General features: G+C 44.0%; 93 protein-coding genes and 1 tRNA gene (2 of these 94 cut by a window edge). 60 read left to right on the forward strand and 34 right to left on the reverse strand.

Features of this window, described 5'->3' with window-relative positions; genetic code table 11:
* The 7 genes from C9991_RS05680 to C9991_RS05710 all read right to left on the reverse strand — a co-directional run.
* Positions 1-76: the 5' portion of an ATP-binding protein gene (locus C9991_RS05680; protein WP_106811593.1), read on the reverse strand. It extends 1,316 nt beyond the left edge of the window; 76 of the gene's 1,392 nt are visible here — the first part of the coding sequence; it begins with the start codon at positions 74-76; the stop codon falls past the left edge of the window.
* Positions 77-88: 12 nt separating this feature from the next.
* Positions 89-2,725, reverse strand: a complete 2,637-nt coding sequence (locus C9991_RS05685; RefSeq protein WP_232823243.1) for a type I restriction-modification system subunit M — start codon at positions 2,723-2,725, stop codon at positions 89-91.
* A gap of 16 nt (positions 2,726-2,741) precedes the next feature.
* The gene (locus tag C9991_RS05690; RefSeq protein WP_106811594.1) at positions 2,742-5,984 is read right to left on the reverse strand and encodes a type I restriction endonuclease subunit R; all 3,243 of its coding nucleotides are present in this window, start codon (positions 5,982-5,984) and stop codon (positions 2,742-2,744) included.
* A 5-nt stretch (positions 5,985-5,989) separates the two neighbouring features.
* Positions 5,990-6,676, reverse strand: a complete 687-nt coding sequence (locus C9991_RS05695; RefSeq protein WP_106811595.1) for a M48 family metallopeptidase — start codon at positions 6,674-6,676, stop codon at positions 5,990-5,992.
* 3 nt (positions 6,677-6,679) lie between these two features.
* Positions 6,680-6,913, reverse strand: a complete 234-nt coding sequence (locus C9991_RS05700; protein ID WP_106811596.1) for a helix-turn-helix transcriptional regulator — start codon at positions 6,911-6,913, stop codon at positions 6,680-6,682.
* A 267-nt stretch (positions 6,914-7,180) separates the two neighbouring features.
* Positions 7,181-7,262 (reverse strand) — tRNA-Leu (locus C9991_RS05705).
* A 57-nt stretch (positions 7,263-7,319) separates the two neighbouring features.
* Positions 7,320-8,381, reverse strand: a complete 1,062-nt coding sequence (locus C9991_RS05710; RefSeq protein WP_232823244.1) for an MraY family glycosyltransferase — start codon at positions 8,379-8,381, stop codon at positions 7,320-7,322.
* 215 nt (positions 8,382-8,596) lie between these two features.
* Between C9991_RS05710 and C9991_RS05715 the strand changes: the two genes are divergently transcribed.
* Both C9991_RS05715 and C9991_RS05720 read left to right on the forward strand, forming a co-directional pair.
* On the forward strand, positions 8,597-10,171 hold the full coding sequence (locus C9991_RS05715) for a capsule assembly Wzi family protein (RefSeq protein WP_106811598.1): 1,575 nt from the start codon (positions 8,597-8,599) through the stop codon (positions 10,169-10,171).
* 62 nt (positions 10,172-10,233) lie between these two features.
* On the forward strand, positions 10,234-10,749 hold the full coding sequence (locus C9991_RS05720) for a lipocalin-like domain-containing protein (RefSeq protein ID WP_198643753.1): 516 nt from the start codon (positions 10,234-10,236) through the stop codon (positions 10,747-10,749).
* Positions 10,750-10,777: 28 nt separating this feature from the next.
* Here the strand turns inward: C9991_RS05720 and C9991_RS05725 are convergent, their stop codons facing one another.
* Complete coding sequence (locus C9991_RS05725; RefSeq protein ID WP_106811599.1) at positions 10,778-11,539, reverse strand: glycosyltransferase family 2 protein; 762 nt, start codon at positions 11,537-11,539, stop codon at positions 10,778-10,780.
* Positions 11,540-11,682: 143 nt separating this feature from the next.
* On the opposite strand from C9991_RS05725, the gene C9991_RS05730 reads away from it, so the two are divergent.
* Both C9991_RS05730 and C9991_RS05735 read left to right on the forward strand, forming a co-directional pair.
* Positions 11,683-13,494: an aminotransferase class I/II-fold pyridoxal phosphate-dependent enzyme gene (locus C9991_RS05730; RefSeq protein ID WP_106811600.1), complete on the forward strand. Its 1,812-nt coding sequence runs from the start codon at positions 11,683-11,685 to the stop codon at positions 13,492-13,494.
* A gap of 268 nt (positions 13,495-13,762) precedes the next feature.
* On the forward strand, positions 13,763-15,304 hold the full coding sequence (locus C9991_RS05735) for a DNA recombination protein RmuC (RefSeq protein WP_232823245.1): 1,542 nt from the start codon (positions 13,763-13,765) through the stop codon (positions 15,302-15,304).
* 74 nt (positions 15,305-15,378) lie between these two features.
* Here C9991_RS05735 and udk read toward each other — a convergent pair whose 3' ends face one another.
* The 3 genes from udk to C9991_RS05750 are packed head-to-tail and all read right to left on the reverse strand — an operon-like array spanning position 15,379 to position 17,638.
* Entirely contained in the window at positions 15,379-16,002 is a 624-nt protein-coding gene (gene udk / locus C9991_RS05740) for a uridine kinase (RefSeq protein ID WP_106811601.1), read from the reverse strand.
* Between the two features lie 17 nt (positions 16,003-16,019).
* Positions 16,020-16,592 (reverse strand): uracil-DNA glycosylase family protein, encoded by a 573-nt coding sequence (locus tag C9991_RS05745; RefSeq protein ID WP_106811602.1) that lies wholly within the window; start codon positions 16,590-16,592, stop codon positions 16,020-16,022.
* A complete protein-coding gene (locus C9991_RS05750; RefSeq protein ID WP_106811603.1) occupies positions 16,589-17,638 on the reverse strand; it encodes an endonuclease/exonuclease/phosphatase family protein in 1,050 nt (349 codons plus the stop codon). The genes C9991_RS05745 and C9991_RS05750 overlap by 4 nt, the downstream gene beginning before the upstream one ends.
* A gap of 513 nt (positions 17,639-18,151) precedes the next feature.
* Between C9991_RS05750 and C9991_RS05755 the strand changes: the two genes are divergently transcribed.
* The 5 genes from C9991_RS05755 (at position 18,152) to C9991_RS05775 (ending at position 26,564) form a co-directional block, all read left to right on the forward strand.
* Complete coding sequence (locus C9991_RS05755; protein WP_106811604.1) at positions 18,152-20,749, forward strand: porin family protein; 2,598 nt, start codon at positions 18,152-18,154, stop codon at positions 20,747-20,749.
* A gap of 17 nt (positions 20,750-20,766) precedes the next feature.
* Positions 20,767-21,708: a DUF5689 domain-containing protein gene (locus C9991_RS05760; protein WP_106811605.1), complete on the forward strand. Its 942-nt coding sequence runs from the start codon at positions 20,767-20,769 to the stop codon at positions 21,706-21,708.
* Between the two features lie 42 nt (positions 21,709-21,750).
* Complete coding sequence (locus C9991_RS05765; protein ID WP_106811606.1) at positions 21,751-22,872, forward strand: choice-of-anchor J domain-containing protein; 1,122 nt, start codon at positions 21,751-21,753, stop codon at positions 22,870-22,872.
* A gap of 486 nt (positions 22,873-23,358) precedes the next feature.
* On the forward strand, positions 23,359-24,765 hold the full coding sequence (gene ltrA / locus C9991_RS05770; RefSeq protein ID WP_106810824.1) for a group II intron reverse transcriptase/maturase: 1,407 nt from the start codon (positions 23,359-23,361) through the stop codon (positions 24,763-24,765).
* Positions 24,766-25,097: 332 nt separating this feature from the next.
* The gene (locus C9991_RS05775) at positions 25,098-26,564 is read left to right on the forward strand and encodes an ATP-binding protein (RefSeq protein ID WP_232823246.1); all 1,467 of its coding nucleotides are present in this window, start codon (positions 25,098-25,100) and stop codon (positions 26,562-26,564) included.
* Between the two features lie 436 nt (positions 26,565-27,000).
* Here C9991_RS05775 and C9991_RS05785 read toward each other — a convergent pair whose 3' ends face one another.
* The 11 genes from C9991_RS05785 to C9991_RS05830 form a co-directional block, all read right to left on the reverse strand.
* The gene (locus C9991_RS05785; protein WP_106811607.1) at positions 27,001-27,180 is read right to left on the reverse strand and encodes a hypothetical protein; all 180 of its coding nucleotides are present in this window, start codon (positions 27,178-27,180) and stop codon (positions 27,001-27,003) included.
* Positions 27,181-27,439: 259 nt separating this feature from the next.
* Positions 27,440-27,601, reverse strand: coding sequence for a hypothetical protein (locus C9991_RS16640; RefSeq protein WP_157949372.1), 162 nt, complete (start codon positions 27,599-27,601; stop codon positions 27,440-27,442).
* A gap of 229 nt (positions 27,602-27,830) precedes the next feature.
* Positions 27,831-31,643: a BspA family leucine-rich repeat surface protein gene (locus C9991_RS05790; protein WP_198643754.1), complete on the reverse strand. Its 3,813-nt coding sequence runs from the start codon at positions 31,641-31,643 to the stop codon at positions 27,831-27,833.
* A 652-nt stretch (positions 31,644-32,295) separates the two neighbouring features.
* On the reverse strand, positions 32,296-33,459 hold the full coding sequence (locus tag C9991_RS05795) for a mechanosensitive ion channel family protein (protein WP_106811609.1): 1,164 nt from the start codon (positions 33,457-33,459) through the stop codon (positions 32,296-32,298).
* 44 nt (positions 33,460-33,503) lie between these two features.
* Positions 33,504-34,772 carry a D-alanyl-D-alanine carboxypeptidase/D-alanyl-D-alanine endopeptidase gene (dacB, locus tag C9991_RS05800; protein ID WP_106811610.1) on the reverse strand — a complete coding sequence of 423 codons (1,269 nt, stop codon included), beginning with the start codon at positions 34,770-34,772 and terminating at the stop codon, positions 33,504-33,506.
* A 61-nt stretch (positions 34,773-34,833) separates the two neighbouring features.
* Positions 34,834-35,250, reverse strand: coding sequence for a PH domain-containing protein (locus C9991_RS05805; RefSeq protein WP_106811611.1), 417 nt, complete (start codon positions 35,248-35,250; stop codon positions 34,834-34,836).
* A gap of 39 nt (positions 35,251-35,289) precedes the next feature.
* Positions 35,290-35,967 (reverse strand): RluA family pseudouridine synthase, encoded by a 678-nt coding sequence (locus tag C9991_RS05810; RefSeq protein ID WP_106811612.1) that lies wholly within the window; start codon positions 35,965-35,967, stop codon positions 35,290-35,292.
* An 81-nt stretch (positions 35,968-36,048) separates the two neighbouring features.
* A complete protein-coding gene (gene fabG / locus C9991_RS05815) occupies positions 36,049-36,807 on the reverse strand; it encodes a 3-oxoacyl-[acyl-carrier-protein] reductase (RefSeq protein ID WP_106811613.1) in 759 nt (252 codons plus the stop codon).
* A gap of 31 nt (positions 36,808-36,838) precedes the next feature.
* The gene (locus C9991_RS05820) at positions 36,839-37,432 is read right to left on the reverse strand and encodes a TetR/AcrR family transcriptional regulator (protein ID WP_106811614.1); all 594 of its coding nucleotides are present in this window, start codon (positions 37,430-37,432) and stop codon (positions 36,839-36,841) included.
* 197 nt (positions 37,433-37,629) lie between these two features.
* Positions 37,630-38,706, reverse strand: a complete 1,077-nt coding sequence (locus tag C9991_RS05825) for an AI-2E family transporter (protein ID WP_106811615.1) — start codon at positions 38,704-38,706, stop codon at positions 37,630-37,632.
* 86 nt (positions 38,707-38,792) lie between these two features.
* Positions 38,793-39,392 carry a thymidine kinase gene (locus C9991_RS05830; RefSeq protein WP_106811616.1) on the reverse strand — a complete coding sequence of 200 codons (600 nt, stop codon included), beginning with the start codon at positions 39,390-39,392 and terminating at the stop codon, positions 38,793-38,795.
* A 96-nt stretch (positions 39,393-39,488) separates the two neighbouring features.
* On the opposite strand from C9991_RS05830, the gene rsmI reads away from it, so the two are divergent.
* Together rsmI and C9991_RS05840 are read left to right on the forward strand one after the other, a co-directional pair.
* Positions 39,489-40,310 (forward strand): 16S rRNA (cytidine(1402)-2'-O)-methyltransferase, encoded by an 822-nt coding sequence (gene rsmI / locus C9991_RS05835; protein WP_106811617.1) that lies wholly within the window; start codon positions 39,489-39,491, stop codon positions 40,308-40,310.
* Positions 40,311-40,370: 60 nt separating this feature from the next.
* Positions 40,371-41,225: a Cbp1 family collagen-binding glycoprotein adhesin gene (locus C9991_RS05840; RefSeq protein ID WP_106811618.1), complete on the forward strand. Its 855-nt coding sequence runs from the start codon at positions 40,371-40,373 to the stop codon at positions 41,223-41,225.
* A gap of 261 nt (positions 41,226-41,486) precedes the next feature.
* On the opposite strand, the gene C9991_RS05845 is transcribed toward C9991_RS05840, so the two are convergent.
* Positions 41,487-42,392: a TraB/GumN family protein gene (locus tag C9991_RS05845; protein ID WP_106811619.1), complete on the reverse strand. Its 906-nt coding sequence runs from the start codon at positions 42,390-42,392 to the stop codon at positions 41,487-41,489.
* Between the two features lie 150 nt (positions 42,393-42,542).
* Between C9991_RS05845 and C9991_RS05850 the strand changes: the two genes are divergently transcribed.
* Positions 42,543-43,631: a phosphotransferase enzyme family protein gene (locus tag C9991_RS05850; RefSeq protein WP_106811620.1), complete on the forward strand. Its 1,089-nt coding sequence runs from the start codon at positions 42,543-42,545 to the stop codon at positions 43,629-43,631.
* A 326-nt stretch (positions 43,632-43,957) separates the two neighbouring features.
* Here C9991_RS05850 and C9991_RS05855 read toward each other — a convergent pair whose 3' ends face one another.
* Together C9991_RS05855 and C9991_RS05860 are read right to left on the reverse strand one after the other, a co-directional pair.
* Entirely contained in the window at positions 43,958-46,102 is a 2,145-nt protein-coding gene (locus C9991_RS05855) for a polysaccharide lyase 8 family protein (protein ID WP_232823247.1), read from the reverse strand.
* A gap of 31 nt (positions 46,103-46,133) precedes the next feature.
* Positions 46,134-46,781: an HdeD family acid-resistance protein gene (locus C9991_RS05860; protein WP_106811765.1), complete on the reverse strand. Its 648-nt coding sequence runs from the start codon at positions 46,779-46,781 to the stop codon at positions 46,134-46,136.
* Between the two features lie 198 nt (positions 46,782-46,979).
* Here C9991_RS05860 and C9991_RS05865 point away from each other — a divergent pair, with 198 nt between their 5' ends.
* Complete coding sequence (locus C9991_RS05865; RefSeq protein ID WP_106811621.1) at positions 46,980-47,999, forward strand: hypothetical protein; 1,020 nt, start codon at positions 46,980-46,982, stop codon at positions 47,997-47,999.
* A gap of 281 nt (positions 48,000-48,280) precedes the next feature.
* Here the strand turns inward: C9991_RS05865 and C9991_RS05870 are convergent, their stop codons facing one another.
* The 3 genes from C9991_RS05870 to C9991_RS05880 are packed head-to-tail and all read right to left on the reverse strand — an operon-like array spanning position 48,281 to position 51,797.
* Positions 48,281-48,814 (reverse strand): histidine phosphatase family protein, encoded by a 534-nt coding sequence (locus C9991_RS05870; protein WP_106811622.1) that lies wholly within the window; start codon positions 48,812-48,814, stop codon positions 48,281-48,283.
* Positions 48,815-48,826: 12 nt separating this feature from the next.
* Entirely contained in the window at positions 48,827-49,420 is a 594-nt protein-coding gene (gene pnuC, locus C9991_RS05875) for a nicotinamide riboside transporter PnuC (protein ID WP_106811623.1), read from the reverse strand.
* Positions 49,421-49,430: 10 nt separating this feature from the next.
* Positions 49,431-51,797 carry a TonB-dependent receptor gene (locus C9991_RS05880; protein WP_106811624.1) on the reverse strand — a complete coding sequence of 789 codons (2,367 nt, stop codon included), beginning with the start codon at positions 51,795-51,797 and terminating at the stop codon, positions 49,431-49,433.
* A gap of 172 nt (positions 51,798-51,969) precedes the next feature.
* Here C9991_RS05880 and C9991_RS05885 point away from each other — a divergent pair, with 172 nt between their 5' ends.
* The 4 genes from C9991_RS05885 to C9991_RS05900 all read left to right on the forward strand — a co-directional run bounded on the left by C9991_RS05885 (position 51,970) and on the right by C9991_RS05900 (position 58,309).
* Positions 51,970-53,715, forward strand: a complete 1,746-nt coding sequence (locus C9991_RS05885; RefSeq protein WP_232823248.1) for a bifunctional metallophosphatase/5'-nucleotidase — start codon at positions 51,970-51,972, stop codon at positions 53,713-53,715.
* A gap of 190 nt (positions 53,716-53,905) precedes the next feature.
* Positions 53,906-54,187 (forward strand): hypothetical protein, encoded by a 282-nt coding sequence (locus tag C9991_RS05890; protein WP_157949373.1) that lies wholly within the window; start codon positions 53,906-53,908, stop codon positions 54,185-54,187.
* Positions 54,188-54,370: 183 nt separating this feature from the next.
* Entirely contained in the window at positions 54,371-56,869 is a 2,499-nt protein-coding gene (locus C9991_RS05895) for an ATP-binding response regulator (protein ID WP_106811626.1), read from the forward strand.
* 72 nt (positions 56,870-56,941) lie between these two features.
* Positions 56,942-58,309 carry a sigma-54-dependent transcriptional regulator gene (locus C9991_RS05900; RefSeq protein WP_106811627.1) on the forward strand — a complete coding sequence of 456 codons (1,368 nt, stop codon included), beginning with the start codon at positions 56,942-56,944 and terminating at the stop codon, positions 58,307-58,309.
* Positions 58,310-58,467: 158 nt separating this feature from the next.
* On the opposite strand, the gene mnmA is transcribed toward C9991_RS05900, so the two are convergent.
* The gene (gene mnmA / locus C9991_RS05905; RefSeq protein WP_438269187.1) at positions 58,468-59,559 is read right to left on the reverse strand and encodes a tRNA 2-thiouridine(34) synthase MnmA; all 1,092 of its coding nucleotides are present in this window, start codon (positions 59,557-59,559) and stop codon (positions 58,468-58,470) included.
* A 174-nt stretch (positions 59,560-59,733) separates the two neighbouring features.
* Between mnmA and C9991_RS05910 the strand changes: the two genes are divergently transcribed.
* The 6 genes from C9991_RS05910 (at position 59,734) to C9991_RS05940 (ending at position 69,441) form a co-directional block, all read left to right on the forward strand.
* A complete protein-coding gene (locus tag C9991_RS05910) occupies positions 59,734-61,389 on the forward strand; it encodes a Gfo/Idh/MocA family protein (protein ID WP_106811628.1) in 1,656 nt (551 codons plus the stop codon).
* Between the two features lie 613 nt (positions 61,390-62,002).
* Positions 62,003-64,090, forward strand: a complete 2,088-nt coding sequence (locus tag C9991_RS05920; protein ID WP_106811629.1) for an outer membrane beta-barrel protein — start codon at positions 62,003-62,005, stop codon at positions 64,088-64,090.
* A gap of 1 nt (position 64,091) precedes the next feature.
* Positions 64,092-64,295, forward strand: coding sequence for a cysteine peptidase family C39 domain-containing protein (locus C9991_RS05925; protein ID WP_106811630.1), 204 nt, complete (start codon positions 64,092-64,094; stop codon positions 64,293-64,295).
* A gap of 149 nt (positions 64,296-64,444) precedes the next feature.
* Complete coding sequence (locus C9991_RS16645; protein WP_157949374.1) at positions 64,445-64,681, forward strand: DUF6939 family protein; 237 nt, start codon at positions 64,445-64,447, stop codon at positions 64,679-64,681.
* A gap of 210 nt (positions 64,682-64,891) precedes the next feature.
* A complete protein-coding gene (locus C9991_RS05935) occupies positions 64,892-66,865 on the forward strand; it encodes a DUF262 domain-containing protein (RefSeq protein ID WP_106811632.1) in 1,974 nt (657 codons plus the stop codon).
* A 5-nt stretch (positions 66,866-66,870) separates the two neighbouring features.
* Positions 66,871-69,441 carry a GmrSD restriction endonuclease domain-containing protein gene (locus C9991_RS05940; protein WP_106811633.1) on the forward strand — a complete coding sequence of 857 codons (2,571 nt, stop codon included), beginning with the start codon at positions 66,871-66,873 and terminating at the stop codon, positions 69,439-69,441.
* A 282-nt stretch (positions 69,442-69,723) separates the two neighbouring features.
* Here C9991_RS05940 and C9991_RS05945 read toward each other — a convergent pair whose 3' ends face one another.
* Positions 69,724-70,983, reverse strand: coding sequence for an ATP-binding protein (locus C9991_RS05945; protein ID WP_106811634.1), 1,260 nt, complete (start codon positions 70,981-70,983; stop codon positions 69,724-69,726).
* A 430-nt stretch (positions 70,984-71,413) separates the two neighbouring features.
* Between C9991_RS05945 and C9991_RS05955 the strand changes: the two genes are divergently transcribed.
* The 11 genes from C9991_RS05955 to C9991_RS06005 all read left to right on the forward strand — a co-directional run bounded on the left by C9991_RS05955 (position 71,414) and on the right by C9991_RS06005 (position 82,443).
* A complete protein-coding gene (locus C9991_RS05955; protein WP_106811635.1) occupies positions 71,414-71,638 on the forward strand; it encodes a hypothetical protein in 225 nt (74 codons plus the stop codon).
* A gap of 348 nt (positions 71,639-71,986) precedes the next feature.
* The gene (locus C9991_RS05960) at positions 71,987-73,174 is read left to right on the forward strand and encodes a leucine-rich repeat domain-containing protein (RefSeq protein ID WP_106811636.1); all 1,188 of its coding nucleotides are present in this window, start codon (positions 71,987-71,989) and stop codon (positions 73,172-73,174) included.
* Between the two features lie 179 nt (positions 73,175-73,353).
* Positions 73,354-73,824: an ATP-binding protein gene (locus tag C9991_RS05965; protein WP_232823249.1), complete on the forward strand. Its 471-nt coding sequence runs from the start codon at positions 73,354-73,356 to the stop codon at positions 73,822-73,824.
* Between the two features lie 111 nt (positions 73,825-73,935).
* Positions 73,936-74,355: a hypothetical protein gene (locus C9991_RS05970; RefSeq protein WP_157949375.1), complete on the forward strand. Its 420-nt coding sequence runs from the start codon at positions 73,936-73,938 to the stop codon at positions 74,353-74,355.
* Positions 74,356-74,660: 305 nt separating this feature from the next.
* Positions 74,661-75,596 carry a transposon Tn4555 protein TnpA gene (gene tnpA, locus C9991_RS05975; RefSeq protein WP_004292844.1) on the forward strand — a complete coding sequence of 312 codons (936 nt, stop codon included), beginning with the start codon at positions 74,661-74,663 and terminating at the stop codon, positions 75,594-75,596.
* A 141-nt stretch (positions 75,597-75,737) separates the two neighbouring features.
* Complete coding sequence (locus tag C9991_RS05980; RefSeq protein ID WP_004338318.1) at positions 75,738-76,856, forward strand: tyrosine-type recombinase/integrase; 1,119 nt, start codon at positions 75,738-75,740, stop codon at positions 76,854-76,856.
* A 247-nt stretch (positions 76,857-77,103) separates the two neighbouring features.
* Positions 77,104-77,961 (forward strand): transposon Tn4555 protein TnpC, encoded by an 858-nt coding sequence (tnpC, locus tag C9991_RS05985; RefSeq protein WP_004339687.1) that lies wholly within the window; start codon positions 77,104-77,106, stop codon positions 77,959-77,961.
* 199 nt (positions 77,962-78,160) lie between these two features.
* A complete protein-coding gene (locus C9991_RS05990) occupies positions 78,161-78,535 on the forward strand; it encodes an excisionase family DNA-binding protein (protein WP_004338328.1) in 375 nt (124 codons plus the stop codon).
* Between the two features lie 5 nt (positions 78,536-78,540).
* Positions 78,541-79,638 (forward strand): AAA family ATPase, encoded by a 1,098-nt coding sequence (locus C9991_RS05995; protein WP_004348225.1) that lies wholly within the window; start codon positions 78,541-78,543, stop codon positions 79,636-79,638.
* Positions 79,639-79,641: 3 nt separating this feature from the next.
* Entirely contained in the window at positions 79,642-80,757 is a 1,116-nt protein-coding gene (locus C9991_RS06000; RefSeq protein WP_004292742.1) for a DUF6371 domain-containing protein, read from the forward strand.
* Positions 80,758-81,039: 282 nt separating this feature from the next.
* Positions 81,040-82,443, forward strand: a complete 1,404-nt coding sequence (locus C9991_RS06005; protein ID WP_106811638.1) for a mobilization protein — start codon at positions 81,040-81,042, stop codon at positions 82,441-82,443.
* Between the two features lie 92 nt (positions 82,444-82,535).
* Here C9991_RS06005 and C9991_RS06010 read toward each other — a convergent pair whose 3' ends face one another.
* Positions 82,536-83,501 carry an extended-spectrum class A beta-lactamase CfxA3 gene (locus C9991_RS06010; protein WP_004348227.1) on the reverse strand — a complete coding sequence of 322 codons (966 nt, stop codon included), beginning with the start codon at positions 83,499-83,501 and terminating at the stop codon, positions 82,536-82,538.
* Between C9991_RS06010 and C9991_RS06015 the strand changes: the two genes are divergently transcribed.
* Positions 83,478-84,152, forward strand: coding sequence for a leucine-rich repeat domain-containing protein (locus C9991_RS06015; RefSeq protein WP_106811639.1), 675 nt, complete (start codon positions 83,478-83,480; stop codon positions 84,150-84,152). The genes C9991_RS06010 and C9991_RS06015 overlap by 24 nt on opposite strands.
* 212 nt (positions 84,153-84,364) lie before the next feature.
* Here C9991_RS06015 and C9991_RS06020 read toward each other — a convergent pair whose 3' ends face one another.
* Genes C9991_RS06020 through C9991_RS06030 form a run of 3 tightly spaced genes read right to left on the reverse strand, consistent with a single transcriptional unit; the run spans position 84,365 to position 86,820 of the window.
* A complete protein-coding gene (locus tag C9991_RS06020) occupies positions 84,365-85,681 on the reverse strand; it encodes a porin family protein (protein WP_106811640.1) in 1,317 nt (438 codons plus the stop codon).
* Positions 85,678-86,220: an RNA polymerase sigma factor gene (locus C9991_RS06025; protein ID WP_106811641.1), complete on the reverse strand. Its 543-nt coding sequence runs from the start codon at positions 86,218-86,220 to the stop codon at positions 85,678-85,680. The genes C9991_RS06020 and C9991_RS06025 overlap by 4 nt, the downstream gene beginning before the upstream one ends.
* A 15-nt stretch (positions 86,221-86,235) precedes the next feature.
* Complete coding sequence (locus tag C9991_RS06030; protein ID WP_157949376.1) at positions 86,236-86,820, reverse strand: hypothetical protein; 585 nt, start codon at positions 86,818-86,820, stop codon at positions 86,236-86,238.
* A 188-nt stretch (positions 86,821-87,008) separates the two neighbouring features.
* Here C9991_RS06030 and C9991_RS06035 point away from each other — a divergent pair, with 188 nt between their 5' ends.
* From C9991_RS06035 to C9991_RS06155, 25 genes are all read left to right on the forward strand, one after another.
* A complete protein-coding gene (locus tag C9991_RS06035) occupies positions 87,009-87,746 on the forward strand; it encodes a (Fe-S)-binding protein (protein WP_106811643.1) in 738 nt (245 codons plus the stop codon).
* Complete coding sequence (locus tag C9991_RS06040; RefSeq protein WP_106811644.1) at positions 87,743-89,116, forward strand: lactate utilization protein B; 1,374 nt, start codon at positions 87,743-87,745, stop codon at positions 89,114-89,116. The genes C9991_RS06035 and C9991_RS06040 overlap by 4 nt, the downstream gene beginning before the upstream one ends.
* 47 nt (positions 89,117-89,163) lie before the next feature.
* On the forward strand, positions 89,164-89,745 hold the full coding sequence (locus C9991_RS06045) for a LutC/YkgG family protein (protein WP_106811645.1): 582 nt from the start codon (positions 89,164-89,166) through the stop codon (positions 89,743-89,745).
* A gap of 252 nt (positions 89,746-89,997) precedes the next feature.
* Positions 89,998-90,699, forward strand: a complete 702-nt coding sequence (locus tag C9991_RS06050) for a UpxY family transcription antiterminator (RefSeq protein ID WP_106811646.1) — start codon at positions 89,998-90,000, stop codon at positions 90,697-90,699.
* A gap of 67 nt (positions 90,700-90,766) precedes the next feature.
* Positions 90,767-91,468, forward strand: a complete 702-nt coding sequence (locus C9991_RS06055) for an FHA domain-containing protein (protein ID WP_106811647.1) — start codon at positions 90,767-90,769, stop codon at positions 91,466-91,468.
* Between the two features lie 27 nt (positions 91,469-91,495).
* Positions 91,496-92,269, forward strand: coding sequence for a caspase family protein (locus C9991_RS06060; protein WP_106811648.1), 774 nt, complete (start codon positions 91,496-91,498; stop codon positions 92,267-92,269).
* 19 nt (positions 92,270-92,288) lie between these two features.
* A complete protein-coding gene (locus C9991_RS06065) occupies positions 92,289-92,933 on the forward strand; it encodes an FHA domain-containing protein (protein ID WP_106811649.1) in 645 nt (214 codons plus the stop codon).
* A gap of 27 nt (positions 92,934-92,960) precedes the next feature.
* Positions 92,961-93,701: an FHA domain-containing protein gene (locus tag C9991_RS06070; protein ID WP_106811650.1), complete on the forward strand. Its 741-nt coding sequence runs from the start codon at positions 92,961-92,963 to the stop codon at positions 93,699-93,701.
* 32 nt (positions 93,702-93,733) lie between these two features.
* Positions 93,734-95,290, forward strand: a complete 1,557-nt coding sequence (locus C9991_RS06075) for a serine/threonine-protein kinase (protein WP_106811651.1) — start codon at positions 93,734-93,736, stop codon at positions 95,288-95,290.
* Between the two features lie 19 nt (positions 95,291-95,309).
* The gene (locus C9991_RS06080) at positions 95,310-96,206 is read left to right on the forward strand and encodes a PP2C family protein-serine/threonine phosphatase (RefSeq protein ID WP_106811652.1); all 897 of its coding nucleotides are present in this window, start codon (positions 95,310-95,312) and stop codon (positions 96,204-96,206) included.
* A 20-nt stretch (positions 96,207-96,226) separates the two neighbouring features.
* Positions 96,227-96,877, forward strand: coding sequence for an FHA domain-containing protein (locus C9991_RS06085; RefSeq protein ID WP_106811653.1), 651 nt, complete (start codon positions 96,227-96,229; stop codon positions 96,875-96,877).
* A 67-nt stretch (positions 96,878-96,944) separates the two neighbouring features.
* The gene (locus tag C9991_RS06090; RefSeq protein ID WP_106811654.1) at positions 96,945-98,447 is read left to right on the forward strand and encodes a WG repeat-containing protein; all 1,503 of its coding nucleotides are present in this window, start codon (positions 96,945-96,947) and stop codon (positions 98,445-98,447) included.
* A gap of 50 nt (positions 98,448-98,497) precedes the next feature.
* Complete coding sequence (locus C9991_RS06095; RefSeq protein WP_106811655.1) at positions 98,498-99,265, forward strand: porin family protein; 768 nt, start codon at positions 98,498-98,500, stop codon at positions 99,263-99,265.
* A gap of 42 nt (positions 99,266-99,307) precedes the next feature.
* Positions 99,308-100,738 carry a hypothetical protein gene (locus C9991_RS06100; RefSeq protein WP_106811656.1) on the forward strand — a complete coding sequence of 477 codons (1,431 nt, stop codon included), beginning with the start codon at positions 99,308-99,310 and terminating at the stop codon, positions 100,736-100,738.
* Positions 100,739-100,796: 58 nt separating this feature from the next.
* Positions 100,797-102,833 carry a M6 family metalloprotease domain-containing protein gene (locus tag C9991_RS06105; RefSeq protein ID WP_106811657.1) on the forward strand — a complete coding sequence of 679 codons (2,037 nt, stop codon included), beginning with the start codon at positions 100,797-100,799 and terminating at the stop codon, positions 102,831-102,833.
* On the forward strand, positions 102,830-104,086 hold the full coding sequence (locus tag C9991_RS06110; protein WP_157949377.1) for a hypothetical protein: 1,257 nt from the start codon (positions 102,830-102,832) through the stop codon (positions 104,084-104,086). The genes C9991_RS06105 and C9991_RS06110 overlap by 4 nt, the downstream gene beginning before the upstream one ends.
* Before the next feature lie 145 nt (positions 104,087-104,231).
* Positions 104,232-105,278, forward strand: a complete 1,047-nt coding sequence (locus C9991_RS06115; RefSeq protein WP_106811659.1) for a hypothetical protein — start codon at positions 104,232-104,234, stop codon at positions 105,276-105,278.
* Between the two features lie 60 nt (positions 105,279-105,338).
* Complete coding sequence (locus C9991_RS06120) at positions 105,339-106,055, forward strand: FHA domain-containing protein (RefSeq protein ID WP_106811660.1); 717 nt, start codon at positions 105,339-105,341, stop codon at positions 106,053-106,055.
* Positions 106,056-106,064: 9 nt separating this feature from the next.
* Positions 106,065-107,297: a Stp1/IreP family PP2C-type Ser/Thr phosphatase gene (locus C9991_RS06125; protein ID WP_106811661.1), complete on the forward strand. Its 1,233-nt coding sequence runs from the start codon at positions 106,065-106,067 to the stop codon at positions 107,295-107,297.
* A gap of 21 nt (positions 107,298-107,318) precedes the next feature.
* Positions 107,319-108,791, forward strand: coding sequence for a protein kinase domain-containing protein (locus C9991_RS06130; protein ID WP_106811662.1), 1,473 nt, complete (start codon positions 107,319-107,321; stop codon positions 108,789-108,791).
* 41 nt (positions 108,792-108,832) lie between these two features.
* Complete coding sequence (locus C9991_RS06135; RefSeq protein ID WP_106811663.1) at positions 108,833-112,594, forward strand: serine/threonine-protein kinase; 3,762 nt, start codon at positions 108,833-108,835, stop codon at positions 112,592-112,594.
* Between the two features lie 42 nt (positions 112,595-112,636).
* Complete coding sequence (locus tag C9991_RS06140; RefSeq protein WP_157949378.1) at positions 112,637-113,560, forward strand: hypothetical protein; 924 nt, start codon at positions 112,637-112,639, stop codon at positions 113,558-113,560.
* 18 nt (positions 113,561-113,578) lie between these two features.
* Positions 113,579-113,992 carry a hypothetical protein gene (locus C9991_RS06145; RefSeq protein WP_106811665.1) on the forward strand — a complete coding sequence of 138 codons (414 nt, stop codon included), beginning with the start codon at positions 113,579-113,581 and terminating at the stop codon, positions 113,990-113,992.
* Positions 113,993-114,072: 80 nt separating this feature from the next.
* The gene (locus C9991_RS06150) at positions 114,073-114,543 is read left to right on the forward strand and encodes a DUF805 domain-containing protein (protein WP_106811666.1); all 471 of its coding nucleotides are present in this window, start codon (positions 114,073-114,075) and stop codon (positions 114,541-114,543) included.
* Between the two features lie 45 nt (positions 114,544-114,588).
* A protein-coding gene (locus tag C9991_RS06155; RefSeq protein ID WP_106811667.1) for a serine/threonine-protein kinase crosses the window boundary here: on the forward strand, positions 114,589-115,343 show its 5' portion. Its footprint extends 655 nt past the window's final position; 755 of the gene's 1,410 nt are visible here — the first part of the coding sequence; the start codon lies at positions 114,589-114,591; its stop codon lies beyond the right edge, outside the window.

Genomic DNA, 115,343 nt, shown 5'->3' on the forward strand with positions numbered 1-115,343 from the left:
CGAAACCGCATATCCATTTCAGATATTCATCTCGCCAAGATTCTTTGTATTCTATATTTTGACTTTCACTAAGCATGTTGTTTCTTCGTTAAAGCGTAAAACCCATTTCGGCAAGGTAGCCGTTTACCTCACTCTCATATTCACTCACCTCTTTTGTCAACTCAGGTAGGGTGTTTTCGTACCGTTCCACAAGTGAAGCAACTTCTGTACCAATGCGATGAGTGACTGACTGCATCAATGCCATGCAACCGCCAATGACCGTGGCGAGCCACTTGCGTTCAACAACAAGTGTTCTAATTTCATCCTCAGTGAGAGAGGCGTATTTCTCTACCACCTTATTCGTCAGTGTTGTCGTCAGTTCCTTGGTTTGAGCTTTCAGAGAAGTCAATTCGTCATTTTTGTCAAGATACTCCTTAAACACAACAAGTGTGTCAGAAAGAAGAGGACGATAATTTTCAATTTCACCAATTCTTCTATTGATATCCGCTTTGTTGAATTTTTCCCATCCAGCAAAAACGTCTTGATGCTCTGCAATAAAGGAGTTTCTTGCAAGTTTTGCATTTTTGTTGTTGTTTGGCATTTCTGCCAAAGCTAACAAAATTTCTTTTTCCCCTTTTATCGGTTTCTTGCAAGTTGCAGATTTGTATGCTGCTCTTAGTTCATTAACTTTGTCATAGCCATTGAAATCGTCCTCATGCTCCTCTGTCAATTCTTGTATCAAAGACTCTGTTTCTTCTTGTTTTGCTTTTAGGATATCAATATGATGTTTCTCGTCTGAAAAATATTCATCGAGTATAATATTTACAGGAAGAAGGTCGCATACTATCTCATCATACATGCAAGGTATCTCTTTTGTCTTAGACTTATTGCTTTCAGTATCGCTGCCATCATCCTTCTTGTTCTTCTTTTCCTTGACTTCCTTTACCTTGATGGCTTTCACTTCTGGATAAGTCCACCCGTCGTTGGAAATCATATAACAGTCATCTTGCATGGTATCTGCCCAGTAGTTTAGCAGGACATCATAGGTATCATAAGCATCTACGAGTCCACTATGCTCCATAGTTTTCGCTAATAGACTTTCAGACCAGTCGGCAATCAATTCTTTTGGATGGACACCTTGATTGATAGCCATCATCTTTGGTTCGACATCTTCTTTCCATCCATTTAATACTTTGGCAAAAGCTTCTCCTTGTGCTTTATAGGATGAATCGTTGTCTATGACATCGTTAACTTCTTCTTTTTTAGGCTTTAAGGAATAGTATCCATTGTTGGCATCACAGAAAAGTTTATCCTTCAAAGTTGGGCAAGCCTTCCAAAAGATTTCCATGTTTTCAACATCGGTAGCTGGAAGCCCACCATGCAGATGAGCTTCTATGTCGTGCTGAATCTCAGTGTCTATAGGTTGGATGTAACGAGAAATATTCAAATTGTAGTCATTCTTCTCGATCTCACTCCATTCTACCAATCGGCAATAATGTGGTATGGTTTGCTGAGCATCCCAAGCATCTACGATGTGTTTGATGTCCTGTTCACGAAGGCGGTTCTTCGCACCATCTTTCGTAAAGCCGTCTTTGGCATCAATGACAAAGATGCCCTTACGGCTATCCTTGTTTTTCTTGTCTATGATGATGATGGAAGCAGGAATACCTGTACCAAAGAAAATATTTGGAGGTAAACCGATTATACCCTTGATGTAATGTTTTTCGATTATATCCTTACGGATATCATATTCGGCATTTCCACGAAATAGTACACCATGAGGCAAGATGCAAGCGCCACGTCCAACATCAGCTTTCATGGAACTGATGAGGTGCAGTAAAAAAGCATAGTCTCCACATTTTGCTGGTGGTAACAGGTTGGCTGTCCAACGATTATATTGGTCGGGAAGCATGTCTGAGGCAAGCCAGTTCTTCTGTGAAAAAGGAGGGTTTGCCACACAAACATCAAAGGTGCTCAACATACCATATTGAGTGAACTGAGGATTGCCCAAAGTATCTCCCACCTTTATCTCTGCATTGCTGACTCCATGGAGAAGCATATTGAGTTTTGCCAATGCAGCCGTGCTACTATCCTTTTCCTGTCCACAGATAGACACACGAGGGTTGCTTGCTTCTGCCAAAGCACGAAGCAAGAGAGAGCCAGAACCGCATGTAGGGTCGTAAATGGTTTGCTCGGCACGGTCAAGTTCGTTGATTCGTAGCACCTTCGCCATGACACGACTCACCTCGGCAGGAGTATAGAACTGTCCTTTACTCTTACCACTTTCAGCAGCAAAGTTCTTCATTAAGTACTCGTAAGCATCGCCCAACAAATCATCGTCAGCTGCACGGTTACGTGAGAAATCAAGTGCGTCGTTTTCAAAAACAGCAATCAATCGAGATAGGGTATCAACCATAGTCTTGCCGCTGCCCAACTTGTCTGGGTCGTTGAAGTTTGGAAGGGCAAGGTCGCCTATCTGCCGAGCGTTCATTTCCTTGATAGCCTCCAGCTTTTGGTTGATAAGCTCTCCAATTTGGGCGTTTTGTTTGAGAGCTACAAAATCTTTGAAATAGCACCCTTCTGGAACTTTCAGACGGAAGCCAGGTTGTCCAGCTTTGTCTGATAGATATTTGATGAAGAGAACGATGAGAACGTAGTCTTTATATTGACTGGCATCCATAGAGCCACGCAAAGCATTGCATGACTCCCAAAGTGCACTGTATAATTGTGATTTTTTTATAGCCATATTATTTGTATATTAATTATGAGTTCTGTGAAGCAAGGCGGTAAATTTCATAAATGTCTTGCTCGGTCATTGCAGGGAACAAAGCCTGTAAGTCATCACGCAAGTCCCAACTTGCGTTGCTGTCAGGGTCTTGCCAATTACGCCCAGCATTCTTGTATATGAATTCATCTATTGTCTTGATGATGCGGATAGTCTCATCCTTGTCTTCTGGAGCATGCCATGTGGCACGATTGTTCCATAGAGCTTTGCTACGCTTGTTTGCCAAGTCGGATGGTGCGTCATTGCCATGTTTGATAGCCTTAATATGTTCTATCAAAGCTTCAATCTTTTCTTTTGCCGTGGCATTGCGAGCCTTTAGTTCTTCAAGGAGTGCCTGCAATTTGTCACTGAAAAGTTTATATTCCTCCGCATCACCGCTGTTCCAGTCTGTGTTTACTCGGCGAGCCTTACCTTCGATAGCCTCTGCTGCTCCATTGGCATTACCTCCTGCTTCGAGGATGGCTTTTTCGGTTGCTTCTTCGGTGTCTGTAGAGTCATTTATGAGGTCAAGAAATGAGAAATCTGCCGATGATGGAATGAATGTTTCTGCATCCTCCGCCCTAATGTGTTGGTCAAGAAGTTGACGCATATCGGGGTCAAGCGTCTTTGGGTCAAAGTCATCACCTGATTTTTGCTTGACTTTTCGCTGAACCGTTCCCGCTTCTCGTGAAAGTGAGGCGAAATGGTTTATTTGTTCTGCCGTGAAATCTGTTTTTGAGAAATAGTCCGACATGTTGTTATATGCAGTGACCATATTTCCTGTAATACTATACATGATGTTACGGCGAGCTTGCGCAGGTTCTTCGCCATCATATTCCTTGATATAATATTCAGACAAAACCTCCAAATCGTTCAAACTTTTACTCTCCCAAATAGTTTTTAATCCCTCGTATGCTTCTGTGGCAGCAAGAAGTTTTTCCTTGCATTTATTCACTGCACTATCCAGAAATCCATCTATGTCCACATCATCGAGTCCTTCAAAACCTGAACCATCATTGAACTTGGTGACAACATTTTCTATGCTGTTGAAAAGATTCTTGAAATCAACAATGCGTCCAAATTCTTTGTGAGTCTTGACTATAATGTCGCCATTGTCATCTTTGATGTCCTCGCCAAGTCGGTTGACACGACACACTGCTTGGAACAGCGTATGGTCTTTTATTTCATTATCTATATAGAGAATAGTGGCGCAAGGGGCATCAAAGCCTGTAAGCAACTTGTTGACTACTATTAAAAGTTTCATCTGGGCAGGACGCTTCACGAAAAGCTCTTTTGCCCATTTTTCATACTCATCAGCATTCTTTACTCCAGCTTCTTCAAACGATTTCTTCGCCCAGTCGTACTTGAACTTTGCTTCTGTAGTCTTGTTATTATCGGCAGAGTTGTTGGCTATATCACGGTCCGTAGGGTCGTAACTTGTTACAACTGCACATCTACCTTTCAAATCGCTACTTGAGAAAAACTTATAATAACGATAGGCCTGGAAAATTGAGCCTGCTATGAGCATGGCGTTACACCAATCGTGTTTCAGTAAACCATAATTCAAGTCATCGAGAATGCTGTAACCAATACGTTCTATGCGTTCTTTGGTGGAATAGATACGCTCCATTGTTGCCCAACGTTCTTCCACCATTTGCTTTTGCTCTGGGGTAAGTTCACGCCCTGCTGTAAGTGCAGCAAGCTTTTGGTCAACCTTCTCTTTGCTCGTAAGTTGCTGTTCCACATTACGGTATTCATATTGTAGGTCAAGGATAACCTTGTCCTCAACTGCTTGTTTGTGAAGGTATTTGTGAATATATGGTCCGAATGTGCGTTCTGACATGCTCTTAATGGCATTGTATGGGTCTCCTTTGTCTTTCTTCAGTAAAGGTGTGCCGGTAAAACCTATAAGCATGACTTCCTTTCCCATGATAGCACGCATTGCTTCATGGAGGCGACCGCTCTGGGTTCGATGACATTCATCAACAAATACGAAGATGTTGTCACCTTTTACACTGAAATGATTACCATATTTTTTTGCAATGATAGTTTGCAGTTCATTCAGATACTCATCAAGGCTGACTTTTGTTCCAGACTCATCCTTTTCAGCTTCATCATTATGATTGTGTGCGCCAAACTTGTGAATTAACGAACAGATTAGCCATTCGTCTCCCTTGTTTAATGTATCAAGAAGGTCGCTGCACGATTCTGCATGATGAAGTTTGTTGCCTCCCTTTACAAAAGTGCCAGCAAGCTGTAAGTCAAGTTCCTTTCGATCGGTGATCACAACGACACGAGGATTGGAAAAGTTCTTCTGGATATAGGAAGCCAAAGCTACCATCGTAAGACTCTTTCCTGAGCCTTGCGAGTGCCAAATGACTCCACTTTCTTTTTGAGGCATTCTTTTAGCAGCTGCTTTAATGGCATATATCTGATGAGGGCGTAATACCTTCTTAATGCCACCATCATTCAGTACACCATAATGAAAGAAGAACATAAAGTTCTCCTTGTCGAAAAACAGACGGTATGCTTCTTTCTCTGTAATAGTGTCACCAACTTTATTTGTATCTCTTTTCCATTTACACCAAAAGGGAAGAGGAGTACCTATTGTTCCATAACGAAACTCCACATCATCATTTGAGGCAATGGTGAACTGTGTTGTGGTAAAAAATGATGGTATAAAATCACGTTCGTTGCTAAGATGTTGTTTAATGCCTTCCTCGTAGTTGACCAAACTTCGTTTCAGTTCAATGACTGCAAGTGCTATTCCGTTCACATAAACCACAATGTCGGGACGCTTGTTTTTTCCAAGGAGAGGGTCTATATAACTAACCTCTTCTGCAATCGCAAAGTGATTGTTTTGTGGATGGTCGAAATCGAAAAACATTACATCTTCATGATTCTCCTCTGGTGATGGTTGTGACTTAATACCCATTATCAGTGTATCGTACAAATCTGTATTGCACTGTATGAGACTACTCATATTGGAATCACCAAGGCGAGCCTTATCCTTCAATTTTACCAAAACGTCCTCTATCTGCATTTCTGTACGACCTTGTTCTTTCAGAAAAGAGCGTACTTCGTCATCCAATATCGGTGAGTTGGCTACACCCATATTGTTTACATTAGCACCTTTAGCATACTGCCATTTGCCAAGATAAGTATATCCAAGTTCTTCTTGGAAACGCTTTACGAGAGCATTTTGATACTCTCGTTCTTTTTGTTCTTGATAGTTTGCCATATCTCTTATAGAGGAAATTCGTTTAATTGTTCTTTTATTTTTTGCCATCCTGGAAGGTAAGTTCCGAGAATGTGTCGAAACCTGTCTGTATGGTTTTGCTCAATGAGGTGAGTGAGTTCATGAGCTATCACATATTCAATACAGTTTAATGGTTTCTTTGCCAACTGGAGGTTGAACATGATTTTGCCACTTTCTTTGTGACACTTGCCCCAACTGGATTGCATTTGTTGAATAGTCCAAGTTGTTGCTTTCACCCCAAGAATTTGCTCCCATTTTGCAACAAGCCGTTCTGTTATTGGTGTTAATTGTTCTTTGTACCAAGTCCATAAAACATTGGCTATATTTTCTTTGGAAGTGTGTTCTGACACATATATAATAATGTAGTCCCCTCGTATCTCTACATGATGAGTACAAGTTTTGTCCCTAATAACTTTCAGTCGATAAAGTTCACCTTTGAAGAAATGTGCTTCTCCTGAAATATATTCTCTTTCGTCTTGTATGGTATAGGACATCGTTTCCTTTCGTTTTAAGGTTATCCATACCCATTTTTTGAGGATGAACAGCTTTATTTGTTCATCAGTATATTCGTTAGGGGCAGATACATGAACCCTCCCATTTGGCGGATAAACTGCCAAATGTAAGTTTTTGATGGGTTTGTGCTCAATTTCTATTTCGATACCATTGACTAACATTACTTATTTGTTGTTCTCTTGCGATAATAGATAAGATTTATATTCACGTACTATTAACTCTCTCAAATCCACTTCAAGCAAGTCTGCAATTTTTAGCAGGCTGCCTAAATCTGGCTGTGATGAGTTGGTGCACCACTTTGACACCGTAGAAGGGGTTACTCCCATTTGTTCAGAAAGCCATTTATTTGTACGCTTCTTTTCTACCAGTACAAGTTTTATTCTATTTATATCTTCCATGTTGCCCAAAAATTATAGTGCAAAGATAGTGAATTAAATTCAATTTTTCAAACTATAACGTATTTTGTATGCGTAAATAAGGGGTATATTCAATAAAATCATATTAATATATCCAGCCATAGATTTTAAAGGCAGGATTTTGAATATAAAAAATGAATTTGCCGAGAATATAACAGATACAAGTAAATTAACTCGGCAAAAACTCGGCAAAAACATAAAAGCAAAAATCCTAACTGCTCAATATCAAGCAGTTAGGATTTTCTCAGGTGCGCCTGATAGGACTCGAACCTACACGTCGTAAGACACTAGATCCTAAGTCTAGCGCGTCTACCAATTCCGCCACAGGCGCATTTGCGGGTGCAAAGGTAATAATTTTGTTGCAAATAACAAAATAATATGGCGGATTTTATTCTATAGATTCTATCTTTTTTAGTTTATAGTCCAATATGAGATGGACTGTCATGTATATGACGATGTCGATACCTACTATGTAAGTTATACCAATTACGCCGTTCAGCATGGAGTTCAACAATACATATAATAATTGTAGTATAAGGATTGCTACAAGTGCTCTGTGCTGGCTCATACCTATGCGAAGCAACTTGTGATGGAAATGACGTTTGTCGGCTTGGAACAATGGTTGATGAATGCGCAAGCGTACCAGCACAACACGAACCACATCAAAGCACGGAACAATAAGCAATGTATAGGCAAGTAGCATACTGTCGCTTCTGAATGGTTTGACCCAATCTGAACTCATGGAGAACTTTACCATAAGAAATCCAAGGATGAATCCGAGCGTTAACGAGCCGCAATCGCCCATGAATAGCTTGCGTCGTTTCTCCGCACTTCCCCATATATTAAAGTATAGGTAGGCTGTGAGTACACCCATCAATCCGGCTATCAGCACGCAATATGTCCATATTTGCTCTCTGCTGAAACAAACGAGGAAGCCTGTAAGTGCTATTAGCGATAAGCCGCCAGCCAGGCCGTCGATGCCGTCGATAAGGTTTATGGCATTGTCGATAAACACGATGATAAACACCGTAAGTGGGGCGCCTATCCAGAAAGGCACTTCGTGTATGCCCATAAATCCATATAGATTGTTGATGTAGAGATTGCATATAGGCAGTAACGAAGCAGCTATTATCTGAGCGGCAAACTTTATCGGGGCGCCAAGTCCAATAATGTCATCTACCACACCTACTGTATATATAATAAATAGACTTACAAGGAAAGCTCCAGTCCATAAGCCAATATTGAAGGGTAAATCGTCTGTTACGCACTTAAACACATACAACGACATAAGAAAGGCTATAAACATGCAAGGCAAGAAAGCCAAACCGCCAAGACGTGGTATGGCATTTTTATGAACCTTACGCTCGTTTGGCAAATCGTATAGTTTGCGTTTAAGACAGAAATCAACGATATGTGGGGTGATTATGAAGCCGCTAAGCAAGCTTAACATAAATGAAAGGACGACATACAACCAGTAACAATCCATCTAATTCAGTAGCTTTATATTTATAGTATATATTTTATTAACACTCTTTTTATAATAACTTTCGAAATGTGAAAATATTGTATATCCTCTATATTTTTCTCAATAAAATAAGTATCTTTGCGTTTATAGTAATAAAAATGTCTTGATTTTATAATTTGTTTAAGAACAAAAACTGTAATATGCGATACTACAAAGCAATAATATTATTGCTTGCTCTTACATTTGGTACATCTCAAAGCTATGCGCAATATGCGTGGCAAGAAACGGAACGCGAAAAATCTAAGCTTAATCTCAAGAAAGATGTGGAATACAATGTAGAGATGCAAGCGTCAATGTCAAACAACAAGACCCCATTATGGCTTAACGCTAACAAATATGGACTTAGTTCGCTTGAAAAGAACAATGGTTATATGCGTGCTGCCGTAATACGTCCACTGCAAGCCGACTCGGTGCGCCGTTGGGCTATAGGCTATTGTCTTGACATGGCGGCAGCAATGAACTATACTTCTGATGTCGTAGTTCAACAGGCATATGTTGAGGCTCGTTGGTTGCATGGTGTATTGACGGTTGGAGCTAAGGAGTATCCTATGGAACTAAAGAACCAGAGACTTAGTTCTGGTTCGCAAACACTTGGCATCAATGCCCGTCCTGTGCCTCAAGTGCGACTTGCATTGCCACAATATTGGCAACTGCCAATTGGTGGAGGATGGTTGCATCTTAAGGGACATGTTGCTTATGGCATGATGACCGACGACTCATGGCAACATGAGTTTACTGGCAAGCAATCGAAGTATGCCGACAATCTGCTCTATCATTCAAAGGCTGGCTATCTGAAGATAGGCAACGAGTATTCTAACTTCCCAATCTCAGTAGAACTTGGACTTGAAATGGCATCACAGTTTGGTGGCAAGCCATATCTACCTACTAAGGATGGTATGGTGCAAGTGTCTACAGATAGTGGACTTAAGAGTTTTTGGAATGCATTTGTGCCAGGTGGTCAAGACGCGTCCGATGGAGTATATGGCAATAAGGAAGGCAACGTATTGGGCAGTTGGCTCATGCGTATAAACTACGATCATGAGCTGTGGCGATTCTCTGTATATGCCGACCACTTCTTTGAGGATCATAGTCAGATGTTCTTGCTCGACTATAATGGTTACGGCGAGGGCGAGGAGTGGAACGTATGGAAGAAGCACCGCTACTTTAAGTATGCTTTGCGTGATATGATGCTTGGTGGCGAGTTTCATATGAAGTATGGAACATGGCTTCGCAATATCGTCTTAGAGTATATCTATACTAAATATCAAAGTGGGCCTTACAACCACGACCGCACGCAGAACATAAGCGACCATGTGGCTGGATTGGACGACTACTACAATCATAGTGTATATCCAGGATGGCAGCATTGGGGACAGGTTATGGGCAATCCGCTCTTCCGTTCGCCTATATACAATACCGACGGCATTATCAATGTACGCGACAACCGCTTTTTGGCATTGCATCTTGGTATAAGTGGACAACCTACCGAGCGACTCGATTACCGCTTGCTTGGTACTTATCAGGAAGGGTGGGGAACATACGACATTCCTTTTACACGCAAGCACCATAACATAAGTTTTCTTGTAGAGACTGGTTATCGTTTCAACCACGGATGGAAAGCAAGACTTGGTTATGCCATGGACTTTGGCTCACAGCAAATGTTAGGACATAATGCGGGTGTGCAACTCACGATAAGCAAGTCGGGAGTGTTTTAGGAGTTACGAATTAGGAGTGACGAGTTACGAATTAGGAGTGACGAATTAAGAATTAGGAAGTTATGATTACAAATTATAATAGCAACCGTACAAATAATAAAAGCAGCCTAACAAAGCTGTTTGTTACAACTGTTGTTGCTGCATTGCTGATGTCGCTTGCATCGTGCGAGATAGAAACGAGTGACAATGGCGAGCTCGATGGCTTTTGGCACTTGGAACGAATAGACTCGCTTGAAAATGGCAAGACTGTAGACTGCTCAAATCAACTGATATTTTGGGGAGTGCAATTGCGATTGATAGAAGCAAAGGACATGGGTAATAACTCAATCAATCATCTGTATCTGCGCTTTGAGCAGACATCAGACAGCTTATATATAAATAAGGTGTACGAGAACCACTGGCATGAGGATAATCCTAATGATGAAGTGGGTGGTGATGTGCCAGTAGAAGTGGCAAATGACGAAACACGTCATTATGGTATAAACAACATTCCAGAAGGATTTCTTAAAGAACGTCTTGACGGTAGCAAGATGGTGCTAAAGTCGAAAATGCTAAGATTGACATTCCGCCGGTTTTGACCAGTGGAATGTCAATATATTGTTCATTTTACCAAAGTTTCCACTCAAATATCTTATATAGGTATTTCAAGCTAATCAAAAAACGGTTAGTGTAAAAACCGTATGTTCGGCATGCTTTAACATCCTCGTTTACAAGTACCATACGACTGCGCACATTGTTGGTACTTGCACCACCAGTACGCATTGTCACAAAGTCGAGTGGTATATATTTAGCTTTAATATGATGTTTAAGGAACAGACGCACCATCATATCATAGTCGGATGCAATCTTGTAGTCAAGCGAATAAAGTCCGTATTTGTTAAACACCTCTCTACGAGCATAGAACGACGGATGTGCAGGCATAAAGCCAAAGCGAAGCCACATAGGGTGGAATGGCTTAGATGAATAATAACGCACTACACGATTGGGGAATCCATCTTTTATGAAGTGTATGTCTCCATAGATAGCGTCGAGCGAGGTATGTGCTTTCATTTCTGTAGCCACACGCTCCAGAACATTGTCTGATGTGAAATAGTCGTCGCTGTTAAGTATGCCTACTACATCACCGGTACTATTGCTTATACCTTTGTTCATGGCATCGTATATGCCACGATCCTTTTCGGATATCCAATGCAGACGGCCGCCAAACTGTGGTTCGTATCTACGCACAATTTCCATTGTATTGTCCTTTGAACCACCATCTATAATCCAATAGTCAATGTCTTTGTATGTCTGTGCAAGCACCGACTTTAGAGTGTCCTCTATAGTAGAGCCGCTATTATATGTTGCTGTTATGAGTGATATTGTCATTGATATTCCATCTTTGTATTCATATATATAACGAGAATTTATGAAAATATTGCAAAATACAAAACAAATTTGTATTTTTGCAGAAACATAAAAGGAAGAATTGTGCATGACACAATGCAACCTATAATAACAAACTTATATATATGCAAGCGATAATATTAGCAGCAGGTATGGGGCGCCGACTTGGCGAACTGACCAAAAACAACACTAAATGCATGCTCGAAGTGAACGGTGTGCGACTCATCGATCGCTACTTGAGACAACTTTCGAAGTATTCTCTCGATAGAATAGTAATTGTAGTTGGTTATGAAGGACAAAAACTTATCGACTATATACATGCCAACTATCCAGACATAAACATTGAATTTGTCAACAATCCTATATACGACAAGACCAACAACATATATTCGCTGGCACTTGCCAAGGACTATTTATGCGCAGACGACACCATATTAATGGAGTCGGACTTGATAGTAGAGGATGGCATAATAGACAAATTGCTCAACCATACAGACAAAGACCTTGCACTTGTGGCTAAATATGAGCAGTGGATGGATGGCACTATGGTGAGGATAGACGACAACCGACGCATTCTGCAATTCATACCTAAGGCGGGATTCAGATATGAAGAGGCTGACGACTACTATAAGACGGTGAACATATACAAGTTCAGCCGTGAGTTCTCAAGCAAGCAATACATTCCTTTCCTTGAGGCTTATTGCAAGGTGATGGGCAACAACGAGTATTATGAGCAGGTGCTCAGTGTGCTGACATTGCTGCAAAACACAACACTACGTGCATTGCCTATTGGCAACGAAAAGTGGTATGAAATTGATGATGTGCAGGACCTCGACATAGCCTCAACACTCTTCTCGGAGGACAAAAACAGATTCCAACTCTATCACAAGCGATATGGAGGATTCTGGAGATTCCCCAAGTTGCTCGACTTCTGCTATCTTGTTAACCCATTCTTCCCAACCAAGCGTATGCGCGACGAGATACGCAATAACTTTGATACTTTGCTCGAAAGCTATCCATCGGGCATGGGTGTGAACTCGCTGCTTGCCGGCAAGTATTTCGGAATAAAGCAAGACTATGTTGTAGTGGGCAATGGAGCCGCCGAACTGATAAAGGTGGTTATGGAGGAACATACCAATGGACGTGTAGGAGTGATATTTCCTACGTTTGATGAGTATCCAAACCGTCTGAAACAAGAACAGATTGTGCAGTTTATCCCTACCGACTCTAACTTTGGATATACTGCCGATGATTTGATGGAATATTACAACGACAAGCAATTGTCGCTGTTGATGCTCGTCAATCCAGACAATCCTTCGGGTCATTTCATGCCAAAGGCTGATGTGTTGCGCCTTGCTGCATGGTGTGATAAGAAAGACATAAAACTACTTGTTGACGAGAGTTTTGTTGACTTCACCGAGGAATATGAGAAAAACTCATTGCTACACAACGACATTTTGGCAAGCAACAGGAATTTGATGGTTATGAAGTCGATTTCTAAATCGTATGGTGTACCAGGTCTACGACTCGGTGTATTCGCATCGTCGGATACAGAATTGATACAGAAGATAAAGAAGGAGGTAAGCATATGGAATATCAATTCCTTTGGAGAGTTCTATATGCAGATATACGGCAAATATGAGAACGACTATCGTAAGGCTTGTCGCAAGTTCTGTGAAGTGCGCGAGAAATTCTATGAGGACTTAAAGCAAATCGATTTCTTGATAGTGATACCTTCACAAGCCAATTATTTCCTGTGTGAGGTGACAAACAAATACACATCGGCTGAACTCTGCGAACTGCTTATAGAAAAAGACATTGTCATAAGCAACTGTGGAAAAAAGAAGTATATGGACGGAAGAAACCTCGTAAGAATTGCTGTAAGGGACGAGGCTGACAATGCACGACTCGTAGAAGTGTTGAAGTCGTTGGCTTAAACATCTTTTCTTTGTTTTATACTTTGAAAACTTATACTAAAGTTATATTTACATAAGAATAAGTATGAAGCAAGAACAATGAATGTCAGAACAGTTATAAATAATAATAGGCAAGAATAAAGAAATAGATTTCTCTTTTTCTTGCCTATTATTCTATATCAGTTGTTGAGATATTTATATCCTAAAAAGGTACGCATAATTATTGACATTAGCTTGTATATATCAAGTATTTTGACGAATTTTGTAGGCTAAATAATACAATAATAATATGGTGGTATATATCATTATAGCAGTAGTAGCCGTTGCAATGACGGTAGTAGGCTTTGTGCTTGGCAATAGGGGCAAGGGTAATCAGCAGGACAAAACCGAGCTGATAGACAATTTGCATAAGCAGCTGGATGAGCTTAACAATAAGCTTGCGGAGCGTGAGCAAATCATTTCCGGTCAAAATGCGCAGATAACAACTCTTACCTCTGAAAGAGATGTGCAGAAGGCTCAAGCTGAAAACAATCTTAAGCAGCTTGACACCCAACTGGCTGATTACAAGGCTTCTTACGAAAAGCATATTGCCGAACTTAAATCATCGCAAGAAACCCAAATAGCCGAGCTTAAATCATCGCAAGAAACCCAAATAGCCGAGCTTAAGGCTTCGCACGACAAGCAACTAGCACAGGTTAAGGATGCTGCCGACAAGCAGATAGAGGCTCTTAGGCAGATGAACCGCGAGCAGGTTGACAATCAGCTTAAACTCATTCGTGAGCAGATGCAAACTACATCAGAAGAGGTGTTGAAGCGTCGTCAGGATGAATTGGGCGAGCGCAACCGTGAGCAGGTGTCTAAGATTATTGACCCATTGCAGCAAAGCCTGAAGAATATGCAAGAGGCTTTCGACAAGTCGAAGGAACAACAGAATGAGGCTCTTACTCGTCTTGACGAGACTATAAAGATTAATATGCAGAAGAGTGCTGCCTTGGGCGAGACTGCCGACCGCCTTACACGTGCGCTTACTGGCGAGGTTAAGGTACAAGGCAACTTTGGCGAGCTTAAGCTTAAGCAACTGCTTGAAGACCTTGAGCTAAAGGAGGGCGAACAGTTTGATACGCAAGAGACACTTAAGGACAAGGCAGGAAAGCTGGCAAAGGGTGATGATGGCAAGGGATTGATTCCCGACTTTATCCTTCATTTCCCAAACAACCGCCATGTTGTTGTCGATTCAAAGATGTCGCTTACCGACTACGAACGATATATGAATGCCGAAGACGGTACTCCTGAGAAAACCGAATATCTTAAGTCGCATATAGCCAGCGTGCGTGCTCAGGTTAAGCGTCTTGCCAAGAAAGAGTATACCAAGTATCTGCCAAGCGGATACAACAAACTCAACTTTGCCATTATGTACGTGCCCATAGAGGGTGCGCTCAACCTTGCATTGCTAAACGACAGCACGCTGTGGCGTGAGGCATACGATGAGGGTGTTATGATTCTCGGTCCGCAAACTATGTATATGAATCTTCGTGTATTGGAGATGATGTGGACTCAGGTGCGCCAACTTAGCAATCAGCAGGCTATGATGGATGCTGCCAACACTGTTATCGATCGTGTGCAAGACTTTGGTGTGCGCTTTATGGATGTAGAATCGAGCATGAACGACACTATAAAGAAGATGTCAAAGCTTAAGATTACTACTGCCGACAGTGGTGCAAGCATCATTACCGCAGCACGCAATCTGCTTAAGGCTGGTGCAAAGGAGAATAAGAAGAAAAAATCGCTTGCCGAAATGGACGACCAAGTGTTTATTGAGAATAAGGAATAATAAACGAATAACGACAATTACACGTACTCAAACCATTATAGTCTCCGTGTAATTGTCGTTAATTTTTTTGGGGGTTACTTTACGATGCTTTCGATATACTTGCACACCATATCGATGCCCTTGACGTTGTCGCCTCCCTCTGGTATAATAATGTGTGCAAATCGCTTTGTTGGCTCAATGAATTGCTCGTGCATAGGTTTTAGCACCTTGAGGTAACGGTCTAACACAGTCTGCACATCACGTCCGCGTTCCACAGTGTCGCGTTGTATGTTGCGTATAAGACGTTCGTCAGAGTCGCAGTCAACAAAGATACGTATGTCCATAATGTCGCGCAGCTTCTTGTTGATAAGAGTCATGATGCCTTCAACAATAATTACCGGCTTCGGTTCTACATGTATAGTTTCCGGCAGTCGGTTGCATTTGAGGTACGAGTAGGTAGGCTGCTCTATGGCTCTGCCTTCCCGCAGCTCGTTGATTTGCTTGGTTAATAGTTTCCAGTCGAAAGCGTCAGGATGGTCGAAGTTTATAGCGTGTCTTTCCTCTTCGGTCATTGATGTGGTGTCGTTATAGTAAGAGTCGAGTGGTACAACAGCCACATGATGCGGAGGCAATGCCTCCACAATCTTCTTCACTACAGTAGTTTTGCCAGAGCCAGTGCCTCCGGCAATACCTATAATTGTAACTTTATCGTTTGTCATATATATTGATTGTTTTTTTACTCGCTTATGCCTTTAAGTACCTTGACATAAAACTCCGCCTTCTTCTCCACCTTCATAGGATATGCGCGCGAGCTGCTTGGCATGCGCCACAGTCTCAATTGTCGTCCTTTATAGTCGAACTCTACATTGTCGCCAACCTTTGGTTGCATGCCAATGTTGAAGCATTGGCACAGCACATCGGTGGCTTTCTGTCCGGTAGTTACTATATCGGTAAGGCAAGGCAGACTGTCTGCCATAGCTTTCAAATTGGTAGGCTCCACCACTTCAAGGTCCTTGTCCGATGCCGTGTTCTTAAGTCGTATCACAGCTGTGGCTGTATCATACATTCCTATACCGTGTTCACGAAGAAAGGGTATGATAAGGTCAAGGCGAAACGTTTTGTGCTCAACGTCTACAAAGTGCATCTTGTCGTTATAGAAGCACAATCCGAAGATGCGCCACATGTCATTGGTGAAGTTGGGATAATAAAACTTCATAGACCACCGTTTCTCGCCTGGTGGAAAACTGCCAAGCATAAGCAATCGGCAACCGTCAGGCAAGAAAGGTTCAAATGGATGGCGTTCTATCATTTCTGTTCCTTGACAAGATACACCACTACAGGCAAGTGGTCTGAATAGCCATCAAGCCAAACGCCGCCTGCTGTTGTACGCTTAGGTGCGCCCTTGTATTTGCCTTCCGATTGCAAAAGGTATGGGCGGATGTGTATCTGGTTCTGGAAGAACTTAAGTGTGGCATAATCCTTAGAGCCCTTTGGGCATAGCATGTTAGGTGTCATAACAATCTGGTCGAACAGATTCCATGAGCCATTGTAGAACAATGTGCCGCGACCTTCCTTTGCCAGAATGTTGTACCAAGGATTGTACATGTCGTCCTTGCCCACCTCGCTTATGTTTGCCTTGCATGATAGGCCTTCGGTCATCGACTTGTTGGTTGGGTCGTCGTTCATATCGCCCATAACCATAACCTTGCAGTTTTTGTCGGCAGCGATGAGCGAGTCTTTTATCACGCGCACCTGACGTGCAGCCACCTCACGATAGTGTGATGTAGAGAATCGGCTTGGCCAATGGCATACAATGATAGTTACATGTTCGCCCGCCATTGTTCCGCTAACGGTTAGGAATCCACGTGTTACAAATCCAGAGTCTTTCTTCTGCTCAGGCACATAAGGCACAAGCTTTACATCACGTACTGTAAAGAAACGTGGATTGTACAGCAAGGCACAGTCGATACCACGGCGGTCTGGACCCTCGATATGTACATATTTGTATCCGCGGGCCTTAAGTGCTGGTTGTGCTGTAAGGTCGTCAAGAACCTTAGAGTTTTCTACCTCAGCAAGACCAATAGCCGCACATCCAATGCCAGGCAACTTGTCTGTGCCAAGGTCGGCAAGTGCCTGTGCCATATTGCGCAGCTTGTGACTGTATTTCAAACCATTCCACTTGTACGAACCGCCAGGAAGGAAGTCGTAGTCGCGCTTGCCTTCATCGTGGCAAGTATCAAATAGGTTTTCTTGGTTGTAGAAGCCTACAGCGTAGAGATTAAACTTTTTCTGTGCCTGTGTGCCTGTCACGATGGCAAGCAACATAAGGGCAAGGATTAAGAGTTTCTGTTTCATTGTCTTGTTTGTTGTAATTTGTTTAACTGAACTTTCGCAAGGTCAGAGAATTCAGTATTTAAAGGAGTTAAGAAGTTAAGCCAAATGCTTTTAATGCTATAAATCAAGCAAAAAAACTAATGGCTTCGCTCGGCTTTTGCCGCTTGCTTGCAAGAACTCCTTAGCGACCGTAGGGCGTGATATCTCCTTAACTTCTTAACTACTTTCGCTTGCGAAAACTTAATTTGTTTAATTTTTTTGCAAATATCGGCATTAAATCTGAAATATCCCAATTTGTAACAAAGAATTATTGAAATTGCCTTCTCAAAAAGGTGACATCCTATATATGGAGTGATGCAAACCGGTGGGTTGTAGGTTTGGATTATAGTCCCTCAAACCGACCAATTTGTCGGTGCTTAGCCATTGAAACATAATATTAATGTGAATAAAACTCGAAAAAACTTTTTTTATTGAAAATTAATGCTTTACTTTGCATTCTCTCTATATGAATCAACAAATCTAATTATCAAATACATGCAAAAGAAGCTTAATTTAGCAGTGTTGGCTATGTGCTGCGTTCCTGCTGCCTATGCTCAGACCGATTCTATCGGCTATCATAGTGAGGCATCTAACGAGGCAGCCTTCACATTTACTGAGGCTCAACTTGGTGAGGATGATGATATGACGCAAAACGTCACTATTGTCAATTCTAATACCAACATCTATGCCAGTCAGGTGGGCTATTTGTTCTCACCTGCTCGTTTCCGCTATCGTGCTTTCGACCAAAAGTACAACGAAGTTTTTGTCAACGGACTATCGCTAAACGATATGGAGAGTGGACAGTTCCGCTACTCGCAAGTGGGCGGTCTTAACAACATGACACGCAATGTAGACTACTCGCTTCCTTTTGAGAACAACTCGTTTGCTTTCTCTGGTATGGCGGGTTCAAACAATTATAACTTCCGTGCTGCCGCTATGCCCGTAGGACAGCGCCTTACATTGAGTGGCGCCAACCGCAACTACACATTACGTGGTATGTATACCTACAGCACTGGTCTTTCTGAAAAAGGATGGGCCTTTACCGGTGCTCTTAGCTATCGTTGGGCAAGCAATGGCTATGTAGAGGGAACATTCTATAATTCGCTGTCTTACTTCCTTGGTGTGCAAAAGGTATTTGGCAACCATAGCTTGTCGTTCTCTACATGGGGCAATCCAACCGAACGTTCTACACAGGGTGCTGGTACTGACGAGGTATACTGGCTTGCAAACAACCGCTACTACAATCCTTATTGGGGTTATCAGAATGGCAAGAAGCGCAACTCGCGTGTTGTAACCGATTATGCTCCAAGTGCAATCCTTACTTGGGACTGGACCATAGACAACGATACCAAGCTCACTACATCGTTGTTTGGCAAGTACTCTATGTACAAGAGCACTAAGCTTAATTATAACAATTCGGACAACCCACAACCCAATTACTGGAAAAATCTGCCTTCAAGCTATTATGATGTGTGGTACGACACAAATGAGAACTATCGCACAGAGCAGGCTTTCGACGATTGGACCACATCTTACAATTATTGGCGTGCCTCTAAGGCAAACCGTCAAATCAATTGGGACCGCCTTTATTATGCCAACCGCAACATAAATGCCGAGGGTGGCGACGCTATGTATTATGTACAGGCCAAACACAACGACAACCTTACATTGACACTTTCGTCTACATTCAACCATCAGATTGACAAGGACAAGAAGGTGAACCTTGGTATTATGGCTGGCACAAACAAGGGCATGCACTACCAGACAATGGAGGATATGCTTGGTGCCAACTCGTTCCACAACATCAATACTTACATTATCTCGGACAAGTATACTGCCGATTCGCCAGAGGCCGACTACGACCTTAACAATCCTAAGGCTGTGGTTAAGGAAGGCGACCGCTTTGGCTACGACTACAATATATTCGTAAACAAGGCCCGTCTTTGGACTTCTTACTCGCAGAACATAGGTCGTCTTAACTATACCGTAGCTGGCAAGATAGGCTATACTTCTATGCAGCGTGAGGGTAGAATGCGTAATGGTCTTGCTGCCAACAATTCTTATGGCAAGAGTCATCATGCACAGTTCCTTGACGGCGGCGTAAAGTTAGGCTCTAACATTACACTTGGTGGCGGACATGTAGTGTCGTTAGGTGCCGCTTACGAGTATCGTGCTCCTGAGGCCCGCTCTGCTTTCATGGCTCCTGAGGTTAACAACGACTTTGTTGCTGGCCTAAAGAACGAGCGTGTGTTTAATGGCGAGATTGGCTATATGTACGAGAACTCATGGTTGCACCTCAATCTTAATGGTTACTACTCGCGTATGGAGAATGTGTCTGACTGGCAGAACTTCTTCAACGACGATGTCAACTCGTTCATCTATGTATCTCTTACAGACATGAAGAAGGAGTATTATGGTGCCGAGCTTGGTGCAAAGTTCAAGTTGGCAAGCTTCTTCGACGTTAATCTTATCGGTACTATAAGCGAGGCTAAGATTGTAAACAATGCCAAGCTTACATATATGGAGTCTACCAGCGCTACATTGCATGGCGACGACCAGGTGGGCGACAACCACGACCGTATATTTAATAAAGGTATGCGCGACAGCGGCACACCGCTTACTGCATTGAGCCTCGGATTGAACTACCATCAGAATGGTTGGTTCATCAACCTTAATGGCAACTACTACGACCGTATATACTTGAGCTACTCGCCTAACTATCGTTTCGAGCAGAACATCAAGAACCGTAACATTGCCATGACCAAGTTGGGTTATCCTATCATTAACGATGCTACCAACGAGATTATTCCTGGCGCTCTCGACCAGGCTAAGGGCAAGGGCGGATTTATGCTCGACGGATCTATAGGTCGCAACATCTACCTTAAGAAGGGATCACTCTCTATCAACCTTATGGTGACCAACATACTCAATAACCGCAGCGTTGTTACTGGCGGTTACGAGCAGAGCCGAAGCGGATATTCGGGTGTGGCTACTGGCAAGTACAACTTGCGTGGCTACTCGTTCGAGAAGAATCCGTTTAAGTTCTATGCCTGGGGCACCAATGGTATGCTGAACATTACATATAAATTCTAACAAACACAAGCATTAAGATGAAAACAATGAAATATCTTAAGTTGGCGCTTCTTGCTCTTGTTGCTGTCTTTGCTACCACATCATGCATGGACGACGACTGGAAGGACCCTAATAGCGAGACATCTCCTTATGGCAATAACTCTATTCAGGAGACTAATGTGGTGTCTATTGCTGAATTAAAGAATACTTATGGTCCAAAGCAGAAGGACGAAATAAATTATACTGTTCGTATTGCTGACGGCACACAGATTAAGGGTATCGTTACAGGCAACGACATCGAGGGCAATATCTATAGCCAAATATCTATACAAGACGATAGCGACAAGCCTGGCATCATCATCTCTGTAGCTCAGGGCGGATTGTCGGGTCAGTTGCAGATAGGACAGGAGGTGCTCATCAACGTGGGCGGACTCTACTATGGTACTTATCGCTCACAGCCACAGCTTGGTGTTGCTTACCACGACTCGTCTAAAGATCAGAACTATCCAAGTCGTATAAGTCGTGCCGACTGGCAAAACCGCTTTAAGGTTATTGGCAAGCCAGATGCTTCTAAGATTAAGGTGCAGGTGTTTAGCACAAATCCTGACGCCTCAAAGGGCGAGCTTAATGTTGCCGACCTTCTTGATGCCGATGTGGCATACAAGTATGCTGGATGTCTTGTTACACTTAAGGGAGTAGAGTTTGCTATGGGCGACGGTAAAACCACTCTTGCTCCTGAAGATGAAGGCAAGACTCTTGGTTATGGTGTGACACGCTATTTTAAGGGTTACGACAAGACCAACAAGCAGATAGGTATACGTACAAGCTGCTATGCCGACTTTGCTGCCAATCTTGTTCCACAAGGTGTGGTTGATGTAACGGGTGTTCTTTCTTGCTACAAGTCAAGTGCAAAGTACAACCATACAGTACAGCTCGCATTGCGCCGCTTCTCTGACATCAAAGCTTCGGAGAGCAAATAATATTCACATTATTATATATAATAGAACAAAAACATAACAATTATGAAGAAGATACTTTATACAATGCTTGTCGCCCTTGCGACAACATTATCATTTACAAGTTGCGAGGACGTTCCGGCTCCTTACGACATTCCTACTGGCGGTAATACTGGTGGCGGTGACACTGAGACAGGACTGAAGGAAATATACTCAGAGAATTTCGACAATGAAACAACTGCATTCACATTCAAGGATGTCACTCTTACTGGTGGTTTGACAAGAGTGTGGAAGGTTGCTTCTTACAACAACAATGGTTATCTCAATGCTTCTGCTTTCTTTAGCAATGCAAGTCATGCTTCTGAGTCTTGGGCTGTGTCGCCAGCTATCTTGCTTGGCGACAGTAAGAAGGCAACTCTTTCGTTCAAGCATGCTATCAACAAGCTTGCCGATGTAAGCACTATGAAGGATATGATGACAGCTTGGGTTTCTACCAACTATGCTGGTGATGTTAAGACTGCAGAGTGGCAGCAGCTCGTAATACCTAAATATCCAGAGGGTGTAAGCTGGACTTTTGTAGAATCGGGAGATATCGATCTCACAGCTTATTGCGGTAAGACTGTATACATTGCATTTAAGTATACAAGTACAGATGACAACTCTGGTGGTTGGGAGATTGATAATTTCACTATTAAGGGTGATGGAACTGCTATGAGCATTCCTTCAACACCTGATACTCCTTCTACCCCAGAATTGGCTGCTGGCTTGAACCTTGATACTACAAACGGATTGGTTACATTCGTTAATCCTGATGTTACATCAGATGAAAAACCAGTTACATTCGTTGTAGAGGAGCTTGGTCTTGAGGACGCTAAGGATGTTGCCGAATTGGATTTGGACGGCACTAAGTTGATATTCGGTGCCGATAAGGATGCTAAAATGACTAAGTACTATGCAAGCAAGAAGTCGATACGTGTCTACAAGAACAACACTATGCACATTGCCGGCAAGAGCAAGATTGCTAAGGTTGTATTCACTTGCGATTCGAAGTCTACTGTAGGCAATACTACAGCGACTCTGAGCTTCGACGGCAACAACATCGACTACAAGAATGTATTTGATGAGGCTTCAGGTAAGGCTAACGTACAGTTCCAGTTTACCAAGATTGCCATTACTTACGCTAAGTAATTAATAGGACAAAATATAATAAAAGGGCGCGCTGTCGATATGACAACGCGCCCTTTTATTATAGTACGCTCGGCATGAGCATTGTCTAACGGGTGAAAGTCCCGAGCAAGCCCTAATAGCGGGAATTGCATAGTCAAAGGCAAGGGTGTTCATCGCGAGATGAAATCTGAAGGAAGCCCAAGACAAACATCTGACCTAACGGACAGAAACTTCATATAAGGCATGTGACCGTGGGTGAGGTTGCTATTCAAACCAAAGCCCAATAGCTATTCGGAACGGTCGGTGTAAATGAAGTAGGTATAAGATGGAAAGACAACGCCCTTATCCGAGGAGGTCTCACGGACGCTTCAAATAGTTGTTTTTACGAAAGAAGTGGAGTAAAGCTTGCCGTGAGAAGTCAGCAGACGTCATAGTAGTGCAACAATCGATAACGTTGCACGAAGGGCTGAACCTAACAATTAAACGATAGTAATTGAAACATACCTTATGAAGGAAAGAATGCAGAAAACATTATCCCAAGTTAATGGCTGCCCACAAAGAAATAGGTCGGAAACCGAATGGTATGGGGGAGTGCAGACCTTCATGTGGATGTGTGAAGACAACATCGTGGAAGTACCATTCGACAAGGAACACCTTTTCGAGCAAATTCTTAGTCCCACAAATCTCAATCGAGCATACAAAGCAGTTATGAGAAACAAGGGCTGTGGTGGTATCGACAAGATGTCGTGCGAGCAATTGTTCCCATGGCTCCTGACCAATAAGGATGAACTCACCCGTTCCTTGATGGACGGTTCTTACCGTCCGAACCCAGTAAAAAGGGTAGAAATACCCAAGGACAATGGCAAGATGCGCCTGTTGGGAATACCTACAGTAGTAGACCGTCTGGTGCAACAAGCCATCAACCAAGTATTGACTCCCATCTATGAGAACCAATTCTCCAAGACGAGCTACGGCTTCCGTCCGAGAAGAGGATGCCATGACGCACTACGAGGAGCGCGAAGGATAGTCAACGAAGGCTACATATATGTAGTCGACCTTGACCTTGAACGCTTCTTCGACACGGTGAGCCATAGCAAACTCATAGAAATCCTCAGCCGTACGATAAAAGACGGCAGAGTGGTCAGTCTTATACACAAATATCTCCGAAGTGGTGTAATGAACAAAGGTTTGTTTGAAGCGAGCGAGGAAGGAACTCCCCAAGGCGGTCCGCTAAGTCCATTGTTGAGTAACATAATGCTCAACGAATTGGACAAGGAACTTGAACGCAGAGAACTCCCCTTTGTGCGCTATGCCGATGACTCGATGATATTCTGCAAGTCCAAAAGGGCTGCAATGCGAGTGAAGGAGTCTATAACCCGATTTATAGAGAATACTCTATATCTCAAAGTCAACAAGGAAAAGACCGTAGTGTCGTATGTGCGCGGAGTGAAATACCTCGGCTACTCCTTTTATGTGATGAAAGGCGAATGCCAACTCACGGTGCACCCAAAGTCCAAAGCCAAGATGAAGTCAAGGTTGAAAGAACTGACAAACCGCAGCAATGGATGGGGATATGCCAAGAGAAAGCAGAAGCTGAAAGAATACATACGAGGTTGGGTCGGCTATTATCACTTTGCCAATATGAAGCGTCTCTTGCTTGTAACAGACGAATGGTTAAGACGTAGAATACGCATGTGTATATGGAAAGCTTGGAAGAAAGTCAAGACAAAAGTGGCAAACCTCATTAGATGCGGTATCAATAAATACCAAGCATACGAATGGGGTAACACTCGCAAGGGCTATTGGCGAATAGCTGACAGCCCTGTTCTAAAAAGGGCGATAGATAACAATAAACTACGCTCCGCAGGGTATGCTACTTTAATGGAGGCGTATCTCGAATGGTATCCAAAATAGGAACCGCCGTATGCGGAACCGCACGTACGGTGGTGTGAGAGGTCGGAAAACGAAAGTAGGAAGAAAACTGCTTCGTTTTCCTCCTACTCGATTTTTACATCCCTGTCCTATCCACTAAATCTGCTTGACAATCTATAGGAGGGTATGGCATCCTTGCCATGCCCACTCTGCCATGATTGTCCAACCAGTTTAGTGGGTATGGCAGGGATGCCATACCCTCCTACTATATGTAAAGATAATTCTGAACTGTTACTTATAGAAAAGCAAATAAAAATATGGCGGTTTGAGGAAATAATCGTAAATTAGCACTTGAAAACCAAAGCCAAAGTATTATGGTAGAGACAAACGATAGAAAATTGCCGGTAGGCATCCAGTCTTTTGAGAAAATCAGAAAGGGTGGATACCTTTATGTTGACAAGACAGATATCATCTGGCAACTTGCCAACAGAAATAAAACGTATAATTACTTGAGCCGCCCACGCCGCTTTGGCAAATCGGTGCTGGTAGATACGCTCGAAGCCTACTTCTTGGGAAAGAAGGAACTGTTCGAAGGATTGAAGATAATGCAGCTGGAGACAGAATGGGTGAAGCGTCCTGTTATAAGGCTGGATATGAGTCAGGCGGGAGCAGAACCAGAAAGTGTAAGAAGCTATTTGGATGATGCCTTTCATACACTTGAGACGGAGTATGAAGTTGTAGTGCGCCAGGATAGTTCTTTTGCTGTAAGATTCAAGAATATCATTGAGGCAGCTTACAACAAAACTGGTTTGCAGGTTGCTATTCTCATCGACGAATACGACTCGCCATTGCAGCATTCCTGGAAGACTCCTCACCATGAAGCGTGTACCTCCATATACAGAGAAGTGTTTGCCGTCTTGAAATCTCAGGATAAATACGAGAAGTTTGTCTTTATCACTGGCATCACCAAGTTTACGCAAATCTCTCTCTTCTCAGTGCTAAATAATCTGAGCAACATCAGTTTCGAACCTGAGTATGCAGCCATTTGCGGTATAACGAAGGAAGAAGTGCTTAGGGATTTCAAACCCGAAATCAATAGATTGGCTGAATATGAAGGATGGACTTTTGATGAGGCTGTAGCACAATTAACAGCCTATTATGACGGTTATCATTTCAGTCGCCGCAACATGGTGGATGTGTTCAATCCGTTCAGTCTTATCAATGCCTTGGCAGATTCTGATTTAAAGAACTATTGGGCTTCGTCTGGTGCCACCTCCATGTTGCCTAAGTTTGTGGATGATATGGAACTCAAATTGGGTAATTTTGATCCTTGTACCATCCTTCGCCAAACTATCGAGACTTCGGATGTTACAGGTGGTGGAGCCGAATTGTTCCTCTATCAGTCTGGTTATCTTACGATAAAGGGTTACCAGATGGGAGTTTACATCTTGGGATTTCCTAATAATGAAGTAAAACAAGCACTTTACGAGACGGTGTTGCCTGCACTTACTCTGCGAAGCAATGGTGACATTCAATCCACACAATCAAGTCTGTTTCTTTCTCTTCAGCTTGGCAATCTGCCCGAAGCTATGAAATGCCTTAAAGCCCTCATTGCGGATGTGCCTTACAGCAACAAGAAGCTTGCCAGCATGGATATGGAGGAGCGCTACCGCTTAATTATGAGCACCATATTCAATGCCATTGGTTGCCGTGTTGAAGTAGAAAAGATGATAGCTACGGGTAGGATAGATATGGTGGTAGAAACCACCAACTTCGTTTATGTTCTCGAACTGAAGCTTAGCAATAACGGTGGCATAGATGCTGCTACAGAACAGATGTGAGCAAAGCAATATGCCGAGCCTTTCAAGGCAGACAAGCGAAAGGTGATAGCCCTTGCCATAGAATTGGATGATAAGGGAAAGGGATTGGTTGATTGGAAGGAAGTGTAAAAAAATACTGCCAACTTAGAAAACAGTAGGAGGAGGGTGTGTCAAAAGTTGTCTCAAGTGGTACGCCCCGAAGGGGCAGAAGCTCCTAGCCCAGGGCAGCGCCCTGGGTGTAATACATCCAAAGCAAAGCGCCCTGTAAGGGCAGAAGCGTTCATTATCAACGCTTTTGCCCTTACAGGGCGTATTATTTATAACGTCCGTTTACCCAGGGCGCTGCCCTGGGCTAGGCGCAATTTGGGCTTTCAGCCCGCGTAGTATGCATTATTATAAGGCTCTCCGTAATTCTTACTAAGAGCATTTATATCTAAATCAAAAGCTATTGCAAACATTATGCTAACTTAAAATATTTAGACTGCCCAAAGAATATTCTGCCTACATTGTCCTTGATGGAAATAACCAATCCCATAAAAGGGTTGTGTTCAACATCAATAACCTGGCCCTCAATCCAATCAGTCAAACCTGTCAAAGAAGGATTAACCTTCATAATATCTCCTAATTTTGGTTCCATAGCTATTTTGTATTTTTTATATGCTTGCAAAGATAAACTATTATTTTGAAAGTGCGAAGAAAACAAGAAAAATGTTTCGAAAATATATCAACGACAATACTATGCTTAACATTACCGCATATAATAAAATCAATTAGGGCTGCAAACGGCATTGGTGCCGTTTGCAACCCTAACTTATGTATAGTCTCAAGCTAAGACATCCCCAATAAGTCTAATTACTCCCCTCCCTTTTGGGGAGGGGTTGGGGGTGAGGCTTCTTTTAATCAGCCCAAATGCTGCCACTTCCATCGCGATAGTCACTAACCGATTCTTCGCTATAATCCTCGTTATCTGCTTTTCTTATTACAGAGCCAGCGAGGATGGCTTGTGTCTCCATTTGGTAGACATTCATTTCAGGCTTTATATATTCTTTCTTTTTCATAATTCTCAGTTTTTTTTATGGTTCATCCGAAATTTGGAGTGATTCAATAATGAGCTTATAAGTAGCGGAGGTCTCTGGCCTCCGCAGTACCAAGTAGAATACAAATCATTATTACTAATAATAGAGTTAGTATCATTGATTGCTGCGGAGGCCGGAGACCTCCGCTACTATATAAACTTGTTACATTATAATAATAGAGTATTATTATCACTCCATTTTCTTGATTCCTTTATTTGATGATAACTTTCATAGTCTTGTTGCCACGCTTTACGATGTTGATGCCCTTTTGAGGCTCATTGAGGCGCTTGCCCTGCAGGTCGTAGTATTCAGCCTTGTCGTTGGCAATGGTGTTGAGGGTGTCGATGGCTGTAGTGCTGTCGTCGTCGAAACCAATGCTAAACATCTTGGCACCAGCTGCAGGAGATGGAGAGTTGTCTACCATGTAAGCACGGAACGGCTTGCTTACCACCTTTGTTACCTTAGTATTTGCCAACAACTTTGCAGGGTTCATCAGCTTGTTGCCCTTCACGATGTAGCAGTTGTTGTCAGCATCCTTGTTGAACCCCTTTTGGGTGTAGAGTCCCTGGAGCTGATAGTTGCTATTATCTGTCTTTGAGGTCTGAACATCTTTTGCTATCGCTGTGTTTTCTACAGAGAAGCTGAGCGACTTTGCGCCCTCATTCATCTTGATAATAACAGGAGTACCAGCAGTAATGCTTGTCTCTATCTCTTCGAGTTCTATAGTTTCTGTATCATCATCAGCCGAAAGAAGCTTGAATGCACGGAAGTTCTGATTTGCGAGAGATACCTCGAAAGGCAAGCAGAGCGTAGCCCATGTGGTGTTAGTATTCATAAAGCGGCTATAAGATGTTGCCTTGGCTGCGAATGGCTCGTAAGCCACGAAGTCCTTGTCGTCGTTAAGAGTGAGATTCTCCGCAGTAAGAATTTCTCCTACAGCTCCTATCTTCTCATCACCATTCTTGCCTACCAACTTTGTGAAGTAGCCAGTCTTGTAGTTGGCGAATTCACTGTTGTTCTTGTCCGTGTCCGTGTTCTTGTTATACTCTATAAAACCTTTGAGCTTATCACAACCAAGGAACATATCTGCACCATTTTTCAATCCACTTCCAAAAGCAAAATTCTCACTTGCATAAATCGTGGTCAAGTTGGAGCAATTCTTGAATATATTGTCCACATACTCAACTCCTTTCGTATTGAAACTGCTCAAGTCGAGCGAGGTCAGGTTAGGGCAATAGGCAAACATGTGTCCCATATTGTTGACTTTCTCAGTATTGAAATTAGACACGTTTAGGGTCTTGAGATTAGTGGCACCATTAAACATGCTCGGCATTGATGTCACATTTTCCGTATTGAACATTGAGAGATCCAAAGACTCCAATGCAGAACAGTTAGCGAACAAAAGTTTCATATCTGTCACTTTCGCTGTGTTAAAGTTAGTGAGGTCGAGCGAGGTGAGAGCGGAACATCCATTGAATACCCCGGTCATATTCGTCACATTCTCGGTGTTAAGATACTCAAAGCCTTCTATTGTGGTCAGGTTAGTGAAGTCCTTGAACCACCCATAGCAGTTTGTTGGTCTTGCACTAGCAAACGAAGCATCGAAGACCACCTTCTTTACATTAGTTCCTAAATTATTCCAGTCAGGAAGATTTCTCCCCTCATTTAAGCCATAAGCTCCTTCGGGCTTGACTCCTTTGTAGCGGAATGTAAGAGTTCCAGTAGCATTGTCAAACTCGGCATAAGCACATCCAGGAGTAAAATAACCATCCGTGCCGCAGTTGGCAAAGGTGTGGTCGGTCTTGCTACTATCATAGCCTTTGAGGTTTGTGCAGCCTGAGAACATATCAGAACCAATTCTCACCTTGGTCGTTACAAACTCATCGCTAACGTAGATGGTTGTGAGAGCGGAGCATGCCTGGAACATGCTGTTCATATACCGCACCTTCTTTGTATTGAAATTAGAGAGGTCGAGCGAAGTGAGAGCGGAGCAGCCCTCGAACATGTTTCCCATACTCTCCACCTTCTCTGTATTGAAATTAGAAAGATCGAGCGAAGTGAGAGCTGAGCAGCCCCGGAACATGCTGTTCATATGCTTCACCTCCTTTGTATTGAAATTAGAGAGGTCGAGCGAAGAGAGTTCTATACAGTCCTCAAACATGCTTGACATATTCGTCACCTTCTCTGTATTGAACTTAGAGAGATCGAGCGAAGAGAGTTTTTGACAACCATAGAACATACCTCTCATATCCGTCACCTTCTCTGTATTGAACTTAGAGAGATCGAGCGAAGAGAGTTTTTGACAGTCCGCAAACATATCTGACATATCCATCACATTCGCTGTATTCAAATATTCAAGGCCTGAAATTGTTTCCAATGTACTGGAGCCAGAAAAGAATTGTTCCAACGATGTAGGTGCGTATGTTTTGAAACTCTTATCGAAAATGATATTCTTGATATTTGTAGTTCCTTTACATAACAGATTGCAGATATTTTTCACCCTCGGTTTGTCATTCACTATAACTAAACGGCTTAAATCAATACTTTCTAAATTATCAGAAGTGATTTTTTTGAAAGTCAATGTAGTGTTCGTAGCATCCAACTCTGCTACATAATCAGAAATAGTGGTTGCCGTGTTCAGATCGTATATGAATGCGCGGTCAGCACCTTTATTACCTTCATCACCAGGGAATGTATTGTATGATAATGTCAAAGTATATTCACCCTTGTTTAAAATGCTTTTATACACTTTTTGCTCTGTTCCATTAATATCATCAAGCGGTTTTCCATTTAAAGTAATAATGACATAGTTAGGATCCTTTGCCGAAATTAGATATTTAAATGAAAATAATATAGGCTTTTCTACATTGAATTTGACTTCAATTTCAGAATTACTGTCATCCACCCCATAATTACTTGACATCAGTCCTGTGTTTCCTTCTGTAAAATAGGAAGAGACATTAGACATTCCATCTGCTTTCAAGTCCAACATCTGCCATGGATAATCACCATTGTCAGTAATGGTAACATTGGTTATACCATCCAAATTGAACAAAGCATAGCGAAAATCCTTATAGTGACAGACAGTACAATTGCCTTCACTGTCGAATGTATGGCCTTTTGCTGGAATCACGAGGATGGCAGCATCAGTAAACTCTTTAGTTGTAGCTTCATCGCTGAAGAGTTTGTTGCATACACTGCACTGCCAGTATTCTATGTTACCAGCCTCTGTACATGTAGCTGCTTTTGCTTCATGATGAGTGAGTTTGTGTGGTTTAAGCACATCATCCTTATATACCTTCACAATAGAATTGCAGAGAGAGCATTTGTGTGTGGTATAGCCGTGCTCTGTGCAAGTTGGTTCTACGGTTTCGATTACTTCACCAAGGGCATCCGAGTTATCGGCATTCTTGTGCGAACAGGTATTGAGTTTGAGTTCAAACTCGCCTACCTGCAATGTGCCTCCACTATGAATAGCAGTGATTTCCCATTTAAAATATTTATAAGAGGTAGAACCTTCGCAGGGGAAGTCGTACGAAGTATAGTTCTTATCCTGGAGCTTCGTGTCATTTTCTACCGCCTGGATAAGCACCCATTCGCCTTCTTCGCCTTCATTGTTGCCATAGAGCTTCCATGACAACGGATTGCGACCTCCACATCCAAAATTTGCATTGTCATTACCCGTTGTGATGGTGTAACCCACAGGCACTCCTGCCTTGCTGGCTTTGAAGAAGACGTAGGCACTGCCATTAAACTTGCAGCACCACTTAGAGAAATTATTGGGTTCTTTTTTGCCATCAAAGAGATTAGCGTATGTCTCACCTTTGTACCCCACAGGGTTACCCTCTAAGGCACTAAACGTTACAGATGTGTCGTAATCTGTCTGCGCCACCATGCTGGCAGGCAGAAGCAACAACATGAGCAACATCAACCAGAGCGTAGAGCGCCTGTGGCTCTTGGCAGCAAGAGTTGAGTAAAGGTCTGTTAGGTAAGACCATTGTTTAGAAATCGTAGATTTATTCATACTCAAATATTTATTATTTATTGGTAAATCAGAAGTTAAGTATGTGTTCATATTTATCTTTATATATGAGCGGCAATCAGTAGGAGGGTATGGCATCCCTGCCATACCCACTCTGCCATGATTGTACAGCCAATTTAGTGGGTATGGCAAGGATGCCATACCCTCCTACTATATGTAAAGATTATTCTGAACTGTTACTTGTAGGAGTTAAAGAAGTTAGAGAAGTTCTTGCTATGCAAGCGGCAGAGCCGAGCGAAAGCCATATGCTTTTACTGCTAAATAGCCAACAAACAGACTTTTGTCTATTAATTCTTTGAAACTGCGCACATATCGCTGCAAATTTACAAATAATAATGATGTCTGCCCAATTTTAGGCAGACGCAAAATGACGCAAAAACGTAAAAAAGAGACGCAAAAGACGCAAAATTAAATGAAAATACCCCATGACATGAGTGCCATGAGGTATTGTTTGGTAGTGAATAATAAATTATTCTTTTAAGCATTTAAAATCTCCGTTCCGTGACGTGGAACGTGCATTCCGTGTCACGGAACGGCCATTCGGTGACACGGAACGTACATTCCGTGACACGGAACGGAGATTTATATTAAATTACTGAACTTGCGAAAGTTCGGTGAGTGCTCTATTTATGTTTTATTCGCGTTGATAAATCTTCAGTCCAAATTCTGGTGCAAACGCATATATTCTCTCCATTATCTCTGCCAGGTTGTGCTCGTACGTCTTCCATTCCTTGTTCTTAAGGAAGAAGTACACCTCAATAGGTAGACCGGTGTTGGTGGGTTGCAACTGGCGTACCATAAATGTAAGGTCGGTATTCACCTCCTTATTGTTGTATATCCACCATTCGATGTAATTGCGGAAGAGTGTAAGATTGACAACGTTGCTGTGCATATCAGCCTTGTTTATCAGTTTGCGTTCAACAAGGCGTTGCTTAAGATTGTCGTCGGCAATGCCGATAGAGTGGAAGTCGATGTATATCATACGTGTCACTCGGCGTCCGCCGCTTTGCTGCATACCTTGCCAGTTCTGGAACGAGTCTTCTATAAGCTTTTGCGGAGGCAGCGTAACAATAGTGTTGTCGAAGTTGCGCACCTTGACAGTAGACAGCGTTATGTCCTCAACCACACCGTTGGCTCCCAACTTATCCACCGTAATCCAGTCGCCCTTGCTCACCATATTGTTGCTTGTAAGACGTATTCCGGCAACCAATCCTGTTATAGAGTCCTTGAACACCAACATCAGTACAGCCGATGTGGCACCCAATCCGGCAAGAAGCGTCAGCGGACTGCGGTTTATAACTATAGCTACAATAACAATTACGCCAAGGAACAGAACCACAATCTTAAGCACGCCACAGAATGAGTGGAAGTATTGTTGTGCGGCCGTGCGATGATCCTTTTCGGAGTCGAAGAGCTTGAATGATCCTATAAAGGTAATGGCAAGTCGCATTACAGTAATGGTTATATATATTGCCGTGGCCTTGGATGCAAGTGTCTGTATTACGGGATTGGCGATGAATAGAGGCGGCAACATCTGCCATACAACAATGGCTGGCACTACATGGCAAGCCGAGTGTAGCACCTGAGGATTGAGCAGATAGTCGTCCCATATCATATCTGTATGTTTGGTGATGCGCACCAATAATGGTGTCACAATCTTGATGCACAGCATATATACCAGCCAAGTCACCAATGCAGTTACGGCACACAGCGCAAACATTGTGACAAACGACAGCCAACCACCCGACAAGGTGGTATAAGCCAACAACTCTTCAATGTACTTAGTAATTTGGTCCATAATCTTAAGGGTTTAATCAAACATGGTGGTTGCCCACGATTGGTCTACGGTTGGCACAACACGGTGCACACTCTATCTTGGAATGCTCTGCCATTAGCACGATGCATCACACCTTGGTTTATTATAGCAAAAGCCAGTCGGTGTCCGTTGGCGGCAGTACAATATCCAGCCAGCGAGGATATACCGGTAAGTGTGCCAGTCTTGGCATACACGTTGCCTTTGGTAAAGGTGCCATGCTGACGCGAGCGCAATGTTCCGTCTTCGCCAGCTATAGGCAAGGCCGGGTGTAGGTGCAGATAGATGTTGTTGTTCTGGAATGCGTATCTAAGGAAGCGCACCTCCAGTTCGGCCGATAAATAATTGTATAGCGACAGTCCCGAACCATCGGCTATGCTGTATCGCTTAGGGTCAAGACCAACTTTACGTATAAGTCGGTCGATTACAGCAGCCGAGTTCTTGGCAGTAGAAGGCTGATGTCCGGCAGCAGCGCCAAGTTGGTAAAACATCGATTCGGCATACAGATTGTCGCTTTCCTTAAGCATCTTCATCAGAATTTGGTCGATAGAGTGGAATCGGCTGGTTATGCAATAGGCATCTTCAGGACGTCGTGCCTCGCCTATAATGCCTTCTACAACAATGCCGGCTTTTTGTAGTTCGTGTACAAATCTCTCGGCAAATACATTCCTTCTACTGATAAGCAGCGGCGAGAGTATAGGGTTGTCGTCGTCCCAACACCATCCGTTTCCAAGAGTGTCGGCATCCTTCATAGTCTTGTCGGCGTATATATTGCCACGTATAGTGTCAACTCCCATCTTGCGTATGCCCTCTACAAAGGCGCGCATATCGTCTATGTTGAATCGTGGATCAAATCCTCCAACGCAATATATATTGCCATTAAGCGTGTTGTTGGCCACTTCGCCCTTATAGCATAGTTCGGTTTTGAAGCGATAGCTGCCACCCAACTTGTCGATGGCAGTAATGGCTGTAATAACCTTCATTGTTGAGGCCGGTCGAAGCAACTGGCGTTCGCCATGTGCATAGATTGTAGAGTCGGCATCAAGGTCGTACACCATAATGCCCACTTGAGATGTATTGAACATCTCATGATTGAGCAAGTGGTCGAGATGTTTGCGCACAGTCTGGTCCCAAGGCAATGCCTGTCTTGCCACCTCAAATGTATCTACGCCAAGCGAGTCGATGGTGTCTATGCCTTGTTCATCGTCATATTCGGTAACGTCTTGAGCATTTGCCATAGCCAACGACATCAGCAATAATGCAAGCGTGTATATATATCGTGAATAAAAAAGTTTCATTTGTTTTATTGTTTCTGTGGGCTCTTCAACTATTGTTTATCGTGAAACAGCCATTGTTCTATCAGGCTTTTTCAATTGTGGAGTCGCTTTGTTGCAACCTGCGTTTCAGCTCCTTAACAAATCCTTCGCTATCGGCAGGTTGCACCGATGTAAAGTGTCCCGCACCATATTCTATTACAATATGACTTGCCACAAATAGTAGTCCGCGTACGGGTCGCACAGCCACGATATCCTCTATGTTTACAACAATAGGCTTGGCTATTCGTCCATGCGATATAACGAGTTTGTTGTCTGAAGTCATAATGTATTCGGTATGCACCGTGCGGTCTACGGCAGCAGCTCCAATAATCAAGAGCACCATACCTAAAAGAGGCGTTATGCCCGTGCGGTTTAGAAACAGCATCAAGGCACATGCCGCAAGCAGAACCACCGCGGCAATAGCCTGTATGGATATCTTATGTTGAAAAGTGCGGTTCATTATATAGATGCGATGTTGTTGGGATAAAATGTTTTGTTGTTAGTCTGCATTCTGCGCCAAAGCCAACCAAAGGCGGTCGTCGGGTACAGGTGCTTCAACAGCTATTGTTTCCTTGGATACGGGATGTACAAACTCCACTCGGCGCGACATAAGCGATATGCTACCGTCGGGATTGCTTCGAGGCGAACCATATTTCAGGTCGCCCTTTATAGGACAGCCCATGTGTGCAAGCTGACAGCGAATTTGGTGATGGCGTCCAGTCATAAGCCGTACCTCAAGCAACATATAGTTGTCAGACATGCTGCGTACCTTATAGCTCAACACAGCTTTCTTGGCACCTGGCACCTCGCGGTTGTGTGCATAGCTTTTGTTTTGTCGCTCGTTGCGTGTAAGCCAGTCGGTAAGTGTGGCCTCTGGTGCAATGTCGTTCTTCTTGACAATAGCCCAGTAGGTTTTGTGCACGTCGCCCGTACGGAACATCTCGTTGAGACGAGATAAGGCCTTGGATGTCTTGGCAAACACAACCAATCCGCTAACCGGTCGGTCCAATCTGTGTACCACTCCGAGGAACACGTTGCCCGGCTTATTATACTTCTCCTTGATGTATTGCTTAACGATGTCGGAGAGCGGAGTGTCGCCAGTCTTGTCGCCCTGTACTATCTCGCCGCTCTGTTTGTTGACGATGATAATGTGGTTGTCTTCGTAGACTACGTTCATAAGAGTTAGGGTATGAAATTAAGTAGGAGGATATGGCTCGCCATACCCTCCTACCTTCTTTATTTTGAAACTAATTGTTAATTACATGTTCATGCCACCATCGATCTGGATAACCTGACCGCTAACATAGCTTGACATATCCGAAGCGAGGAATGCGCAAACATTAGCGATGTCCTCTGGCTTACCGCCACGACGGAGAGGAATCTTCTTCATCCAATCCTTGCGGATATCCTCAGAGAGCTGTGCTGTCATGGCAGTCTCGATAAATCCAGGAGCAACAGCGTTGGCACGTACACCCTTAGGACCGAGCTCCTGAGCAATAGACTTGGCGAGGGCAATCATACCAGCCTTAGAAGCAGCATAGTTGCACTGGCCAGCGTTGCCGTGAACACCTACAACAGAAGCCATGTTGATGATAGAGCCATTGCGCTGACGAAGCATGATAGGAGCGCAAGCGTGGATAAAGTTGAATGCCGATTTAAGGTTTACGTTAAGTACAGCATCCCACTGAGCTTCCGACATGCGGAGCATCAGACCGTCCTTTGTGATACCAGCGTTATTTACGAGAATGTCTACAGAGCCAAAGTCAGCATGTATCTGCTTAACAGTCTTCTCAGTCTCTTCAAAGTCGGCAGCATTGCCGGCATATGCGCGGCAGGTAACGCCGAGAGCCTCGATTTCCTTACGTGTAGCCTCAAGTCCGGCAGCCATGTCGTCGTTAAGCACGAGGTCGGTGAATGCGATGTTTGCGCCTTCTTTGGCGAATTTCATAGCGACAGCTTTTCCGATGCCGCGGGCTGCACCAGTGATGATGGCAGTCTTACCTGTTAATAATCCCATTTTCTTTTAATTATTAATTGTAGTTTATTAATTAATTATTAATTCTTTTTCCTAATGCACCGTATACCACTTTAGCAACAAGCGGCTTCGACGCTTCTTCGGTCATGCCGTGTCCGATACGTCCGTATATGAATGGCACCTCAAGACCTTTGATACAATAGTGTGTTATGTCGGCCACAAGGTCAACGTTGTCGATATCGAACTCTCCGTCAAGTTTGCCCTCGCTATATACTTTGCGGAACAATTCAATTTCGTCCTCATCAAACTTCTTTCGCACCTTTTCCACCATCCATATATTACGAAAGAACTCGGCACGAAGATTTCCGTTGCGCACCACAGTTTCGCGTATCATGCTTAGGTGGGTGTATATAAGCTCGATAATCTTGTCTTGTGGGCGCATCTTCATAGCAGCCACCTCGTCGAGTTTATCTGAAAGTCGTTCCAATTCAGCCTCGATAACAGCCGAGTACACGTCTTCCTTTCGGTTGAAATATGTATACAGCGTGCGGCGTCCTTTTCCTGATGCCACAGCTATGTCGTTCATAGTGGTGTTGGCTATGCCGTTTTTGGCGAACAGTTGCCTTGCCACATCAACGAGTTTTTGCCGAGTCTTGGATATTGACATAACAATTACCTACCTTCCTTTTTGTTCTTTATACCTTATTATATATGTGCCTACTAAATTATATATGTGCCTACTAATAGTGTTGCACATCATTCTATCTGTGTGCAAAATTACAGCAATAATTCGATACGGGCAAATTATTTGAGAGGAAATTACGAGCAAAGTAGGTGAAGTATCGAATAATATAGGTGTGATTTTTACTCTATTTGATGCTCCTTTGTAACATATCGCTGCCAATAAGCAATGAGCAGAGTGGTTAGAGGAAGTGCTATAATCAGTCCGATGAAGCCTAACAGCGCACCCCAAACCGATAATGACAGCAGCAGTATAGCAGGGTTCAGACCCATAGCCTTGCCCATTATCTTAGGTGTTACAATCATATCGGTTATAATCTGAACAACAATGAACAGACCGACTGCAAGTCCAAACACCATCCAGAAATTCTGTCCTGTGTCGGCAGCCTTTAGCATTGCCAGGAAGGCAGTTGGGATGATGGCGAATGTGTGCAGATATGGCACGAGGTCCATTACGCCAATCAGTATGCCCAAGCCAATGGCCATAGGGAAGTCCATTATGCTGAAGCCTATGCAGAACATTATGCCCATACACAGCGCCACAAGACTCTGGCCACGTATATAGTTGTTAAGCTCGCGTTCTACATCGCCTGCAAGCGCGTGCCAGAAAGGTCGGTTCTTCTTGGGGAATATCTTAATCCAGTTGGTTGTAAGAAATTCGTAGTCGAGCAGAATGAAGAACATATATAATAAGGTGATACACGAAGCCGCGACACTCATCACTACGGTTGCTGTTTGGCTTATGAATGCAAACACCTTAGGCATAGTGTTACGGAGAGTCTCCTTAAAGTCGCTACTCTTGAAGAACTGTTCTATATCTGTTTGGTTTCGCTCAAGCCATTGCTTTACAAGAGTGGTAAGGTCGTTGGTGTGTGTAGTTTGGTGCAGCCAATGCATAAGATAGCTATACAGTTTCTGAAACTGGTCTATCATAGGAGGTATTATGAAGTAAATCATAAGTCCGATGACGCTCAGTACAATCAGCATAGCAATGATGATGGCAAGAGCTCTAACCTTCACCTTCATACGGTATTGGATGAACTTTACCATAGGGTAGAGCAGATAGGCAAAGAGCCATGCAATGAAAAATGGCAGCAACACACCGCTAAGATAGTTTGTAATGTAGAGCACTGCCAGTACAAGCGAGCCAGAGCCGACCCACCTTACAAGTTTGTCGAATGTTATCTTTTGTTCTGCCATATTGTTGATTTTTTGTTGTGTAAATTGTATGCCCTTTTCACTCTTCACTTTTCACTTTTCACTTTTCACTCTTCGTTCTTCACTCTTCACTCTTCGTTCTTCACTCTATTATAGCATTCCCTGCACAACGGCTCATATTCGGTTTGTTCTCCAATGAGTACCTGATTGTCGTTGTGTACAAGACGGTGGCTAAGATAGGCAAGTGCACCACACTTTACGCATATAGCATGAACCTTTGTCACCTCATCAGCTATAGCACATAGCGAAGGAATAGGGCCAAATGGAGTGCCTTTGAAGTCCATGTCCAGACCAGCAATGATAACACGCACGCCATTATTGGCAAGAGTGTTGCAGATATCCACCAGCTCCATATCAAAGAACTGAGCCTCGTCGATGCCCACAACTTCTATATCGAATGTTCCATTGTCGTTGCGGCTCAAACTTGTCAGTATCTCGGCAGCCTTTGCTATCGGTGTCGACGGAATGGCATTGCGGTCGTGGCTCACTACATTCTTCTCAGAATAGCGCTTGTCTATCTGTGGCTTGAATATAACAACTCTCTGGCGCGCAAAGTTTGCACGCTTCATACGGCGTATCAATTCCTCGGTCTTGCCAGAGAACATCGATCCGCATATCACTTCTATTCTACCTTGGCGATGCTGCTCGCCCACTAAATTTACTGTCATGATAGGTGCAAAATTACAAAGACGTTTTAAAAATTGCAAAGAAACAGTCTGTTTTTTTGTTGTTCTTGATTAATATAGCTATATTTGTCGCCTAATATGGGTATATTGTACATTGTGCCCACTCCGGTGGGAAATATGGAGGACATGACAATGCGTGCCATCCGTATATTGAAAGAAGCCGACCTGGTGCTTGCAGAAGATACACGCACATCAGGCATATTGCTACAGCACTTCGGCATAAAGAACCGTCTTGCATCGCATCACAAGTTTAATGAGCACGGCACAAGTGCCTCTATTGTGGAGCGTCTTAAGGCGGGAGAAACCATTGCGCTTATAAGTGATGCAGGCACTCCAGGTATTAGCGACCCAGGATTCTTTCTATCTCGTGAGGCTGCTAAGGCAGGAATAACCGTGCAATGCTTGCCGGGAGCAACAGCTTTTGTTCCAGCTATAGTATCGTCGGGATTGCCTTGCAACCGTTTCTGCTTTGAGGGTTTTTTGCCACAGAAGAAGGGACGTCAGACTTTGCTTGATGCTTTGCGCATGGAGACTCGTACTATGATATTCTATGAGTCACCATATCGATTGGTAAAGACATTAGAGCAGTTTGCCTCTGTCTTTGGCGAAGATCGCCAAGCCAGCGTATGTCGCGAGATATCCAAAATACATGAGGAGAGTGTGCGAGGCTCTCTTAAAGAAATAATCAATCACTTTCAATCTACCGAACCACGTGGCGAGATAGTGATAGTGGTAGCAGGATGCGGCGAGGGCGAGATGTCGGCTCTTAAGGCATTGAAGGCACAAGCCAAGGAAAAGAAGCCCAAACTGAGCAACAAGGAACGCTATGCTATGCGCGAGGCGGCACCCGAAGAGTTCAAAAAGAAGAAGTTTAGGGATTCGGCAGAAAACGAAGAGTAGATGTTTGCAACCAAATTGTGACCATATACAATAGTAATAACTAATAAAAATCGGACAAATATGAAAAACGTTTCTTTTTTACTATTTGCATTGGCTTTAGCAGTGTTCGCTTCGTGCGGAGGTAGCCAAAAGAAGCCACAGACTGAGAACTTCGAGCAAAACGACTCGTTACAGAAGATTATCTCGCAGAAGGACAACGAAATCAATGACATGATGGAGACGTTCAACCAGATACAAGAGGGTTTGCGCGAGATTAACGAGGCTGAGAATAGAGTGAACATTGTAAAGGATGGCGAAGGTGCCAACAAGCGCCGCCAGATTGTAGAGAACATCCAGTTCATTCAGAGTACAATGAAGCAGAACCGCGCTCTTATAGAGAAGTTGCGTCAGCAGATGCGCGAGTCGAGTGTTAAGGGCGATCAGTTGCGCAAAAGTATAGAAGACCTTGTTAAGCAGCTTGACAGTAAGGATCAGGAATTGCGCCAACTACGTGCCGAGCTTGATGCTAAGGATATCCATATTGCCGAACTCGACAAGACAGTAAATTCGCTTAACGACAATGTGTCTTCATTGCAGACAGAATCGTCTAAGAAGACAGAGACCATTAATGCTCAAGACAAGCAGCTCAATACCGCATGGTATGTGTTTGGTACAAAGAAGGAACTTAAGAACCAACACATTATAGACGGTTCGCATGTTCTGGAGTCGAACTTCAACAAGAACTACTTCACCAAGATAGATATCCGTATAGAGAAGGAGGTAAAGCTCTATTCTAAGTCGGCTAAGATATTGACCATGCATCCGTCAAGCTCGTACACATTGCAGCGTGACGCCAACAAGATGTATGTGCTTCGCATCAACAACCCGCAGTTGTTCTGGTCTACAAGCAAGTATCTTGTTATTCAGGTTAAGTAAATATATATAAGCGTTAGCTTTAATGAGCTAACATATGAGGGTGTGTCAAAATAGGAGTTAACGGAAGTTTGGGCTTCGCCCGAAGTTAACGGAAGTTAGCGGACATATGTATAAATTGCTGAAAATAAAGCATTTGTCTGTTAACTCCCATCCATCGTAGATGGATTAACTTCTTCTTAACTTCCTCTAACTCCTATTTTGACACACCCTCATATTGTATTCGGTAAAAGGTAGAATATACGTTAGGCTTAATTGTATTTTTTACTTAACAGCCTCTACAGTATATCCCTTGTTCTGCAACAGTTTCAATACACCTTTATCACCCGGCAGATGACCAGCGCCTACAACAAACAATGTTGGAGCTGTCTTCATAATGGCAGGCATGCGGCTTGCCCAATCAACATTGCGGTTGTCTATTAGCTTAGCTGTCTCGTCAGGTGTGGCATCACATGTAGTGTTAAACTTCTCGTTCATAACATCAAGCAATCCTTTTAGATCCTGTGCATAATAAGCCTTAGCCATACGCTCGGTAAGCTGTGCATAATAGTCAAGATTGTTAAGGAAGCAGTCGAGTTGTTCAATCTGTCGCTTAAGAGGTGTGCCGTAAAGAAGGTTGGCTTGGAACGAAAGAGTCTCAAGTCCATCTACTTTCTCATTGTTTTGTTTTGCTTGCTTCTGGAAGTACTGGTCGATAAGGTTGGTAGGATCAAACTCGCCCATATGTGCCTTCATATACTGCAACACTTGCAACTGAGTAAGCAGAGTGGCAGGTGACAATTGTCCCATCTGCTGAGCCACCATAGGATTGCTTAGTCCAACACCCATAAAGTCGACCAATACAGCATCAAGCTTCTTATACTGATCGGCTGTGAGTACAGTCTTTAATGTCTTGCCCTCAGGCAGGAGCATATGTTTTTGCATCACCTGCATACTGTCAGGATTAAGCATAAAATCAAAATTCAACTCACCATAAACCTGGTCGGTAGAGTCGAGAGCCTGACGTACGCCATTAATCCCTTCGGCAAATGGAGAGTTGGCAAGATGGAAAGTACCGAACACATAAGAAGGCTTCTTAAGGTCGGCACCCGATACACGATAAAGCAACTGTGCATTGGCGCAAACACCAGAAGCCAACGCAAATAAGAGTGAAATTAAGATTTTCTTCATATTATTTATTGTTAAATGACCGTCAAAGTTTTGTACTAAGAATGTTTTTACGTATTTTTGCAAATGCGTCACACATATTATAATATTATGACGCAATATCTATATAATTAACTACATTAAATCTGATTTATTTTAAAAACAAGCTATAAAATGAACAATCTCAACCAAATTATCAGCCATTTCAACATTAAAGGCACCGTTTCTGAAGTTAAGCCGTTGGGCAATGGACTCATTAACGACACTTACAAAGTGAACACCGTTGAGCCAGATGCACCCGACTATGTTTTGCAGCGCATCAACGACTCTATATTTACTGATGTAGACCTCTTGCAGCATAATATCTATGAGGTAACTACACACATCCGCGAGCAGCTTGAGAAGGAAGGTGCCGACGACATCGACCGTCGTGTATTGACTTTCGTAAAGGCCGACAACGACAAAACATATATTAAGACCGAGGACGGCACGTTCTGGCGTATGTCTATCTTTATTCCTGATGCCATCACTGTAGAGACAGTTAACCCAGAGTATTCATATCATGCAGGTAAGGCATTTGGTAAGTTTGAGGCTCAGGTTGCAGATATTACCGACCGTCTTGGCGAGACAATACCTAACTTCCATAATATGGAGTTGCGTCGCGACCAATTGCGTCAGGCAGTAAAGGAAGACCGTGCCGGACGTGTAGCTGGTGTTAAAGACTTTATTGATGAACTTGAGAAGTATAGCGAGGAGATGTGCCTTGGCGAGCGTCTTTTCCGTGAAGGCAAACTTAAGAAGCATGTTTGCCATTGCGATACAAAGGTGAATAACATGATGTTTGATAAGGATGGCCGTGTGCTCTGCGTTATCGACCTCGATACTGTTATGCCATCGCTCTTTGTTAGCGATTATGGTGACTTCTTGCGCACTGGTGCCAATACTATTGCCGAGGATTCGCCTGAGTTTGACAAGATAGACTTTCGTATGGATATCTTCGAAGCTTTCACACGTGGATACATTGAGTCGGCTTCGTCATTCCTTACACCTCTCGAGATTTCGCTTCTTCCTTACGCTGCTGAATTGTTCCCATATATGCAGGCAGTACGATTCCTTTGGGACTATCTCAATGGCGACCACTATTGGAAGTGCAAGTATCCTGAGCACAACCTCGTACGTGCCAAGAACCAGTGGCATCTCTTCCTCAAGGCTAAGGAGCACGAGGCTGAGATGAAGAAATTTATCGAAGGACTGAATGCATAATATACCTATTATATATTAATGTCATACGATAAACAAATTAACGGTCATTACACGAGCTATTAATTCTCGGGTAATGACCGTTTATTTTATTTGTCGAGTAATGACCATTAATTGTTACTTGTCTTATACCTCTTTTCTAATAAATTACTGCTATATAAACAACTTTTTTCTTGGGTTTTGTTTGCAAAAATACAACTTTTTGCCAATAAAATCAATAGATATTTGCAACTTTTTGCCAATAAATATTATTAATAAACAAATAAACGGTCATTACACAAGCTATTAATTCTCGTGTAATGACCGTTTATTTATGCTGATACTCCAGCTTATTTCAGCTTGTATACCTTAGTCTGACCAGCGTATATGCCTGTGCCTGTAAAGTCGCACATCTGCTTAACAGCCTTTTTAAGGCTACCCTTAAGCTTAATCTCCACGTTTATAGGTTCCTGCTTCTGTGCCGGATCAGCCACATGCAGCGTTACGTTGCCATTGTTGTGGCGACGCACCATAACAATACAAGGCTTGTCGACAGTAAGTGTAATGTTGCGTGCATTGAGAGTAGAAGGCTTGTGGAATACAGCCTGCCATATGCCGAGATCAGTCTGCTCAACCGCCTGAATGTCGGTAGTGTTGCTTAGTATATTGACATGCTGTTTCTTGCAGTAGGCATCAAGAGACTTTGCATCGCCAGCCTCAGGCACTACGATGTAGGCATATGAGGCATCTGCAGGCTTAATGCCGTGGTCAAGAGATAGAGCTAAAACCTGAAAAGTTTCCTCACGGTTAGGCATACTGCGGTTAATATCCTTCCAGTTGCCTTTTTGTGTATCGAAGTCGAGCATCACATTGCCACCATTAGGAAAAACATAACCAGTGCCGTCGTGGCTAACCCAGTTGATGTTAGAAGCCTTGATGTGGTCGCCATCTTTAGCTGTTACCACCTTATTGCCCTCAGCATAAAGCACGGCGTCGGTCTTTTGTGCAAGACGCTGGTTTAGTGTAGTAAGTACCGTGTTGTCGTTAGTCGATGTAATGCCAGATCCAAGACACACAATCTCGTTGTCGAAGAAGAACCATGCCTTCTTTGCTTTTGTATTAATGCCAGCCCAAGTATCATCGTAGGCGTAAGCTGTAGCACCGTAGATAGAATCGGTAACACCACCAGCAAACTGTGATGTTCCCTCCTGTTGCCAATCGTGTTGTGCAAGTGGCACTTCAGGCATTTGTGGTGCTGTGGTACCTGGTATACGTGTCCAATTCCATGCAGGGAATATATTGAAGTATTCATCTCCATTCTTCACCAAAGCGTTGCAGCCGTCTGACACAAAGTAGGTCTTAAGGTTCTCCTTATTGCCATACTCAAGACGAGAAGTGCGGTTGGACACCATTCGCACATCAAAAGTGTATCCCTTGCGCACATGCATTGTATAGTCGGCGCGGAAGTAATGGTTGTGCGTAGGTTTTACTGCATACGATGCAGGTTGCTTACCAGTAAGACGCTCTACAATCTGCTTAAACTCATCGGCATGCGTAGGGTCGAGCTTTATCATTCGGCGTGCAAATATTGCCATGCGACTTTTGTTTAGCGTGTTAACGCGGCTCATACTGCGGCCCATAACATCATACAGCATATACTTGCCACGTATAGAGGGGTAATAAGTCTCGCGCATAAAGTGGCTCAATAGCTGCACCTTGTCGTTATCCAAAGCATATTGAGTGCCAAGAGCGTACATAGCCACCTGGGTTACACCCTTTAATATCTCGTCGCCATATCCGCCAATGTATAGCTGTGTGCCATGTTGAAAGTAAGAGCCATCGTGCTGAAAACCCTCTTTTGTGGTATAGCGTATGGGGTCGAATACCAATTGCATAGCCTTCTGCATATCTTTCTCGTTGCGCTCAAGGCACGAACGGTAAATCCAGTGAAGGCATATATCTGTGCGGTTGGCACCAGTCCATTTTGCTGGATCACCTCCATCTGTAAGCATACGCTTAAGTATGGCAGCCTCAAGTTCTTGAGGTACTTGCTTTTTTCCAGCGCGCATCTGTATTAGAATAATGCCAAGAGCCTGAGGCTCGGCTATTTGGTTGAACCACCAGTTCTTACAGTTAGGGTTGGTGTCCTGCCAAAATTGCAGCGCTTTGATGATGTTATCGGCAAGCGTCTCATCTTCAAAGTGCTTGTTCTTTTCGTTTACATATGCTGCAGCCCAATCTTCAAGTCGCTCAAGATGCTTTTGTGGTGGCCAGTTAGTTATGTCGTTACGCGAGTAGTCGATATCGCTAAACGAACCCTTCTCGGCATCATACAGTTTAAGCCACTTCTCCACATTAGGATTGCGGCGTGAGTCTTTGCGTATGCGTTTCATAAAGGTGTCGAAGTCGTCGGCAGCCGATATTTGTAGGCAACATACAAGTGCAAACATCAGCGTCAATATATGACGCATTGTAAATTTAATGGTTTTTGTCATAGTAGAATGTTTTGTTTTAGTCTTAAGTATTCTATTTATTTTTTTCAGTTTCATCAGTATCGTTTGCCGTGTCTTGGGTTGTTGTGGTAGGCATCTTATGCGAGTTGCGCTCAACGAAACGCTGCAACTGGTATATCTTTATTGCATTGAGCATTTCTACGACTCCATACACAATCATGGTCCAGCCTATTACAAACAGCGGTGCCGAGGCAATGCTTGTAGGCGATATTATGGCAATAAGACCCACCAAAAGCGTAAGGGCGGGCATTACCCAAAAGTATAAGCCTATGTGAGCAATGCGTGAGGCTGCTATGAGATTAACAAACTGGCTCACCGCTCCTAATATAAGGATAGCGGCAAGCAGATACATAAGGTAGCTCACAAAAGCCATGGGCATAATAGTAAGTATAATGCCAAGTATAAGGCTACCTAATCCTACGATGGGGAATACCGGACGTGTGACCGTAAGCTTGCGGCCGTCAGCATCGTATACCTCAATGTCCGACTTCTTACCGCGTGCTACAAAGTATGTGGCACACGAGAATACTCCCGACACGAAGAACAATACGCCAATGGCTATTGTAATCCACTCTACTGTCTGCTCGCGATATTTAACGAGCAACGCTCCGACTGCTATAGCGCACAGTGCTCGGAGCAAAGAACTTGCTAAGGTTTTCATAATACCAACAAATATATACATTATTATTTATATGAACAACAAAGGTTGCGTTTTTTTTGACTTATTGACAGTTTTGAGTCTTATAGGGATTTTCCCCATGTGTTTAGGGAAAATCCTTTTGTTGTGTTGTTATGTATTGCTAACTTTGCAAGTGTAAAGAAACAACATTATACGTCGAACAAATAAAACAACGATATTATGAAAAGGTTTATATCTATAATGGCTTTGTTGTTTACGCTTACGTTTACGGCAAATGCAATGAGTTACGAGCAGGCTCGCCAGCAGGCTCTGTTTCTCACCGACAAGATGGCATATGAGCTTAATATGACTGATGCCCAGTATGAGGCTGCTTATGAGATAAACCTCGACTATCTGATGAGTGTCAATACAGTAGACGACCTCTATGGCTCTTACTGGCGCTATCGCAACCTCGACTTAAGCTACATTCTGCTCGATTGGCAGTACCGTGCTTTCTGCGATGCAGCCTACTTCTATCGTCCTCTCTACTATAGTGGAGGCTATTGGCGATTTGGTATATACGCACGTTATCCGTATCGTGACTATTTCTACTTTAGTCGTCCGCGTGTATATGTAAGCTATTGCGGAGGCCATTCTTGGCATCACAATAACGGTCGTTCATGGTATCATGGACGTGACTTCAAGCCACGTCATGGCAAAAATTATTTCGGTATGCGTGATGGCTTCGACCGTGGTGATTATGGACGTGGCAATCGTCAGAGTTTTGGCAATCGTCCTGCTGGAATGGTTAAGCAGAACAATAACAATAGCTTTGGCAATCGCAATAATGGTAATAACGGCAATCGTGGCAACGGAAGCTTTGGCAATCGTGGCAACGGAAGCTTTGGCAATCGCAATAATGCCCCGAATGTAAATAATGGCTATAACGGTTATCGCAATGGAGGTGCAGTGGGCGATCGTGTCAATTCTATGAGAAATGGTAATGGTTCGTTTGGAACGCGCGAAAGCAGTACACGTACAACTGTAAGACAACAGTCTACTTATGAGTCGCCACGTACTAACAGCAGTCCTCGTCCAACATTCACACCGCGTTATAGTCAGCCTTCATCATCATTTGGAAGCAGTAGAGGCGGTTCATTTGGTTCAGGTCGTAGCAGTGGCACATTTAGTTCACCTTCACGTGGCAACTCTTCAGGTGGCAATGCACCGTCAAGAGGCTCGTTTGGCAGTCGCAGATAAAAGTAACAACACTAATATATAATTGGCAACAATAAGTGATGATTAATGTATAAATAACGAATAAAAGCAATGATTGAACGATTGGTATGATATATAGATATTAATAGTAGTTGTCAATAGATACATTAATAGGTAGAAATGGTTAAAAGATTTATCAGGATTTAAATTCAAATCAATTCTTTTATGCGTTAAGTGCGGACTTCTGCAAAGCAGGGTCCGCACTTTTTTAATGCTAATAGGTACGGCATTCTTATCCGTACCAATCTATAGAGTAAGTTCTTTTATAATGACAGTCGTCTTATTTCGGCGTTGTCCATCTTCTTTATGTCTCTCATTTCTTTGCCGTAGAATACAGCCTGTATAGCCTTGTTTATAATGCCGTGTCCCACAGCAGCCACCGTCTTTCCGTCGTAGTTGCGTCGTATATAGTCTATAAACTTGGCTGCTCGTTGCAACATATCGTCTTGCGACTCGATGTCGTCAGTCCATTTGGCATCTTTAAGGTCGGGTATGAATCGGCCAGTAAAGCTGCCCCAGTCGCGCTCGCGTAACAATTTAGTTTGGTCGATAGCTGCAAGAGCCTTGTCTTTGTCGCCGTTGAAATGTGGAGCGGCAATCTCTATACACGTATCAACAGCACGCTTTAAGTCGCTCGACACAAAGGCGTCAATATGCATATGTGCAAGTTGTTTGCCAAGCAAACGTGCCTGTTCTACACCGTTGTCAGTCAATCTGCCAGGTGTTTGACCTTGCATTATGCGGTTCACATTGTCCACGGTTTCACCGTGTCTAATAAGTAGTAGGTTGCAAGACATATTATAAGATGTTTATTTATTATTGGCTGCCATTCGTTTCCACTTGAGGTAACCCATGACAGCAATTACAGTATACAGGCCATACAGACCGGCTTTGAAGGGTATGCCCTTTATTATGTACAGATAGAAGCATATGGCATCAACTGCAATCCAGAAGAGCCATTGCTCCACATACTTGCGTGCCAAAGCCCAGAGTCCAACAAAACTCATGGCATTGGTGAATGCATCGAGCAGTGGAACGGTAGAGTTGGTAAACTCCTTAAGCACATAATAGGTGACGCCCCATGCCACAGCAAAGAATACGAATGCAGGCAGATAGAGCGACTTGCGCATATGTGTTACAGGCAATGGTTGTTTGTCTGTCTGTCCTTGTTTCTTGCCAAACTGCCAAACAGCATAGCCATATACAGCTGCAAGGGTGTAGTATACAGCCATGCCAGCATCGCCATACAGACCGTGTGTCCAATACAGGTAGATGTCGAGTGCAGGCATGATAATGCCTACAATCCATAAGGCAATACTCGCACGATACTCGAGCACAAGGTATATTATGCCGAGTATCGTGGTGAATATGTCGAGCCAATGTTGTGATATGAACTCTGTCATAAGTATGTTGTTAGAACTTCAGACTGACATGACCCATGCAGTTGAATCCAGCCATTGGTATGTAAGCCAGTGTAGACGAGCGTTTGCCGTCGTTGTACCAATCGTAGTATACATAGCCAGATGCAGCGTAGTGGCGGTTGAATATATTATTGAAGTCAGCACCAAGTACAATCTGCTTCAAGCCGAGTATGTCCTTGCAAAGATTCAATGTATATGTAGCATTGATATCGGTCTGCGAGAAACATGGCAGCTGTCGGTCTGTGCTCTGCGAGTTGTCCAAATATTGGCTGCTTACAAAGTTAGTATGCCATGTGAAACGTAAACCTGCGAAGTGTATATCAGCAAATCCGTTGAGTATGGCCGATGGCGAATATGCAAGCGTAGAGTTGTCGTAATGGTTGTGTACGGTATAGCTGCCGTCAGCCTCTGCATTCCAGCTCACCACACACTCGTCAAAGTTCTTAATCTTGTTGCGGCTCAATGCTGCATTGCCCTCAAACGAAATCCAAGGCAATGGATTCCATCCAGCAGTCAGTTCAGCTCCCATGCGGTAGCTGCTCTTAACGTTTGTAGTAAGAGCCTCGCCTATATCACTCTTTGCACCAGTCTGTACAAACTGGTTAAAGTAGTCCATATAGTAGAAGTTTACACCTGCATACCAGTGCTTGCCTTGGTACTGATAACCCCATTCAAGGTCTAGTAGACGCTCTGGTTTAGGTGTAGGATAGTTGCCGTTGTCAGTAAAGTTGTTGCGTTCAGGCTCGCGGTTGGCATAAGCCAATGATGCGTAAGCCTTATGACCGTTAGCTGTATAGCTTATGCCAGCCTTAGGATTTACGAAGAAATAGTTCTTGTCTATATCGAGTCTGTGCTGCTCGTAGTATTTCTTGCCATCCTTCTTGGTCTTGATAAACTTGTCGTTCACACCGTCTGTAGTATAGTTTACACAGCGCATCTGCAAGTCGGCAAAAACATTCCAGTTAGAAGCGAATGTATAGTTGGCTTTTACAAACCAGCTATAATCGTTTTTGTCGGCATCCGAGTCATAGTACTTATACTTGCCGTTCTTTAGATATTGCTTCTCCACATCCTCGTTGGCAATATAGGTAAGGTATCCCCAGTGGTTGCAACGGAAAAGCTGCATGCTTAAACCGCCAATGACATCCCAAGCCTCGTCCTTGTAGTTAATGTTGTACAGGGCACCATAGTTGTTCTGTGTAAGTCCCTTCTTGCGTACAACCTCCGACTTGATGAGGTTGCCCTCGTTGTCATAAATATTAAGTCCATACTTCTTACCCAGCTCGCTCTCGGGTTTAAACTCCTTGTAGTAGCCGCGTCCGTAGGTATAGTGGGCTGTAAGACTGTGGCTCCAGTGCTCGCTTGGCTGCCATGTGAAGTTTAGTATGTTGTGGTTCTGGTAGAAGTTGTCGGTAGTCTTATCCCAATACGATCCGTCGCGCAGTTGATACCTCTTTGTAGTAAACTTGCCGCCTTCTGTCTCAGGGAATATAAGCTCCTCGTATAGCGAGTTAAACTTGCCGAGTCCGTTGTTGTACATGTCGCGGTAGTTCATCATGCCATAGTTGCGCAGACTTGTATCGCCATCATAGTTGCAAGCAGCCACACCATTCCAAGCCTGACCAGTCTTCTCGAAGTTGCCAATGTTCTTGTACGAAATCTTGAATTTGTTGCCAAGCCAAGTCAGTCCGCCATAATAAGAACCCGAACGTCCTGATGTGCCATGTATAAATCCGTCTGTATTTGTTTCATGATAAGCACCGTCGAATATAAGGTGGTTTTTGATGAGGCCCGTAGAGAAGTTTACGCCCGTGTTCCATGTATTAAAAGTTCCATACGACCCCGTTAGCTCTACAGTAGGTATAAGTGATGGAGCTGCAGTAGCAAGCGATATGCTGCCGCCGAAGGCTCCATCGCCATTGGTAGATGTTCCGATACCACGCTGAATCTGTACGCTGCCAGCAAGGGCAGCATAGCTGTTCATGTTTGCCCAAAATACGCATTGGTCTTCTGGCGAGTTCAATGGCACACCGTCAACAGTAACGTTGATACGGCTTCCAGCTGCGCCACGCATACGCATGTATGTCGTACCTGTACCAACTCCATTCTCGCTCCATGCAATAACGCCTGGTGTGCGTGCGAAAAGGAATGGCAATTCTCTGCCAGTTGTAGCAAACTGCTTCAACTCTTGTTTCTTGATGTTGGCTACTGCGAATGGTGATGTCTTGGGGGCTCTCACAGCCTTAACCACCACTTCATTGATGTTCTGCACTTTTGTTGTGTCGAGCTTGGTCTGCGCAATTGTTGCCAATGGGCATGCAATTGCGGCAGTCATAGCTGCACTAATAATCTTTTTCATGCTTTTGTTGTTATACCTGATATAAATATATAAAAGGGGTGACTTGCAAAGTTATAGCTTTTTAACAAAATCAGCAAACTTATTCGGCTTTTTTGATGGTGTATTCCATATTTCCTCATTTTTAACCATTACGGGATGAAAGTTGCTGACAAGTTTTCAGTATCTTTGCATTATGAAATTAAGCATTGCAAACATTATGGCAGCAGCGTTCATGTCGCTTGCTGTCTCTACAGCCACTTACGCCGGCAACAAGGCACGTGGCACAGTGAAGATAAGAATGATAGAGACGACCGACGTGCATGGCCGTTTCTTTCCTTACGACTTTATCCGTCAGCAACCCGTAGGTGGCTCGCTTGCAAGAGTGTCGTCGTATGTCGACTCATTGCGTACAATCTATGGCGACCGTCTGTTGCTTATGGATGCAGGCGACGTGTTGCAGGGTCAGCCCATGGTTACATATTATAATTATGTACGTACCGATACCGAGAACATAGCCTCGTCGGTTAGCAACTACATGCGTTACGATGTGCATACAATGGGCAACCACGATGTAGAGACTGGTCATGCCGTGTACGACAAGTGGGTTAAGGAGCTTGATTGTCCTATGCTTGGTGCCAACATCACCAATACCGCTACCTCGCAGCCTTATTACAAGCCGTATGTGGTGTTCAATCGTGATGGTGTGAAGATTGCCGTTATTGGACTTATTACACCTGGTGTACCGTCTTGGCTATCGGAGACATTATGGAGCGGAATGCATTTTGAGGATGCCGTTGAGTCGGCTCAAAAGTGGATTGATATAGTTAAGAAGAACGAGCGTCCCGATATCATTGTCGGACTCTTCCACACTGGCATACACGACCATAGCAAGACCAATGGCAACCTAAACGACGCTACCATTGAGATAGCGCGCCGTGTGCCAGGCTTTGATGTTATATTCTATGGTCACGACCACGCTGTACACTACGAGGAAGTAAAGAGCAGCGATGGCTCTACAACCATCATTGTCAACCCAGCCAATAATGCCATGAATGTGGCTGATGCCGAGTTTGTGGTTGACAAGAAGAGCAAGAAGGTTAGCGTAAACATTGTAGACATATCGCAGAAGAAGGTGGACGAGGCTTATATGAAGGCTTTCGCTAATCAGATAGACGAGGTTAAGCGATATGTAAACACCGAGGTGGGCAGTTTCGTATCGTCTATGACATCGCGCGATTGCTACTTTGGCAACAGTTCTTTGGTCGACTTCATCCATGACGTTATGCTTTCGGTTAGCCATGCAGATGTGTCGTTTGCCAGTCCATTGTCGTTTGATGTAACCGTAAAGGCTGGTGCGGCAACACTCAGCGATATGTACAAACTGTACAGTTATGAGAACGAGTTGTGCGTTGTCGACCTCACGGGCAAGGAAATAAAGAGTTATCTTGAGAATAGTTATGAGCGTTGGACCAACACAATGACATCTCCCGACGATCATCTGTTGCGTTTAAACACCGGCGATGCAGGTCGTGACAAGTTCTTTGGACTTGCCACTCCGTTCTACAATCTTGATAGCGCAGCCGGAATAAACTATATTGTGGATGTAACCAAGCCTGCCGGACAGCGCATAACAATAACAAGTATGGCAGACGGAACACCGTTTGACGAGTCGCACCATTATCGTGTGGCTGTCAACAGCTATCGTGCTGCAGGCGGTGGTGGATTGCTTACCAATGGAGCTGGTATAGAGAAAGCCCAGCTAGAGAGTCGTATTGTTTGGCGTGGCGACCACACTCTGCGCGACTATATAATAGAATATGTACGCACAAAGGGTAATGTAGATGTTGCTCCACATAGCAACTGGCGCTTCGTTCCATCAGAATGGACAGATGCCGCAGCCAAGCGTGATAGAGCGTTGTTGTTTCCTAACGAACAATAGGTAATGTGTGGAATTATTCCACACATGTTCCACAGGTTTCCACGCTTTTAAGATATGGCACGCTTCTGTACAAAATAACTATACGGTCTGATAATCAGTAAGTTATGATAATGTTGTAAAAAGTTGGCACGCCCATTGCATTTTATATGGCGTAAACAATTAACATTAACAACTTAAAAATATAAAGATTATGAAAAAGTTATTTTTTGCAGCTATAGCAGCTATGGTGATGGTATCAGTAAGCAGTGTATTCGCAAACAGCGCTAAGTCAGAAATGGGTCTTGTAATGGCAACCGACTCTACCGAGAACGATACAATTGCACCGGCAGAACAGCCTGCTCAGGAGCCTACTCAAGAACCAACCGACTCAACAGCCAAGTTGAACCCAAGTTCAGACGAGACTGCATGGTTGATGTCAACCGATTCTACACAGGTTGATTCTTCTTCGGTAGACTCAGCAAGCTTGGTCTAATAGACCCAAGGAAAAGGACAATTCGCATTTTTCCTGACATATTTAGTAGTACACAGCTGCAGCCTGTATCGTCTTGTTTCGACAAGAAGATACAGGCTGTTTGATTTTTAACATAATAAGACTTAAACCTTTTGCATATCTCGTATATTTTGTCGTATTTTGCATCCTCAATCCTGAACCGTTATGAATAAGTCGAGAGCCAAAATAGCAATCATCAAAATAATAATAGGTTATGCCTTGCTTGCCATTGTACTTTTGTCGGCCACGTTGATGGCCTACGACAACACACGCTCGTTGTCGGGCATCAATCAAGCATCCGAACAACTTATGGCGCGTCGCGATTTGGTCGACTCGCTTGTGGCATCTATGTTCGAGACTGCAAATGCCGAACGTTCGGTGCTGCTTGGAGATGTAGACGAGTGGCGTTACTTTGATGAGGCACTCAATAGTTCAAAAGACAAATTGCGCAGGTTGCGTCCTTTTATAGCCGATTCGTTAAAACGTTGTCGTATCGACTCACTCACTCTCTTGCTCGATGCCAAACGCGAGAACACGTTGCTTGTCCTTGCCGAAATGGGCAAGGATCAGCGCGACATATACTATAATAATAAGGTGGAAGCATTGCACAGCGGACGCGACTCGGTTGTAATCCATCCTAAAACATCGGGCCGAAACGAACAGCACGAGACTGTATACGAGATTGTGAAGAGCAGACGCGGATTCTTCAGACGTCTTGGCGACGCTTTCCGCCGTCAACATTCCGACACTATAGGCGTTACGCAGATTGCTCGACAGCAACCAACAGACACAATAAACCACCGGCTAAACATTGCTGACAGCGTAGCTAATGCCCTTGCGCAGATACGCAATGAGGAGCAACGTGCCAATAACCGTCAACAGATAGTGATAGCCAACCGCAATGAGAGGCTGCAACGTGTTAGTATTTTGCTAGCACGAAGAACAAGCGAACTGCTTGAGGATATTCAGACCGACGAGCACAAAGCCATGCGCAAGGCTGTGGACCAGACTGTCAGCTCGCACCGTCTTATCATCGTAAAGATATTTGCCTTCGGCTTGCTTGCCATAATCCTTGCTGCCATACTGGTTGTGAATATTTTGCGCGACATACGACGTGAGCGACGTGACCGCGACCGTATTGTGGCTGCAAAGGCCGAGACAGAGCGAATAATGCAGCAACGCGAGCGACTTTTGCTCACCATTACCCACGATATCAAGGCTCCGGCAGCTTCAATTGCCGGCTTCATAAGCTTGCTTTCCGACTATGTAGACCGTCCTAAAGCCGTTGACTATCTGCATAATATTGAGCACTCGGCACAGCATCTGCTGCAACTTGTAACGTCCTTGCTCGACTATCATCAACTGGAGAATGGCAAGGCAGAGGCACATTTGTCGAGCTTCGAACCTGCATCGCTTGTTGGAGGATGCGTGGCTGAATTGCAACCTTTGGCAATGGCAAAGCACCTTGAGCTTAATGGCGACATACGTATATCGCCTAAAACAATGTGCCGTTCAGATGTTTCGCGCCTTAAACAAGTGGTAAACAATTTGGTAAGCAACGCAATAAAGTATACCGACCAAGGCTCGATAACCGTAACCTCAGTACTTAATGGCAACCGATTGATTATAAGTGTGGTTGATACAGGATGTGGAATGACCGACGATGAGCAGCAACGTATATTCAATGCTTTTACACGTCTGCCCGGTGCGCAAGGTAAGGAGGGTGTGGGGCTTGGACTGTCTATAACCCGCGAGATTGTGCAATTGCTTGATGGCAGTATAAGGGTTAACTCGCAAAAGGGTAGGGGAACCAAGTTTATCGTAACAATTCCTGTAGAAATGGTAAAGGAGAGTGTGGAGAATAGTTGCTTGCCCCCAACCGACACCCGCTCTACAATCGACAATGCACCTACTGCCAGCCTTGCTGTACTTGTTATCGACGACGACCAGTTGCAAATACAGTTGCTGCGTGAGATGTTGTCGCGCATTGGTGGATTGCGTCTTGACGTGGCTACAACCACACATGCCGACGAGGCTTTGCTACTTGCACAGAAGCTAAAACCTCAACTTGTATTCACCGACATCGAGATGCCCGAGATAAATGGTACTGAGATGATGCGCCGTTTACGTGGCATTGCCGACAATGGGAATACTACTATGAAGTTTGTGGCAATGACAGCCCACGAGCCAAGCATATTGCCACAACTGCGCAATGAGGGATTCGATGCTTGTCTGTTCAAGCCATTTTCATTGCAAACACTTGCTGCCACGATTAGTCAGACAACTGGTATTCTTGTACGTCCTGATGATGTGCCAGCCGAAGCGCACGAAGAAGACACAGCTGCCGAAGCCGATGTCTTGCACAACGTGATAATGCAGTTTGCAGATGGTGATACCGAAGCCGCCAACCAAATAGCCGACAGCATACGCAGTTCGGTAGCCGAGTATCTGGAGTTGCTTGCCACTACGTCGGATATTGAGCATGTGTCGAGGGCTGCCCATAAGGCTATGCCGTTGCTCGAGATGTTGCAGCCGGGCGAAAACGAATGGCTTACACCCATAATTCCCGAGCATATAGGCAGCACAAGCAAGGAGAATATTGCCAATATTGCCTTGCGCCTTGCCGACAAACTGAGGGATATCTTGCGCTCATTGCAAGTTTAATATGCAGATAACGGTGTTTGGTAAGTGGAAAATGACTAACTTTGCATTGACAAACAAAACATTCGTAGATATATGCCACATATATTAATAGTAGAAGACGATATTGCTTTTGGCACCATGTTGCAGACTTGGTTGCGCAAGAAAGGATTTGAGGTAGACAAGGCTACATCTGTGGGCGCGGCAGTAAAACTGCTTGTGGACAACGCGGCCGACCTTGTGCTGTCCGACTTACGATTGCCCGACCATGATGGATTGCGTCTGCTGAAATGGATGCGCGACCACGACAACAATGCTCCATTTATTGTGATGACCAATTATGCCGAAGTGCAGAATGCCGTGCTTGCAATGAAGTCGGGTGCTGCCGACTATATAGCAAAGCCTGTACAGCCCGACATCTTGTTGCAGAAGATAAAGGATGCCCTTTCAGCAGCAAATGCACAGCCGGTACAGACGGTTGCCACGCCTGCCGCACCTGACAAACCGGTACGCAACAATCCAGTCAAGAGCCAGAAACGTGAAGATTCGCCGCGCTATATAGAAGGCAAGAGCGAGGCTTCAAGACAACTATACAGCTATGTGGAACTTGTTGCCCCGACGCCGATGTCTGTGCTCATCCTTGGTGCATCTGGCACTGGCAAGGAGTATGTGGCACGCAGAATACACGAATTAAGTCAGCGTCACGACCGTCCATTCTTTGCTCTCGACTGTGGAGCAATACCACGCGACGTGGCGGCATCCGAATTCTTTGGTCATAAGAAGGGTGCCTTCACAGGTGCCGATACCGACAAACGTGGCGCTTTTGAGATGGCTAATGGTGGCACTCTATTCCTTGACGAGGTGGGCAATCTTAGCTACGACGTGCAGGTGCAATTGCTTCGCGCTCTGCAGGAACGTCGTATCCGACCCGTAGGAGGTACAGAAGAAATACCTATAGACATACGTCTGGTGTGCGCCACTAACGAGAATCTGGCTGAGGCTGTTGCTGATGGAGGATTCCGCGAAGACCTATACCATCGCATCAACGAGTTTACTATATACATGCCAAAGCTGTCAGAACGTGGCACCGACCTTTTCCTCTTTGCCGACCTATTTGTGCGTCATGCCAACGAGGAACTCGACCGCGATGTGGAAGGATTCGATTCGGCTGCTGCCGAGATGCTTGCCTCGCACCCCTGGACAGGCAATTTGCGCGAGCTTAACAATGTGGTAAAGCGTGCTGTATTGCTGACACGTGGCAAATATATTACGCCACTTGAACTGTCGCAAGCCATGCCTCCGTCTCAGCCAGAGCCTACAATGGCGCTGCACGACGAAGATAGCGAGCGTTCGCGAATAGTTGCTGCCCTAAGACAGACCAATGGCAACAAGGCTGCCGCTGCACGCTTGCTGGGTATAGACCGTAAGACTATATACAACAAAATAGAGCGATTGGGCATTTAGCTCTCAATCGCTCTTTTTATTTCTGTTGTTTTACTTCAAAAAGTATATAATATTATTTGCCCATTTAATATAATATACTTTGCCATTTAATATAATATACTTTGTCATTTAATATAATATACTTTGCCATTTAATATATGCTCATTCTGAATCTGAAGTTATAGCGTTATTTCTCCCGATCCATAGCAACGGTGATGCTTCTCGTCGTACACCACACAGAACTGGCCTGGCGCTACGCCATGTATTGGTTGTTCGGCATGTACGGCAAGTCGTCCGTCTTCCAGTTGCTCAATAGTGCCTGGCAAATAGCCTGGTGTATGTCTAATCTTAAACGTTATGTGCTGCATAGGCACCTCGCATGTTAGATAGTGGAAGTCGTGTATAATGAAGTCCTGCTTATAGGCTGTCTGCGGGTCGTATCCATGGCTCACATACAGAATATTGTTGGCTACATCTTTCTTAATAACAAACCACGGACCGCCGCCAAAGCCAAGACCCTTGCGTTGACCAATGGTGTGAAACCACAGTCCACGATGCTTGCCAATACATTTGCCCGTTTCCATCTCCACCACATCTCCAGGCTGCTCGCCAAGGTATCTGCGTATGTATTCGTTGTAGTTAATCTGTCCTAAGAAGCAGATGCCTTGCGAATCCTTGCGTTTAGCATTAATAAGATGCTCGCGTTCGGCAATTTCGCGCACCTCGTTCTTCTCGTAATGTCCTATAGGAAACAGAGCCTTCTTAAGCTGCCAGTCGTATATCTGAGCCAGAAAATCGGTTTGATCCTTTACTGGGTCTGGACTTGTAACGAGCCATTTGCGACCATCGTTGTCCACTTCGGTCTGTGCATAATGGCCCGTGGCTATAAGGTCGTAGTCGTGTCCACGCTTTTCGTGAAAGGCACCAAACTTGATTAGTCGGTTGCACATCACATCTGGGTTGGGTGTGAAACCCGCCTTAACCTTCTCCATTGTATAACGTGTCACCTGATCCCAATATTCGTGGTGGCAGTCTACCACCTCAAGCTTACAACCAAATCTATTTGCAACAGCCGTAGCCATTTCAAGGTCTTCCTCGCTTGTGCAGTCCCACTCTTCTTGCTCTTCAGGACCTATCTTTATATAGAAACAGTCGGGATTCAGTCCAAGTTGTGCCAATTCGTATACAACTACCGAACTGTCAACTCCACCTGACAAAAGCACAGCTATGCGCTTGTCTTTCAAATCAGTATCTAAAATATTTCCGTTCATATTTGCAAATGTAGTGTAAATATCTGAAAATACATAAACAAAAACATTAAAATATACTATTATAATTTCGTTTTTAATAAACTTTGCTGTAACTTTGCAGCGTGTTAAAACGTGTAGGTGTAAAACACCTGTGTACAGACATACTTAAAAAATATATTCCTAAACAAACAATCTATGAAAAAGTTAAAGCTTTTTAGTATTGCTTTTGCTGCTCTCATGTCTTTGGGCACAATGACAGCAAACGCACAATCGCTCTCGCCATCTACCAAGTGGCATTGGAACAAGGGCAAAATCGTAATTGAAACTCCTGAGCGTCCAGCAGGTCAGAAAGACGTGTTGAGCCTTGCATTGCCTAAGATGAAGACTGTTCGCATTGGTCTTGTAGGTCTTGGTATGCGTGGTCCTGGTGCTGTAGAGAACTTCAGCCTTATACCTGGTGTTGAGGTAGTGGCTCTTTGCGACTTTGAGAAAGATCGTGCTGTAAAGCAGAACGAGCGTCTGCGCAAGCGTGGTCTTGCACCTGCAGCTGTATATTATGGCGAGAACGGATACAAGGAGTTGTGCAAGCGTCCTGATATCGACCTTGTATATATTGCAACCGACTGGGAACACCATGCTATCGTAGCCAAGTGTGCTCTTGAGAATGGTAAGAATGTTGCCGATGAGGTGCCTTCTGCAATGAACCTGCAGGAGTGCTGGGAGCTTGTAGATCTTGCCGAGCAGAAGCAACTCAACTGTATGATTCTTGAGAACTGCTGCTACGACTGGTTCGAGATGCGCACTCTTAATATGGCACAGCACGGTGTCTTTGGCGAGATATTGCGTGCACAGGGTGCTTATATCCACAATCTTAGCGACTTCTGGGACTATTACTGGAAGAATCCTAACGGTTCGGACCCCGAACAGCTAGGCTGGCGTTTGAAGTATAACCGCGAGAACCGTGGCGATATATACGCTACTCACGGCCTTGGCCCAGTTGCTCAGGCTCTTAACATCCACCGTGGCGACCGTATGACATCGCTCGTGGCTATGGATACAAAGAGTGTTCAGGGCAAGGAGCTTGTTGAGGCTAAGACAGGTAAGCCATGCAACGACTTCCGCAATGGCGACCACACAACAACTCTTATCCAGACTGCCGACCGCAAGGTTATTGAGTTGCAGCACGATGTTATGAATCCTCAGCCATACAGCCGTCTATATCAGCTCACTGGTACTAAGGGTTTTGCCAACAAGTATCCTATCGAGGGCTATGCTGTTGACGCTAAGCAGCTAAAGGCTACCGGCAACGCTCCTAAGGTAGACAACCTTACATCTCACGAGTTTATGCCTGACGATCAGCGCAAGGCCCTTGAGGAGAAGTACGAAAGCCCAATACTTAAGAAGTTTGGCAAGCTTGCCAAGGAAGTAGGTGGCCATGGCGGTATGGACTTTATTATGTGTGCCCGCCTTATCTACTGTCTGCAGAATGGTTTGCCTCTTGATATGGACGTTTACGACCTTGCTGAGTGGTGCTGTATTGCCGAGCTTGGCGCTATCTCAATGGATAATGAGAGCGCTCCTGTTACATTCCCTGACTTCACACGTGGTCTTTGGAACAAGGAGAAGGGTTATAAGCATGCTTACGCTACTGCCGAGCAGGAGGCTGCATCAGAGGCTGTTGCCAACGCCTTTACCAAGGCTTACAAGGAAGCTACAGCCAAGTTCAAGCTTTGGGATCTTTACGACAAAGTACTGAATGCTAAGAACGACGCCGCACAGAAGAAGGCTCAGGCTGCTCTCAACAAGGCTAAGGCTAAGGCTATGGCTCAGGTTGCCAAGGCTGTAAAGTAATGAAGGAGAATCGCATAATGCAAGATATGGCCAGATAGGGTCAATCGTTATTTTGACGATGTTTACAAAAAAAAGTGAAGTAGGCTTCAATACCTTTGAAGCCTACTTCACTTTTTTTCACTTTTGTAGTGGATTAACGAGTATATATGTATTAACATTTGCTCTCCTTTTTTTCTAAAAACTTTGGCGTTTTTATTGAATGTAAACGATGGCTTCCTCAAACTGATTATTGTAGGGGATAGATATCATTCGGGGTATAATGAAGAGGGTATTCTGATGATGAGCCTCTACGATTTCCTCTTGGGTAAGGGAGGCTAAGAATAGATGGACTTGAAGAAAATATCAAGAGTTCTATATTAGTGCAAATTAAGCATGTTGAAACATGCTTCTTGTGTGCCTTCACATTCATCTTTTTCGCCTTTGTATCAAAAAAGATGCTGAAAGAGGTGTTACATTTAAAATATTTTATTTATCTTCGCATACCCAGTATGTATGGGGTTATGTCCTCGTGATTACATGTCAGGTTTCAGTCATTGCAAATATGAAGTTATGGACGAAAATTTTGAGGTTAGTTTATTAGACTATTTGCAACATCAACTCGGATAAAAAAATTATGAAAAAGGTTCTAGCAATAATTAGTCTCTTGTTTCTTGTTTTGAATGGTAATGCTCAAGAATCATTAGATACTATCAAATCTTTTAGACTAAGTGAAGTTGTGGTTAAAGCAGAAAGGATTATTCATAAGGGTGATCACGATGTACTATATTTATCAAACGACAATAAAAAGTTTGGTACAAATGCTTTAGATGCAGTTTCTTCCTTAGAATTGTTCCAAACAGCAATAAATGAAACAAAATTGGTTTCTTGGGACAGACAAAATGTATTTATCCTTATAAATGGCGTTCCATCAACGGCATATGACTTACGTGGATATAAGGGTGAGGACATAAAGAACGTAGAGTTTTATTCTATTGCTCCTCCTCAATACATGAGTCTGACTGCAGGGCCTGTAGTCAACATTGTTGTGAAGAAGAGGCACGATAGATCTTATGCCGGTTATTTCAACACTTCTAATGCTGTAAACACAGGATTTGGAACAAACCAGATTGACTTGACATATGCGGATTCTCTGAACCAAGTAAAACTGGGTTATCTAGTTGATTACAGAAACATAGGCAATATTGATAATCTTGCTGAATACACTTATAGTCCGCAACTACATTCTCAATATAGGGGTACAAGTCGCTATAAAGGTCAATATCATAACATCAGTGCATCGTACCAAAGATATCAGGGTAATCATCTGTTTAATGCTAAGGTATATACTATCATTGAACCCTTACAAGATGAAGAAAAAAGGGCGGGCCTTATTTCGACAGATGACACCAAATATAATGGTGAAGGTACAAGCCTTTTGAAGAGTCGTTCCAATACGGTGGCTGTAGATTTATACTATCGCTATTTATTAAAGAAAGGCCGTCTGTTTGCCATAAATGTGGTCAATACATTTGGAAATAGTTATTCGGATTCGAAGCAATCTATGCTCTCGGAGAATACAGGAAACAATGACTATGACTACAATTTACACTCAAGAGTGGATAATGATTCGTATTCATTTATTACAAACGCTGTCTATGCCTCTCCGCTTTGGGGTGGCTCATTGAGTGTTGGTTCAAGATATGAATATAAGCAACTTAATCAGACTTCATTCAATAACAAATACAAACCATATTCTCACAATGAGTTCCTTAATACGGGTGGTTCCTGGACATGGAATACAATATCGTTTGTTCCGGCTGTTGGATTGAATATATTTAAGCAGACATCCTCGGGTATATCGCAAACCTCTGTTCTTCCTTACATAAGACTTTATTCAGATTGGTGGGGAAAGGGTAAAATGAAAGGAACAACTGTGCAGTTGACGTTGACAATGCGTAATATATCTCCTTCGTTAAATGAAATCACTGAGAGTGAGACCTATTTAGACCCCTGGCTGATATCTGCTGGCAATCCAAAATTGAAAGATTATTGGATTACATCGGGGAAACTGTCGTTTGCATATTTCTCACCAAATAATAAAAATCAGATAGTCTTCATGGTACAGCCATCATATGCTAACAATAAGATAGCTACCACAATACTAAAAGAAGGCGATAATGTTTATTTCAGACCTCAAAATATAGGAGGTGATTTCGAATGGAGATTTGACCTTTATGGGAGTTGGTATCCATTTAAATGGTTAGAATTATCACCCTATGTTGAATACTATATCTCACGACTTGAAACTCCATCGCAAAATATCAACTTTGATTATTGGCGTATAGGTGGCAATATTACAGCATCATTTGAAAACTTGTCTTTGATCTTCAGTGTTAATTCACCAACAAAAGTATACGACGGCGACCTTTTGTCACGTGGCAGCCTTCAATATGCTGGAACGATACAATATAAAATAGGTAATTGGTCAGTAGGTGCAAAATACAATTATTCAGGACACAACAACTATACTGTTTCGAATTTACCTATTCTTAGGTATAAAGAGAACAAGGATTGGAAACCACTTCAGCATATGGCACGCTTGACTGCCACATATACATTCTCCGTAGGAAAATCAAGAAGGCACGATGGCAAGATTCTTACAGAATCAAGTAAAGACAATACCGGTTTAGGTAAGTTTAATACACCACAGATAAGTAAATAAAATGAAACGCTTCCCCTTTATAAAGCAAAAAGATTCAATGCAATGTGGAGTGGCTTGCCTTGCATCTATATGCGAATATTATGGAAAGAAGTATTCAACCCAATTCATTTCAAAACTTTGTTCGTGTACCCCTACAGGGATATCTCTTCAATCATTAAAGTTGGCTGCAGAACAATTCGACCATGTAATAATCTTTCCATCCTAGTCATATCAAAATTCACTAGTCGTTTTGGCCCAAAAGTCTTTGAATCATGGTCGTTATAGAATCCAAGCGCAGGAAGCGCGAAAACATATTGAAGAAATACCCTGATGCGGTGATTGCTGATGTAACAAGCCAAGCTACAGACGGGATTGGTGAGGCTAAGCCCGTTCTACCCATACGGCGGAATCCCCGTTCCATTCAGCGAGGGCTACACCGCAATGTGCGTTGAGGCGATATGGCAGGGACTGAAAGTGTTTGAATCGGCGGATGTGGACGTAGATATGTTCGCTAACGACACGATGAAGAACATAAAGCGTACCGTGAGGCAGAATTTTCGCACAGATTACAATATAAATTCACCCTCCCAAAAACGAGTAAATCAGTATTGATTCTAAACAAGATTTCACTATCTTTGCTGAGCCTTACCATGTAAAGTGGATAAGGATAAGCATAAGCATCATGGTTAACAAAAAGCAAAAGAATGTCGAGAGTACCATGATCGTCTTTATATTATTGCAGATCAACAGACTTAGATGATGGTGTAGTGGTCAACTATGCCAAATTTGGGGATGTCCTAAAAAAGATAAAATAGCAAAGCTATGGTTAATAGTATTGACAGAAAAGCGGTAACAGAACTTATGAAGGGGTATTATTTTTATATCCCTTCATATCAGCGCGGCTATAGATGGACCAGCATCCAGGTGGTTCAACTACTAAGTGACTTATTATGTTATGCAAGTAGCACTTTTAACAAGCGAATACAAGGTATCAACGAAGGTGAGTACTATTGTCTGCAGCCGGTAGTAGCAAGAAAAATCACAGAAAAAGAAGTACTGAGAAAATTCCTACCAAAAGATGCTAAGAAAGATGCAGAAGCATGGGAGATCATAGATGGTCAACAAAGACTTACAACTCTTTATATATTGTACAAGTATTTAATTACGAAGTGCAATATTTCTGCTGAAAGTTTAAAAGAGGATGAAATAGAACTCTATCATCTTACCTATGCCACAAGAAAAGGGTCTTCAGCTTTCTTGGCAAATATTGGAAACAACGATGATGAATGCAATGATAATATTGATTTTTTCCACATGAGTCAAGCCTATGAAACTATTGACAAATGGATAAGAAGCATTGATGAGTATGAACTTGCAGGTGCAAAAAGTTTGTGCCAAAGATACAACTTAAGCACAAAAGTGAGCGATATTCTGAACATATTCCGTTCATTATTAAATGCGGAAAAAGATAAATATTCAATGTATGGATCAGTCCAAGTATTATGGTATGAACTTGCAGATGACAAAGATGCCATTAAAGAGTTTAGAGAAATCAATACAGGTAAGATTTATCTAACAGATGCCGAATTAATAAAAGCTCTCTTTCTCAGAACACAGAACTTGGAATCGCAAGAGCATATTCAAATGCAGCGTGCCATAGAATGGGAAAATATTGAAAATACGCTCCAAAATGATGCTTTCTGGTGTTTTTTAAACGCCAAAGGAATTGATATGCCTAACCGCATTGACTTCATCTTTAATCTAAGATATAAGATGGAAACTCTTTCTGTCTTAAATCAAGACGATGATAATCTTGATGGAAAAGTTGATACACTGTTAAGAGACGGTGAAACAAAACTCGCAACGAATAACTTTGTGTTCAACTATTTCTACGACAAGTTTGATGGAAAATCTAATGTTGAATTGATTCAAGCATTAACCACAGAATGGGATGAAATACTTAATATCTTCCATACAATAGAAGATTGGTATGAGGATGTCATCACCTATAACCTTATAGGTATGCTCAGTCAGTACCAAGGCAACTTGCTTCCGAAGTGTTATTATCATTTCAATCACATGGATGAAAATGAGTCCAGGGATGAATTTAAAAATTGGCTTAAACAAAAAATTTGTGATCAGACACAAAATATCACTGTGGAACAGGGACATATTGACCTCAGCTTTGGTGATAGCCGAATATTTAATTTGCTCTTGCTCTTAAATGTCCACCATTTAAATAAGCAAGCAGAAGGACTTGAGAGCCAAAGCGAGTTAAGTTCTATCTATAAATTTCCATTTGATGTTCTTACTAAACAAGGTTGGGATATAGAACATATAGATTCATTCACAACTAATGGATTGAAAGAAATATCAAGCAAAAAGGAATGGATTAGTATAGCTCTTGAAGACTTAAGTATGAATGAAGAGGAAAGATCTTTCATAAATGAGCTTTACGAAGAAGGAGAACTTGACAAGGCCATCGAGAAAATACGAGAAATCGCAAAAGAGTGGACTGATGCACCAGAGGAGGTTAAGAATAATATTGGGAACCTCACTCTATTAGACTCAGGAACCAACCGTTCATATGGTAATAGCTTATTTGTGGTGAAACGTCGTAAAATCATTGAAAGAATGAAAGCAGGCATTTATGTTCCAGTTACAACTACTTATGTCTTCATGAAACTCTTCGACGAAAACGGAACAAACCGCTCTCGATGGGGAGAAGAGGACATGAATAAATATCAAGCCTACATTTGCGATGAACTCAAAGATTATCTAAACATTAAAAAGTAAAGACAATGAGTGAGACATATACATTCAGAAGTATTTTCAGCAAACCTATTTCATACGCAAAAGACGAGGATCCTATAGTAATTTCGAAAGTTATCATACCAAAAATACAGAGACCCTATGCGCAAGGAAGACTTGGTGAAGCAGAAACAAAGATAAGAAATTCCTTCTTGAAGGATATTTTTAAATACTTGACATCTAAAAATGATGCCATCATGGACTTTCATTTTATCTATGGTTCTATCAAGAATATTGAAGATATTACAAATCAAAAAGAGTATATCTTGGAGCTATTAGATGGTCAGCAGCGTTTTACAACTCTGTTCCTTCTTCATTGGTTTCTTCTTAACAAAGAGAAAAGACAAAATACGGAAGTAGCAGAAAGCATTGTCCATGCACTTAAAAGTTTCACCTATGAGACTAGAGCTACAGCTACTGCTTTTTGTCAATCTTTAGCTCAATATTCATGCAGCTTAGAAGATGAAAAGCCAAGCGTTTGCATACGTAGAGCAAGATGGTACTATCATAATTTTGACAAAGATTCTACCATTGCAGGTATGCTTGTCATGCTGGATGCTATGAACGAGGAATACAATAAGACTGAAAATAATAATCTCTTGGAAAAGACCGAGAGATTGCAATTCTATGTACTCCCCCTAATGCAGTACAATCTTTCAGAAGAACTATATATGAAGATGAATGCTCGTGGTCTGCCTCTATCTGTCTTTGATAATTTTAAAGCAGAATTTACAGGTGCTTTAAGAAAATGTAAAACATTGACAGAAGAAAAGGTTGACTTAGAGGGTGGCATTCAAAATGAATTAATCTCACATGAAGAAAGTATTTCTCTGAAACTGGATGCCAAATGGATAGACTTGTTTTGGAATAAAAACAAATCTAATTCTGATGAAAGCTATATGAGATTTTTCAGTAGATTCTTTGCCTATCGATATATGATTGATAGTGATGTTGCAGCTAAAGAAATGACAAGCAAAGAACTTCCCATTTATTCATTTTATACACTTTCAGAAAGCAAAAAAAATGAAAATGTATATTTAGGATTTGATGAATATGAGAAAGTCTTGACCAACCATCCAGAATATTTTACGGCTTTAGAAAAAGTCTTAGATACACTTTGTTCGCATAAAGAAGAAATTGCCAAATCACTCACCCCGGCCTGGGGAAAAGAGAAAGAGGAAAACTTCTTTCTGGATTCTACAGCAACGTTTTCACAAACGCTCTTGGTCGTATTTGGAGCCATTTGTGAATTTATACTATGCTATGAGGATTGGGAAGCAGATATTTACCAAAAATGGATGAGAATCGTATGGAACATCATAGAGAATACCAATATTGACAGTTTGATACCAGCAACCAACACGCTACGTAATTTGTCTAATTTTACAAAAGCTGTTGCTTCGAATCAGCACAAAGCAAGTACATTCTATGATCTCAAATCCAGGGCAAAATGTAATAACAGTTTCTTTGAGGCAGTAGCTGCTTCCATGGAGATTGGCTCTTGGCCACGTCCATTCCAGGAAGAAATTGAAAAGGCCAAGAGAATTGCAGAGAATCCAGATTGGCTAACTGTTTTTCAAAGTGTAGAAGTCAATCCATTCATAAAAGGCACTACCTGTTTCTTCTATGAAGAAGGAATGCCAATAGAAGTATTCTGCAAGAACAGTGAGTGTATTCAAGAAATGTTTGATAAGGAAGGCATCAGTCCATATTATCGAAAGAATCATGTACTACTTCGTGCTATCAACTCCAATTTGTACGAATGGGATGGTCAACTAGAGAACCGCTATGTAACAGAAGATAGTGAACCTAAAAAGTTCTTAAAGACATTCCTCATTAATGAGCCTATCATAAGAAAGATGCTTATAGCAGCATTTAAGAATGCCAACAACAAGGAGGAGATTACATTCTTTTTAGAAGAGTACATCAAGAGCAACATTGTGTCACTGAATGGTTTAGAGAACTGGGATCTTCAACTTGCCATTGCTCATAACATCTTATGCCAAGACATAAGACTATACGACTGGATGACTTCTCAAAAAGCACCCGTTTGCATAAGCTTGTTTAAAGGACACATTGCTGTAGCTATACCACGTGTATGGTATGATAGATATTTAATCGATTCTGAAAGAGATGCCATAGCCCAAAAACTAAAAGATGATTTTAGCATGGAATATTGGGAAGATGAAACTAAACATACCTATCTGTCTGATTTCGAAGAAACTGGACACTATAAAGGTGAAGATTTGTTTATGTTTGCATCACTATCAGACAAGGAAGATTATTCTATGAATTGCTGGTTCAAGAATTACCACGAAATTCGAATATTCATACAATGTCCAAGTCAAAAGAAATGTAAGGAACTTGAGAAATTATTACTTGAAGGTACCATATATGATGATGAGCGAAATTGCTTATACTTCGATACCGATATGGATGGTAACCTGATGGCTAGCTTTCATTACTTTTCAATAAGTGACTATAGTCCAATAAAGAAGCGTTTAGAGGAGATTTGGGATAAAGTAGAATCGGCGGTTAAAAAATTAACAAAAAATAAGTAGCAATGAATTCGCGAAATAGAAGAATACAAGAAAAAACATAAATAAGCATCAGCCAAGAAGTCAGGAGCTTCTTGGCTTTTTTCGTCTAAAATCCTCATTTTTTTCCCATTTTATAAGGAAATATTTTTCTGTGTATATAGCCTGCACAGGAAGATGATACCTTTGCATTGTGATTCAGAGAAACCAAGGAATAATCTAAAAAGTTATCAAAATATTTCTTCCCCAAAACGGGAACTTAATTCCTGTTTAAGATCGTTTGGGAAATTACAGCATGCAAAATGATTATCCTTGCTCCAACAAGTTCTTGTCTGTCAAGAAATCCAAGAGTCCGACAGTCAACACACCGAGTTCGTCCTCCTTGCGATGAATGTCATCACCAACAATGACAATCTTACGAAAGTGGTCATTGATTGACAATAATGGACGACGTTCTTGCTGTTCCTTCTCTGGCGTAGGCATGTGAAAAGCCGACTGGATATACACTCTGTATGGAGGGCGGTTCACCACAAAGTCTACCTCCAACTGTTTTCTGACAAACTTACCGTTCTCATCCTTGCCACCAAGTTCAACCAATCCTACGTCCACATTATATCCACGGCAACGAAGCTCATTATAGACAATGTTTTCCATAATGTGTGTTTCCTCCTGCTGACGATAGTTAAGAATGGCTGCACGTATGCCGATATCTGCGAAGTAGTATTTCGTCTCGGTACCAATATATTTTCTGCCTTTCACATCATAGCGCAAGGCTTCCTCTATCAAGAAAGAGTCTTTCAGATAGTCAATGTATTGTTTTATAGTGTCTCTTTTTATGGTTACCCCTTGTGCAGATTGAAAGGTATTGGCTATTCTCGTTGGATTGGTTGACGAACCAATGCCCGAGGCTATTACACGCACCAATTCCTTCATTCCTTCAGAATTACGCAGATGGTTGCGCTCAATTACGTCACGCAGATAGGTTGTTTCATACAGACCACGCAAATAGTCAGTTTTCTTTTCTTCCGTTTCAAGCAAAGCCACTTGTGGTAGTCCTCCAAAAGTATAGTAATCCAACCAAGCTTTGCGTATATCTCCACCAATACCACTAAAGTATTCGTCAAAGGTGAGAGGCCAGATGCGTATCTCGTCACCTCTGCCTCGGAACTCAGTCACAACATCACTTGACAGGAAACGAGAGTTTGAGCCTGACACATACACATCTACATTCCGCATGTGTGTCAAGCTAAGAATAACCTCCACAAATTCTTCTACCAACTGTACCTCGTCCAAGACTATATAATAAGGATTGCCATCATCCACAACCTTTGAATCTATATAGTCGAGCAAGGCATCAGGCTTTCTCAACCGTCTGTTTCGGAAATCATCAAGTTGAATTTCGATGATGTGATTATCAGTCACCCCATGTTCCAACAGCCAATTATGCCAAATATCAAACAGCAGGAAAGACTTTCCACATCGTCTGACACCAGTTATAATCTTCACAAGACCATTTCCACGTCCTGCAATAAGTTCATCCAAGTATTTCTTACGTTCAAATATCATATTAGAGTACTATTTTTGATATTGGTATCATATTTTACACCGCAAAAATAATGGTTTTATCCCAAAATCCAGCACAATCAATGAAAAAACTGCGTTTATCAAGCAAAAAACAGTAAAACGTAGCATCGTAAACTACACAAAAATGTTTTTTAGAACAAAAGGGTATGACATGTAATCACACCCTACGTTCAAGAGAGTCGTTTCAACCGTACCCATTTATGAATTTCGTCCTATAACTTCCATTCACCACATTATGTAGTCAGTTAAAAGCGCCCCTCCCAACCCTTATCTCGTGATTCAAATCGGTTCACCCGATAAACATTGGGGATTATCGGGTGAGTCCTTTTTTCTCTAAAAACTTTGGCATTATCAAGTAAAAAGTGTACTTTTAATTACAAAATATGTGTCTTGACACAAAAATTTTCAATGAATGATATATTTTGAACGCAAGGGATATCTAAGTAAGCTCATTTCTGCAGAAGGCAATGGGATGATAAAGATTATTACCCGTATCCGCCGATGTGGTAAATCCTTCCTTCTCTTCAACATCTTCCGCAAACTGATTATTGTAGGGGATAGATATCATTCGGGGTATAATGAAGAGGGAATTCTGATGATGAGCCTCTCCGATTTCCTCTTGGGTAAGGGAGGCTAAGAATAGATGGACTTGAAGAAAATATCAAGAGTTCTATATTAGTGCAAATTAAGCATGTTGAAACATGCTTCTTGTATGCCTTCACATTTATCTTTTTCGCCTTTGTATCAAAAAAGATTCTGAAAAAGGTGTTACATTTAAAATATTTTATTTACCTTCGCATACAGATATCCATTCTGCTCACGCCGAGTTGAAGCATCCTCTCTTTGTTGCTTATAAATCAATTGTTTCATATTTAAAAGTACCATTATGGTACGCCCCTTTGATGTAGAATAGGACAAAGTGATAAACAATAGCAGACGATGTCTGTACACATGTTTCAAAAGAATATACACAAAAAAAAGAAATATGAGAAATTTTACTTTTAAAGGACTGTTTTTAACTGCGGTATTTATGTTGCTTGGCTGTTTATCAATTCAAGCTGCAGATGACGACTTGATTACAAAACAAATCACCATCAAGTTGGACGAGGCTGGTACTTTACCTGATAGGATTGGTGCAAGCAAGAAGTATCTGATTACCAATTTGAAAATTATTGGCAAGATAAATGGCACGGATTGGAAAATGATTCGTGAGATGGTTGGACGTGGTTATGAAAATAATAAAACTGCAGGAAAGCTATCTATGTTAGATTTGTCAGAGGCGAAGATTGTAAAAGGTGGGGATAGATATTTTTCTGGTTATAATTGTTATACTTCTAATGATGAAATAGGCGAGTACGCATTCAAAGACTGTAGCAGATTAACGAGTTTAACCCTTCCTGCTGGTATTACCTCAATAGGCTATGCCGCATTCAATGGCTGTCGCGGATTAACGAGTTTAACCCTTCCAGCTGGTATTACCTCAATAGGCCGTAGCACATTCGAAGGCTGTCGCGGATTAACGAGTTTAACCCTTCCTGCTGGTATTACCTCAATAGGCGAATACGCATTCCGAGGCTGTAGCGGATTAACGAGTTTAACCCTTCCTGCTGGTATTACCTCAATAGGCGGTGGCGCATTCAAAGACTGTAGCGGATTAACGAGTTTAACCCTTCCTGCTGGTATTACCTCAATAAACTATGGCACATTCTATGGCTGTAGCGGATTAACGAGTTTAAACCTTCCTGCTGGTATTACCTCAATATACTATAACGCATTCTATGGCTGTAGCGGATTAACGAGTTTAACCCTTCCTGCTGGTATTACCTCAATAGGCGAATACGCATTCCGAGGCTGTAGCGGATTAACTTCTATTTATGTATATTCAGAGAAAGTACCAAAAATGGGTACTGACGTGTTTAAAGGTTGTGATGCTAATAAATGTACAGTTTATGTACCTAAGGGAACTTATGATGATTATAGGATCTCTGAATTTGGCTACTTTGAGAACATTGTCGAATTCGATCCAACAGGCATCGACAAGACTACAACCTCTACTGATGTCGAGGAAGTATCGCGCTATTCTGTAAATGGTCAGCGATTGGTAGGTCCAACCAAGGGATTGAATATCGTGAAGTATAGCGATGGTAGCGTGAAGAAAGTTGCTGTAGAATAATGGGTGGCAAGCATCCTTGTGAGACAATATTTTTATATAGGGGTACGAGCAATCGTACCCTTTTTTGTATTTAAGCATTAACATTTGCTCTCATTTTTCTCTTAAAACTTTGGCGTTATCAAGTAAAAAGTGTACTTTTACTGCAAAAATATGTGTCTTGACACAAAAATTTTCAACGAATGATATATTTTGAACGCAAGGGATATCTAAGTAAGCTCATCTCTGCAGAAGGCAATGGGATGATAAAGATTATTACCGGTATCCGAAATGCAGTTCTTGACTTCCGACAGATAGAATACACTCATATTATGGAGAATGTTATCTATAACGAGCTTCGCAAACGAGGCTATGGCGTGGATGTCGGCATTGTTGAGAGTTTCAAGCGAGATGAAAATGGTAAGCTGCAGCGCCGGAATCTTGAGATTGATTTCGTGGTGAACCGTCATGATGAACGTCTCTATATCCAGTCGGCTTTCGCCTTGCCTGATAAGGAGAAGGTAGATCAGGAGCAAGCTTCTTTATTGAATGTAAACGACGGCTTCCGCAAACTGATTATCGTAGGGGATAGATATCATTCGGGGTATAATGAAGAGGGCATTCTGATGATGAGCCTCTCAGATTTCCTCTTGGGTAAGGGTAGTAAGGAATAGATGGACTTTTTGGGGGTTGTCATACTCCGTTTATAGGCTTAATATCAAAAAAGTGCAAGTTTGCCACTTTTTGATATGAGAAAAAAGAATATAAACTAAAATAATAGAACTATGAGAAATTTTACATTTAAAGGACTGCTTTTAACTGCGGTATTTATGTTGCTTGGCTGTTTATCAATTCAAGCAGCTAATGACGACTTGATTACCAAGCAGATTACGATCAAGTTGGATAAGGCTGGTACTTTACCTGATAGAATTGCAAGTAGTAAGAAGTATAAGATTACTAATCTGAAGATTGTTGGTGAGATAAATGGCACGGATTGGAATATGATTCGTGAGATGGCAGGAAGAAATTATCAGGAAAGTAGTACAGAAGGAAATCTCTCTGTGTTAGATTTGTCTGAGGCGAAGATTGTAGCAGGTGGTGATTATTATTATTATGATAATCTTTTTAATAATAAAGTGTATACTTCTAATGATGTATTTATAACCATAGAACAACCAAAACTAATCAGAAATATCCGAGTGTAAATCTTTAATTACCAGCATATTCTAAAATTTAACACTTTTCGGTTGCCATTTGTCGCTTCCCAAATTTCCACATATTTTTGAGACGTATTTCTGACGTGGAGAATTTGCGGGGCTTGTTTTTTGTCACACCGTGCAGACAGTTGACAAGGGTTTACAACCGTTTACGACAAGCGACAATAACCGCCCCGATATGCGGAAACAGTCACACTGTGTAGAAAAGCGACAATGGTTGACTTCCGTTCACATCCGTTTACCATTTCAGAGATATAGGATTGAAGAAATGAACCATTAAACGATAAAACGGTATGAAAGCAACCAGAAAATGCAGTTTTTGCGGCAAGTCCTTTGTAACCCGAAGCGGTATGCAAAGATATTGCAGTGAGGCTTGTCAGGCAGAAGCCAAACGAGCCAGAGTGATGCAGAAGAACAACCTCTTCAAAGTCGCCCAACCCTTGATGGAGATACAGCATCAGGAGTATCTCACCTTTTCCAAAGCAGCCATCCTCATGGGCTGTTCCCGACAGTACATTTACAAACTTGTAGCCATCGGCAAGCTGAAAGCCTCACGCATCAGCAACCGCATGGCATTCATCCGCAGAGCCGACATCGAGCAGATGTTGGAGGGCAATCCCTATCACCGCATCCTGCCCGGCAACACCTCCACACCAAGGAAATCATCTTCATCTTCCTTACCTGCCAAAAGAGAAAAAAGGGAAAAGGAAAGCGAAGAAGTGTTGGACTTCTATTCGGGCGAGGAGGTGATGTCCCTTTTTAAGGTAAAGCAGTCATGGCTTTACACTTCCGCCAAGCGTAACCATATCCCCATCTGCCGTATCGCAGGAAAGAACTATTACAGCAAGAAGCATATTGACGAGTTTTTCGGTGTGGCAGTTGATATTAGCGAAATTACCGACTGGCTACTGACCGAGGAGGTGGAGGAACTGTTCGGCATGAAGCCGACCGCACTCCGTGCCTACACCTATCGCCATAAGATACCCACTAAAAGAGAGTACGGGCGTACCTATTACTCCAAATCACATTTGAACGAACTCCGCAGAACTGACCTTGTGAACGATGAACGCTACTATACCGTTGAGCAGGTGCAGCAAATCTATGGTCTTTCGTCAGCCAACATCTGCCATATCGTCAAGGTGAAGCACATCGAAAAGATAAAGGTGGGTGTGAAAAACCTGCTTTTGCGCTCAGATGTGGAGCGTGTCATGGCTGAAAGGAACAAATAACCGTGAAAAATCGGGATTATCGAAAATTATTTCAAAATGATGTATCGTGGAGGTATTCACGGATATTTCACGTTGTTCCTTTGCCATCGGAAACATGGATACAACTCCAAAATGTATACAACCAATTAAAACATAATTATTATGAGTAAATGCAAAACAGTTACCTTGCGTAAGCGCAAGATTAAGAACGGGACACAGTATTCACTATGCCTTGACTACTATCCCGGCTACCGTGACAATGTCACCATGAGAGTGATTACACGTGAAGCCTTAGGAATTTACATCTTCGCCAAACCTGCAAACCAGCAGGAACGGGACTTCAACGCACGCATGATGAAGAAAGCGGTCATCCTGCGCAACCAGCGCTACGAAGCCATTTTCAATGAAAACAACGGCTTTTTTGACAAGACCAAGATGAAGGGCGATTTCCTTGCCTATTTCAAAGGACTGGCTGACCGCAAGAATATCAAGTGGCAGCACGTATACAAGCATTTCCAGCGGTTCGTGAACGGCAAATGCACCTTTGAGGAGGTGGATGTGGATTTGTGCCGCAAGTTCATGGAATACCTGCTTGATGCACCCCAATCCATCCACACCAACCAAAAGCTGCACATCAACTCCGCAGCAGGCTATTGGTCAACTTTCCGTGCCGTGCTGCACACCGCTTACCGTGACAGGAAGATAAAGGAGAACCCAAACGGCTTCTTAGACCGCATCGAGTGCATTCCCACCATCAGGGAGCATTTGAGCCAAGAGGAACTGATACGGCTTGCCGAAACACCCTGTGAGGAGGAGGTCTTGAAAAAAGCTTTTCTTTTCGCCTGTCTTACGGGACTGAGAAAGAGCGACATCAGACAGCTCACGTGGCAGCAGATACAACCATACACCAACGGCAGGATGTTCGTTACCACCCGTATGCAGAAAACCAAAGAAATAGTGCATAACCCCATCAGTGATGAAGCCTATGGACTGCTGGGAGAACGGGGCGAGGGACTTATCTTTGAGGATTTCAAGGACAAGATGCTGCAAGGACCACTCCAACGGTGGCTCACGGCAGCAGGGATAACCAAGAAAATCACCTTTCACTGTACCCGCCACAGCTTCGGAAGCCTGCACGTGGAAATGGGAACGGACATGGCTGTCATCCAAGCCTATCTCGGACATAAGAACATTACCACCACACAAATCTATTCCAAGATAGCAGCGCAGCAGATGTGTCAGGTGGTGGACAAGATAACCTTGAAGCGCAAGGAGGCATAAATGTCTCACATTGACAGGTATTCAGAGGGGCGGTTATGGCTACAAGGCTATAATCGCCCCTCTATGTTTTTGGCTTGATGCCACCATTTATAAGCCCCTCAGAGTATGAAACAGAGTATGATATGATGACATTTCGTGAAATACATTGAAAAAGACCGTTCTAACCGCAAATAACGGGCAGTAATTGGGAAAAATAGCATTAACTTTGCACAAAATAATACAGGAACATTCAATCTCTCAACGAAATATGGAATCATCAATCAAGGACAAATACATCATCTTGGGCTTTGTCGGCTTCGCCATCGTCCTAATATCTTCCATTGCCACGCTGGTAATAGCGGACAGCTTCAACCAAGACAACTTTGTCAGGTGGATAGTATTCGTATGCTGTAACCTGTTGGGATGGTTGCTCTATCTCTCCTTTCAGACACTTATCTTTGATACATACGAAATCTACAAAATCAAGTTCGGCAAGAAAGAAACGATTGCCGAAGCCATAGAGGTGCAGGAAGAACTGTCACAAAATACACTTGAAGAAGCCACATCTGTGCCTGGACCTACATCAGTCCCTGAGCCTGTACCCGAATCATCCCCGACAAAAGAAGAGACACTTATCCAAACACAACCGATAGAGCTTACTATCGCCCCGGATCTTCACGAAAAGAACCGTGCCAATTACGCAAGCAGAGAGCAACGGGAAAAGGAAGAGCGCATCCGCATGGTCATGGAGTATTGCCATTATTACCTGCCTCGCATTGCCGACCAAGAAACCGTGAACCACATCTGTACTGAGGTGGACAAATGGATGAATCTTAACACTTATACCCCGAAGCCCATACAAAGACCGTTTACCAAAGACATCAACAACATTCCACTCCGTCACTTCGTATGGAATATCTCTGAGCGTTTCCTGTACAAGAGATACTACAATGGGGATAACCGTGCCAAGTTCATCAAAGCCCTTTTCCCGAAATCGTTTGCTGATACAGACTTATCAACCATCAAGAATTTCAAGGTAGAGCCGTTAAAGACGGAAATTCCCATTGATGAACCCGAAAACGGCAAACTTGATTTCCACTATCCCGAGGATTATGTGCGGAATTAGGATAATCACGACACCAACGACAACCATCCGGTAACTCATAACCGCCTGTTTTACATCGTTTCCCGAGTAATTTTACCCGTCATTTATGGCTGGGCTTAATTATTCGGGAATTATTTTGCAATGACGTGTCGTGGAGATATTCACGGATATATCATTTCAGTCCTTTGCGCCAAGTCTTACAAAAGAGACGAGTACGCGAATGGAAAAATCAATTCTTACCTTCAACGACCTCCCCGAGGTTGTCGCTCAGCTTCGAGACGAAGTGATGAGCCTGAAAAGCCTGCTCGCCGAGCAGCGCAGTGTGAACAATGCCAAAACGGTGGACACCCACGTGCCCATGTCTGTGGACGAGGCAGCAGAGTATTTAGGTATCCCTAAGGGTACGCTCTACATGAAACTGTCAGAAGGGACAATCCCTGCCACCAAGCCCGGCAAACGCTATTGCCTTTACCGTGACGAACTGGACAAGTGGCTGGAAACCGCCCGAAAGAATCCCATACCGTTGTCAGACGAGGAACTGAACAAGTCCTTATCCTCTTCCCACCGTCGCAAGCCCAACCCACGTAACTGGTGAATGATATGGAAGAGGATAAGAACTATATCAACCTGATACGTGGCGACCTCACAAAAGCATCCCAAGCGCATAACGGTATGCCCGACAGTGTAGGCATGATGAATATCAAGACGGCAAACCAAACCATTCTTGAAGCATCGTTATTGCCTACGCCCCGTGCGCTGTGGGACAGCTTTTGGTACGAGGGGGAACTCTCCTGCTTGTTTGCCGATTCCAACGTGGGCAAGTCCATCCTTGCCGTGCAGATAGCCGACCGCATCGCCCGAACCGACAATGTGCTGTATCTGGACTTTGAACTGTCCGAAAAGCAGTTCCAGCTCCGCTATACCAACGAGCATGGAGAGCTCTACACCTTTCCCGACAAACTCTATCGGGTGTCTATTGACTGCAACCAGCTTTTGGATGCCAACTTTGAGGAAGCTATCATAGGCGGCATTGAACAGATGGCTGTGCAGACCGACTGCAAGATTTTCATCATTGACAATCTTACCTACCTGTGTTGCGCCATGGAGAAAGGCGATGCCGCAGGACGGCTGATGATTCAGCTGAACAATCTCAAAAAGAGATATGCGCTCTCTATCCTTGTCCTAGCACATACGCCCAAACGCTCTTTGGATTGTCCCATCACATCCAACGACCTTGCCGGAAGCAAACGGCTCTACAATTTCTTTGACAGCGTGTTCACCATTGGAAAAAGTGCCCAAGACGGAGGGCTTCGCTATGTGAAGCAGCTTAAAGTGCGCTATGGCACGTTCTCTCATGATGCGGATAATGTAATCGTTTACGAGATTGACAAGGTGGATGCTTTCTTGCAGTTCGTGTTCAGGGGCTATTCCACGGAAAAGGAACACTTGAAAAAATTGGGCGACAATGAATCAAGCCAAAGGGATTGCCAAATTCTGCAACTCTCCCAATCGGGCAAGTCCGTCAGGGAGATAGCCTCACAGGTGAATTGTGGCAAGTCCACCGTAAACCGTATCATCCAGCGCAGCAAAGAGAGTAAAAACGCAGGTGTCCCAAGTGTCCCACTGTCCCAACCCTTAGAGTGTGGGACAATGGGACAGGATGGGACAGCCGACAATCAACCATCAAAAACGGACTAAGCTATGGGCAATTATTCATTACAGAAGTATAAAGGAACGGCAACACGGCATACCTGCCCCAAATGCGGAGACAGGCATTCTTTCGTCTATTACGTGGACGAAAATAATGTGCCGTTGCATCCATCGGTCGGCAGATGTAACCACGAAAGCGGTTGTGGGTATCACTACACTCCGAAAGAGTATTTTCAAGAGCATCCTGAACACAGAACTACCAATGATTTCTCTTTTGACAGGCAAAGAGCAGAGCAGAAGAAAGTGAAGCAGCAAAGTAAGCCGACAGCCATCGGCTATATTCCCCCTCACTATGTGGAGAAGTCGCAAAGCGAGCGTAGCAATTTCTTCCGTTTCCTCTTCACACTCCTTACTTCCTACTATGGCGACAAGGCGAAAGAGGTGTTGAAGCGGTTGTTGGAGGAATACCGTTTGGGGGCTACCCGTGACGGCTCTGTTATCTTTTGGCAGATAGACAGGACGGGCAAGGTACGCACGGGAAAGGTGATGCAGTACAATCCCGAAGACGGACACCGTATCAAGGGAGGACAGACATCGGCAGTGAACTGGATACACAGCATATTGAAAAAGCAGCGTGTGTTGGCAGAGGATTGGCAACTATCCCAATGCCTTTTCGGGGAACACTTGTTGAAAACGCATCCCGACAAGGTGGTGGTCTTGGTGGAATCCGAGAAGAGTGCCGTTATCGGTTCTGCTATCTTCCCCGATTATGTATGGCTGGCTACGGGTGGTAAGAGTCAGATGAGAGAAGAGAAACTCCGTGTACTGTCAGGGCGAACCGTGCTTCTCTTTCCCGATGCCGATGCTTATGCCGAGTGGAAACAGCGAGCCGAGAGCATGTACTTTTGTAAGGTGGTGGTTTCGGACATCATCGAAAGGAATGCCACCCCGAAACAAAAAGAAGCCCATATCGACATAGCCGATTGGATTATCTTTCAGATACGGGAGGGCAAGGTGATGAGTACAGCCAACCACTTGGTCGAGGCTGAGAGAATCCTCCAGCGGATGATAGAGAAGAATCCCGTCCTGCAAAAACTGATAGACGATTTAGACCTTGTGCTGGTCGGTGCATCTCCAATCGGCAACGATGATGAAAAACCTCCCTGACGGAGGAGAGCGGAAGCCGTAGGCTGGAGTTTGCAGACAATGGCTTGCCATTGATATAGCCCACTATAACTACACGCTCCGCTTACGTAGTTGTGGGCTCTCCCGAGGGGATTAGGGTTTTACCCTAATGACCCACTCAGGGCGTTTCTCCCCTGAGAACCCAGAGCAAAGAGTGACCCTCTCTTTGCAATCTCCGCTTATGGGTTGCACCCCTAAGAACCCCATGCGTTTACGGACAGCGGAAAAGCAAACAATAAAGTACAAACCAAAAAACAAGTATCTATGGCAACAAAATCAAGCATACATATCAAGCCCTGCAACATCGCATCGAGCGAGGCTCACAACAGGAGGACTGCCGAATACATGCGCCACATCGGAGAGTCCAGAATCTATGTCGTTCCTGAACTATCCACCGATAACGAACAGTGGATAAATCCCGACTTCGGCAGTCCGGATTTGCGGATGCATTATGACAATATCAGACAGATGGTAAAGGAAAAGACCGGACGTGCCATGCAGGAAAAGGAGCGTGAACGCAAAGGCAAGAACGGTAAAATAGTCAAGATTGCGGGATGCTCCCCCATACGTGAAGGAGTGCTGCTTGTCAGGTCGGACACCACACTGGCAGACGTGCGTAAATTCGGTGAGGAGTGTCAAAGACGCTGGGGAATCACACCGCTGCAAATCTTCCTGCACAAGGATGAAGGGCATTGGCTGAACGGTCAGCCGGAAGCGGAAGACAGGGAAAGCTTCAAAGTCGGGGACAGATGGTTCAAGCCGAACTATCATGCCCATATCGTTTTCGACTGGATGAACCACGAAACAGGAAAGAGCCGAAAGCTCAATGACGATGACATGATGCAGATGCAGACCCTTGCATCCGACATCCTGCTGATGGAACGCGGGCAGTCAAAGGCTGTCACTGGTAAGGAGCATCTGGAACGGAACGACTTTATCATTGAGAAGCAGAAAGCTGAACTGCAACGCATGGATGCAGCCAAACGGCACAAAGAAGAACAGATAAATCTTGCCGAGCAGGAACTGAAACAGGTGAAATCAGAAATACGCACTGACAAGTTAAAGAAGACAGCCACCACGGCAGCGACAGCCATAACTAGTGGAGTTGCTTCTCTTTTCGGGAGTGGAAAACTAAAAGAACTGGAACGTGCCAACGAAAAACTGCAAGACGAGGTTTCAAAACGGAACACCTATATTGAAAAATTGCAGAGCCAAGTACAGCAGATGCAGAAACAGCATGATACGCAAATCCACAATCTCAGAGAAATGCACAGGCAGGAACTTGACATGAAAGAAAAAGAACTGTCACGGCTCGCCAGAATCATAGACAAGGCTTTCAGGTGGTTTCCGATGTTCAGGGAAATGCTGCGCATGGAAAAGTTTTGTGCCATGCTGGGATTCTCTAAAGAAATGACTGAAAGTCTTATAGTCAAAAAAGAAGCCCTGAAATGTAGCGGTAAAATCTATTCCGAGCAACACAGGCGGAACTTTGATATAAAGGATGATATTTTAAGGGTGGAAAATGACCCTGACGATGAAAGCAGGCTGAACCTGACAATAAACAGGAAGCCGATTGCCGACTGGTTCAGGGAGCAATGGCACAGGCTTAGATATGGAGCAAGAGTGCCGCAACAGGAAGAAAGAAAAAGTAGAGGATTCAAATTATAATAGAAGCAATTTGATTAGTAATCTAAAAGCACTCCGATAACGATTAGAGTGCTTTTAGATTGTTTATCATTAATTATCAAAGCAAGTGCAGTTTAAGATTTTACTGAAGTTTGCATTAATAAAGAATATACTACAGCTGATATATGCGCAACATATTGTGACGCTTGTGATTCATTTCCCTTGAAATCCTTAACAAATACCGCTAAGGTATAACTGATATTATTAGGCAGACATATATAGGCAACATCATTGTGAGCTGCAAGAACACCATTTTCATTAACATCACCTGAACCTGTCTTATGCGCTATAACAACCCCTTCTTTATCAAGAAGTGGAGCTGCTATCCTATCTACACCTGTTTTGCATTCTTTTAACGTATTCTTAATGAAACTTTGTTTCTCATCATCGATAAGACCTTCAGTAAACAAACGATTCATCAACATTGCAGCACCAAGAGGAGATGTATAGTTAGAGTAAGCCTTGTTATGGTCAGCCGACATTTCCTCTTCCGTATAAGCTATCTGAAAACTTGAACGAGGAATGAGTGTGGCTATAAAACTATCTGTTTGAGCGACATTAACCATATCCTTAAACATAAGGTTGCTTGCATTGTTGTCACTCTGAGTAAGAGTATAACGCAGCAAATCTCTCACTGTCAATGATATGACTGGCCCTGAATAATCTTTCAGCATAGGACTCCAAGTCTTTGGGTCAAGTTTATCCCTATTTATATTTACTAAGGTATCAAGTGAAATTCCTTTATTGTCAAAGTCATTACAAAGAGCTAATGCCTGATGAACCTTAAACACACTCATCATAGGATAAACACTCTTATTATTGACCTTAACCGTATCTCTGTTATTAACAATAACCGCCACACCAATTTCGCCAGGACAAGCTGAGACAATTTGAGAAATGCTATCAGTCAAAACATTTGTTAAAGGAGGATTTGCGCTATCTTTTGTCGCTGATTTATGGAACAATGAAAATACCAAGATGAAAATGCAAACTAAAGCTATACTCAAAACTACGATTTGTTTTTTTCTGTTTTTTTCCATGTTTATATTNTTCCTGCTGGTATTACCTCAATAGGCGAATACGCATTCCGAGGCTGTAGCGGATTAACGAGTTTAACCCTTCCTGCTGGTATTACCTCAATAAGCGATGACACATTCTATGGCTGTAGCGGATTAACGAGTTTAACCCTTCCTGCTGGTATTACTTCAATAGGCGAGTACGCATTCTCTGGCTGTAGCGGATTAACGAGTTTAAACCTTCCTGCTGGTATAACCTCAATAGACAAGTACGCATTCTATGGCTGTAGCGGATTAACGAGTTTAACCCTTCCTGCTGGTATTACCTGGATAGGCGAAAGCGCATTCTCTTACTGTAGCGGATTAACGAGTATATATGTATATGCAGAGAAAGTACCAAGAATAGGTCGTTATGCATTCGAAGGTTGTGCTTCCAGGAAATGTACACTTTATGTACCTAAGGGAACTTATGATAATTACAGGCTCTCTGAATTTGGCTACTTTGAGAATATAGTAGAATTCAATGCAACAGGTATCGACAAGACTACAACCTCTACTGATGTTGAGGAGGTATCTCGCTATTCTCTAAATGGTCAGCGATTGGTAGGTCCAACCAAGGGATTGAATATCGTGAAGTATAGCGATGGTAGCGTGAAGAAAGTTGCTGTAGAATAATGGGTGGCAAGCATCATTGTGAGACAATATTTTTATATAGGGGTACGAGCAATCGTACCCTTTTTTGTTGTAAATACAAAAAAGGGTATGACATGTAATCACACCCTTCAAGTGAGTCGTTTCAACCGTACCCCTTTATGGATTTCGTCCTATAACTTCCATTCACCACATTATGGGGTAGGTTAATAGATACGCTATATGTTTTGGTATATTTAGAACTCAACCCTCAATCCCACTTGCAGGTTGAATGCCCAAGGTTTGTCTTTGAATATAGTCACCACCTGGCTGTTGTTGTCTATATAATATTTCACACCAGGTTCGGCATACAGTCCCACATGCGGCACCACATCCAGCTGTATACCAGCTGCTGCATTAACCGAGAATTGTACATTGTCGCGGTCTACATCAGTCTTTACATCAGCGGCAGTCATTGTGGCCTTTACATTAAAGTCGGCCTGTCCTCCAGCTGTAGCGTATGTCTGTATATGCTTGTTGTTCCAAATACGATACTTTATGCCAAGAGGCACACCAATATAGTGAAGGCGCTGAGTCTCTGTAATGTCGTCCTTACCCGAAGAGCGTATAAAGTCGGTTACGGCACGTGTATACACCACACCCGTAATAAGCGACATACGGTTGTTGATGGCATAACCCACCGAAACGCCATATGATACAGGCTGTGCATGATGCTTGGTCTCACTATATCGCGACATAAGGGCGGCATTGCCCACAGGTCTGTGTATGTTAGGATGCGAAGTTTCGTCGTCGTTAGTAAGATCTCCCATCATCGAGGCGTTGATAGAGCGTGCCACAGGCATATTGGCATATTGGCTGTCCATCATGCTGCCAGCCGTGTGAGCGCCAATGCTCCAATGAGCCAACTGTTTGTCTTGCTCGTCGTTCTCAACATACATCATTCGTGGAGCCGTGTTGTGTGGCGCATATCTCTTGTTGTCGGCCACAACCACCTTCCTTTCCATCTCTGCAGAATGCTGTGCAACCGATGCTTCATTTTCCTTATAAGCCACATTAGCCTCGGTATTGGCTTCGGTTATGTCTTCTGCATTTGCGTTGTCTATAGCCATAGCCTCGTTAGCAGCAGCCGTAGCCTTGCCTGTATGGTTGTTGCTTGTAGCTCCGTTGTAATTATATTTTGCAGCAACAAGTTGGGTTGTAGCATTGGTGCTGCTGCCATATGTTAGCTCTATGTTTGGGTTGGCTGTGCTTGCAGTATTGGGTGTAGCGTTGTTGATGGCATTGTCAGCATGTGTTTTAGGGCTATTTGCGGCAAGTCTCTCGATAGTGTCTTCGTTTGCCTTGTAGTCTATAGTCACCAGCAAGGCAGCCACAGCAGCAGCCGATACACTCCATGTGGCAATGCGTCGTACGGTATATCGCGGCTTCACTACAGGCTTGTTGTCCTTGGCATCGAGCCGCATCTCTATCTTCTCCCACAAGTCATCGGGCGCAGGAGTTTCCCTATTGGCAAGTCGCCTGTTTAACTGTCTGGTCCAATCGTCGTGTTTCATATTATATTCTTTTTTCTATGTTCGTTAATCATACGTGCCAACATCTTCTTGGCATGAAAAAATTGTGATGCCGATGTACTTGGCGTTATGCCTAACTTGGCAGCAATCTCCTTATGGCTCAAGTTGCCGAATACATAAAGGTTTAGTACTACTCTGTAGCCCTCGGGCAGCTGGGCAATCATCTTGGCCAATGTGTCGTCGTCTATCATGCTGATGTCGGGATCTTCGTCGGGGGTGTTGTCTGGAATGTTGTCGGTAAATGTTATGCCGTTGCGTCGCCGCAGAAATCCCAAAGCCTCGTTGCTCACAATTCGTGCTATCCATGCCCTAAGCATACCCTCGCCGCGATACTCGTACGAGCCTATCGACTGGAATATCTTTACAAACGAGTCTTGCAGGATATCCGACACGTCGTCCCTGTCCGGAACGTACCTTAGCGCTATGGCCATGGCAAATCCCGAATATTGGTCGTAAAGGCGGCGCATTGCCAACCTCTCTCCCCGTTGTATATCGCTAACGAGTTGTTCCTCTTGTTTCATTTGTTGTTGCAGCCCTTACTTTTTGCCAGTAAAGGAAAGCCTGAGCGACAATGGTTGTGGCGAGTTGTTGTCGGTTGTTACAGATGTGGCGTGCAAGATAATTGTCAGTATTCCGGCGCTTGACAACGATGCCCATGATCCGTAGTCAGTAGAGCTTGATATAGACGATATGGCAAGCGCCAGCCTATGAGGCTGCCCGTCGATAGTGGCGGTTAGTCGCCATTCTGTAGGCTTGATAGTGTAGGTTATCGACTTGTCTGACGTAGGTGTACTGTCAAACCTCAGTCGCCCCGTGCCAATGCTGCATTGTGCGTTGCTTATTGTTTTGCCAGGAAACAGTTGACTCAGTATCTCCTCGCATGGTACATTACTCACCTGAAAATAATCGGCGCATACCAGCACCGTGCTCTTGGCAGCCGTCAGGTTGCCTACAGTCCATTTGCCAATATATGGCGTAACCCCCTCGCTGTTGTACGATCCCTCTAATGCGGCATCGTCGCTGTTGGCACACGATTGCAATGTGCCCACAGCCAATACCCATACCATCGACACCACAGCCATAATGGCCAGGCTGTACAAACGTTTTACAAATCTATTCATCTTATATATTGCGTCGACACTTGTGCCGATACATATTATAAATGTGCAAAGATATAAAATATTGCACCGATGAGCAAAGTTTTTTTTATGTTCATACGCAATAAGTTGTGCTAATCCGTTCAAAATTTGTACTTTTGCAGCAGTTTAGAAATATTAGAAATACATTAAGGTGGATAACTTTTAACATTATGAAAATAGGATTGTTTATACCTTGTTATGTCGATGCGCTCTACCCTGAGGTGGGTGTAGCCACTTACAAGCTCCTGAAGAGCCTTGCCCTTGACGTAGACTATCCCCTCAACCAAACTTGTTGTGGACAGCCAATGGCAAATGCAGGATTCGAGAAGATGGCAGACAGCATAGCAAGCCGTTTCGACCAACTGTTTGATGCCTACGATTATGTAGTGGCACCATCGGCCTCGTGCGCCGCATTCGTTAAGCTCTATCATCCGCGTCTTGTAAAGGAGGGGCACCAATGCCTTACGTCCAAGAAGATAATGGATGTTGTGGAGTTCTTGCACGACGTGGTAAAACCCACGAGTCTTAAGTCAAAATTCCCGCATATTGTAAGTGTGCACAATTCGTGCCACGGCGTACGCGAGCTTGGCTTGTCGTCGCCATCAGAGCGCAACGAGCCTCAGTTCAACAATATAGTAGACTTGTTGCGCCTTGTAGATGGCATAACCATATGCCAGCCCGAACGTAAGGACGAGTGTTGCGGATTTGGCGGTATGTTTTCTGTCGAGGAGCCTGATGTGTCCACACGCATGGGCGAGGACAAAATAGCACGCCACATAGCCACCGGAGCCGAGTATGTTACCGGTCCCGACTCGTCGTGCCTCATGCACATGCAAGGTATAGCCAAGAGAGAGAAAAAACCAATAAAGTTTATCCACGTAGTACAGATATTAGCAGCCGGATTATGAGTACACTACACAGCGAAGCGGCACGCCGCTTCAATCAAGACCGAGAGAAAACTACCTGGCATGACGCTACCTTTTGGGCTTTAAGGCAGAAACGCGACGCCATGGCACATACATTGCCCGAATGGGAAGACCTGCGCCAGCATGCCAGCCAAATAAAGCGCCACACCATTACACATCTTGCTGACTATCTTGAGCAGTTTGCGGCTCAGCTCGAAAGCCGTGGCGTGATAGTGCATTGGGCTAAGGATGCCGACCACTTCAACAATACGGTGCTCGATATTCTGCGCCAGCACGGCGTAAAGAAGATGGTTAAGTCGAAGTCGATGCTAACCGAGGAGTGCGGCATGAACCCCTTTCTCGAGCAAAACGGAATAGACGTGGTGGAGACCGACCTTGGCGAGCGCATCTTGCAGCTGTTGCATCAGAAACCAAGCCACATCGTTATGCCCGCTATACATCTTAAGCGCGAGGAGATAGGCCGCATGTTTGAGCAGCAAGGCATAAGCAAGGAGCACGGCAATTACGACCCAACATACCTTACACGCTGTGCGCGACAGCACTTGCGCAACCAGTTTATGGAGGCAGGGGCAGGCATGACGGGTTGCAACTTTGGTGTGGCCAAGACGGGCGACATAGTGGTGTGTACCAACGAAGGCAATGCCGACATGTCTACATCTATGCCAAAGTTGCATCTTGTGGCTATGGGCATAGAGAAGTTAGTGCCCGACTACAGCTCGCTTGCCGTATTCCAGCGCCTGTTGTGCCGATCGGCCACAGGCCAGCCCACAACTGCCTACACCTCGCATTTTCGTCAGGCGCGCCCAGGAGCCGAGATGCACGTTATACTGGTGGACAATGGGCGCAGCGATATGCTTGCCGACCCCGACCATTGGCAGACGCTTAAGTGCATACGTTGCGGATCGTGCATGAATACTTGTCCCGTATACCGCCGTTCGGGTGGCTATGCCTACACCTACTTCATACCAGGTCCTATAGGTATAAACCTTGGCATGCTACGCAATGCAAGCCGTTATAGCGACAATGTGTCGGCTTGCACGCTGTGCCTCTCTTGCGACAATGTGTGCCCAACTATGGTTGGTCCTGGCTCGCAGGTGTATCTGTGGCGACAGAAACTCGACTCGCTGCACCGTGCCGACCCAATGAAGAAGCTCATGTCCGAGGGTATGGAACTGTTGTTCGAACATCCGCATCTGTATGCCTCGGCCTTAAAGCTTGCGCCGTTGGCCAACGCAGTTCCTGACGGTATAACACACATACGCGCCATTAACCCTTGGGGTGTGGGACATGCCATGCCGCAGTTTGCGCGCCAGTCGTTTCAAGCCTTATGGAAGAAGGGTAAGGTAGAGTAGCAGTTGGGGGCTAACGCTCCCGTAGGAACAATCAAAAAAAACAACAAATGTACAAGGAAGAACTATTGCAGAAGCTCCGCCGCAACACGCGCGAGCAATACGATATGCCAGACAGCCACATTGCTGGCATAACCTACCCCGACGCCGTGGCACAGTTTGTTGAGGCAAGCAAGGCTGTAGGTGCCAATGTGCTGATAGCGCAAGCAGGCGAGAGTCTCGACAGCATTGTGCGCCGAGCCTATCCTGAGGCAAAGGTTATAGCCTCCAACATAGCCGAGTTGTCTATAGCCACCATCAACCCCGACACGGTGGAAGAGGCGCAACAGCTTAACGGCACCGACGTAGGTGTGGTGCGCGGACAAATAGGTGTGGCAGAGAACGGATGTGTGTGGATACCGCAGTCGATGCGCCAGAAGGCTGTGTGCTTTATAGTTGAGCAGCTTGTTATTGTGTTGCCCAAGAGTGGCATTGTCGACAATATGCACCAGGCTTACGATTGTATACAGATGCCTACAACCGGACTGGGTTGCTTTATCTCGGGTCCATCCAAAACTGCCGACATAGAACAGGCGCTTGTTATGGGCGCTCAGGCAGCAAGAGACGTAACGGTTGTTATTACACAAGACTGATAAAAAGCGGACGTTATTTTTATACGTTTATTCCAAATACTAAACAAATAAACACGATTATCGCTTTTTGTTGATTATTTGATGCATTTTACGCCATAAAGCCCCGTAATCACGATGGATTACGGGGCTTTGTGGATTTGTTAAATTAAGGGTTGTATTTGCGAGATTGTGGGGGAAAAAGTTGGAGATTATTAAAAAAAAAGCTAACTTTGTAAGGTATATTCACGTTTGATATACATACTTTAACACAAAATGAGTGCATTGTCTAATGCCAAAACCCGACGAGACGGGCATGATTCTCCTACAATTGGACTTACCTCCAATGTCCTCCCCAAAGCTTCGAGCTCAGATACAGGGGTGTCGGTAGGGAATGCACCGCCGCAAGCACCATTTGCATACGATCCAAAGAAAAAGTGGTATGTATTACGCATAACCTACTATCGAGCGCAAAAGGCTTACGACTTGCTGACAAAAAACGACATTGAGACATATATGCCCATGAGATGGGTAAAGCGGGAAATCGATGGGAAAGAAAAACGCATAACACGCCCACTAATACCAAATTTACTTTTTGTTTATACGACATTTGCTAAACTTGACGCCATTGTAAAAACCAAAGACGGTACCAACGCAAGAAGTTTTATAACCTACTACTACGATCATTTTAATACAGGACCAAACGGAAAAAATCCTCCTCTTACAGTTCGTAATGATGATATGGCCAACTTTATTCGCCTTACCAGCATAGCCAACGAGCACATCATGGTAGTTAGACCTGAGCTTTGCCACTATCGCAATGGTGATATGGTAAAAATAGTAGACGGTGAGTTTAAAGGTATTTGTGGACGTGTGGCACGTGTTGCTGGTCAGCAAAGGGTGGTCGTAGAGCTTAAAGGCGTGTGCCTGGCAACAACTGCTTATGTGCCAAGTAGCTTTATCAAGAAACTGACGTAAAACAAACTGAAACTGTACATTATTATATTTTATACATTATATATTATATATATCATTATCACCATATATGGACATACTATTAGGAAAACAAGGCAATCAGCCGTTCCCACTGACCGAACCAAGCATAAGTAGACAGCATGCATTGTTTCATTACGACCCCAAGACGGGCGTTATGACTCTACAAGACAACAACTCTACCAATGGTACATGGATATTGTGTAAAGACGGAACTTACAAGCGTCTTAATGGAACAATTAGAGTTGGTGCAGAGACTGTGGTGCGCCTTGGTGCCAAACAGACATTCCGAATAAAAGACTTGTTGAAAGGCAGTCAGACAAAAGAACCCGAACAGAAACCTGTAGACATAAGCGAACTGCGTAATGTGTACGAGGCTTATAGTCAAAACAAAATGACGCTTGAGGCCAAGACATCCAACATAATGATGTGGCGTATGACATCGATGTCGCTTGGTACGTTGGTGTCGCTTGTGTTGACGGTGTTCTTGCCAAAGGACTTTGCTGGAGACGCTACGGTAAGTACAATACTCAAGGTAATAGGCTCGCTTGTTGCTATAGGACTCTCGTGGTGGATTGTTGATATGAAGAGCCGCGGATTGATACTGCGTAAGGATCAGAACGAACGCTTCTTCCGTAAGAATTATTGCTGTCCTAAATGTGGCTACCATTTTGGTAGCAAGATTTATGACAACATTCTTGCAGAGGGCCGATGCCCAAACAACAACTGCAAGTGTAAGTTCACTGGCAAATAATAATTACTTTAAAAAGAAAGGCTGCTTATGAAACTGATAAGAATATTTAGAGCAGCATTGCTTGTATGCTTGCTGACCATAGCCCTAATTCCAATAAATGCACAAAAGACTTATGTGGTGACTGTTGGATTGGGCGATTATAAGTATCCGCAGATAGCGCCTTCGCTGCCATGCTCTGTGGGCGACGCCAAAGCAATATCCCGATTCTTTCACAACTACAACGGAAGCCATGTGTTTATGTTGCTTAACGAGAACGCCACACGCAACCATATTCTGCGTGTGTTGAAGACAGAGTTTGCCAAATCGGGACCTGATGACGAGATAATATTTGCCTTTAGTGGTCATGGCATCCAGGGAGGCTTGACTACCTATGAGACAAAGGATATGTCGAGTGTCATCAGCTACAACGAGATTCAGAATATAATGAAAGCAGCAAAGGCACGTCGCAAGATTATTTTGGCAATGGCGTGCTATTCGGGTGGGCTTACACTCAAGTCGCGGCAAGGTAATAATACTAAAAGACCGCTTGCAAAGACCGAGAAGTCAAGTGTCATGATATATACGTCGAGCCGTGCAGACGAGGTTTCGTGGGAACGCTCTGATATGCGCAATTCCTTCTTCTTCAACCGCATACTGCAAGCTTTTCGTGGTGCAGCCGACCGTAATGGCGACAAGAAGGTTACGGCAAGAGAGCTATTCAACTATGTCAATTCAAATGTTGTGAAAGACACAGAAGGCCAACAACATCCTCAGATGTGGGGTCGCTTTGACGACAGTATGGTCGTAGTATATGTGAAATAACGTAAAAAAAACTTCCATTATGATTATAACGTGTCCAAACTGCGGACGTCGCTTCAATCTAGAGCGTACACCGCCAACACTATTTCGCTGCCCAAAGTGCGCATTCACAGTACCTTTTAATATTGTACTTAATGGACAAGGTGGCAACTTAAAAAAGGACGTAACCAATTCGGATGAATTACAACAGACTGCTACTGTTGATGGACCATCGTTGCCAACAGATGGTGGTCAGCGTACATGTGTGGTGGAAGACCTGCAAAACAAGACTCGTGTGGTTGAGGGTCTTGGCGGTGACAGTGCAAAGACAAAGATGGTGGCATCGCTACAACGTAAGTCGAGAGCTTTACTGCAAATGACATATGGCGGACGTAGTTGGGGAGTGATAAATCTTCCACATGGCAAGCCATTCAACCTTGGACGCAACAGTGCCGACAGCAATGCTCAAGTAAAACTTACTCCAGACAAGTCGATGAGTCGTATACATGCTGGTATGCGTACACTTATGGGACCTAATGGAAATGAGTTGTATCAAATAACATCTGCCAAGAACGACAATCCCGTATACGTAAATAATGTGCCTATACCTAAAGGCAAGGCCTGCACGCTGAAGTCGGGTGACACTATACGTATGGGCGATACAACAATACTGTTCAGACAGATGTAATCCATATTTTTAAGAAAGGAGAATGATATGTCACAGAACAAGACCATAGTGCCTGGTGTTGACTACGACAATTTAGGCAAGACAGAATATAACAATGAGGCTTTCAACGATTTCTATAGCCGTTCTGGTAACGACGACAACCGTACATACATACCAGGTGTTGCCGCTAAACAGCCTCAAGCAGAAGTGTCGGCTGGTGCAGTAGGCGCAGTTCCGACACCAATAGGTATGACTAACGAGGCTGATAGTCGACATTTGGCGCTTCAGAATAGAGTGGTTGTAGGTGTGCTTTTTTCTATATCACACGGATTGCTTGGCGAGATGTTTCCTCTGTATCTCGGACGCAACATTGTTGGATATACCGAGAATTGTGATGTGCGACTTCTTGAGAATACAGTATCGTCTGAACATGCCATTATATATATAAAGAAGGACGAGTCGGCCACTGGTTACAATATAACCATAACCGACTATAACTCGACGTATGGTACTCTGGTAAACAATCTTGATGGCAGATATGAGACGCTGCAGGTTAATGAGAATGATGTATTGACTATAGGCAAGCACTATAGGCTGCTTGTCAAGATGTTCAACACCGATAAGGCAGCCTTGCAGGAGGAACCAGAGTTTGAGGCTATGCAAAACAATGCGCAAGTGGCCATGGCACAACCATCAAGCGCATCCAACTATTCATCCAATGTGTCAAACGACTTTTACACCCCATCATCAAAAGACGAACAATCGTCAGCAAGAACTGTTATATACTAAACGCATAAAAGTAAACAAAACATAATTACTATATGGCTATCATTAAGTTACAGGGAGAAAAGGAAAAGAAAGAAGGTATTTACTACGAGTTTGACGATAGCTCTGTGCCATTGGGCGAAGGCGGAATGGGCAAAGTTTACCGCGGACGTCGCATCAACATGTATACTCGTGAGATGCGCGACGTGGCTATAAAGTTTATGTTTGCCGGTCTACCTCCTAACGTCATACAGCGTGCCGAGGACGAGGCTAATATAAAGATAGTACACGAGAATCTTGTTGAGATGATGGGATTTCTTGCTGTTGAATCGACAATGCCTAATGGTGCCAAGACTGTACGTTATCACGTGGTAAGCGAATTGCTTAATGGTGTGGCTCTATCAGATCTTGTACAGGGGGTAGTTACCGACCAAAGTGGCAAGGATATACCATATGCACAGACCTTATATAAGATGTATAACACATCGCCCGAGCTTTTTGCTGTAAATGTGGTTAAGAAGGTGCTGTCGGGTATAATGGCTTTGCACGATGCTGGCTATATACATCGTGACATCGACCCTTCGAACATTATGATTACACGCGACGGCAAGATTAAGCTTATTGATTTTGGTATTGCCAAGAAGGTGGATGGTCTGAAGACACACGACCGCAACCTTACAACAGCTGGACAGTTTATGGGTAAGCCACAATATGCAGCCCCAGAACTCATCATCGGAGACTTGAAGAATCAGAACAAGCCTACCGACATTTATGCTATTGGCGTTCTATTGTTCCAGCTAATAGTAGGACACTTGCCGTTTGAAGGACCTTCCAACGTGGTGTTAAATGCGCATCTGCATAACAAAATGCCGTTGAAACAGGTTAAGGATAAGCGTCTGCGTGCCATTATCGATCGTGCTACTGCCAAGGATTGTACTCGTCGCTATCAGACAGCTGCAGAGTTTCGTGCCGCTCTTGACAGTTATGCGTCTGGTGCCGACAGTGGTTTTGACATAAAGGAAAAACTGCCACTTATAGGTGGCATAGCCGCTGCAGTTGTAGCAGTAGTTGTGGCTGTTGTGCTGTTTGTGCCTAAGGGTGGCGACAGTGATACTGCCAACAATGCACCAGTTGCAGAGAACACCGAGCAAAACACAAATAAAGAAACTGCAGAGGTGTCAATGCCTGCAGTAAGAAAACAACTGCTCAATCCGAGCGAGGCTAAGGCAGGATTGGCTGCATTAAAAACTCTTGCAGATGCAGGCGATGTTGAGGCTAAGTTTACATTAAGTCGTCTGTATGCCGTATCGTCAGGTTCGTTCACGCTTAACGATGAGTTTGTAACGATGCAAGCTAATCTCAGCGGTGATGTTAAACCCGATCCAGCCAAGGCACATAAGATGCTTGGTGAGATAGTAAAGGCAAATTCAAAGTACTATCCTGCTCTATACGAGTTGGCATGCGATTATTATGAGGGACCAGCCCTCACTGGAGGCGAGGATCGCAATCTAAGATATACAAAGGAATTGTTGGACAAGGCTTACAAGTATGCCTCGGAAGCCGACGATCCTGTATACGTAAATAAAATCTCGGCTCTGCTGAGAAAGTACTAACCATACACAGACTAAACGTATGACTGAAAATAATATCAATCCTACGGCAGGACTTGAGGAAATCAGGACCATAGCATCGTGCAACATCTGCGAAGCAGTGGGACGCACTGGTATAGGCGGACGTAAAGAGAATCAGGACTCATATAACGGAGTGCGCATTGGTGAAACCGTAGTACTGACAGTTTGCGATGGCATGGGCGGTATGAATGGAGGACAGACTGCATCTCGCATTGCTGTAGCCGAGATAGTGCAGACTATGAACGAGACTCCTGAAGAGGAAATATCTGCAGATACAGTACGTCTGGCTGTGGAGAATGCCAATGCAGCCATCTATCGAAGGGCAATGAACGAGCCGCAATTGCGAGGTATGGGCACTACAGCCACTGTTGTGGTGCTGTCGCCTAAGGCTGCCTATATTACGCACATAGGTGATAGCCGCATTTATCTATTGCATAAGGGCAAGAAGGAGTTTCGCACATTTGATCACTCCAAAGTGTTCGAGATGGTGGAGCAAGGTATGATAAGTGAGGAGCAAGCACGACAGTCGAGTTTCTCAAATATAATAACTAGGGCTTTAGGTATACGTCCTCAGGTAGAGATGACAGTGGAAATCTTGCCTTACCGCAAGGGCGACCGCTTCATATTATGCTGCGATGGTATATGGAATGCCAAGCCTGAACCCGAAATGATAAAACTCTTTAACGAGTGCAAGACGGCTATAGATGAGGTGAAGGTGCTGACAGAAACCATCAACGCATACGGAATGGAGATTGGTGGCGAACACGATAATCTGACCGCAATAGTGGCTGACATTAAGTGCAACTCGAAGATGCAGCATAGTTGCTTCAAACTTGTAGGTAGAGCATTGGGACGTCAGTGGCAACGTATCAAGGGCACTTGTAAGAAAAAGAAATAAGTATATAAGAGCAAACAAATATGGAGAAACGCATAATAATAGGCAGAGGAACGGATTGCGACGTTACAATCCCCGATGAAACAGATAATGTGAGCCGCCATCATCTGGTGATTTCGTTCAATATCTTCGGCAAGATGAAGATAAGCGACACCAGCAGCAACGGCACGTTTATCAACGACAACCGTATGCTGAAGGGTAGTTCGGTGCCTGTAACACGCAATGACAAGATAAGGTTAGGTGCACAATGGGAACTTGACTGGAACCTTGTGATTGACCCATTTTGCAAGATACGCAAGGCTATTATAGCTTGTTTGGTTGCTGTTGTATTAGCTCTCGTTGGATGGGGAATATATTGTGCTGTGAGCCCAAAAGCTGATGACTCGACAAAAATTATCATACCGAAGGCTGAAACAAATTCTACGGATGAACAGTGGAACGGAGATTCAACAAAGCATGTTGTGCCAATAGATGAACGAATAAGTGTTGGAAATGCCGCACGCAAGCAGTCTGGCACAAATGCAGGAAAGGGAAAATCGCCAAGAAACGTTCGCTATAAGTCGAAGGGAACAAATGGAAAGGCAGACAGGCAATACGCAAATGACAACTCAAAAGAAATGTCGAACAATAACCAAGACAAATCGTCAGGCAAGAATATAACCATTGTAAACTGATATTAGCTATAAACAAAAGCTGATAACAACGATTAAGACAAAATATAGAAACACAAAACTCTTGAAAATGAAAAAAATGCTTTGCTCTACACTGGCGGTTTTACTCAGTGCCTCAGCAATGGCGCAGACTGCCGATTGGCTTGTAACACCGCAGTTTGACGAGATGAAATACTTTGCACCTAAGATGTATAAGGTGACCAAGAATAACAAGGTTGGCATGATTGGTGCCGACGGTAAGACTATACTCGAACCACAATATGATGCCATAAACCTCTTTTACGAAGGTCGTGCCGTGTTTGTAGACCGCACTTCTGAAGGTTGGCTCATAAGGGGTGTGATATCCGAAGATGGAACCGTAAATTATGCTGAAGGCAACTACTACTTGCTGCCCAAGTATATGTTCTACTCGGAGGGTCTTCTTACCGTTCGTAACGAGCGTGGGCTGTATGGCTATCTAGATGAAAAATGTAAACCGGCATTCGACTTTACATCCGACGAGGTGAAACCCTTTAGCGAGGGCTTTGCAGTAGTGGGCGAGGGCGACACCTTTCACTGGATAAATACCTCGGGCGAGCAGATTCTGCCACGTTTAAAGAATGGCGGCACACCATATGGCGGTACCAACTTCCACAACGGCAAGGCTTATCTATGGGACGAGGACGGCGTGTTCTTTGCCCTTGACGACAACGGCAAGACAACAAGGGTACCAACACGACAACTTACGGTAGACTATCTGTATCGTGTGGACACCGACTATGGCGACGAGGTGCCATATGCTGCCTATAGCCCCGACTGTTCGACGGAATGGACACCAGAGCAGCGCGAGGGCAAGTGGACCTATATATCCAAAGGGGGTAAGTTGCTTACGCCTTTCCAGTATCAGAGCGTGGCACGGTTTGTCGATGGCTCGGCTGTGGCAGAGGCAGACGGTCGCTACGGATTGCTAAAGGTTGTGGACGACCATTCCACCTTCTACACCACCACGGGCAAGACTCGTCATGTGTTCTCGGCAGGAGGTTCGTGTACATGTAGCTTTGCGCTTGCTGTACCCCAGAAGTGGCAAGGTCAAGACCTAAACGTAAGTCTGAAAGATACTGAAACAGGTGCTGCTATAGCCTTGACACCAAGCAGTCAGAATCGCTATAGTTTTGCCTATCGTCCCAACGGCGCACGCCACAGCGAGCGCAAGACTTTCCGTGTGGAGGTGAAAAATAATGGCATAAGTTTATGGCAAGGCGAGGCAGACTATGTGTTTGAACAGCGGGCAAGGCTACAGTCTAAGATTCGCGTGAACAATGCCGATGCCAACCAAAACGACCGTTGTTACGTAACAGCTACCGTAACAAACCCTTCGGGCATAGCCGTAACCACCACCGTAACGCTACATGGAGGCGGAAGCAAGGCACGGTTTGAGTCTAAGACCACCACATTGACCATTCCGCCATACAGCTCGAAAACTATCAGCAGTTGGTTCTATGTAAAGAATGTGGAGCTAGGCGGATGGTGCTCGGTATCGACATCGGAGGGAACCCAGACACGCAAGAGCAATTTGGAATTGAAACCATTCTAAAAAAAGGACTTATATAGAAAAACATTCACATTAAACACAAAACCAACATTATGAACAAGAAGAGTATTATCCTTATGCCTCTTCTGGCTTGTGCCCTCACGGCATCGGCTCAGATCAATGGCAATGGTGGCGACTTTGAGCAGAAGCCAAAGAGCCAGACACACAGAACTAACGGAACAGACCTACAAATCAAGACAAAGAACTATGGCTACGAGTTCAGCATGGGCGTACGTGCAGGCGCAGGTGTGTCCATGATGAGCGAGGGCGACGACCTTAAGGTGTACGACGGCAGTGGTATCTCTTACGGAGGCGGTGTGGTTGCCAATGTTCGTTTTGGCTCAAAGGACTCGCGAGGACGTGCCTTGCATGGACAGGGCCTTTTTGGTATCGGTCTTGAGCTGAACTACAAGAACCATACCGTGAAGACTCTTGGTGGAGAGGACCTGAAGATGGGCTATTTTGAGGTGCCACTGATGTTCCAGTTCTACCCTATGTACAACAGCAAGCAGATGAAGAACCTCTACATCGAGGTGGGCCCAACGTTTGCCGGAACACTATCGTCGAGCCCCGAATATTTAGAGGTGAACAACACGCGCTACAAGACAGGCGACCTAAAGGGCTTTGACGTAAAGGCTACTGTGGGCTTGGGCTATCGCTTCAACACAAATGCAGCCAACGAGGGATTCTATGTAAACGCACGTTACTATCTTGGCACAAGCGAACTGGCAGGCAATTTCCCTGGTAAGATTTCGTCGGCAGAATTGTCTATAGGTTACACATTCCACTGTCTTGGCGGAAACCACAAGAAGGAGAAGTAGAAAACATTTTTTTTGAACCAAAACAACTAAATTAGTAGACATATGAAAAAGATAATATATTGCCTTGTGGCACTCGTTGCAGTGGTGCTGGCATCGTGCTCTAACGACGATATAGAGGTGGCGCAGACAGGCGGATTAACGCTGACGGTAAACACACAGGCCGCTTACGACCAGTTTAACACTACCGATGATGTGCGCGACATGTTGCGCACCAACACCAACACCTTGCATGTTATGACCTTTGTGTACGACACCAAGGGCAACCTAGTTACGAGCAAGGAACAGGACCAGAACACATTCAACACCGTGCAGTTCGACCTTGGCAGTGTGCCTAATGGTGAGTATACGGTTCTAACCATCGAGACCGTAATGGTGCAGAACAAGACAACCAAGAAACAGGAGTCGCCGGCATGGGATTTTGAGGGCACAGACAAACTGTCTACGGTAAAGGCTACACAGAAACTTTACGAGGTGTACTATCCATACACCATTGGCGCCACAACCGACAAGATTGTGGTGAACAATATGACAAAGGCTTCGGTCACGCCAAAGGCCATAGGCTCCTTGATGCAGTTCTACTTCATGAATTTTGACAAGTCATCTTATGTTGACGTGGGCTTTGCTTGCGACGACATGATAGACTACTATCTGTTTGACCCATCGTTGGAGCGTAGCGCGCGCTTCCATACCGACCTTACAAGCAAGGGATACTTCAATGTACGTTGCAGCGCGGCCATCGATGGCAAGAGCAGTTTGAGTCAGACCAGATACATCCTAGAGAGCAATATCTCTTATGACTTTTGCTTTACTAAGACAGCAGCCGACTCGAAGAAGGGCACATGGACATATTATAAGTCGCTCCATGGCAAAATGGCGCTTGAGGATGGCAAGTTTTACTATGGTGGATCAAACTACATCGATGCCAATACTCCTATGAGTGTATATCTGGGCAGTCGGGAAGGATTCATGGCATGGTTGCAGACATTGAACGGACAGACCACATCGATTGTGCCTGAAATATTCACTACATGGAAAGCGGATGTAAGCAAGGTGCAGTCGTTTATGAAGGGTTACACCATGACCGTAGGCGAATCGGGTAAGGCCATAAAGCAGACCGACGGCTCGTACGGAATACAGTACAAAGGCAACGGCAAGGAGTCGAGCATAGCCTACTTCTTCGAGACTGCCACTACAAGCCTGTACGAGGCAGACATCATTTATGCAAAAAATGCAGTTTCGGATACCGACTTGAAGAATTATGCAAATACCAATTTCACCTTCATCACCGACGATGAAGAAACCAAGTCGTATATGTACATGAGCAAGGATGGAAAGACCATTGTTGTTCTGCAGCTGCTGAGTGATAAAAATATTCTGGGATATGTGGATATGGACTATCTTAACAAGAACTCTGTACCCAAGAAGGATATGCCTAAGTATGCCATGAGAATGGTGACGGGCAAAAAACGATAATACAGCATTTTTATAGGAGAGGGTGTGTCCCTCTCCTGTAATAAAACTCTTGACAATCATGAAAAAATTGACATTGTTGATAATGTGTCTTATGATTGGGCTTGGCAGTTATGCCGTACCGGCACAAAGGGTGGCAAGGCATATAGGGCAGCCCGATGGCTCGGTGCTTGACGTGTATCTGTATGGTGACGAACACTTTCATTTTTTCATGACAACAGACAGCGTGCCTGTGTTTGGTACGGCACGCGGATTGTACTATGCTGACATCAGGGGCGAGGAGTTGGTTGTATCGGACGTGCTTGCCCACAATGCACCAGAACGCAAGCATATGGAAACGACGTTTGTCAGCAACAAGACTATTGTGGCAAAATGGCTCAGAATCCAGCACTTGCAGCATATGGAAGAGGCCAACGGCAAACGCATGCAACGGGCAACAAGTAGAGGGGTTGGAGAGCCGAAGCAATATGTTGGTACTAAAAGGGGACTTGTTATACTGGTGAATTTTGCCAATCTGCACTTTAAAACCGAAAACACCCAAAAGGAATTTGACAATCTCTTTAATCAGAAGGGATACCAAAAGAACGGCAGTATTGGCTCGGTACACGATTATTTCTACGACCAGAGCTATGGCAAGTTTGACCTAAGGTTTGATGTTGTGGGACCGGTTACGCTAAGCCACGACCTCGACTATTATGGCGCCAACAACGTAATTACCAACAATGACAGCAATCCGAAGGACATGGTGGTTGAGGCGTGCAAGATGGTAGGCTCAGTAGTCGACTTTGCCGACTATGATTGGGATGGCGACGGCGAGGTGGACCAGGTGTTTGTTGTTTATGCCGGTTATGGCGAGCATGCAGGAGCGCCCGAAGAAACTATATGGCCGCACGAGAGTAGGCTGGGAAGCAAGGCAATAACTCTTGACGGAATAAAGATAAATACTTATGCTTGCTCGTGCGAACTTGTAGGCAAGGATGGCAACACACTTACAGGCATTGGCACTCCATGCCATGAGTTTAGCCATTGTCTTGGGTTGCCCGACTTGTACGACACCGACTATAGTGGGGCCTTCGGAATGAGTTATTGGGACGTGATGGATTCGGGCAGCTATTCAGGTCCAAGCAACAACGGCGAGGTGCCTTACGGCTATTCGGCTTACGAACGATGGTTTGCTGGATGGTTGGAACCTGTAGAGATAACGGCAACGCAACATATTGTAGATATGAAGAATGTTGCCGATGAGCCAGAGGCATACCTTATATATAATATGGGCAACCGCAACGAATACTATATAATAGAGAATCATCAGCCTACACGTTGGTTTAGCTATGTGGCAAATTATACCGGCATTGGCGGAATGCTGGTGTCGCATGTCAATTACGACAAGACGGCATGGACATCCAATAAGGTTAATCCCAGTCCTACACATCAACGGCTCAGCATCATACCCGCCGACAACAGTTATGGCAGTACGGAAGAAGAGCTGCGTGGCGACCTGTTTCCTGGCAGCAATAAGGTGACATTATTGTCGAGCACATCGCATACTGCTACAGGCGGAAAGTTGTACAACAAGAACATCGACGACTCGTATTATCTGAACCGCACGCTAAACCGCATTGTCGAAAACAGCGACGGAACAATAGGTTTTGATGCTGTATTCGCCGAAGACACGCCTGCCCCAATAGGTATGTTGCCATTCGACATTGGCGATGTGGGCTACACAGCCAAGTGGGCGGGAGTAGACAATGCCGAATCGTATACTGTAGAGCAACAAGCCGTAGGATTGGGACAGTCTATGGTGCCGGTAATAAAGAGGCAGACCATAGAAGGGGTGCAAGGAACTACATTGCCTATGCAATGGCTTGTAAAAACTGGCACAACTAAGTATAGGGTTAAGGCCATAGTCAATGGGTTTGAGTCGGATTGGAGCGGACTTGTTGAGGTTGACCGAACCACAAGCGGCATAAATCCTCTTGCAGCCGGTAATGACGAGGAGACAATATACGGTATTGACGGACTGAAATACCCGCATGTGCGTAAGGGATTAAACATTGTAAAGCGCAACGGAAAAGCGGAAAAGATACTTGTGAAATGAAATCTATAAACTTTACAGAACAAATGAAGATATTAGTGAAATTTATCTCGGCATTAGTTGCACTTGTCCTGATGCCATGCCTTTCGGCTAGAGCCCAAGCCCCGTCAACCATAGTTATGAAGAATGGCTCTACAGTTGTGGGACATATTGTGCTGCAGCGTCCTGGCATCGACATTATGGTGAAGACAGAAAAGGCGGCGTTTGTGGTTGAGGAGGACAAACAGACATCCATTCTGACAAAGAATGTTAAGTACGAGAATCTGTCGCGCCAATGGAAGCGATGGGCGCTTACGAAGAATGCTTTGCAAGGCGACGCCAACGGACGTTATCTTGTGATGTACGACATCAAGACTAAGGACTATACCTACACCAATGTGGCACGTGTAGAGCGCGAGAAGACGCCGAAGGTGGTTTATGTGCAGATTATGCCAGAGACCTACAAAATAAAAATGAGCGACATAAGCTGCATAAAACGTGTGGAGCCTACAGCAAAGGAGCGAAACAGCGGAGTGGACGACGAGGTGGTGATTGCTGGCAATAAGACCTATAAAGGCACTATTGTAAATCAGGTGCCAGGCAAGAGCATGACTGTGTCCACGGCCGACGAGAGTGTGGAAATACCAGCCTCTAAAGTGTATGAGGTGCGCAAGGTGGCACGTGTGGCATCGGACAAGCTGTACGAACAATCCGATTACCGCAACACAATTGTATTGAAGGACGGATCGCAGAAAGTAGGTGTGATAGAGGTGCAGCGCTATGGCAAATTGCCTAAAGACCAATATACAACTCTTGTTATGGCAGACGGCAAAAACGTTAAGGTTAAGGCATCCGACATTGTTGAGATACGCTATACATACGAGGAAAAGCAGCACGACATATACAAGGCTGGAGGAGTGTATGCCAACGAGTTTCTGCTTCGCAAGGCTAAGACAAAGGTGGAGAACGGCCAAACGATGTATGTAGACAAGAAGGTGTTTGCATTTCCCGAGGGTATGGTGATAACGTTCAAGTCGGCAGGCACAAAGCTGCAAGGTGACTGGTACCTTATAGCTCTTGATAACACCACTACGGAAGACGGCACCTCAACACAAGGCTATACAGCCGAGACACGTGTGTCAAACGCCATAAAACCTTCGAATACCGACATGGTGGATGGCGTAAGCAGTATCAACTATGTTTATCTGTCGCCCGGTTACTATGCTTTGGCAAACGACAACATGAGCGATACGTATATCATAAAAATAAAGAAATAAAAAACAATCAGCATTTTTTTCTTGCCTTAGGTGTAAGAAAATTGCAGCAGGCGGGTCTTTATCTATAAAAGGACGACACTGCAAGGCAATGCCGATACCTTAAACTAAACATTAATTGCATAACCATCATTAAAAACAAAGAATTATGACTACAAATGGAACAAACCCCGGAATGAGTGTTGAGGATTACGAGAACATGGCTGTTCAGAAAAGTAATGTCGCTAAGCGTGTGGCTGCCGGAGCAGCAGTTTTTGTTGGTGGTGCGGCTGTTGCCGGAGGTGCTGCCTATGCAGCCAACCAAAATGACAACCAGACTGATGAAACGCCGCTCACCGAACAGGATATTGTTAATGGTGCTGGCGTAGGCGAGACTTACAAGCAGGAGACTGAGGAGACAACACAGGAGCATATTGTTTATGTGGAGAAACCACAGCCACAACCACAGCATAACGACAACACATCAGAAGATGAAACGTCTATCACTTGGGACAATACAACCGATTATTATGTAGACGGCGAAAAGCAAGGTTCTATTGAGGAGGGTACAATCGACGGACATAAGTTTGCCCTTGTTGACACCACTGGCGACAATCATGCCAACTATCTTGCCATAGACATGAATGACAACGGTCAGTTTGAGGACGACGAGATTATTGCTTACACACCAGAGGATCATGTACACATGGGACATGATACAGCTCATACTACAGAGAAGCACTATGAAAGCAATGGCGAAGAAGACGTGTATTATTCGGAAGGTTCGCATGGACAGAATATTAATGATGTTGCCGAAAACAACAACGGCAAATCAGACGATATGATTCACAATAACTTCGAGGATGAGAAGACGGGCGAGGAATATAGCGGCGACTATGCCGAGAACAATCCCGACTACAATCCTGATGCAGATGTGGACTATAGCGAGCATAACGACAACTATCTGGCCGAGAACGACAAGTATGACGACGACGAGAACGATATGGAGTATACTGCCGGTTTGAATATCGACGACCAGGATGACGAGAAGCTTGGATATGATATTGAGGTAGAAAACAATGACAATGAGTTGGCTTACGGCTCGGTAGACGACGTTGTTGAAGACGATGGCAACGACATGGCTTATGAGGAGCCTGCCGACGAGGAGCCGGATTCTTATGATTCAATGACAGGTGGTGATGAATTCCTTGGTTAATCCAAGGAATTTGCTTACCGCCATAAAACATATAAAAACAACCATTTAAACAATACAACTATGCCTAAGAAAGTTTGTCCTAACGGACATATATACGATTCGAGTATTTATGGTGACGAATGTCCTTTGTGCCCTAAAGGTGGCGAAGAGACACAATATGTACAACGACCCGACATGGGAATGCCTCCTTACAACCAAGTTGCAGAACCTGCTACAGGTATTGGTACGCAAGTTGGTTCGCCAGGCGGTGGCACACAGGTTAATCCTCCTGCTGGTGGAGCATTCCAAGGTGGTGCCGGCAACTTTCCTATGGGTGGAGGCACGGTTGGCGCTAATGCCAATAGTGCCGAGGGCGAGACAATAATTCGAGCTCAGCAGCAGCCACAGCAGCCAAGAGCAGGTGTGGTAGGTGGAGGCACCGTGATTCGTCAGCCAAAGGGCATGATGCAAGCGCAAGGCAGAAAGCTTGTTGGATTCCTTGTAACCTACAACCGCAATCCGCAAGGCAAGGCTTTCAACCTTTACGAGGGCAAGAACTTTATAGGACGCGACCGCTCGTGCGACATTTGTGTTCCTGAAGACAACCAGATGTCGGGCAGACACATGTCTATTCTTTACCGCAACGTAGACAACAAGTTTAAGTTCCGCGACGAGCAGTCGAGCAATGGAACCTTCGTAAATAAGGAACTTGCCGATGAGGGCGAACTTCAGAACTACGACATAATACGTCTTGGCGGCACAGTATTTATCTTTATAGCAATACCAAAACTTGGATAAGGAAATTTTATGGAAAACTATATTATAGCAAATTGCACAGATACGGGCAAGGTGCGTAGCGTCAATGAAGACAGCATGACCACCTTTGAGTCGCCTAACGGCAGAGTGGTTGCCGTATGCGATGGTATGGGCGGACAGAATGCCGGTGATGTTGCTTCGCAGCTTGCCGTAGCTGTGATAGAGGATATTCTTACCGACAACACCTTTGAGTCTCCAGAAGAGGCGATAACACGATCTATTGTTGCCGCAAATCAGGCCATTCTGCATAAGGCGGCACAGAATCCGGCACTCAGCGGAATGGGTGCCACTTGTGTTATGCTCATTGTAAAGGATGGGAAGGTATACTATGGATCTGTAGGCGACAGCCGCATCTATTATGTGGCCGACCATATGATAAAGCAGATAACCAAGGACCAATCGTATGTGCAGACTCTTGTGGATGCCGGACAGATTTCGCAGGAGGCTGCCGAGCATCATAAGGACAAGAACCAGATAACCAACGCTCTTGGTGTTGAGGGAATGACACTTCCAGTTATCTGCCAACTGCCTATCACTCCAGAGCCGGGCAGCATATTTGTACTTTGCTCTGATGGTCTGAGCGGAATGATAAACAACAATGCTATTCTTGAGACTGTGTCGCGCCATGACCTATCCCTTAACGAGCGTGCCAACATTCTTGTACAGCAAGCTAATAATGCCGGTGGTCTCGACAACATTACTGTACAGCTTGTTGAGTTCCCTGCTGTAGGCCGTGGTGCTATAGCTTCGACTTCGTCAACAATGTCGCCACAGCAGATGTATATGCAGACAGAGAATAATGCCACGAAGAAAAATCGCACCCTTATCTATTCTATTGTAAGTGTTGTGTTGTTGCTTGCCGTTGGTGGCACTACCTATTTTGTACTTAACAATGAGAAAGAGCAGAAGATGGAAAAACCAAGCAAGAATAGCGTGGTCAGCCAGCCTGTTCAGAATAAAGAAACCAAAAAGACGGAGCAGTCGATTACAACAATAAAGTATGTGCCTTCGCCTGAAAAAGAGGAACCTGCAAATAATACTAAAAAGGAAACAGGAAAGAAGACTAAACAAGGCAAACAATCCTTGGCAAAAGATGTAACTGGCAAGAAGAAAGCTCCAGTTTTGGATGTTAAGTCAGGCAAGGAAAAAGTCAAGGATACAAAAGAAGCCAAGGAATCGGATAAACTCAAGATTGGCGACTTTAGCAAGGATAAAAATTTTTAGACTATAAAAAGCGCAACTTCAATGAGACAAATAGCAAACTTTACTGTTGAAGACCAGCCCATAGCCCGTGGTGGCATGGGCCAGATCTTCAAAGGTCGCGACCAGAATGGACAGATTGTTGCCATTAAGGAGATTTTGCCGGAGTTTGCCAACGACTGGACCATATTGAGTCGTATTGAGAAGGAGGTGGAGTTTCTGCTCAAGGTGGATCATCCGTCGATAGTGAAACTCTATTCTGCCTTTCGTGATAATGCCACCCAAAACTACTATATCGTGATGGAAATGGTGGAGGGCGAGAACATCGAGCAGTATGTAACACGCAATGGTGCCATGCCTGAGGAAATGGCTGTAAGCCTTATGCTCAAGATTCTTGATGCATTGCAGTGTGTGCACAATGCCCATATTGTGCATCGCGACATTAAGCCATCTAACATTATGATACGCCCCAATGGCAATATCTGTCTTCTCGACTTTGGTGTGGCAAAGGATATGGACGGCAATGGTCCTGGCACTATTGTCGGTTCGGTAATTGGCACAAGCGGATACATGAGTCCGGAGCAAGCCGATGGCTATTCCATCAACTTCCGTTCGGACATCTATTCGCTTGGCTGCGTGTTCTATTATATGCTTACTGGTCATCATGCCTTCAGCACCCTTGCAAGCGATTTCGAGACAAGGGATGCTATTCTTAAGAACGAGTTTCCTCGACTTTCCAAGTATAAGAAGGGATTGTCTGACGCCTTGCAGCCCATTCTCGACAAGGCCACCGACAAGAATATGATGCAGCGTTACCAGAATTGTTACGAATTTATGGCAGCATTGCGCAACGGCACACATATAAGTACTGCCAATGAGACTTCTCCACAAGTGCTTATCTCTGTGGGACGCGAGATGTGCGATATCATTATCAACGACTCGGCACGCAAGATTAGCCGTCACCATGCCGATATTGAGCTTAAGGAGTTTACTGGTGGCAAATATTATGTGTTTACCGACCGTAGCGCCAACGGCACAATCATTAACCGTCAGGTCTTGCGCAAGAACTCTGTCAACATTCCTGCCAACGGCAAGGCGCCGGAGATATATCTTGCAGGAGTGCCCGATGGACATCTCGACTGGAATATGGTTGTTGCCGAGCTCGACAAGCGTGCACGTGCCATAGAAAGCGCTGCAATTGACGACAACAAGACAGAGATTGTAAAGGAGGAGGGATTGGCAGATCCAAGCCTTAAACCATCAGTAGAAAAAGATCCTGAGCCTAATAATGAGTACGAGCCTAAGGATGCCACAGTAATGCTTATATTCGCTTATCTGTTTGCGGTAGGTGGAGGATTCTTAGGCATTATTCTCGGTATTTCTGTAAAATGCCAAAAGGTGGTAGACGACAACGGGGATAAGGTATACAAGTACAAGAGCTCGCATCGTACGCTGGGTGCTATTGCTGCAGTTATCGGTGCTATTTCTTGTATTGTGTGGAAATTGGCAGTTCGTTAGTTGTTAAGCCAACAACAGAATCTATAAAAACAAATTAGTTTATGATACCAACAGACATTCTTAACTACAGAATAGTGCGTCATCTCGGTTCGGGCGGCATGGGTAGCGTGTACCTTGCCGTCAACACCAACATCGACCAGCAAGTAGCCATCAAGGCATTGCGTCCAGAGGTGGCAAGCAACGCCGTATTGCGCGCACGATTCAAGCAGGAAGCCGAACTCCTGTGCTCGCTCGACCATCCAGGAATAGTGAAATTTCTAAACTATGTGGAAACTGCAGACGGCGTTTATCTTATCATGGAATACGTTAAGGGCATCACTCTCGAAGACTTCATCAACAAGAAGAACGGTTTGATAGTAGAGAAGAAAGCCTATCCGTTTATTTGCGAGATACTTGACGCCTTTGCCTATGCCCACTCAAAAGGCATTGTTCATCGCGACATCAAGCCTTCGAACATCATAATCCAGGATGACGGGCACATTAAGATAATGGACTTTGGTATCGCACAGATTGTGTCTGAGGCTAAGGTTTCAGACAGCAGATACGTTATGGGCACACCAACCTATATGAGTCCGGAGCAGATATACGGCAAAAATGTCGATGCCCGCTCGGACATCTATTCGATTGGTGTGCTCATTCATAATATGCTTACGGGGCGTGCTCCATATGACGCCACATTGCTTACTGTGCAAGAGATTAAGCGCAGAGTGGTGAAGGATGCAATGCCGCGTATGGCAGAATATTACCCATACATATCCAATGCTATACAGGCTGTTGTAGACCGTGCTACACAAAAGGTGCCAGAGGCTCGATACCAGTCGTGCGAGGAAATGAAGCAAGCTGTAAAGAAAGCTCTTGCTCCCGACCCAATACCACGCAAACTGATGTATGCGGGTGGAGCCGTGGCATTGGTGTTGCTCTTGGCTGGTTTCTTTACCTGGGACTATTTCCGCACAAAGGTGCGCTACTATCGCGACTATGTTGAGGTGTACGGATTGCCTGAAGGCGTTGGAAGTCTTAGCGGAAGAGAGATGTCGCATCGCGAGGCATCATACCGCTTTGAGTATTCGCGCTATCGCTTGCGCCGTGTGTCTTATGTCAACAGCATGGGCAACCTTGTCGACCATCACGACACAGAAGACAAAGACCGCATTGTCGACATGACCGTAACCTATACAGAGGGTAGTGGCAAGATTGACGCGGCCAAATATATGAACCGCAGCGGCAAGGTGTTGTACGTAAAGGATTATGACAGCAACTTCAAGACTTGTACGTTCAAGCTAGACGATGAATTGGGAACAGAAATGACCCTAAATGCACAGGTGGCTCTTTTCCAAAGCAATTTTGACAACACTCTTGAGGACGGCAAGGGCAAGATATCCAAGTATATTCTTGACTATGACGATAATGGTTATCTAAGAAAGGTTGAATATGCGGGTTTCGGCAATGTGCGTGTACCTGACGGACAAGGCATTTTCGGCAAGAGTTATGTTGTCGACGACAAGGGACGCATTATAGAGGAGCACTATCTTGGCAAGGACGGCAAGCCAAAAGCCACTCAGTTTGGCCTTGGTGTAAAGAAGTTTACATATGACGACGACGACAATATAGCTAAGATAGAATACCAGACTGTTGATGGAAAACCAAGCAGCGATGGCAACAATTGCCCGATAGTGCTGCTCACTTACGACAAGTGGGGCAACCGTATACTTGAGAAATACACCGACATAAACGGTAATCCAGCGGTACGCAAGGATGAGGCTTTCTCGGGTGTGGCTTACGAATATAATGACGATGGTTTATGCGTTAAGCAGCAATATCTTGGTATGGACGGCCGACTTACATATATACAAGGTGTTAGTGGATATGTAAACGAGTATGATGACAACGGCTATCTTGCCAGTCGTTCTTATATCGATGCCAATGGTCATGCTGCCTACTTTACCGAAGAGAGTGGCGATTTTACTTACTCCAAGATAGAGTTTGTGAACGACAACCATGGCAACGTATTAGACTTGAAGATGCTCAATACATCAGGAACGCTCACCGAGTCGGCAAATTTTGCTCACAAGGTTTGTACCTACGACTCTGTTGGCAACAACACAAGCGAATATTATCTTGATCAAAGTGGCAAGGTGTATATTCCTGCCCAAAATGGCTATGCTGGTATTGTAATACAATACAACCCTCAGGGACGTGTTGGCAAGGTGACGTATATGGACGAAAAGAAACAGCCTATGGCATTGCCCACTTCGCATATTTGTTACTTTACTAAGGACTATGACGCTCGTGGCAACATCACAAAGATATGCTATTATGACGAAAAGGGCAAGCCTGTACTTTCTGATGAGGGCGTGGCAATGGTAACCCGCGAATATGACGACAATGGCAACGAGACGGCACGTGCCTTTTACGACACAAACGGCAAGCCTTGTGTGCTCAACTGGTATTGCGCACGTATAGAGTATACTTACGACGACCAGGGCAACTGCATCACCGAACGCTACCTCAATACAGATGGTAAGCTGATGCTTTGCAGCGGCATTGCTGGCTCAAATTACGCATACGACGAGCGAGGCAACCGTATCAAGGATTATCCAATAGGTACAAACGGAAAACTTGCTGCCGGAAAACTTGAGGAAAGATCTCGTTATGACGATCGTGACAATGTTGTAGAATCGAGCTACTTCAATGCTGCTGGCAAACCCGCCATATGCGATGAAGGCTATCATAGACTTGCAGCAAAGTACAACTCCAACAACCAGTGCATTCAGGTGGAGTATTATGGCACCGACGGATTGCTGAAGAATGTAAAAAATCAAAACTATGCTGTACGCAAGTCGGAGTATGACAATCGTGGCAACCGTATCTCGGAAGTCTATTTCAAGCAAGATGGCACAAGAGGCACAGACAAGTCGAAGGTGCACAAGTACTATAACCAATACGACAAGGTTGTAAACAAAGTTTCACACCAGATATCGTTTGGCGTGGATGGCAAGCCGGTTGCAGCCGACGGCATTTCTCCTGAAGGCCGTCTCGAATACGACAAGCGAGGTAACTGTGTAAAGATTGTTTGCTACGACGGTTATGGAAAGAAAGTTAATGGTCAGCACAATTGGTGCGAGCAGCGGTTTACTTACGATGATGCAGGACTTCAGACATCTTTCGCCTACTACGACATAAACGGCAAACCCGTTATCGATAAGTCTACAAAGTGTCACAAGACAATGCGCACATATAATTCGATGCGCGAGATTAGCACCGAGACCTACTATGGTGTAGACGGTAAGCAGATGCTAAGTGAGGTTGGCTATAGCAAGATGACGTATAAGTATAACTCGCAGAACCAGCGCACCGAGATAGCCTATTTTGGAACAAATGGCAAGGCCGTAAATTGCAAGAACGGATGGCATCGTGAGGTTTATGCCTATCGTGCAGGTACCGAGTATAAGTGCGACCTATACGACACCTCCAATCGTAAATTGGCCACAATGCTTATGGTCAATGGCAACTGGACCTTGCAGAGTGGCGGCGGCGTATCTCCATGGCGTTTGGTATGGCAGCAGACAGCCCAGGCTTGTCCGGTGACAATAGCCAATGGCATTGTCTTCGAGAAGATAATTGTTGGCAGTAACTCGATAACTCTACATGTTAGATTCAGCAACTTGACGGCAGACATGATTAATGAGGAGTTTATCAATGCCCTTCCCGAATTCGGAGCCCAGTTGAAACGCAATACACATACACCTTCGAGTGTTAGTCTGAACTTTGTGATTTACGACAAGTATCACAATCGTTTGTAGTTTATAACATTAAATAATAATATCAATAAAAACCTGATAATAATGAAAAAAATTAAAGTGATTTTGTGCTTGCTGCTCATGTCAGTGGCAACTGCATTTGCTGGAGATTTAAGTCCGGTGCAAGAAAAGGCTCAGCGCAGCATTTATTCTTTCTTGCTCAAGAACAAGTACGATCCAACTGTAGACACATCAGACAATAGTGTTTGCTTTCGCAAGAACGACGTGCTCTACTGGATAACGTTTGAGGGCGACTCACCTCTGCTGTATACATTCCACCGTAAGGCTTTTAAGGTTGGCGTAGGCGATAAGGATTTTAAGAGCAAGCCAGCCATCATGGCTTGCAACGAGGTGAACCGCAAGCACAAGACCGTTAAGCTAACGGTAGGCGAGAAGCGTGTCGACATCGCCATTCAGGTTTATGCAGCCAAGCCTGAGGATTTTACTGCCGTGCTTATTACCTATTTCAATATGTTTGACAAGGTAGATACCGACTTCAAGTTGGCTTATGCCGCAGCCATCAAGGCCGAGCGCGAACATGAGAACAAGCTCGAGCAAGAGGCCCGCAAGGATCTTCCGCCAAGCGAACTGCGCGGCTTGATACAGAGCGCTTCGTTCCGTCTTGTGTCCGAGGACGACAAGGTTGTTACCGAATACGACAAACCTTTGCGTGCTTTCAATGCCCGTTATATCCAGGCTGCCTTCGAGTTGGGTCCTTGGAAGGAGAAGGCCGAAGAGTATGTTCTGCAGCTGAAGATAACAAAACCCGATGGCAAGACAATATTCCTATCTGGCAAGAAGTACACAGCCGAGGCTAAAGTTACTATTGAGAAGTCGAAGAAGAACCAGGTTGTGGAGTTCGACAAGTTTGGCTCTAATAAGGAAGGATTTTGGAAGGCCGGAGAATATAAGGTTGAGGTGCTTGAGTCGGGCGACACCATCTACCAAACCTCATTCAACATTCTGTAATATATAAATGTATTCATTATGAAGAAGTTTCATATATATGCATTATTTGCGTTGCTCCTTGCATCCACGGTAGTGGGGTGCAAGCCCAACAAGAACGATAAGGAGCAAGAAGAGCTAAAGACATTTGTCGATAAAATCAATGCTAATCCGGGGCGTGAGCTTCCCAATGGCACCATACTTAACAGCCTTGACTATGCTCCTGGCGACAGCCTCTTGGTTTATCACATACGTGTTAGCGACAAGCGTTTCGATGGTGTTGAGGCCGATTCGGTAAAGGCCCAGTTGCTCAAGGATTTGTCCTTGTCCGACAATAAGGTTCTTGTAGGCCTGCTCAAGCGCAACAATATTGGCGTGAAGTATATCTATACCACCGAATCCAAAGAGATAAGTGTTATATTGAGCCCGGCAGAATTAGGCTCTTCTGCCCAGTAAACATTATTATTCTAACCCATAAGCATTGGTTCTGTAAGTGTGTCTTGCAGGGCCAGTGCTTTTAGTCGTTTTATTTGCTTATGACTTTTACAGATTCTATAAAGACGTGCATCAACAAGTATGCAACATTCTCCGGACGTGCTCCACGTTCTGAGTTTTGGTGGTTTGCGCTTTTCAATGCCATCGTGTCTATTTGTGCCCAAGCTGCATTCTTTGGCATCGGGCTTGGCTTGGGAGGTGTGAAAGGTGCCGCATTGGCCACCAATATATGCTCGGTATTGGTATTGCTGCTGTTTTTTGTTCCTTCGCTTGCTGTTTCTGTGCGCCGACTTCACGACACCGGACGTAGTGGTTGGTGGGTTATGTTGGTTTATGGCCCAACGTTGCTTTTGGTGGTGCTTATGGTGTTGGTTATGCTTACACGCAACGAGACATTGGCAATTCTATTATTGGTTAATTACGTTCTATTGTTAATTGGCAGTCTATGGCTGTTGGTGCTGTTCCTTCTGGATAGTGACGAAGAAAACAAATACGGACTTCCGGTCTACTAATACACTTCAAACAATTATAAACATAACAAGAAACAACAAATTGATATGGCTATTTTAAGATTACAGGGAGAAGCAGAGAAGAAGAAAAACATATACTTTGAGGTCGATTCGGCCGACGCACCTATTGGCGAGGGTGGCATGGGCAAGGTGATGAAGGGCATTTGTGTGGACATTGCTACAAAGGTGTCGCGTCCGGTTGCCATAAAGTTTCTCTATGCCGACCTACCCGAACACGCTATAGAGCGTGCTCGCCGTGAGGCTTCAATACAGTTGCGCAACGACAACCTTATCGAGATGCTTGGCTTCATTGAGGTGGATACCGTTCGTGGCAGCAATACCGTCAAGCACTATCATGTGGTAAGCGAGTTGTTGCACGGCATTTCGCTTGCCGAACTGCTCGACGGCAAGTGCAGCGACAAGGCTGGCAACGAGATTGCTTTTGCCAAGAAGATGCTAAAGGACTATCAGTCAGACCCTGTACACTTTGCCAAGACTATAGTAATGAACGTGTTGTCGGGTCTTATTGCTTTGCACGATGCTGGCTATGTGCATCGCGACATCGACCCCTCAAACATTATGCTTACTGCCGACGAGCACATCAAGCTTATCGACTTTGGCATTGCCAAGCAGGTAAACAAGCTTACCACCAACGACCGTGGTCTTACCACCACAGGCTCGTTTATGGGCAAGGCCGAGTATGCGGCACCCGAACTGGCTCTTGGCGACCTTAAGCATCAGAACCAAACCACAGACATCTATGCCATGGGCATACTGCTCTTCCAATGTATTGTGGGACACGT

It is taken from the genome of Prevotella merdae, assembly GCF_900290275.1.
Classification (GTDB): domain Bacteria; phylum Bacteroidota; class Bacteroidia; order Bacteroidales; family Bacteroidaceae; genus Prevotella; species Prevotella merdae.

Excerpts from the sequence above, each read along its gene's own strand:
- C9991_RS05745 (WP_106811602.1), bottom strand. The coding sequence starts at position 16,592 with ATGATAGAACGCCATCCATTTGAACCTTTCTTGCCTGACGGTTGCCGA.
- C9991_RS06095 (WP_106811655.1), top strand. The coding sequence starts at position 98,498 with ATGAACAAGAAGAGTATTATCCTTATGCCTCTTCTGGCTTGTGCCCTC.
- C9991_RS05870 (WP_106811622.1), bottom strand. The coding sequence starts at position 48,814 with ATGTCTTGCAACCTACTACTTATTAGACACGGTGAAACCGTGGACAAT.
- C9991_RS05695 (WP_106811595.1), bottom strand. The coding sequence starts at position 6,676 with ATGTTAGTCAATGGTATCGAAATAGAAATTGAGCACAAACCCATCAAA.
- C9991_RS06065 (WP_106811649.1), top strand. The coding sequence starts at position 92,289 with ATGATTATAACGTGTCCAAACTGCGGACGTCGCTTCAATCTAGAGCGT.
- C9991_RS06005 (WP_106811638.1), top strand. The coding sequence starts at position 81,040 with ATGGCAACAAAATCAAGCATACATATCAAGCCCTGCAACATCGCATCG.
- C9991_RS05760 (WP_106811605.1), top strand. The coding sequence starts at position 20,767 with ATGAAAACAATGAAATATCTTAAGTTGGCGCTTCTTGCTCTTGTTGCT.
- C9991_RS05910 (WP_106811628.1), top strand. The coding sequence starts at position 59,734 with ATGAAAAAGTTAAAGCTTTTTAGTATTGCTTTTGCTGCTCTCATGTCT.
- C9991_RS05685 (WP_232823243.1), bottom strand. The coding sequence starts at position 2,725 with ATGGCTATAAAAAAATCACAATTATACAGTGCACTTTGGGAGTCATGC.
- C9991_RS05890 (WP_157949373.1), top strand. The coding sequence starts at position 53,906 with ATGAAAAAGTTATTTTTTGCAGCTATAGCAGCTATGGTGATGGTATCA.
- C9991_RS06125 (WP_106811661.1), top strand. The coding sequence starts at position 106,065 with ATGGAAAACTATATTATAGCAAATTGCACAGATACGGGCAAGGTGCGT.
- C9991_RS06045 (WP_106811645.1), top strand. The coding sequence starts at position 89,164 with ATGTACAAGGAAGAACTATTGCAGAAGCTCCGCCGCAACACGCGCGAG.
- C9991_RS06145 (WP_106811665.1), top strand. The coding sequence starts at position 113,579 with ATGAAGAAGTTTCATATATATGCATTATTTGCGTTGCTCCTTGCATCC.
- C9991_RS05855 (WP_232823247.1), bottom strand. The coding sequence starts at position 46,102 with ATGACAAAAACCATTAAATTTACAATGCGTCATATATTGACGCTGATG.
- C9991_RS06030 (WP_157949376.1), bottom strand. The coding sequence starts at position 86,820 with ATGAATAGATTTGTAAAACGTTTGTACAGCCTGGCCATTATGGCTGTG.
- C9991_RS05720 (WP_198643753.1), top strand. The coding sequence starts at position 10,234 with ATGATTACAAATTATAATAGCAACCGTACAAATAATAAAAGCAGCCTA.
- C9991_RS05955 (WP_106811635.1), top strand. The coding sequence starts at position 71,414 with ATGATATATTTTGAACGCAAGGGATATCTAAGTAAGCTCATTTCTGCA.
- C9991_RS06040 (WP_106811644.1), top strand. The coding sequence starts at position 87,743 with ATGAGTACACTACACAGCGAAGCGGCACGCCGCTTCAATCAAGACCGA.
- C9991_RS05995 (WP_004348225.1), top strand. The coding sequence starts at position 78,541 with ATGGAAGAGGATAAGAACTATATCAACCTGATACGTGGCGACCTCACA.
- C9991_RS05735 (WP_232823245.1), top strand. The coding sequence starts at position 13,763 with ATGGTGGTATATATCATTATAGCAGTAGTAGCCGTTGCAATGACGGTA.
- C9991_RS06010 (WP_004348227.1), bottom strand. The coding sequence starts at position 83,501 with ATGGAAAAAAACAGAAAAAAACAAATCGTAGTTTTGAGTATAGCTTTA.
- C9991_RS05935 (WP_106811632.1), top strand. The coding sequence starts at position 64,892 with ATGGTTAATAGTATTGACAGAAAAGCGGTAACAGAACTTATGAAGGGG.
- C9991_RS05940 (WP_106811633.1), top strand. The coding sequence starts at position 66,871 with ATGAGTGAGACATATACATTCAGAAGTATTTTCAGCAAACCTATTTCA.
- C9991_RS05710 (WP_232823244.1), bottom strand. The coding sequence starts at position 8,381 with ATGTTAAGCTTGCTTAGCGGCTTCATAATCACCCCACATATCGTTGAT.
- C9991_RS05830 (WP_106811616.1), bottom strand. The coding sequence starts at position 39,392 with ATGACAGTAAATTTAGTGGGCGAGCAGCATCGCCAAGGTAGAATAGAA.
- C9991_RS06050 (WP_106811646.1), top strand. The coding sequence starts at position 89,998 with ATGAGTGCATTGTCTAATGCCAAAACCCGACGAGACGGGCATGATTCT.
- C9991_RS05725 (WP_106811599.1), bottom strand. The coding sequence starts at position 11,539 with ATGACAATATCACTCATAACAGCAACATATAATAGCGGCTCTACTATA.
- C9991_RS05700 (WP_106811596.1), bottom strand. The coding sequence starts at position 6,913 with ATGGAAGATATAAATAGAATAAAACTTGTACTGGTAGAAAAGAAGCGT.
- C9991_RS05925 (WP_106811630.1), top strand. The coding sequence starts at position 64,092 with ATGAAACGCTTCCCCTTTATAAAGCAAAAAGATTCAATGCAATGTGGA.
- C9991_RS05845 (WP_106811619.1), bottom strand. The coding sequence starts at position 42,392 with ATGAAGAAAATCTTAATTTCACTCTTATTTGCGTTGGCTTCTGGTGTT.
- C9991_RS05850 (WP_106811620.1), top strand. The coding sequence starts at position 42,543 with ATGAACAATCTCAACCAAATTATCAGCCATTTCAACATTAAAGGCACC.
- C9991_RS05755 (WP_106811604.1), top strand. The coding sequence starts at position 18,152 with ATGCAAAAGAAGCTTAATTTAGCAGTGTTGGCTATGTGCTGCGTTCCT.
- C9991_RS06115 (WP_106811659.1), top strand. The coding sequence starts at position 104,232 with ATGACTACAAATGGAACAAACCCCGGAATGAGTGTTGAGGATTACGAG.
- C9991_RS05690 (WP_106811594.1), bottom strand. The coding sequence starts at position 5,984 with ATGGCAAACTATCAAGAACAAAAAGAACGAGAGTATCAAAATGCTCTC.
- C9991_RS05885 (WP_232823248.1), top strand. The coding sequence starts at position 51,970 with ATGAAATTAAGCATTGCAAACATTATGGCAGCAGCGTTCATGTCGCTT.
- C9991_RS06060 (WP_106811648.1), top strand. The coding sequence starts at position 91,496 with ATGAAACTGATAAGAATATTTAGAGCAGCATTGCTTGTATGCTTGCTG.
- dacB (WP_106811610.1), bottom strand. The coding sequence starts at position 34,772 with ATGAAACTTTTTTATTCACGATATATATACACGCTTGCATTATTGCTG.
- C9991_RS05865 (WP_106811621.1), top strand. The coding sequence starts at position 46,980 with ATGAAAAGGTTTATATCTATAATGGCTTTGTTGTTTACGCTTACGTTT.
- pnuC (WP_106811623.1), bottom strand. The coding sequence starts at position 49,420 with ATGACAGAGTTCATATCACAACATTGGCTCGACATATTCACCACGATA.
- C9991_RS05980 (WP_004338318.1), top strand. The coding sequence starts at position 75,738 with ATGAGTAAATGCAAAACAGTTACCTTGCGTAAGCGCAAGATTAAGAAC.
- C9991_RS06135 (WP_106811663.1), top strand. The coding sequence starts at position 108,833 with ATGATACCAACAGACATTCTTAACTACAGAATAGTGCGTCATCTCGGT.
- C9991_RS06000 (WP_004292742.1), top strand. The coding sequence starts at position 79,642 with ATGGGCAATTATTCATTACAGAAGTATAAAGGAACGGCAACACGGCAT.
- fabG (WP_106811613.1), bottom strand. The coding sequence starts at position 36,807 with ATGGGATTATTAACAGGTAAGACTGCCATCATCACTGGTGCAGCCCGC.
- C9991_RS05840 (WP_106811618.1), top strand. The coding sequence starts at position 40,371 with ATGAAAAACGTTTCTTTTTTACTATTTGCATTGGCTTTAGCAGTGTTC.
- udk (WP_106811601.1), bottom strand. The coding sequence starts at position 16,002 with ATGACAAACGATAAAGTTACAATTATAGGTATTGCCGGAGGCACTGGC.
- C9991_RS05795 (WP_106811609.1), bottom strand. The coding sequence starts at position 33,459 with ATGGACCAAATTACTAAGTACATTGAAGAGTTGTTGGCTTATACCACC.
- ltrA (WP_106810824.1), top strand. The coding sequence starts at position 23,359 with ATGAAGGAAAGAATGCAGAAAACATTATCCCAAGTTAATGGCTGCCCA.
- rsmI (WP_106811617.1), top strand. The coding sequence starts at position 39,489 with ATGGGTATATTGTACATTGTGCCCACTCCGGTGGGAAATATGGAGGAC.
- C9991_RS05765 (WP_106811606.1), top strand. The coding sequence starts at position 21,751 with ATGAAGAAGATACTTTATACAATGCTTGTCGCCCTTGCGACAACATTA.
- C9991_RS05775 (WP_232823246.1), top strand. The coding sequence starts at position 25,098 with ATGGTAGAGACAAACGATAGAAAATTGCCGGTAGGCATCCAGTCTTTT.
- C9991_RS06140 (WP_157949378.1), top strand. The coding sequence starts at position 112,637 with ATGAAAAAAATTAAAGTGATTTTGTGCTTGCTGCTCATGTCAGTGGCA.
- C9991_RS06020 (WP_106811640.1), bottom strand. The coding sequence starts at position 85,681 with ATGAAACACGACGATTGGACCAGACAGTTAAACAGGCGACTTGCCAAT.
- C9991_RS06035 (WP_106811643.1), top strand. The coding sequence starts at position 87,009 with ATGAAAATAGGATTGTTTATACCTTGTTATGTCGATGCGCTCTACCCT.
- mnmA (WP_438269187.1), bottom strand. The coding sequence starts at position 59,559 with ATGAACGGAAATATTTTAGATACTGATTTGAAAGACAAGCGCATAGCT.
- C9991_RS05895 (WP_106811626.1), top strand. The coding sequence starts at position 54,371 with ATGAATAAGTCGAGAGCCAAAATAGCAATCATCAAAATAATAATAGGT.
- C9991_RS05750 (WP_106811603.1), bottom strand. The coding sequence starts at position 17,638 with ATGAAACAGAAACTCTTAATCCTTGCCCTTATGTTGCTTGCCATCGTG.
- C9991_RS05785 (WP_106811607.1), bottom strand. The coding sequence starts at position 27,180 with ATGGAACCAAAATTAGGAGATATTATGAAGGTTAATCCTTCTTTGACA.
- C9991_RS05820 (WP_106811614.1), bottom strand. The coding sequence starts at position 37,432 with ATGTCAATATCCAAGACTCGGCAAAAACTCGTTGATGTGGCAAGGCAA.
- tnpA (WP_004292844.1), top strand. The coding sequence starts at position 74,661 with ATGAAAGCAACCAGAAAATGCAGTTTTTGCGGCAAGTCCTTTGTAACC.
- C9991_RS06120 (WP_106811660.1), top strand. The coding sequence starts at position 105,339 with ATGCCTAAGAAAGTTTGTCCTAACGGACATATATACGATTCGAGTATT.
- C9991_RS06110 (WP_157949377.1), top strand. The coding sequence starts at position 102,830 with ATGAAATCTATAAACTTTACAGAACAAATGAAGATATTAGTGAAATTT.
- C9991_RS05825 (WP_106811615.1), bottom strand. The coding sequence starts at position 38,706 with ATGGCAGAACAAAAGATAACATTCGACAAACTTGTAAGGTGGGTCGGC.
- C9991_RS16640 (WP_157949372.1), bottom strand. The coding sequence starts at position 27,601 with ATGAAAAAGAAAGAATATATAAAGCCTGAAATGAATGTCTACCAAATG.
- C9991_RS06105 (WP_106811657.1), top strand. The coding sequence starts at position 100,797 with ATGAAAAAATTGACATTGTTGATAATGTGTCTTATGATTGGGCTTGGC.
- C9991_RS06100 (WP_106811656.1), top strand. The coding sequence starts at position 99,308 with ATGAAAAAGATAATATATTGCCTTGTGGCACTCGTTGCAGTGGTGCTG.
- C9991_RS05970 (WP_157949375.1), top strand. The coding sequence starts at position 73,936 with ATGAGAAATTTTACATTTAAAGGACTGCTTTTAACTGCGGTATTTATG.
- C9991_RS05715 (WP_106811598.1), top strand. The coding sequence starts at position 8,597 with ATGCGATACTACAAAGCAATAATATTATTGCTTGCTCTTACATTTGGT.
- C9991_RS05805 (WP_106811611.1), bottom strand. The coding sequence starts at position 35,250 with ATGAACCGCACTTTTCAACATAAGATATCCATACAGGCTATTGCCGCG.
- C9991_RS05810 (WP_106811612.1), bottom strand. The coding sequence starts at position 35,967 with ATGAACGTAGTCTACGAAGACAACCACATTATCATCGTCAACAAACAG.
- C9991_RS05880 (WP_106811624.1), bottom strand. The coding sequence starts at position 51,797 with ATGAAAAAGATTATTAGTGCAGCTATGACTGCCGCAATTGCATGCCCA.
- C9991_RS05945 (WP_106811634.1), bottom strand. The coding sequence starts at position 70,983 with ATGATATTTGAACGTAAGAAATACTTGGATGAACTTATTGCAGGACGT.
- C9991_RS06025 (WP_106811641.1), bottom strand. The coding sequence starts at position 86,220 with ATGAAACAAGAGGAACAACTCGTTAGCGATATACAACGGGGAGAGAGG.
- C9991_RS05920 (WP_106811629.1), top strand. The coding sequence starts at position 62,003 with ATGAAAAAGGTTCTAGCAATAATTAGTCTCTTGTTTCTTGTTTTGAAT.
- tnpC (WP_004339687.1), top strand. The coding sequence starts at position 77,104 with ATGGAATCATCAATCAAGGACAAATACATCATCTTGGGCTTTGTCGGC.
- C9991_RS06070 (WP_106811650.1), top strand. The coding sequence starts at position 92,961 with ATGTCACAGAACAAGACCATAGTGCCTGGTGTTGACTACGACAATTTA.
- C9991_RS06090 (WP_106811654.1), top strand. The coding sequence starts at position 96,945 with ATGAAAAAAATGCTTTGCTCTACACTGGCGGTTTTACTCAGTGCCTCA.
- C9991_RS05860 (WP_106811765.1), bottom strand. The coding sequence starts at position 46,781 with ATGAAAACCTTAGCAAGTTCTTTGCTCCGAGCACTGTGCGCTATAGCA.
- C9991_RS05960 (WP_106811636.1), top strand. The coding sequence starts at position 71,987 with ATGAGAAATTTTACTTTTAAAGGACTGTTTTTAACTGCGGTATTTATG.
- C9991_RS05790 (WP_198643754.1), bottom strand. The coding sequence starts at position 31,643 with ATGAATAAATCTACGATTTCTAAACAATGGTCTTACCTAACAGACCTT.
- C9991_RS06150 (WP_106811666.1), top strand. The coding sequence starts at position 114,073 with ATGACTTTTACAGATTCTATAAAGACGTGCATCAACAAGTATGCAACA.
- C9991_RS06055 (WP_106811647.1), top strand. The coding sequence starts at position 90,767 with ATGGACATACTATTAGGAAAACAAGGCAATCAGCCGTTCCCACTGACC.
- C9991_RS05730 (WP_106811600.1), top strand. The coding sequence starts at position 11,683 with ATGCAAGCGATAATATTAGCAGCAGGTATGGGGCGCCGACTTGGCGAA.
- C9991_RS06130 (WP_106811662.1), top strand. The coding sequence starts at position 107,319 with ATGAGACAAATAGCAAACTTTACTGTTGAAGACCAGCCCATAGCCCGT.
- C9991_RS05965 (WP_232823249.1), top strand. The coding sequence starts at position 73,354 with ATGATATATTTTGAACGCAAGGGATATCTAAGTAAGCTCATCTCTGCA.
- C9991_RS05900 (WP_106811627.1), top strand. The coding sequence starts at position 56,942 with ATGCCACATATATTAATAGTAGAAGACGATATTGCTTTTGGCACCATG.
- C9991_RS06075 (WP_106811651.1), top strand. The coding sequence starts at position 93,734 with ATGGCTATCATTAAGTTACAGGGAGAAAAGGAAAAGAAAGAAGGTATT.
- C9991_RS05990 (WP_004338328.1), top strand. The coding sequence starts at position 78,161 with ATGGAAAAATCAATTCTTACCTTCAACGACCTCCCCGAGGTTGTCGCT.
- C9991_RS06080 (WP_106811652.1), top strand. The coding sequence starts at position 95,310 with ATGACTGAAAATAATATCAATCCTACGGCAGGACTTGAGGAAATCAGG.
- C9991_RS06085 (WP_106811653.1), top strand. The coding sequence starts at position 96,227 with ATGGAGAAACGCATAATAATAGGCAGAGGAACGGATTGCGACGTTACA.